111 protein-coding genes, 1 other RNA gene and 1 pseudogene (1 of these 113 cut by a window edge) are annotated in these 111269 nt (G+C 60.5%); 66 read left to right on the top strand and 47 right to left on the bottom strand.

Annotated features, from left to right (window positions below):
* The first annotated feature begins 63 nt into the window (after positions 1 to 63).
* Entirely contained in the window at positions 64 to 489 is a 426-nt protein-coding gene (locus ABX75_RS08690; RefSeq protein WP_034101451.1) for a secondary thiamine-phosphate synthase enzyme YjbQ, read from the top strand.
* 102 nt (positions 490 to 591) lie between these two features.
* On the top strand, positions 592 to 930 hold the full coding sequence (gene sutA, locus ABX75_RS08685) for a transcriptional regulator SutA (protein WP_034101450.1): 339 nt from the start codon (positions 592 to 594) through the stop codon (positions 928 to 930).
* Between the two features lie 188 nt (positions 931 to 1118).
* Here sutA and ABX75_RS08680 read toward each other — a convergent pair whose 3' ends face one another.
* Genes ABX75_RS08680 through ABX75_RS28350 form a run of 6 tightly spaced genes read right to left on the bottom strand, consistent with a single transcriptional unit; the run spans position 1119 to position 5704 of the window.
* Positions 1119 to 1814 (bottom strand): HAD family hydrolase, encoded by a 696-nt coding sequence (locus ABX75_RS08680; RefSeq protein ID WP_034115442.1) that lies wholly within the window; start codon positions 1812 to 1814, stop codon positions 1119 to 1121.
* Complete coding sequence (xerC, locus tag ABX75_RS08675; protein ID WP_034139782.1) at positions 1811 to 2710, bottom strand: tyrosine recombinase XerC; 900 nt, start codon at positions 2708 to 2710, stop codon at positions 1811 to 1813. Before xerC ends, ABX75_RS08680 begins: the two co-directional genes overlap by 4 nt.
* Before the next feature lie 2 nt (positions 2711 to 2712).
* Positions 2713 to 3429, bottom strand: a complete 717-nt coding sequence (locus ABX75_RS08670; RefSeq protein ID WP_047881764.1) for a DUF484 family protein — start codon at positions 3427 to 3429, stop codon at positions 2713 to 2715.
* A gap of 13 nt (positions 3430 to 3442) precedes the next feature.
* Positions 3443 to 4273: a diaminopimelate epimerase gene (dapF, locus tag ABX75_RS08665; protein WP_034101446.1), complete on the bottom strand. Its 831-nt coding sequence runs from the start codon at positions 4271 to 4273 to the stop codon at positions 3443 to 3445.
* A gap of 3 nt (positions 4274 to 4276) precedes the next feature.
* Positions 4277 to 5524, bottom strand: a complete 1248-nt coding sequence (lysA, locus tag ABX75_RS08660) for a diaminopimelate decarboxylase (RefSeq protein ID WP_034101445.1) — start codon at positions 5522 to 5524, stop codon at positions 4277 to 4279.
* A gap of 9 nt (positions 5525 to 5533) precedes the next feature.
* Positions 5534 to 5704 (bottom strand): lipoprotein, encoded by a 171-nt coding sequence (locus tag ABX75_RS28350; protein ID WP_034101444.1) that lies wholly within the window; start codon positions 5702 to 5704, stop codon positions 5534 to 5536.
* A 238-nt stretch (positions 5705 to 5942) separates the two neighbouring features.
* On the opposite strand from ABX75_RS28350, the gene cyaY reads away from it, so the two are divergent.
* The 3 genes from cyaY to rnk all read left to right on the top strand — a co-directional run bounded on the left by cyaY (position 5943) and on the right by rnk (position 7041).
* Positions 5943 to 6275: an iron donor protein CyaY gene (cyaY, locus tag ABX75_RS08650; RefSeq protein ID WP_034101443.1), complete on the top strand. Its 333-nt coding sequence runs from the start codon at positions 5943 to 5945 to the stop codon at positions 6273 to 6275.
* A gap of 2 nt (positions 6276 to 6277) precedes the next feature.
* Positions 6278 to 6496 carry a DUF1289 domain-containing protein gene (locus tag ABX75_RS08645; protein ID WP_034101442.1) on the top strand — a complete coding sequence of 73 codons (219 nt, stop codon included), beginning with the start codon at positions 6278 to 6280 and terminating at the stop codon, positions 6494 to 6496.
* 131 nt (positions 6497 to 6627) lie between these two features.
* Complete coding sequence (gene rnk, locus ABX75_RS08640; RefSeq protein ID WP_034101441.1) at positions 6628 to 7041, top strand: nucleoside diphosphate kinase regulator; 414 nt, start codon at positions 6628 to 6630, stop codon at positions 7039 to 7041.
* Here rnk and ABX75_RS08635 read toward each other — a convergent pair.
* From ABX75_RS08635 to ABX75_RS08625, 3 genes are all read right to left on the bottom strand, one after another.
* The gene (locus ABX75_RS08635) at positions 7038 to 9878 is read right to left on the bottom strand and encodes a class I adenylate cyclase (protein WP_047881763.1); all 2841 of its coding nucleotides are present in this window, start codon (positions 9876 to 9878) and stop codon (positions 7038 to 7040) included. The genes rnk and ABX75_RS08635 overlap by 4 nt on opposite strands.
* A gap of 168 nt (positions 9879 to 10046) precedes the next feature.
* Positions 10047 to 10301, bottom strand: coding sequence for a TIGR02647 family protein (locus ABX75_RS08630; protein ID WP_034101439.1), 255 nt, complete (start codon positions 10299 to 10301; stop codon positions 10047 to 10049).
* 94 nt (positions 10302 to 10395) lie between these two features.
* A complete protein-coding gene (locus ABX75_RS08625) occupies positions 10396 to 10680 on the bottom strand; it encodes a hypothetical protein (RefSeq protein WP_047881762.1) in 285 nt (94 codons plus the stop codon).
* Positions 10681 to 10806: 126 nt separating this feature from the next.
* Here ABX75_RS08625 and ABX75_RS08620 point away from each other — a divergent pair, with 126 nt between their 5' ends.
* Complete coding sequence (locus ABX75_RS08620; RefSeq protein WP_040266843.1) at positions 10807 to 11466, top strand: glutathione S-transferase family protein; 660 nt, start codon at positions 10807 to 10809, stop codon at positions 11464 to 11466.
* A 39-nt stretch (positions 11467 to 11505) separates the two neighbouring features.
* Here ABX75_RS08620 and argH read toward each other — a convergent pair whose 3' ends face one another.
* On the bottom strand, positions 11506 to 12900 hold the full coding sequence (gene argH, locus ABX75_RS08615; protein WP_047881761.1) for an argininosuccinate lyase: 1395 nt from the start codon (positions 12898 to 12900) through the stop codon (positions 11506 to 11508).
* Positions 12901 to 13293: 393 nt separating this feature from the next.
* Here argH and ABX75_RS29940 point away from each other — a divergent pair.
* From ABX75_RS29940 to ABX75_RS08580, 8 genes and pseudogenes are all read left to right on the top strand, one after another.
* Positions 13294 to 13410, top strand: a pseudogene (locus ABX75_RS29940) (sensor histidine kinase); the annotation flags it as partial.
* Positions 13407 to 14153 carry a LytTR family DNA-binding domain-containing protein gene (locus ABX75_RS08610; protein ID WP_034101435.1) on the top strand — a complete coding sequence of 249 codons (747 nt, stop codon included), beginning with the start codon at positions 13407 to 13409 and terminating at the stop codon, positions 14151 to 14153. The pseudogene ABX75_RS29940 and the gene ABX75_RS08610, both read left to right, overlap by 4 nt.
* 137 nt (positions 14154 to 14290) lie before the next feature.
* Complete coding sequence (gene hemC, locus ABX75_RS08605) at positions 14291 to 15232, top strand: hydroxymethylbilane synthase (RefSeq protein ID WP_034101434.1); 942 nt, start codon at positions 14291 to 14293, stop codon at positions 15230 to 15232.
* Complete coding sequence (locus tag ABX75_RS29640) at positions 15229 to 15978, top strand: uroporphyrinogen-III synthase (protein ID WP_034115439.1); 750 nt, start codon at positions 15229 to 15231, stop codon at positions 15976 to 15978. The genes hemC and ABX75_RS29640 overlap by 4 nt, the downstream gene beginning before the upstream one ends.
* A 42-nt stretch (positions 15979 to 16020) precedes the next feature.
* Positions 16021 to 17133: a uroporphyrinogen-III C-methyltransferase gene (locus ABX75_RS29635; RefSeq protein ID WP_034101432.1), complete on the top strand. Its 1113-nt coding sequence runs from the start codon at positions 16021 to 16023 to the stop codon at positions 17131 to 17133.
* Between the two features lie 5 nt (positions 17134 to 17138).
* Complete coding sequence (locus ABX75_RS08590; protein WP_034101431.1) at positions 17139 to 18380, top strand: heme biosynthesis protein HemY; 1242 nt, start codon at positions 17139 to 17141, stop codon at positions 18378 to 18380.
* Positions 18381 to 18615: 235 nt separating this feature from the next.
* Positions 18616 to 19137 (top strand): disulfide bond formation protein B, encoded by a 522-nt coding sequence (locus ABX75_RS08585; protein WP_047881760.1) that lies wholly within the window; start codon positions 18616 to 18618, stop codon positions 19135 to 19137.
* 210 nt (positions 19138 to 19347) lie between these two features.
* Positions 19348 to 19806 carry an Rsd/AlgQ family anti-sigma factor gene (locus ABX75_RS08580; protein ID WP_034115436.1) on the top strand — a complete coding sequence of 153 codons (459 nt, stop codon included), beginning with the start codon at positions 19348 to 19350 and terminating at the stop codon, positions 19804 to 19806.
* A 55-nt stretch (positions 19807 to 19861) separates the two neighbouring features.
* Here the strand turns inward: ABX75_RS08580 and ABX75_RS08575 are convergent, their stop codons facing one another.
* Complete coding sequence (locus ABX75_RS08575; protein ID WP_034101428.1) at positions 19862 to 20539, bottom strand: FKBP-type peptidyl-prolyl cis-trans isomerase; 678 nt, start codon at positions 20537 to 20539, stop codon at positions 19862 to 19864.
* Between the two features lie 192 nt (positions 20540 to 20731).
* On the opposite strand from ABX75_RS08575, the gene ABX75_RS28335 reads away from it, so the two are divergent.
* The gene (locus ABX75_RS28335; protein ID WP_082136137.1) at positions 20732 to 21793 is read left to right on the top strand and encodes an AlgP family protein; all 1062 of its coding nucleotides are present in this window, start codon (positions 20732 to 20734) and stop codon (positions 21791 to 21793) included.
* Here the strand turns inward: ABX75_RS28335 and ABX75_RS08560 are convergent.
* Complete coding sequence (locus ABX75_RS08560) at positions 21790 to 22257, bottom strand: TIGR02444 family protein (protein WP_034101424.1); 468 nt, start codon at positions 22255 to 22257, stop codon at positions 21790 to 21792. The two genes, ABX75_RS28335 and ABX75_RS08560, sit on opposite strands and share 4 nt — an antisense overlap.
* Before the next feature lie 50 nt (positions 22258 to 22307).
* Here ABX75_RS08560 and ABX75_RS08555 point away from each other — a divergent pair, with 50 nt between their 5' ends.
* The 3 genes from ABX75_RS08555 (at position 22308) to ABX75_RS08545 (ending at position 25504) form a co-directional block, all read left to right on the top strand.
* Positions 22308 to 24218, top strand: a complete 1911-nt coding sequence (locus ABX75_RS08555; protein WP_034101423.1) for an ATP-binding cassette domain-containing protein — start codon at positions 22308 to 22310, stop codon at positions 24216 to 24218.
* Complete coding sequence (locus ABX75_RS08550; protein ID WP_034101422.1) at positions 24218 to 24784, top strand: mechanosensitive ion channel family protein; 567 nt, start codon at positions 24218 to 24220, stop codon at positions 24782 to 24784. Before ABX75_RS08555 ends, ABX75_RS08550 begins: the two co-directional genes overlap by 1 nt.
* Positions 24785 to 24871: 87 nt before the next feature.
* On the top strand, positions 24872 to 25504 hold the full coding sequence (locus ABX75_RS08545) for a LysE family transporter (RefSeq protein WP_034101421.1): 633 nt from the start codon (positions 24872 to 24874) through the stop codon (positions 25502 to 25504).
* Positions 25505 to 25639: 135 nt separating this feature from the next.
* Here the strand turns inward: ABX75_RS08545 and ABX75_RS08540 are convergent, their stop codons facing one another.
* From ABX75_RS08540 to ABX75_RS08525, 4 genes are read right to left on the bottom strand one after another with little or no spacing between them, the layout of a single operon-like run.
* On the bottom strand, positions 25640 to 26380 hold the full coding sequence (locus ABX75_RS08540; protein ID WP_047881759.1) for a hypothetical protein: 741 nt from the start codon (positions 26378 to 26380) through the stop codon (positions 25640 to 25642).
* 3 nt (positions 26381 to 26383) lie between these two features.
* On the bottom strand, positions 26384 to 26971 hold the full coding sequence (gene lpoB / locus ABX75_RS08535; protein ID WP_034101419.1) for a penicillin-binding protein activator LpoB: 588 nt from the start codon (positions 26969 to 26971) through the stop codon (positions 26384 to 26386).
* A 29-nt stretch (positions 26972 to 27000) separates the two neighbouring features.
* Entirely contained in the window at positions 27001 to 27372 is a 372-nt protein-coding gene (locus ABX75_RS08530; protein ID WP_034101418.1) for a YcfL family protein, read from the bottom strand.
* A gap of 10 nt (positions 27373 to 27382) precedes the next feature.
* The gene (locus tag ABX75_RS08525) at positions 27383 to 28780 is read right to left on the bottom strand and encodes a COG3014 family protein (protein WP_047881758.1); all 1398 of its coding nucleotides are present in this window, start codon (positions 28778 to 28780) and stop codon (positions 27383 to 27385) included.
* 267 nt (positions 28781 to 29047) lie between these two features.
* Between ABX75_RS08525 and ABX75_RS08520 the strand changes: the two genes are divergently transcribed.
* Positions 29048 to 30943 carry an FTR1 family protein gene (locus tag ABX75_RS08520; protein WP_047881757.1) on the top strand — a complete coding sequence of 632 codons (1896 nt, stop codon included), beginning with the start codon at positions 29048 to 29050 and terminating at the stop codon, positions 30941 to 30943.
* A 2-nt stretch (positions 30944 to 30945) separates the two neighbouring features.
* Positions 30946 to 31401: a YaiI/YqxD family protein gene (locus ABX75_RS08515; RefSeq protein WP_034101415.1), complete on the top strand. Its 456-nt coding sequence runs from the start codon at positions 30946 to 30948 to the stop codon at positions 31399 to 31401.
* Positions 31402 to 31438: 37 nt separating this feature from the next.
* On the opposite strand, the gene elbB is transcribed toward ABX75_RS08515, so the two are convergent.
* A complete protein-coding gene (gene elbB / locus ABX75_RS08510; RefSeq protein WP_047881756.1) occupies positions 31439 to 32107 on the bottom strand; it encodes an isoprenoid biosynthesis glyoxalase ElbB in 669 nt (222 codons plus the stop codon).
* A gap of 116 nt (positions 32108 to 32223) precedes the next feature.
* On the opposite strand from elbB, the gene ABX75_RS08505 reads away from it, so the two are divergent.
* On the top strand, positions 32224 to 33459 hold the full coding sequence (locus tag ABX75_RS08505) for a sterol desaturase family protein (protein ID WP_047881755.1): 1236 nt from the start codon (positions 32224 to 32226) through the stop codon (positions 33457 to 33459).
* Here ABX75_RS08505 and ABX75_RS08500 read toward each other — a convergent pair.
* Positions 33440 to 34075, bottom strand: coding sequence for a DedA family protein (locus tag ABX75_RS08500; protein WP_034115429.1), 636 nt, complete (start codon positions 34073 to 34075; stop codon positions 33440 to 33442). The two genes, ABX75_RS08505 and ABX75_RS08500, sit on opposite strands and share 20 nt — an antisense overlap.
* 207 nt (positions 34076 to 34282) lie before the next feature.
* On the opposite strand from ABX75_RS08500, the gene hemB reads away from it, so the two are divergent.
* Positions 34283 to 35296, top strand: coding sequence for a porphobilinogen synthase (gene hemB, locus ABX75_RS08495; protein WP_034101411.1), 1014 nt, complete (start codon positions 34283 to 34285; stop codon positions 35294 to 35296).
* A gap of 17 nt (positions 35297 to 35313) precedes the next feature.
* Positions 35314 to 37533 (top strand): polyphosphate kinase 1, encoded by a 2220-nt coding sequence (gene ppk1 / locus ABX75_RS08490; protein WP_034101410.1) that lies wholly within the window; start codon positions 35314 to 35316, stop codon positions 37531 to 37533.
* Between the two features lie 126 nt (positions 37534 to 37659).
* Here ppk1 and ppx read toward each other — a convergent pair whose 3' ends face one another.
* The gene (gene ppx, locus ABX75_RS08485; RefSeq protein ID WP_034101409.1) at positions 37660 to 39162 is read right to left on the bottom strand and encodes an exopolyphosphatase; all 1503 of its coding nucleotides are present in this window, start codon (positions 39160 to 39162) and stop codon (positions 37660 to 37662) included.
* Positions 39163 to 39608: 446 nt separating this feature from the next.
* Between ppx and ABX75_RS08480 the strand changes: the two genes are divergently transcribed.
* From ABX75_RS08480 to ABX75_RS08465, 4 genes are all read left to right on the top strand, one after another.
* The gene (locus ABX75_RS08480; protein ID WP_034101408.1) at positions 39609 to 40265 is read left to right on the top strand and encodes a DUF1120 domain-containing protein; all 657 of its coding nucleotides are present in this window, start codon (positions 39609 to 39611) and stop codon (positions 40263 to 40265) included.
* Between the two features lie 103 nt (positions 40266 to 40368).
* A complete protein-coding gene (locus ABX75_RS08475; RefSeq protein ID WP_082136136.1) occupies positions 40369 to 41085 on the top strand; it encodes a fimbria/pilus chaperone family protein in 717 nt (238 codons plus the stop codon).
* A gap of 7 nt (positions 41086 to 41092) precedes the next feature.
* Positions 41093 to 43594 (top strand): fimbria/pilus outer membrane usher protein, encoded by a 2502-nt coding sequence (locus tag ABX75_RS08470; protein ID WP_082136135.1) that lies wholly within the window; start codon positions 41093 to 41095, stop codon positions 43592 to 43594.
* Entirely contained in the window at positions 43584 to 44117 is a 534-nt protein-coding gene (locus ABX75_RS08465) for a hypothetical protein (protein ID WP_034115426.1), read from the top strand. Before ABX75_RS08470 ends, ABX75_RS08465 begins: the two co-directional genes overlap by 11 nt.
* Here the strand turns inward: ABX75_RS08465 and ABX75_RS08460 are convergent.
* From ABX75_RS08460 to ABX75_RS08445, 4 genes are read right to left on the bottom strand one after another with little or no spacing between them, the layout of a single operon-like run.
* The gene (locus ABX75_RS08460) at positions 44089 to 44826 is read right to left on the bottom strand and encodes an amino acid ABC transporter ATP-binding protein (RefSeq protein WP_034101404.1); all 738 of its coding nucleotides are present in this window, start codon (positions 44824 to 44826) and stop codon (positions 44089 to 44091) included. The genes ABX75_RS08465 and ABX75_RS08460 overlap by 29 nt on opposite strands.
* Positions 44813 to 45463 carry an amino acid ABC transporter permease gene (locus ABX75_RS08455; protein ID WP_034115425.1) on the bottom strand — a complete coding sequence of 217 codons (651 nt, stop codon included), beginning with the start codon at positions 45461 to 45463 and terminating at the stop codon, positions 44813 to 44815. Before ABX75_RS08455 ends, ABX75_RS08460 begins: the two co-directional genes overlap by 14 nt.
* Positions 45460 to 46128: an amino acid ABC transporter permease gene (locus ABX75_RS08450; RefSeq protein ID WP_034101402.1), complete on the bottom strand. Its 669-nt coding sequence runs from the start codon at positions 46126 to 46128 to the stop codon at positions 45460 to 45462. Before ABX75_RS08450 ends, ABX75_RS08455 begins: the two co-directional genes overlap by 4 nt.
* Before the next feature lie 17 nt (positions 46129 to 46145).
* Positions 46146 to 46931, bottom strand: coding sequence for a transporter substrate-binding domain-containing protein (locus ABX75_RS08445; RefSeq protein ID WP_034101401.1), 786 nt, complete (start codon positions 46929 to 46931; stop codon positions 46146 to 46148).
* Between the two features lie 255 nt (positions 46932 to 47186).
* On the opposite strand from ABX75_RS08445, the gene ABX75_RS08440 reads away from it, so the two are divergent.
* The 6 genes from ABX75_RS08440 (at position 47187) to ABX75_RS08415 (ending at position 54462) form a co-directional block, all read left to right on the top strand.
* Positions 47187 to 47885 (top strand): FadR/GntR family transcriptional regulator, encoded by a 699-nt coding sequence (locus ABX75_RS08440; protein WP_034115424.1) that lies wholly within the window; start codon positions 47187 to 47189, stop codon positions 47883 to 47885.
* A gap of 121 nt (positions 47886 to 48006) precedes the next feature.
* Positions 48007 to 48336: a thioredoxin TrxA gene (trxA, locus tag ABX75_RS08435; RefSeq protein ID WP_034101399.1), complete on the top strand. Its 330-nt coding sequence runs from the start codon at positions 48007 to 48009 to the stop codon at positions 48334 to 48336.
* A gap of 233 nt (positions 48337 to 48569) precedes the next feature.
* Positions 48570 to 49829, top strand: a complete 1260-nt coding sequence (gene rho / locus ABX75_RS08430) for a transcription termination factor Rho (protein ID WP_016973082.1) — start codon at positions 48570 to 48572, stop codon at positions 49827 to 49829.
* Positions 49830 to 49985: 156 nt separating this feature from the next.
* The gene (locus ABX75_RS08425) at positions 49986 to 51968 is read left to right on the top strand and encodes an acyltransferase family protein (protein ID WP_047881753.1); all 1983 of its coding nucleotides are present in this window, start codon (positions 49986 to 49988) and stop codon (positions 51966 to 51968) included.
* 59 nt (positions 51969 to 52027) lie between these two features.
* Positions 52028 to 53494, top strand: coding sequence for a 4-hydroxy-3-polyprenylbenzoate decarboxylase (gene ubiD / locus ABX75_RS08420; RefSeq protein ID WP_047881752.1), 1467 nt, complete (start codon positions 52028 to 52030; stop codon positions 53492 to 53494).
* Complete coding sequence (locus ABX75_RS08415; protein ID WP_034101396.1) at positions 53494 to 54462, top strand: CDP-6-deoxy-delta-3,4-glucoseen reductase; 969 nt, start codon at positions 53494 to 53496, stop codon at positions 54460 to 54462. The genes ubiD and ABX75_RS08415 overlap by 1 nt, the downstream gene beginning before the upstream one ends.
* On the opposite strand, the gene ABX75_RS08410 is transcribed toward ABX75_RS08415, so the two are convergent.
* On the bottom strand, positions 54459 to 54941 hold the full coding sequence (locus ABX75_RS08410; protein ID WP_034101395.1) for a hypothetical protein: 483 nt from the start codon (positions 54939 to 54941) through the stop codon (positions 54459 to 54461). The genes ABX75_RS08415 and ABX75_RS08410 overlap by 4 nt on opposite strands.
* A gap of 324 nt (positions 54942 to 55265) precedes the next feature.
* Here ABX75_RS08410 and ABX75_RS08405 point away from each other — a divergent pair, with 324 nt between their 5' ends.
* Positions 55266 to 55919, top strand: coding sequence for a gamma-glutamylcyclotransferase (locus ABX75_RS08405; protein ID WP_034101394.1), 654 nt, complete (start codon positions 55266 to 55268; stop codon positions 55917 to 55919).
* On the opposite strand, the gene glpT is transcribed toward ABX75_RS08405, so the two are convergent.
* Both glpT and ABX75_RS08395 read right to left on the bottom strand, forming a co-directional pair.
* Positions 55916 to 57253, bottom strand: coding sequence for a glycerol-3-phosphate transporter (glpT, locus tag ABX75_RS08400; protein WP_034101393.1), 1338 nt, complete (start codon positions 57251 to 57253; stop codon positions 55916 to 55918). The two genes, ABX75_RS08405 and glpT, sit on opposite strands and share 4 nt — an antisense overlap.
* A gap of 216 nt (positions 57254 to 57469) precedes the next feature.
* Positions 57470 to 58447, bottom strand: coding sequence for an NADPH:quinone oxidoreductase family protein (locus ABX75_RS08395; protein ID WP_034101392.1), 978 nt, complete (start codon positions 58445 to 58447; stop codon positions 57470 to 57472).
* 149 nt (positions 58448 to 58596) lie between these two features.
* Here ABX75_RS08395 and ABX75_RS08390 point away from each other — a divergent pair, with 149 nt between their 5' ends.
* Entirely contained in the window at positions 58597 to 59013 is a 417-nt protein-coding gene (locus ABX75_RS08390) for a flagellar basal body-associated FliL family protein (protein ID WP_034101391.1), read from the top strand.
* A gap of 19 nt (positions 59014 to 59032) precedes the next feature.
* Here the strand turns inward: ABX75_RS08390 and ABX75_RS08385 are convergent, their stop codons facing one another.
* The 4 genes from ABX75_RS08385 to ABX75_RS08370 all read right to left on the bottom strand — a co-directional run bounded on the left by ABX75_RS08385 (position 59033) and on the right by ABX75_RS08370 (position 64419).
* Positions 59033 to 60151: an ABC transporter permease gene (locus tag ABX75_RS08385; RefSeq protein WP_040266889.1), complete on the bottom strand. Its 1119-nt coding sequence runs from the start codon at positions 60149 to 60151 to the stop codon at positions 59033 to 59035.
* Positions 60151 to 62868, bottom strand: coding sequence for a ribosome-associated ATPase/putative transporter RbbA (gene rbbA / locus ABX75_RS08380; protein WP_034115421.1), 2718 nt, complete (start codon positions 62866 to 62868; stop codon positions 60151 to 60153). Before rbbA ends, ABX75_RS08385 begins: the two co-directional genes overlap by 1 nt.
* A complete protein-coding gene (locus ABX75_RS08375) occupies positions 62865 to 63830 on the bottom strand; it encodes an HlyD family secretion protein (protein ID WP_034101388.1) in 966 nt (321 codons plus the stop codon). The genes rbbA and ABX75_RS08375 overlap by 4 nt, the downstream gene beginning before the upstream one ends.
* A gap of 139 nt (positions 63831 to 63969) precedes the next feature.
* Positions 63970 to 64419: an EVE domain-containing protein gene (locus ABX75_RS08370; RefSeq protein ID WP_034101387.1), complete on the bottom strand. Its 450-nt coding sequence runs from the start codon at positions 64417 to 64419 to the stop codon at positions 63970 to 63972.
* A gap of 195 nt (positions 64420 to 64614) precedes the next feature.
* Here ABX75_RS08370 and ABX75_RS29350 point away from each other — a divergent pair, with 195 nt between their 5' ends.
* Positions 64615 to 64761 carry a hypothetical protein gene (locus ABX75_RS29350; protein WP_099312898.1) on the top strand — a complete coding sequence of 49 codons (147 nt, stop codon included), beginning with the start codon at positions 64615 to 64617 and terminating at the stop codon, positions 64759 to 64761.
* 7 nt (positions 64762 to 64768) lie between these two features.
* Here the strand turns inward: ABX75_RS29350 and ABX75_RS08365 are convergent, their stop codons facing one another.
* The 4 genes from ABX75_RS08365 to ABX75_RS08355 all read right to left on the bottom strand — a co-directional run bounded on the left by ABX75_RS08365 (position 64769) and on the right by ABX75_RS08355 (position 66190).
* Positions 64769 to 65398, bottom strand: coding sequence for a 5-formyltetrahydrofolate cyclo-ligase (locus ABX75_RS08365; protein WP_034101386.1), 630 nt, complete (start codon positions 65396 to 65398; stop codon positions 64769 to 64771).
* A gap of 58 nt (positions 65399 to 65456) precedes the next feature.
* Positions 65457 to 65635: non-coding RNA, 6S RNA (gene ssrS, locus ABX75_RS28330), on the bottom strand.
* A gap of 31 nt (positions 65636 to 65666) precedes the next feature.
* Entirely contained in the window at positions 65667 to 65984 is a 318-nt protein-coding gene (locus ABX75_RS08360; protein WP_034101385.1) for a cell division protein ZapA, read from the bottom strand.
* Positions 65981 to 66190 (bottom strand): TIGR02449 family protein, encoded by a 210-nt coding sequence (locus tag ABX75_RS08355; protein ID WP_034101384.1) that lies wholly within the window; start codon positions 66188 to 66190, stop codon positions 65981 to 65983. Before ABX75_RS08355 ends, ABX75_RS08360 begins: the two co-directional genes overlap by 4 nt.
* Before the next feature lie 137 nt (positions 66191 to 66327).
* Between ABX75_RS08355 and ABX75_RS08350 the strand changes: the two genes are divergently transcribed.
* The 9 genes from ABX75_RS08350 (at position 66328) to gcvH (ending at position 75682) form a co-directional block, all read left to right on the top strand.
* Positions 66328 to 66885 (top strand): YecA family protein, encoded by a 558-nt coding sequence (locus ABX75_RS08350; RefSeq protein ID WP_034101383.1) that lies wholly within the window; start codon positions 66328 to 66330, stop codon positions 66883 to 66885.
* Between the two features lie 20 nt (positions 66886 to 66905).
* A complete protein-coding gene (pepP, locus tag ABX75_RS08345) occupies positions 66906 to 68228 on the top strand; it encodes a Xaa-Pro aminopeptidase (RefSeq protein ID WP_047881751.1) in 1323 nt (440 codons plus the stop codon).
* Positions 68225 to 69412 carry a 2-octaprenyl-6-methoxyphenyl hydroxylase gene (gene ubiH / locus ABX75_RS08340; RefSeq protein WP_047881750.1) on the top strand — a complete coding sequence of 396 codons (1188 nt, stop codon included), beginning with the start codon at positions 68225 to 68227 and terminating at the stop codon, positions 69410 to 69412. The genes pepP and ubiH overlap by 4 nt, the downstream gene beginning before the upstream one ends.
* On the top strand, positions 69405 to 69890 hold the full coding sequence (locus ABX75_RS08335) for a DUF4442 domain-containing protein (RefSeq protein ID WP_034101380.1): 486 nt from the start codon (positions 69405 to 69407) through the stop codon (positions 69888 to 69890). The genes ubiH and ABX75_RS08335 overlap by 8 nt, the downstream gene beginning before the upstream one ends.
* A gap of 9 nt (positions 69891 to 69899) precedes the next feature.
* Positions 69900 to 71117, top strand: coding sequence for a 2-octaprenyl-3-methyl-6-methoxy-1,4-benzoquinol hydroxylase (locus ABX75_RS08330; RefSeq protein WP_167389870.1), 1218 nt, complete (start codon positions 69900 to 69902; stop codon positions 71115 to 71117).
* Between the two features lie 105 nt (positions 71118 to 71222).
* The gene (locus ABX75_RS08325) at positions 71223 to 72227 is read left to right on the top strand and encodes an extracellular solute-binding protein (RefSeq protein WP_034115417.1); all 1005 of its coding nucleotides are present in this window, start codon (positions 71223 to 71225) and stop codon (positions 72225 to 72227) included.
* A 164-nt stretch (positions 72228 to 72391) separates the two neighbouring features.
* Positions 72392 to 74008 carry an iron ABC transporter permease gene (locus tag ABX75_RS08320; RefSeq protein WP_047881749.1) on the top strand — a complete coding sequence of 539 codons (1617 nt, stop codon included), beginning with the start codon at positions 72392 to 72394 and terminating at the stop codon, positions 74006 to 74008.
* A gap of 156 nt (positions 74009 to 74164) precedes the next feature.
* Entirely contained in the window at positions 74165 to 75247 is a 1083-nt protein-coding gene (gene gcvT, locus ABX75_RS08315; RefSeq protein ID WP_047881748.1) for a glycine cleavage system aminomethyltransferase GcvT, read from the top strand.
* Positions 75248 to 75298: 51 nt separating this feature from the next.
* Positions 75299 to 75682, top strand: coding sequence for a glycine cleavage system protein GcvH (gene gcvH, locus ABX75_RS08310; protein ID WP_034101375.1), 384 nt, complete (start codon positions 75299 to 75301; stop codon positions 75680 to 75682).
* A gap of 54 nt (positions 75683 to 75736) precedes the next feature.
* Here the strand turns inward: gcvH and ABX75_RS08305 are convergent, their stop codons facing one another.
* The 6 genes from ABX75_RS08305 to ABX75_RS08280 form a co-directional block, all read right to left on the bottom strand.
* Positions 75737 to 76879, bottom strand: coding sequence for a DegT/DnrJ/EryC1/StrS aminotransferase family protein (locus ABX75_RS08305; protein ID WP_034101374.1), 1143 nt, complete (start codon positions 76877 to 76879; stop codon positions 75737 to 75739).
* A gap of 162 nt (positions 76880 to 77041) precedes the next feature.
* Positions 77042 to 77356, bottom strand: a complete 315-nt coding sequence (locus ABX75_RS08300) for a DUF2388 domain-containing protein (protein ID WP_003176799.1) — start codon at positions 77354 to 77356, stop codon at positions 77042 to 77044.
* 69 nt (positions 77357 to 77425) lie between these two features.
* Positions 77426 to 77872, bottom strand: coding sequence for an NfeD family protein (locus tag ABX75_RS08295; protein ID WP_034101373.1), 447 nt, complete (start codon positions 77870 to 77872; stop codon positions 77426 to 77428).
* A gap of 10 nt (positions 77873 to 77882) precedes the next feature.
* A complete protein-coding gene (locus ABX75_RS08290) occupies positions 77883 to 78803 on the bottom strand; it encodes an SPFH domain-containing protein (protein ID WP_010207363.1) in 921 nt (306 codons plus the stop codon).
* Between the two features lie 91 nt (positions 78804 to 78894).
* Complete coding sequence (locus ABX75_RS08285; RefSeq protein WP_047881747.1) at positions 78895 to 80559, bottom strand: GspE/PulE family protein; 1665 nt, start codon at positions 80557 to 80559, stop codon at positions 78895 to 78897.
* An 83-nt stretch (positions 80560 to 80642) separates the two neighbouring features.
* Entirely contained in the window at positions 80643 to 80981 is a 339-nt protein-coding gene (locus tag ABX75_RS08280; RefSeq protein ID WP_047881746.1) for a hypothetical protein, read from the bottom strand.
* Between the two features lie 126 nt (positions 80982 to 81107).
* On the opposite strand from ABX75_RS08280, the gene ABX75_RS08275 reads away from it, so the two are divergent.
* A complete protein-coding gene (locus ABX75_RS08275) occupies positions 81108 to 81578 on the top strand; it encodes an Lrp/AsnC family transcriptional regulator (RefSeq protein WP_047881745.1) in 471 nt (156 codons plus the stop codon).
* Between the two features lie 84 nt (positions 81579 to 81662).
* Here ABX75_RS08275 and ABX75_RS08270 read toward each other — a convergent pair whose 3' ends face one another.
* On the bottom strand, positions 81663 to 83030 hold the full coding sequence (locus ABX75_RS08270; RefSeq protein WP_047881744.1) for an inorganic triphosphatase: 1368 nt from the start codon (positions 83028 to 83030) through the stop codon (positions 81663 to 81665).
* Positions 83031 to 83188: 158 nt separating this feature from the next.
* Between ABX75_RS08270 and argE the strand changes: the two genes are divergently transcribed.
* The 10 genes from argE to ABX75_RS08220 all read left to right on the top strand — a co-directional run bounded on the left by argE (position 83189) and on the right by ABX75_RS08220 (position 93594).
* Positions 83189 to 84337 (top strand): acetylornithine deacetylase, encoded by a 1149-nt coding sequence (argE, locus tag ABX75_RS08265; protein ID WP_047881743.1) that lies wholly within the window; start codon positions 83189 to 83191, stop codon positions 84335 to 84337.
* Between the two features lie 135 nt (positions 84338 to 84472).
* Positions 84473 to 85774, top strand: a complete 1302-nt coding sequence (gene argA, locus ABX75_RS08260) for an amino-acid N-acetyltransferase (RefSeq protein WP_034101368.1) — start codon at positions 84473 to 84475, stop codon at positions 85772 to 85774.
* A 652-nt stretch (positions 85775 to 86426) separates the two neighbouring features.
* Complete coding sequence (locus ABX75_RS08255; protein WP_034115411.1) at positions 86427 to 87752, top strand: OprD family outer membrane porin; 1326 nt, start codon at positions 86427 to 86429, stop codon at positions 87750 to 87752.
* Positions 87753 to 88021: 269 nt separating this feature from the next.
* Complete coding sequence (locus tag ABX75_RS08250) at positions 88022 to 88660, top strand: peroxiredoxin (RefSeq protein WP_034115410.1); 639 nt, start codon at positions 88022 to 88024, stop codon at positions 88658 to 88660.
* A gap of 255 nt (positions 88661 to 88915) precedes the next feature.
* Entirely contained in the window at positions 88916 to 89509 is a 594-nt protein-coding gene (gene ssuE / locus ABX75_RS08245; RefSeq protein WP_034101365.1) for an NADPH-dependent FMN reductase, read from the top strand.
* Between the two features lie 96 nt (positions 89510 to 89605).
* The gene (locus ABX75_RS08240; RefSeq protein ID WP_034101364.1) at positions 89606 to 90574 is read left to right on the top strand and encodes a sulfonate ABC transporter substrate-binding protein; all 969 of its coding nucleotides are present in this window, start codon (positions 89606 to 89608) and stop codon (positions 90572 to 90574) included.
* A gap of 25 nt (positions 90575 to 90599) precedes the next feature.
* The gene (gene ssuD, locus ABX75_RS08235; RefSeq protein ID WP_047881742.1) at positions 90600 to 91748 is read left to right on the top strand and encodes an FMNH2-dependent alkanesulfonate monooxygenase; all 1149 of its coding nucleotides are present in this window, start codon (positions 90600 to 90602) and stop codon (positions 91746 to 91748) included.
* A 9-nt stretch (positions 91749 to 91757) separates the two neighbouring features.
* Positions 91758 to 92546 (top strand): aliphatic sulfonate ABC transporter permease SsuC, encoded by a 789-nt coding sequence (ssuC, locus tag ABX75_RS08230; protein WP_047881741.1) that lies wholly within the window; start codon positions 91758 to 91760, stop codon positions 92544 to 92546.
* Entirely contained in the window at positions 92543 to 93349 is an 807-nt protein-coding gene (gene ssuB / locus ABX75_RS08225; RefSeq protein ID WP_034101361.1) for an aliphatic sulfonates ABC transporter ATP-binding protein, read from the top strand. The genes ssuC and ssuB overlap by 4 nt, the downstream gene beginning before the upstream one ends.
* A 29-nt stretch (positions 93350 to 93378) precedes the next feature.
* Positions 93379 to 93594, top strand: a complete 216-nt coding sequence (locus ABX75_RS08220) for a molybdopterin-binding protein (RefSeq protein ID WP_003176783.1) — start codon at positions 93379 to 93381, stop codon at positions 93592 to 93594.
* A 115-nt stretch (positions 93595 to 93709) separates the two neighbouring features.
* On the opposite strand, the gene ABX75_RS08215 is transcribed toward ABX75_RS08220, so the two are convergent.
* Together ABX75_RS08215 and ABX75_RS08210 are read right to left on the bottom strand one after the other, a co-directional pair.
* Positions 93710 to 94339, bottom strand: a complete 630-nt coding sequence (locus tag ABX75_RS08215) for a TetR/AcrR family transcriptional regulator (RefSeq protein ID WP_047881740.1) — start codon at positions 94337 to 94339, stop codon at positions 93710 to 93712.
* Between the two features lie 223 nt (positions 94340 to 94562).
* A complete protein-coding gene (locus ABX75_RS08210; protein WP_034101359.1) occupies positions 94563 to 95939 on the bottom strand; it encodes a glutamine synthetase family protein in 1377 nt (458 codons plus the stop codon).
* Positions 95940 to 96547: 608 nt separating this feature from the next.
* Between ABX75_RS08210 and ABX75_RS08205 the strand changes: the two genes are divergently transcribed.
* The 7 genes from ABX75_RS08205 (at position 96548) to ABX75_RS08175 (ending at position 104859) form a co-directional block, all read left to right on the top strand.
* Positions 96548 to 97906, top strand: a complete 1359-nt coding sequence (locus ABX75_RS08205; protein ID WP_034101358.1) for a glutamine synthetase family protein — start codon at positions 96548 to 96550, stop codon at positions 97904 to 97906.
* A gap of 58 nt (positions 97907 to 97964) precedes the next feature.
* Positions 97965 to 99329: an aspartate aminotransferase family protein gene (locus ABX75_RS08200; protein WP_034101357.1), complete on the top strand. Its 1365-nt coding sequence runs from the start codon at positions 97965 to 97967 to the stop codon at positions 99327 to 99329.
* 183 nt (positions 99330 to 99512) lie between these two features.
* Positions 99513 to 100607 (top strand): polyamine ABC transporter substrate-binding protein, encoded by a 1095-nt coding sequence (locus ABX75_RS08195; protein ID WP_047881789.1) that lies wholly within the window; start codon positions 99513 to 99515, stop codon positions 100605 to 100607.
* Positions 100608 to 100757: 150 nt separating this feature from the next.
* Positions 100758 to 101852, top strand: coding sequence for a polyamine ABC transporter substrate-binding protein (locus ABX75_RS08190; RefSeq protein WP_034101356.1), 1095 nt, complete (start codon positions 100758 to 100760; stop codon positions 101850 to 101852).
* Positions 101853 to 101918: 66 nt separating this feature from the next.
* Positions 101919 to 103061, top strand: a complete 1143-nt coding sequence (locus tag ABX75_RS08185; RefSeq protein ID WP_034101355.1) for an ABC transporter ATP-binding protein — start codon at positions 101919 to 101921, stop codon at positions 103059 to 103061.
* Entirely contained in the window at positions 103058 to 103978 is a 921-nt protein-coding gene (locus ABX75_RS08180) for an ABC transporter permease subunit (RefSeq protein WP_034101353.1), read from the top strand. The genes ABX75_RS08185 and ABX75_RS08180 overlap by 4 nt, the downstream gene beginning before the upstream one ends.
* The gene (locus ABX75_RS08175; RefSeq protein WP_034101352.1) at positions 103975 to 104859 is read left to right on the top strand and encodes an ABC transporter permease subunit; all 885 of its coding nucleotides are present in this window, start codon (positions 103975 to 103977) and stop codon (positions 104857 to 104859) included. Before ABX75_RS08180 ends, ABX75_RS08175 begins: the two co-directional genes overlap by 4 nt.
* Before the next feature lie 130 nt (positions 104860 to 104989).
* On the opposite strand, the gene ABX75_RS08170 is transcribed toward ABX75_RS08175, so the two are convergent.
* Positions 104990 to 107344 carry a penicillin acylase family protein gene (locus ABX75_RS08170; protein WP_047881739.1) on the bottom strand — a complete coding sequence of 785 codons (2355 nt, stop codon included), beginning with the start codon at positions 107342 to 107344 and terminating at the stop codon, positions 104990 to 104992.
* 31 nt (positions 107345 to 107375) lie between these two features.
* Positions 107376 to 107951: a DUF6436 domain-containing protein gene (locus ABX75_RS08165; protein WP_034101350.1), complete on the bottom strand. Its 576-nt coding sequence runs from the start codon at positions 107949 to 107951 to the stop codon at positions 107376 to 107378.
* A gap of 90 nt (positions 107952 to 108041) precedes the next feature.
* On the opposite strand from ABX75_RS08165, the gene ABX75_RS08160 reads away from it, so the two are divergent.
* On the top strand, positions 108042 to 108983 hold the full coding sequence (locus tag ABX75_RS08160; protein WP_047881738.1) for an alpha/beta hydrolase: 942 nt from the start codon (positions 108042 to 108044) through the stop codon (positions 108981 to 108983).
* A gap of 41 nt (positions 108984 to 109024) precedes the next feature.
* On the opposite strand, the gene ABX75_RS08155 is transcribed toward ABX75_RS08160, so the two are convergent.
* Positions 109025 to 109777, bottom strand: coding sequence for a DUF2059 domain-containing protein (locus ABX75_RS08155; RefSeq protein ID WP_034101347.1), 753 nt, complete (start codon positions 109775 to 109777; stop codon positions 109025 to 109027).
* A gap of 132 nt (positions 109778 to 109909) precedes the next feature.
* Between ABX75_RS08155 and ABX75_RS08150 the strand changes: the two genes are divergently transcribed.
* Together ABX75_RS08150 and ABX75_RS08145 are read left to right on the top strand one after the other, a co-directional pair.
* Positions 109910 to 110542 carry a 2OG-Fe(II) oxygenase gene (locus ABX75_RS08150; RefSeq protein WP_047881737.1) on the top strand — a complete coding sequence of 211 codons (633 nt, stop codon included), beginning with the start codon at positions 109910 to 109912 and terminating at the stop codon, positions 110540 to 110542.
* 2 nt (positions 110543 to 110544) lie between these two features.
* Complete coding sequence (locus ABX75_RS08145; protein WP_034115403.1) at positions 110545 to 111039, top strand: DUF523 domain-containing protein; 495 nt, start codon at positions 110545 to 110547, stop codon at positions 111037 to 111039.
* Between the two features lie 36 nt (positions 111040 to 111075).
* Here ABX75_RS08145 and ABX75_RS08140 read toward each other — a convergent pair whose 3' ends face one another.
* A protein-coding gene (locus ABX75_RS08140) for a transporter substrate-binding domain-containing protein (protein WP_034101343.1) crosses the window boundary here: on the bottom strand, positions 111076 to 111269 show its 3' portion. 286 nt of this gene lie beyond the right edge of the window; the window shows 194 of its 480 coding nt (coding positions 287–480); its start codon lies off the right edge, out of view; it ends in the stop codon at positions 111076 to 111078.

The following is a 111269-nucleotide window of genomic DNA, read 5'->3' as shown; positions in this document are numbered from 1 at the left end:
GTATTCGACACTTTGTTTTTTCCCAGAGCGCGCTAGAATGCGCGCCGATGGGCGGAGAACTGTATGTGGCAACAGACCCTGATTACCCTGCGGGCCAGGCCCCGGGGCTTTCACCTGGTGACCGACGAATTGCTTGCCGGCTTGCCTGAATTGAAGGCATGTCGTGTAGGACTGTTGCACCTGTGGCTGCAGCACACTTCGGCTTCGTTGACTATCAACGAGAACGCCGACCCGGCGGTTCGCCGTGACTTCGAACGTTTTTTCAACTCGCTGGTACCACAAGGCCGTGCAGGGTTCGAACACAACGACGAAGGTCCGGACGATCTGCCGGCGCACTTCAAGGCCAGTCTCCTGGGCTGCCAGCTGAGTTTGCCGGTGAAGGCCGGCCGCTTGGCGATGGGGACATGGCAAGGTGTTTATCTGGGCGAGCACCGTGATCATGGCGGTGCTCGTAAAGTCCTCGCCACTTTGCATGGTGATGGGGCATAGGCCACTGGTTAGCCGGTGGACGTTGATTTTTTTCCAGCCGCCTCGACAGAGGATCAAGCTGGGCTATAACTAATCTGCTTTTCGCAAGTCATGAGGTAGAACATGAGCGACGATGATCTGGAAAACGACGAACTTGAAGTAGGTGACGACGACGAGGCTGATGATAGTCTCGACGCGGCAGCTGTTGACGACGACGTTACTGGCGAGGCCGATGACAGTGTCGGCGATGACGCAGCTCCTAAAGCCAAAGGCAAAGCCAAGGCCGCGGTTTCGGTCGATGAGTTGCCGAGCGTTGAAGCCAAGAACAAAGAGCGTGATGCCCTGGCCCGCGCGATGGAAGAGTTCCTCGCTAAAGGCGGCAAAGTGGTCGAAGTCGAGCCCAACGTGGTAGCCGATCCGCCCAAGAAGCCGGATAACAAGTACGGCAGCCGACCTATCTGAGGTCAGTCACCCGCTTGTAAGAAAAAGCCCGCCGTCGCTGCGGGCTTTTTCATGCCTGATGTTTTTAGTCTTATGCGATTCAAATGTGGGAGGAGGTTTACCCCCGATAGCAGGGGATCAGTCCCTCAATTGCTGGCTGACCTATTGTAGTCGGAGGCAAGCCTTCTCCCACCGCTGGATTTCCAGGATTATTGCCAGCTGCGGAGCAGTTCCGGCAACTCCGTCAGGCTGCGAATCTCCGCATCCGGGCGCTTATCCGCCTCCCAAGCCTTGCCCGTCGGGTTGAACCACACCGCACGCAGCCCCGCCTGCTGTGCGCCGGCAATGTCGTCCCCTGGATGATCACCCACATGCACTGCCGCGTCCGCATTCACGCCGCCACGCTGCAAGGCTTCCTGAAACAACCGTGCATCCGGTTTGGCAATGCCGACATCCTCGGCCCGCAGGGCGAAGTGAAAGTAGTCCGCCAGGCCGACCCGCTGTACGTCAGCGTTACCGTTGGTGATGACCCCCAGCAGGTATTGGCGACGTAGCGCCTGCAGCATGGGTTCGGCTTCGGGGAAGACCGTCAGTTGATGACGTGCATGGATGAACGCTTCAAAGCACACATCCGCCATTTCGGTGGCCTCGGGCTGTGGATAACCAGCCTCTTCGAATGCGTGCGTCAGTACCCGATGGCGCAACAGGCTGATGCGGTGCTTGAGTTCCGGGTGACGTTCCAGCACCTGTTGGCGCAATCTGGCGAAATGCTCCAGAGGCAGATCGCCGACTTTGGACGCATGGGTCGCCAGCCATTCGCGCATCGACGCTTCGGCGCTGATGATGACCGGTACGTTGTCCCAGAGCGTGTCGTCCAGGTCGAAAGTGATCAGCTTGATAGTCATGAGTCGCCGCCCTTGATGCGTTTGGCCCTTGGATGGGCGCTGTCGTACACCGTTGCCAGGTGTTGAAAATCCAGGTGGGTGTAGATCTGTGTGGTCTTGATATCGGAGTGCCCGAGCAGTTCCTGTACGGCGCGCAGGTCTTGGGACGATTCCAGCAGATGACTGGCAAAGGAGTGCCGCAGCATATGCGGGTGCAGGTTTTGCCCCAATTCGCGCTCGCCCGCGGCCTTGACCCGGACCTGAATCGCCCGTGGCCCGAGGCGTCGGCCCTTCTGGCTGATGAAGACGGCGTCGTCCGCCGGGTTAGCCAGCGCCCGCAGCGCCAACCAATGCTGCAACGCTTCGCGGGCCTTGCTGCCCACGGGCAGTACGCGGGTCTTGCTGCCTTTACCGAGCACTTGCACTAAGCCGTCCGCCAGGTCCAGTTGGTCGAGATTCAAGCTGGTCAGCTCCGACAGGCGCAGGCCTGAGGAATAGAACAGCTCAAGGATTGCCTGGTCGCGGTGGGCGAGGAAATCATCTTCTACTGCGCCTTCAAGCAATTGCAGGGCGCGATCGGTATCCAAGGTCTTGGGCAGGCGCCGTTCGCCCTTGGGTGGTGACAGGCCATTGGCCGGGTCGTGGTCGCACAGGCCTTCGCGATTGAGGTAGTGATAAAGCCCGCGCACCGCCGACAGTAGACGAGACAGGCTGCGCGAGGATTGCCCCTGCTGATGCAGGCGCGCGATCAAACTGCGCAGGCTTTGGATATCCAGCGCTTTCCAACTGGCGATCTGCTGCTTTTCGCAGTAGGCCAGAACCTTGTTCAAGTCCCGCCGGTAGGCTTCCAGCGTGTGGGGCGACACCTGGCGCTCGTTGCGCAGGTGCGCGCAGTAAGCGTCCAGTTGCCGTTCCATAACTAGCGCACCGCGCGCAGGGAAGTGGTGAAGCGCGGCAGGACGCGGCCGAGCACTTCGGCGATATAGGTCAGGAACAGCGTGCCCACCGAGCTTTTGTAGTGCGCAGGGTCGCGGCTGCCAATAGCCAATACGCCGTGCAGGCCTTGATGGCTGAGGGCGACCACGGCGGTGGAGCCGATCTGTTTGCGCTGTTCGGCGCCGAACAGGAAGTCCAGTTCATGTTCGCGCAAGGTGCCGCTGACGGTCTTGCCTTCGCACAGCAGCCCGCCGATTGCGGTTTGAGCTTCGCTGCCACTGACCCATCGGCCCACCGGCATCGGGTTGTCGCTGAACAGAATGAGGCTGACAAAAGGCACCTGGAAGTCCTGGCGCAGGCTGTCTTCCACGGCCATCACCGTTTCTTCCAGGCTGGTGGCGTCCAGCAGGGTCAGTATCAGGCGGCGGGTTTTGTCGAACAGGCGATCGTTGTCGCGGGCCACGTCCATCAGGTGCGAGAGCCGATGGCGCATTTCGATATTGCGCTCGCGCAGGATCTTCATCTGACGTTCCACCAACGACACGGTATCGCCGCGCTGGTGGGGGATGCGCAAGGCCGGCAGCAGTTCGTCATGTTCGACGAAGAAATCCGGATGAGCCTCAAGGTACGCCGCGACGGCAGCGGCCTCCAGAGTTTCGCTCGAGGATGCTTGTGCGGGTACTTGAGGCTTATCGGTCATTGGATTGGCTCACTCATAGACGGACCTGTCCTTCGTATACGCGCGTGGCCGGCCCGGTCATCATCACCGGGTGGCCCGGGCCCGCCCATTCGATGGACAAGCGCCCACCGGGCAGGTCGATCAGCAGCGGCGAATCCATCCACCCCTGGGTGATCGCGGCGACGGCAGCGGCGCAGGCGCCGGTACCGCAGGCCTGGGTTTCGCCGGCGCCCCGTTCCCACACGCGCAATTGCGCGCGGTGACGGTCGATCACCTGCAAAAAGCCCACATTGACCCGCGCCGGAAAGCGCGGGTGGTTTTCGATTTTCGGCCCCAGTTCATGCACGGGGGCGTTATTGATATCGGTGACGCGCAGCACGGCGTGGGGGTTGCCCATGGACACGGCCGCCAGGTCGACCACTTTGCCGTCGACCTCTACGGCATAACTGGTCGCCTGCTCGCTGGCCTGGAACGGAATATCCGCCGGCACCAGACGTGGCGCGCCCATGTTGACGCTGATCTGGCCGTCGTTGCGGATATCCAGCTCGATCACGCCGCTCTTGGTCTCGACGCGAATCTGGCGCTTGGCGGTCAGGCGTTTGTCCAGCACGAAGCGCGCAAAGCAGCGCGCACCGTTGCCGCACTGTTCCACTTCGGAACCGTCGGAGTTGAAGATCCGGTAACGGAAATCCACCTCCGGGTTAGTGGGCGCTTCAACGATCAGTAACTGGTCGAAGCCGACGCCGGTATGCCGGTCGCCCCACTGTTTGGCGTGCTTGGGCAGGATATGCGCGTGCTGGCTGACCAGGTCGAGAACCATGAAATCATTGCCCAGCCCGTGCATCTTGGTAAAACGCAGCAGCATGGCTTACTCCGGCAGCAGGCTTTCGCCAGCATACAACTCGGCTACCGTCTCGCGGCGACGCACTTCAAACGCTTGATCACCGTCCACCAGCACCTCGGCGGTACGGCCGCGGGTGTTGTAGTTGGAACTCATGACAAACCCGTAGGCACCGGCCGAATGCACGGCCAGCAGATCGCCTTCTTCCAGGGCGAGCTGACGATCCTTGGCCAGGAAGTCACCGGTCTCGCAGATCGGGCCGACGATGTCATAGGCGCGCGCTTCACTGTTGCGCGGCGTTACGGCGGTGACATTCATCCAGGCCTGGTACAGCGCCGGGCGGATCAGATCGTTCATCGCCGCGTCGACGATGGCGAAATCCTTATGCTCGGTGTGCTTGAGGTACTCGACCTGGGTCAGCAGTACGCCCGCGTTAGCGACGATATAGCGGCCCGGTTCGAACATCAGCGCCAGATCGCGGCCCTCGATGCGCTCGCGCACGGCCTGGATGTAATCGGCAATCAGCGGCGGCTCTTCATCGCGATAACGCACGCCGACGCCACCGCCCAGATCGATGTGGCGCAGGTAAATGCCACAGTCGCCCAGGCGGTCGATCAGTGCCAGCAGGCGGTCGAGCGCATCCAGGAACGGTGGCAGCGTGGTCAATTGCGAGCCGATATGGCAGTCGACACCCAGCACTTCCAGGTTCGGCAGTTGGGCGGCGCGGATGTACACGTCCTCGGCGTCGGCAATTGCGATGCCGAACTTGTTCTCTTTGAGACCGGTGGAAATGTACGGGTGGGTGCCGGCATCGACATCCGGGTTGACGCGCAGGGAGATCGGCGCACGAACACCCATCTCGGCGGCCACCACCTGGAGGCGCTCCAGCTCTTCGCTGGACTCGACGTTAAAGCAATGCACGCCGACTTCCAGTGCGCGGCGCATATCTTCGCGGCTCTTGCCGACGCCGGAGAACACGATTTTGTCGGCCTGGCCGCCGGCGGCCAAAACACGTTCCAGCTCGCCACGGGACACAATGTCGAAACCGGCGCCCAGGCGCGCCAGGACATTGAGCACACCCAGGTTCGAGTTGGCCTTGACCGCGTAGCACACCAGGTGCGGCACGCCATTCAACGAATCGGTAAACGAGCGGTATTGCGCTTCGATGTGCGCACGGGAGTACACGTACGTCGGGGTGCCAAAGCGTTCGGCAATCGCGGACAGCGCCACGCCTTCCGCGAACAGCTCGCCGTCCCGGTAGTTAAAAGCGTCCATGGGGTTCCCTTATTCGAAGGTGTCGTGCTTATGCGCTTTTGCTGGCTTTTGCGACGATTGCGCCTGTTCGTTCGGGTCTTTGCTGTCATCGGGCAGGTACAGTGGGCCTTTTTGACCACAGGCACTAACGAGGCAAGCGACCGCGACGAGCGCAGCAAGGGAAGAGATCAGGCGCTTCATGGCGAAATCCTTGAATATGCATTAATTGCGCCCGAGTATACCCACCACCCGCCAGCTTGCCTATGCGCTGGAATACCCGTCCGGCGGGGGTTTGCCGTCTTAAGCGCGAAGCAGACTACGCTGGCTTGGGATATTTCATACCGAGATTGGTAATGAAATCGGTATCCTTTGCAATCGGCGAAGCTCGCCCGTATCGTGCGGCGCTTGAGCAGAACCAGACACTTTCGAGGTTGCCACAATGAGTTTGACCGAAGCCCGTTTTCACGACTTGGTGGATGCGACCCAGCAGGCGCTGGAGGATATTTTTGATGACAGCGGCCTGGACGTGGACCTGGAAAACTCGGCAGGCGTGCTGACCGTCAAATTCGAGAGTGGTCAGCAACTGATCTTCAGTCGCCAGGAACCGCTGCGTCAGTTGTGGCTGGCCGCTCGCTCTGGTGGCGTTCACTTCGATTACGACGAAGAAAGCGGCAAATGGCAGTGCGACAAGAGTGAAGAGTTGTTGGGCGAAATGCTCGCGCGCCTGGTCGAGGAATATACCGGCGCCGAGCTGGACTTCGACGAGATCTGACCGTGACCCAGCCTGCACCCGTACGCCCGCCCAAGCCGTTGTTCAGCAATGTCAGCCCGGCGGTGCCGTCACCTTGTATCAGTTTGTGTCGTCTGGATGAGCACAAAGTCTGCCTTGGCTGCTTCCGGCATGTCGAAGACATTCGCGAATGGCGCTCCGCCGACGATGATCGGCGTCGGGTGATCCGCGCCGAAGCCGAGCAGCGCAGGGCCCGCGCCTGAGGCCGTCTTGTTTATTTGTGACGCTGTGTTAGTGTCCGGCTACGCCTCAACTCATCGAGGCCCGTGAGAACCCCGCCTTTTTCTGGCGGGGTTTTGCTTTTTTGTGCAGAAAAAAGGAGTCTGCCTGAATCATGACCACCGCACCGTCCATCATCCTCACCCGCCTTGACGTGCAGCGTCTGGAGCAACTGATCGATCGCTTGGGCGACGAGTCTCCCGGCGTCGAAGCGTTGCAAGCCGAACTCGACCGCGCCGAAGATGTGGTCGGCCACGATGAAGTGCCTGCGGGTGTCGTGACCATGAATTCCAGCGTGCATTGCCGCGAGCAAGGCAGCGGTAAGGACTACCACCTGACTCTGGTCTACCCCAAAGACGCCAACGCCGACGCCGGCAAGATCTCGATCCTGGCGCCTGTCGGCAGCGCGCTGCTCGGCCTGCAGGTGGGCCAGCATATCGACTGGCCGGCTCCGGGTGGCAAGACCCTCAAACTGGAACTGCTCAGTGTCGAAGGCCAGCCAAAAGATGGTGGCGCCTTTCCTCTCTAAATCTGGCTCAGCGCTTCGTTGAGCGACCGTTCCAGTTCGGCCTTATAGCGCAGATACAGGTTGCTTGGGCTTTGCACATCACCGAGCAGGCCTGACAGGTCCAGGTCGGTGATGTAGCAGCGGTAGCGCTCGGGTTCCCGGCGCTGCCCGACAATTTCCTGGGCGACCACGGTGAAGAGTTGATCGCCGAATTCCAGCTCGGAAAACTCCCGCTGATTGCAGTACAGGGTGATGCTCACTTGGCCCGGTGCCGCCTTGCCGATAATCGCCTGCACGTCATAGAACGGTTTGTTCGCCGGGGTCAAAGGCGCTGGCCGAGGTTCGACGCCACGGGCGCGGCCGCTGCCTGATGGCAACAACTGGTAATACAGCGTTTGCACGGCACTCATGGGTTGCTGCGGGTCCAGCGGTGACAGCGCATCGCGGCGATAGATGATCGATTGCAAAAAGCGCTGCAACGGCACCAACAGGCTCTGTTCATCATGGAAGGGCAAGCGCTGTTGCCAGAGCGAGTTGAACTCATCCAGCACGTACAACTCGGCGTAATCTTCATTGACCCGGTAGAACACCTGCACGCAGGCCGCCATGCCCATGGGCAGCAAGAGCGCCAGGTCGTGATCTTCCAGGGCCATGGCGTCCAGGTGCAGGGGGCTATAGCTGGCCAATTCTTCGCTGAGGTAGGCGATCAGCGCGTCCTGGGTGGCCAACGAAACGTGGGTGGCCTGGCCGGGCATCAATTCCATCACATGGTAGTGCTGCTGCACTTGCAGCAGATAGCGATGGTTGGACTGACCCAGCAGCAGGTGTTGCGCGGTATCGAAGACTTCCTCAACACGCTGCGCGATAAATTGCGCACGGTTGTGACAGAAGCAGCGCACCCGCAGGCGCGGCAGATGGTCCGGTGGCAGTTGGTTGAGGTAATCCCGTAAGCAATCGAGCAACGCATGGGGGCCGTCGTAGCGGCTGACCATCACCTCGTTCCAGCTGTTGAGGGTCACTTGGTCGAGGGTCAGCACCAGGTTATCGCGCACCCCTGCGTAACTCAGGGAATCGGTGCGCTCGGTGGTCATCAGAATGTTCAGCTCGCGGTGATGCTTGAGCGGGTCGACGCCGACATTGATCAGCAACAGCACCTCCTCGGGCACCGCCGAACGCAGCAGGCGCTCCTCATCGACGCTGGCCAGGGGCAGAGCGATGGTCTGTTGCAGGCTGCCCAACAGATTGAACAGCTCGAATTCGGTCATGTCGCTGACACCGGGGTGCAGGGCCAGCCGTGTGCTGCTGTCGATGACGCCGTTGCGATGGCACCAGGTGAGCATTTCCAGCAGATCGCGGCTGCGCTTGATCGGCGCGAAGTGTTCGCACTCCAGAGCAGTGAGATTGCCGTTATATAAACTCCAGTGATGCTGGCCCGGCTCTTTGCGGTTAGGCGATTGAAGCAGGGTGAGGGTGTCTTCGGCCAAGTCCGGGGCGATACCCGGGTTGATGAATTCGACTTTGCCGGCTTTGCGCTCGAACGCGGCGTACAGGCGCCGGCCCAGCACATTGAGGTCGCGCTTGTTGATCAAACTGACGGTCTGTTCGGTGCGGGCGAATTGGGTCAGGAAGCGGTAGCTGTGGTTGAGCTCGTTGACCAGGGCGCGGCGTTCGGAAGCCACTTGGCGCACCTTCCACTGGCTTCGGCTATCCAGTAACGCCAGTTGACGCGGGTCCCAACCCCACTCCTGGGCCAGGCGTTCGAGCAACAGGTGTTGCCAACTGCTGGCGCGCTGCCCGGCGCTGAGCTTGCGGTTGACCTTCAGGTACAGACTGCGCCGCACCAGCTCCAGCCGTTCCGGCTCGTTACGCTGCTTGAGGTAGCCCTCGATATGGCGGTAGACCACAACGTAGGGGTCCAGCTCGTCCAAGTCCATTTGATTGGCGTACACGGCCTGTTTGAAGCGCAGGCTCAGGCATTGCACCTGCGGGTGTTCGCTGGCGTAGACCTCGGTCAGCAACAGCTTGAGTACCGATTTGTATGGCGACTCGATGCCTTTGAACAACTGCCACAGCCCGGCGCCCATGAATTCGCCCGGTGGGATGCGCGCCAGATGGCCAAGGTCCAGGGTTTCGTCGGCGCGAATAAAGCGCTTGGACAGCAGCGTATGGGTGAATTCGGCGTAGCGGGTTTCTTCATATACCGGCACCAGCCACCAGATCGGTGTACGCCCGGCCAGCCAGATGGCGGTGCGATAGAACTCATCGAGCAGCAAATAGTGCTGGGTCGTGCCGCAGTCGTCGGAGCTGAGTTGGGTGTCGCGCTCGCCGAGTACGAAGCGCGTCGGTTCGATCAGAAAAAAGTGCGCCTCGGCGCCCATGCTCTGGGCCCAGGCCTCCAGCAATTGGCACTTTTTGCGCAGTTCGGCCAGCTCGTTTTCGCCCAGATCCGCCGCGTGGCATACCCACACATCCATGTCGCTTTGGTCGGCCTGGGCCAACGTGCCAAGGCTGCCCATCAGGAACAGCCCATGGATCGGTCGGGGTGGGTTGCCATGGCGCGGTTTATAGGCGAACGAGCGCGTCAGGCGCTGGGCTTCGATCAGTGCTTGGGGGGTAGGCTCGAAATTCGACAGCCCCGCCGGCGTGCTGCCCGAGACATAACCGGGCAAGAGCGGGTGATTGACGTGAAAGAACAGCGGCAACAGGGTCAGTACGCTTTGCTGGCGAGGTGTCAGCCCCTCGACGGCGCGGGCCATGCGGCCTTCATTGAGCGCCATGAAACGCGCGCGCAACTGTGCCAGCACCTTGCGGTCGATGCCTTCGTCCAAGTCGGGGCGGATTTCATGGGTGCGGGTCATGTCGAACTCGTTGGCTCGCAGAGCCCGGCGTGGGCGGCCGTGTAGGAGTTTACAGTCAGAAACGTAGGAGGTTTAGAGGGAAATAGTTTTTTGGCGTCAGAATTTTGCAGTCGCTCAGGCGACGCCCTCGGAGTCCGCGGCGGCGGACTCCATGGGCGGCATCCGGAATCAGGCGGCTTCTTTGTTCGTGGCAGTGGTCAAGATGGTCAGCAGGGTTTGCGCTTGCTCGGCAGCATCGCGGCCAAGGCTGGTCAGATAGCCCCCATCCGGCTGGTCGATCAGTTTTTTATCGAAGAGACGTTTGACTGCGGCTATAGCGCTGGGCGCGGCGGTCTGATGGACTTTCAGGCCTTCCTGGGTGCTGTCCAAGGGGAAGAGTGCAAGGATTTCCAGTTCGGCAACCAACTCAGGGGTATACGACATAAGGACTCCAGACTTTCTAAATTTATTAGAGGCTAGCAGGCCATAAGGTGAACTCACTTTGCCGAACTGTCCAGCGTGTTGCTGCGTCTCGGAGCTATTCCTTTTCCGGCGGCAGCTCGGGCAGTGCGCGTAGCGCTGTTTCGTACCATTGGGTATCGAACGCGCGACCCTCGTACAGCATGGCGCCAATTTCGAAAGCCAGCACATGAGCCATCAGGTTTAGAATTTCTTCCCGCTCATAGCCCACCAACGTCAGCTTGTTGAATGTGGCCTTGGCGGCGGGTGGGTTGTCACTTTCGATCTGGTTTTCGATCGCTCCGATCAGCGTATGTTCGGCAAAAGCTTCTTCGTCATTGTCGATATCAGTGGGCTCGCTCATGGCGGTGCTCCTCAAGGAAAGGGCGCCAGTCTACCCCCATTCAAGCAGGTGATGCTGCTGGTCAAGCGGCCACCGGGCGTCTATAACGCTTGCAGCCAACCCCGCACACGGCCTGGAGGCTTTGCGATGCTCAAGCTTTACGGATTTTCGGTCAGCAACTACTACAACATGGTGAAACTGGCGCTGCTGGAGAAGGGCCTGCCCTTCGAAGAAGTACTGTTTTATGCCGGGCAGGCCCCTGACGTACTGGCGGTCAGCCCGCGCGGCAAGGTGCCGGTGCTGGAGGTGAAGCAGGGCTTTATCAATGAAACCAGCGTGATCTTGGAATATATCGAACAAACCCAGGAAGGGCCGTCACTGCTCCCGGCCGACCCGTTCGAGCGCGCCCAGGTGTTGGCCTTGTGCCGGGAAATCGAGCTCTATATCGAACTGCCCGCGCGCGCCTGCTTTGGCGAAGCATTTTTTGGCGTAGCTGTTGCGGATGCGATCAAGGAAAAATCCAAGGCGGAATTGCTCTTGGGCATCGCTTCGCTGGGGCGGCATGGCAAGTTTGCGCCGTTTGTAGCGGGGGAGAGCTTCACCATTGCGGATCTGTACTTCATGTACAGCTTGAACCTGGCCTGCGGGGTCGGCGAGAAGTTGTTCGGGCTGGACTTGCTGGCGCAGTTGCCGGCGGCCAAAGCGTTGCTGGATCGCCTTAACGCAATGCCCAACGCGCAAAAAGTGGAGGCGGACAGGCAAGCCGCGATGCCGGCGTTCCTGGCCATGGTGGCGGCGAAAAAGTGATCAAGTGTGGGAGGGGGCAAGCCCCTCCCACTACTGTACTCAGCGGTTGGCGAGCAGGGCCTGGCCGCGCGCGACCGCTGCCTTGACCTGCGCCGGCGCGGTGCCGCCCACATGGTTACGGGCGTTGACCGAACCTTCCAGGGTCAGCACGGCAAACACGTCTTGCTCGATCTGATCGCTGAACTGACGCAGTTCTTCCAGGCTCATTTCCGCCAGGTCCTTGCCGGTGTCCACGCCGTATTTCACGGCGTGGCCGACGATTTCGTGGCAGTCGCGGAACGGCAGGCCACGACGCACCAGGTAGTCCGCCAGGTCAGTCGCCGTGGAGAACCCGCGCAAAGCCGCTTCGCGCATGATGGCGTGCTTGGGCTTGATCGCTGGGATCATGTCGGCAAACGCGCGCAACGAATCGCGCAAGGTGTCGGCGGCGTCGAACAGCGGTTCCTTGTCTTCCTGATTGTCCTTGTTGTAGGCCAATGGCTGGCCCTTCATCAAGGTCAGCAGGCCCATCAGCGCGCCGAATACACGGCCGCTCTTGCCACGTACCAGCTCTGGCACGTCGGGGTTTTTCTTTTGCGGCATGATCGAGCTGCCGGTGCAGAAACGGTCCGGCAAATCGATGAACTGGAATTGTGCACTGGTCCACAGCACCAGCTCTTCGGAGAACCGCGACAAGTGCATCATCGCGATGCTGGCGGCGGCGCAGAATTCGATGGCGAAGTCACGGTCCGAAACGCCATCCAGAGAGTTGCCGCCCACGGCGTCGAAACCCAGCAGTTGCGCGGTGTATTCGCGGTCGATCGGGTAGGTCGTACCGGCCAGCGCGGCGCTGCCCAAAGGCATGCGATTGGCGCGCTTGCGGCAGTCCACCAGGCGCTCGTAGTCGCGGCTGAGCATTTCGAACCAGGCCAACAGGTGGTGGCCGAAGGTCACGGGCTGTGCGGTCTGCAGATGGGTGAAGCCGGGCATGATGGTGTCCGATTCACGCTCGGCTTGCTCAAGCAGGCCTTTTTGCAGGCGGGTGATTTCGGACAGGATCAGGTCGATTTCGTCACGCAGCCATAGGCGAATATCGGTAGCGACTTGGTCGTTACGGCTGCGTCCGGTGTGCAATTTCTTGCCAGTCACACCGATACGATCGGTGAGGCGGGCCTCGATATTCATGTGCACGTCTTCCAGGTCGACGCGCCAGTCGAACGTACCGGCTTCGATCTCACCGCGGATGGTGGTCAGGCCGTCGATGATGCTGTCGCGCTCGGCCTCGGTCAGCACGCCGACCTTGGCCAGCATGGTGGCGTGGGCGATGGAGCCCATGATGTCGTGGCGGTACAGGCGCTGGTCGAAGGTGACGGAGGCGGTGAAGCGCGCGACGAAGGCGTCGACGGGTTCACTGAAGCGGCCGCCCCAGGACTGGTTGGTCTTGTCGGTGCTCATGGATTCGCTCGTGAGTTGCTTTAATAAAAAGGCGTGGAAGTGTGGCGCCGATCATAACAGGGTTGCTCGCGGAGGCGGTGGCGCGGGTCGTCGGCATTTTTATTTGTGCAAAGGATGGCTAAGTGCCTTGCCGTCGATCGCGTCCGGGACGAGACTGGAAAAAGAGACTTATTGAAACGATATTTGACGATTGAGCAATGTCGTCTCGGCAAGCGTCTACAGTTGGACTGATAGTGTGTGAATGCACCAAAGTCGGGTAATGCGGTCAGAGCCCAGACTAACCATTAAACAAGGGGGGTATTCGGATTGTGTATCAGCAAACCCTACGACGATGCCCGAAGGCAGCGGGTCTTGGGCGCTAATGAACAGGTCCGGGTAAATATGGGTGCCACCTTCGGGGCACTTTTTGCCGCTCGCACGAGTCTTAGCGTGGATCGCTGTGACGCAAGTCACCGCACCTGTCTACGTTATCCTTGTGCGAGACTCACGCAGGAATCCAGCGCAATATGAATGTCCTGATCGTTGATGACGAACCCCAAGCCCGCGAGCGACTGAGTCGTTTAATCAGTGAACTCGAGGGTTATACCGTTCTTGAACCGAGCGCCACCACCGGTGAGGAGGCGTTGACGCTGATCGACAGCCTCAAGCCCGATGTGCTGTTGCTCGATATCCGTATGCCGGGCCTGGATGGTCTGCAGGTTGCTGCCCGCCTGAGTGAGCGCGAATCGCCACCGGCCTTGGTATTGTGTGCGGCTCAGGACGAGTTTCCCGCGCAGACGCTGGAAGACAGTGGCGTGAGCTTCGTGACCAAACCGGCGACGGCCGAAGCGTTGCTCAAAGCCCTGAAAAAGGCCGAGCGCCCCAGCCGCGCCCAGCTCGCCGCGTTGACCCAGCCCGCCGCCCAAAGTGGCAACGGCCCCCGCAGCCATATCAGTGCACGTACCCGCAAAGGCATCGAGTTGATCCCTCTGAATCAAGTGGTCTACTTCATCGCCGATCACAAGTACGTCACGCTGCGTCACGAAGCGGGTGAAGTCTTGTTGGATGAACCGCTCAAGGCCCTTGAAGATGAGTTCGGCGATCGCTTCGTGCGTATCCACCGCAATGCGTTGGTGGCCCGTGAGCGTATCGAGCGTCTGCAACGTACGCCGCTGGGGCACTTTCAGTTGTTCCTCAAAGGGCTTAACGGCGATGCCTTGATTGTCAGTCGTCGGCATGTCGCCGGCGTGCGCAAAATGATGCAGCAGCTTTAGCCCGAGGGCTGTAGCGGGACTGCATTCCTTATCCCGGTGCGACGAGGCCAGGGAGGCCCCGCACTTGCTGATTCAAATCAAGGCGTATTTGCCTGAGCTGTTATTATCTGCCGTATCTATTCAGTACGGATTGATCCATGTCCCCTCGCGAAATCCGCATCGCCACCCGAAAAAGCGCCTTGGCCCTATGGCAGGCCGAATACGTCAAAGCTCGCCTTGAGCTGGCCCACCCCGGCCTCAAGGTGTCCCTGGTGCCCATGGTCAGTCGCGGCGACAAGCTGCTCGACTCACCGTTGTCGAAGATCGGCGGCAAGGGCCTGTTCGTCAAAGAACTGGAAACCGCGCTGCTGGAGAACGAAGCCGACATCGCCGTGCACTCGATGAAAGACGTGCCCATGGACTTCCCTGAAGGTCTGGGCCTGTTTTGCATCTGCGAGCGCGAAGACCCCCGCGACGCTTTCGTTTCCAATACCTACGCTTCACTGGACGAGTTGCCCCTGGGCAGCATCGTCGGTACCTCCAGCCTGCGCCGTCAGGCCCAGCTGTTGACGCGCCGTCCGGATCTGCAGATTCGCTTTCTGCGCGGCAACGTCAATACGCGCTTGGCCAAGCTGGATGCCGGTGAGTATGACGCGATCATCCTCGCCGCCGCCGGTTTGATCCGCCTTGGCTTCGAAGACCGCATCACCTCGGCCATCAGTGTCGAAGACAGCCTGCCCGCCGGTGGGCAGGGCGCCGTGGGTATCGAATGTCGCAGCGCCGACAGTGAAATCCATACTCTGCTCAAGCCTCTCGACCATCGTGATACCGAAGTTCGCGTCACCGCCGAGCGTGCCTTGAACAAGCACCTCAATGGCGGCTGCCAAGTGCCGATTGCCTGCTACGCCGTACTTGAAGGCGATAACTTGTGGCTGCGCGGTCTGGTGGGCGATCCGGAAGGCGGCACCTTGCTGACCGCCGAGGTGCGTGGCCCGCAATGCGAAGCGACGGCTTTGGGCATCCAAGTGGCGCAAGAGCTGCTGGAGAAAGGCGCCGGCGCCATCCTGCAAAAAGTCTACGGCGAGGCCGGCCCGCAGTGACCGGCTGGCGTGTGCTGCTGACGCGGCCTGCCGAGGAATCGGCGGCGCTGGCGACGGTGTTGTCCGACGTAGGGATCTACAGCAGCAGCCTGCCCTTGCTGGATATCGAGCCCTTGTCGATCACCCCTGACCAGCAAGCGCTGTTGCGTGACCTCGGCCGCTACTGTGCCGTGATTGTCGTCAGCAAACCCGCCGCGCGCCTGGCCTTGCAACAGTTGGATCGCCACTGGTCCGAGGTGCCCTGGTTCAGTGTGGGGGCGGCTACTGCGCAGGTGCTGGCCGATCAAGGCTACACGGTTCACTATCCGCACACCGGCGATGACAGCGAGGCCTTGCTTGAACTGCCGGCATTACGCGAGGCTATTGCGCGCCCCGCTGCAAGGGTGCTGATCCTGCGGGGTGAGGGCGGCCGCGAATTGCTGGCAGAGCGTTTGCGCGAGAGAGGTGCTAGTGTCGACTATCTGGAGTTGTACCGGCGGTTCCTTCCGACCTACGACGCCGGTGAGTTGATGCAGCGCATCCAGTTGGAACGCTTGAACGGCGTGGTGGTCAGCAGTGGGCAGGGTTTCTTGCACCTGCAAGCCCTGGCCGGCGCCGATTGGCCGGAGGTGGCACAGCTGCCGTTGTTCGTGCCCAGCCCAAGAGTCCAGGAAATGGCGCGGGCTGCCGGTGCAGAAAAAGTGGTGGATTGTCGCGGCGCGAGTGCCGCGGCTTTGTTAGTGGCGTTAGGCGGCTATGTCTTATAAAAACATCCCGCCCCCACTCTCTGATACGCAAAGGACGGATACGTGAGCGAAACAGCCTTGCCTAAAGATGAAGCTCAACCCGCACTTGATGCGCCGGTCGAGACACCGGTCACCGCGCCGCGCCGTGGCAATGGCCTGGCGGTCGTCGCCTTGCTGCTCGGCGCTGCCGGAGTGGCCGCCGGCGGTTGGGGGATCTGGCAGGTCCGTGCCCTGCAAGCCAGTCACCAGCAGCAACTGGGCCAGGTGCAGACCCTGGATGAGCAATCCCAAACTCTCAAGCAAACCCAGCAACAACTGGCCGCGCGACTGGCTCAACTGCCGGGTGCGGATGAGCTGGAGGAGCGTCGCCGTCTGGTGGCCCAATTGCAGGGTGATCAGCAACACCTGAGCCAGCGCTTGGAAACCGTTCTGGGTGCCAGCCGTCAGGACTGGCGTCTGGCCGAGGCCGAGCATTTGATCCGCCTGGCGAGCCTGCGCCTGTCGGCCTTGCAGGACATCAATAGCGCCCAGGCGCTGGTGCAGGGCGCTGACGAGATTCTGCGCGAGCAAAGCGATCCGGGCGCCTATGCGGCCCGTGAGCAATTGGCCAAGAGCCTGGTCGCTCTGCGCAGTACCGAACAGCCGGACCGCACCGGGCTGTACCTGCAATTGGCCGCCCTGCGCGATCAAGTGGTGCAGCTGGCGGCGATTGCGCCGGAGTATCAACTGACTGAACCTGCCGCTGAAGGTCGTCCCACCACCGATACCGAGGGACGTTGGAGCCAGTGGTGGGAGCAGATTTCTCGCTACTTCCGCATTGATTTCAACCCAGACGACAACATCCGTCCGTTGCTTGCCGGTCAGGGGCTGAACCAAGTGCGTCTGGCCCTGAGCCTGGCGCTCGAACAGGCGCAATGGGCGGCGCTCAATGGTGAGTCGGCGGTGTATAGCCGCTCACTGGGTGAGGCGCGCAGCGTGCTGCAGGACAACTTCAATCAGGACAACCCGCAGAGCAAAGCGATGCTGGCGCGCATTGCCGAGCTTGAGCCCAAAGCCGTGTCGGTGGTGACACCGGACCTGGCCGCGAGCCTCGCCGCGGTGCAGGCGTATCTTGATCGTCGCCACCTGTCTGCCGATGAAGCCAAGGCGGCTGCCAAGCCGGCGTCCCAGGAGTAGAGCCGATGAAGCGTTTCTATGTGATCCTGGTGCTGGCGATCGCGATCGCCCTGGCACTGGCTGTGGGCATCTCGAAACACACCGGCTACGTGCTGATTACTTATCCACATGTGCTGCATTACGAGTCGAGCCTGTGGGCGACCCTGTTCGCCGTGTTTGCCATCATTCTGGCGATCTACCTGGTCCGCGTCTTGCTGAGCCTGGTTACCACGTCGGGCGGCGTGGTCAACCCTTGGTCGCGGCGTAATCGCAGCCGCCGTACACAGATCGCTATCGAACAGGGCCAGATGGACCTCGCCGAAGGGCGCTGGGCCAGTGCCGAACGCCATTTGCGGCGTGCCGCCGAAGCCGAACGCCAACCGTTGTTGTACTACCTGGGCGCGGCGCGAGCCGCCAATGAACAGGGGCGTTACGAAGAGTGCGATGCTTTGCTTGAGCGCGCTTTGGAGCGCCAGCCCCAGGCTGAGCTGGCGGTCGCCTTGAGTCATGCGCAACTGCAACTGGACCGTGGCGATACGGACGGTGCGCTGGTCACCCTACAGGCAATGCACGAGCGTCATCCGCATAACGCGCAGGTGCTACGTCAGTTGCAGCGTTTGCATCAACAGCGCGGTGACTGGTCGTCGGTGATTCACCTTTTGCCGCAGCTGCGTAAGGACAAGGTGCTGCCCGCCGGCGAACTGGCCGAGCTGGAACGTCGCGCATGGGGTGAAAACCTCAGCCTTGCGGCTCAGCGTGAGGAGCAGGACGAAGCTGGCCAGCAGTCCCTTGAGCGGGCTTGGCAGCAGCTTACCTCTGCCCAGCGTCAGGAGCCGCAGTTAGTGCTGGCTTACGCCGAGCAACTGCGCCAATTGGGTGCCGACGCCAAGGCCGAAGAGGTCCTGCGTGGTGCGATCAAGCGCGGTTACGACAGCCATCTCATTCGCCTCTACGGTCTTTTACGCGGCAGCGACTCGGCTCGGCAGTTGAAGTTCGCCGAAGGTTGGCTCAAGGATCATCCCGGTGATGCCAGCCTGTTACTGACCTTGGGACGCTTGTGCCTGCAAAACAGCTTGTGGGGAAAGGCGCGCGACTATCTGGAAAGTAGCCTGCAGGTGCAGCGCAACCCTGAGGCTTGCGCCGAGCTGGCGCGTCTGTTGGCGCAGTTGGGAGATACCGAACGCAGCAACCAGTTGTTCCAGGAAGGCCTGGGGTTGTTGGATCGCCGTTTATTGGCGTCACCTTTGCCAGTCCCTGCCCGGGTTTGATGTAGGAAGGAGCGGAGGGTTGACTCAGATATGTCAAACCCTCACCCCCTTTGATGCACGCGAACAGGGAGGGTCAGTGTCTGGCAGCAAACTCCTACGCGCCGTCGCCTGAAGTCTTCCATCCTCTGGTGGGATGTCTGCAGGCTCTCACGGAATCGTCTGGTCTAACGTATATTGAAAGCGTTCAGGCCTTTCCTCTACCGTAGCGATCTACTTTTCGCGATGCGGATAAAGCATGTCTTTGGCCCCTTCTCGCTCCTTGTTTTTTCTGGCGTTCCTGGCCGGTGCGCTGACGTTGGGCGCATCCTATTACCTTGAGTTCGGCGTCTCGTTACGCCCGTGTTTCTTATGCCAACTGCAGCGGGTTTTTCTGGCTGCTTTCACGCTGATCAATTTGATCGCTGCTCTCCATAACCCCAAACGTCCCGTCATCTCGCTATATGGGCTGGCCAGCGTGGCGTGCGCGACGCTGGGCGCTATCACGGCGGTACGCCAGATACTGCTGCAAAATGCCGCACCCGACCAAACCGCCGATTGCTGGCCCAGCCTCAACCATATGCTCGAAAATCTTTCGCTTTGGCAGGCGCTGCAACAGGCCGTCGAAGGCACTGTCGACTGCGTGGAAATCAACTGGACGTTGTTCGATTTAAGCCTGCCGGAGTGGAGTCTGCTGTTTTTCGTGGGGATGCTGATTCTGGGCATCACGCAGTTTTCACGACCGTTACTTCGCCGTCGCCTGTACCCGACGAGGCCATAAAAGCAGGCTGAGGTTTGTAGGACGGGATTAAACACTTGTATGAACTTTCTGTCCTGCGTACCTTGAAGCCATAGTCATGCGGGCATAATCTGGCCCGCACGCGTTATTCAAACCAGTTGTCTGATGCAGCCCTGTCCCGCTGCTGCTTTATCCTTGAAGTGTTGCGCGGGCATCAGGCGGCAGCGCCCCTAATAGGGAAGAGAGATCATCATGTTGGAACGTTGCAAGAATGCTCGCGAACGCTGGGGCGGGGTGCACAAGCTGATCGACAGCTGGTTGAAGGCACGTCACGAATTGATTCGGGCTTTTGATGCGCTCGGTGCCGAGCCCGAGGCGTTGGCCGAGAAGCGTGAACCGTTGCAGGATTTCTGCGTGGTGTTGGTGGATTACGTGTCCGCAGGGCATTTGAGCATCTACACCCAGCTCACCAAGGAGGCGGAAGCCTTCAAAGACCAGCGCGGTCTGGATTTTGCCAAGACCCTTTACCCACGCATCGATGTGATCACCGAGAAGCTGCTGGCATTCACCGATCTGTGCGATCAAGGCAAGTGTGTCGCCGAGAAATTCAAAGAATTGGGTGCGCTGCTCCACGAGCGTTTCGAGCTGGAAGACTGCCTGATTGAAGTGCTGCACAACGCTCACAAAGAAAACACTGTCGCTCAGGCCTGACTTCGGGATACGCGATAAAAAAAACGGTGCGCAGGTCGCACCGTTTTTTATTGGCTCAAGAACGGGTATCGAGCAATTCGATCTCGAAAACCAAGGGCGTGTACGGCGGGATCAATTCGCCGGCACCGTCGGCGCCATAAGCCTGCGCCGATGGAATCACCAGGCGCCACTTCGCACCCACGGGCATCTGTTGTAGAGCACTGCTCCAGCCGCTGATCACGCTGTCCAGGCGAAACCACTGAGGCTGTGTGCTCTTGTCGAAAACCGTTCCGTCGGGCAGCCGACCGACATATTTCACTTGAACCTGACCATTGGCTTTCGGCGTGGGGCCGGTACCTGGCGTGAGTTCCGTGAGCAGAATTCCATCCGCCAATTCACGAACGCCTTTCATGGTTTTTTCCTGGGTCAGGAATTGTTGTTCGGCTGCGAGTGCTTTTTCACTCAGGGGCGCTTGGGCGTCCGCTTCGCTCTGCGCTTCGTGCTGCGCGAGGATCTGCTCGATACGCGCGTTATCCAAGGCCAGTGGCTTGCCTTGATAGGCTTGTTTGAGGCCGTCGATCAGGGCCTGGATCTGCAGGTCTGGAACCTCCTGGCGCAGGCGCTCACCGAGGCTGGCGCCCAGGCTGTAGGCGAGGTCATGCCGATCCGGCTCGATGGTTTTAGACGGCGACGGCGCGCTCGCATTGGCTACCGAAATCGCCAGGCCAAGCACAAGAAAAAGGTAACGCGACATGGACATTCTCCGGCCGAAAGTGCGATGGATTATGCCAGTGTGGAAACGTAAAAAGTGCCGCCCATTTTCGTTCTCACGATAAGAATTTTCGTACGGTGCAACGCGAGGCAATCGATACTGTCAACATGCGCTAGCGGCGGTAAGAGCAGAGGGCTAGTATGAGCCGCACCCACGTCAGCCAGGAGGTAAACCATGTCGGCCAAACAGAAGCCTGTTAATACCCCGTTGCACTTACTCCAACAACTGTCGGGCAGCTTGCTCGAACATCTGGAAAGCGCCTGTTCCCAAGCGTTGGCCGATGCAGAAAAACTGCTCGCCAAGTTGGAAAAACAGCGCGGTAAGGCGCAAGAAAAGCTGCACAAATCCCGCACCAAATTGCAAGATGCCGCCACCGCCGGCAAGGCCAAGGCACAAGCCAGAGCCAAAGACGCTGTTAAAGAACTTGAGGACTTGCTGGACGCTCTCAAGGATCGCCAAGCTGAAACCCGCGCCTACATTTCTCAACTCAAAAAAGATGCTCAGGAAAGCCTGAAACTGGCCCAGGGCGTTGGGCGTGTAAAAGAAGCCGTGGCTAAAGTGCTGGGTGCTCGTACACCGGTAAAAGCTGTTGCAGCAAGCGCGGCGAAGAAGCCTTCGGCCAAACCAGCGGCTAAAACCGCTGCCGTTAAGCCAGCAGCCAAGTCAGCAGCTAAAACCGCTGCCGCTAAACCAGCAGCCAAACCAGCAGCTAAAACTGCTGCCGCTAAACCAGCAGCCAAACCAGCAGCTAAAACCGCTGCCGCTAAGCCAGCAGCCAAACCAGCAGCTAAAACCGCTGCCGCTAAGCCAGCCGCCAAACCAGCAGCTAAAACCGCTGCCGCTAAGCCAGCCGCCAAGCCAGCAGCTAAAACCGCTGCCGCTAAGCCAGCAGCCAAGCCAGCAGCTAAAACCGCCGCCGCTAAGCCAGCCGCCAAACCAGCAGCTAAAACCGCTGCCGCCAAGCCAGCAGCCAAACCAGCAGCTAAAACCGCCGCCGCTAAGCCAGCAGCCAAGCCAGTGGCTAAAACCGCTGCCGCTAAGCCAGCAGCCAAACCAGCAGCTAAGCCCGCCGCCGCTAAGCCAGTAGCCAAACCTGCTGCCGCCAAGCCGGCCGCTGCGAAGCCTACGCCGGCCACTCCGGCAGCGACCCCGGCAGCCGCCACCGCTCCAACCGCACCGGCAAGCAGCACCCCTGCACCGGCAGCGCCAAGCACTACCCCAACCAGCGCTTCCTAAGCGCCGGTGGCCGCGACGCGCAGCTGCTGCAGCGCGTCGTGGTCAAGGTTGGCGGCATCCTCGGCCGCCAGTCTTTCCAACCATCGTTGTTGATCTGCCCGCTTGCCCGATGGCCATGTCTCGGCCAGCCCTTCAAGACGCATCAACAAGTGCCGTTCGGCTTCCAGCTCCATCGACTTGATCCGTTCCCTTAAGGCCGCCAGCGGCTGGTCGTGCTGCGCGCTCGCTCGCCATTGCACGCGCAATTGGCGCAACGGCTCGATCACCTGCGTCTGCCAAGGCCCGGCGATGTGCTTGAGTGCCTGCACTCGCTCGTCGGTCAGAATAACGCCGCGCTGTTCCAGCCAGACGCCGCACAGCATCAGGCACACATCGGCCCCTTGCGCCTGCAACCGCAGGCAGGCGGCTTCCATACCCGGACGGGCGTAAATCGAGAGAGCAAAGCTCCACAGGTCAGCGCACATAGTCACACCCAAGCCAGCGGCCAACGAAGCTGGTAGACTCCGCCGCCATTATGATCCGACTTCAAAGCCTAACATTACAGCGTGGCCCGCAACGTCTTCTCGAAGACGCCGAGCTGACCCTGCACGCCGGTCACAAAGCCGGCCTGATCGGTGCCAACGGCGCCGGCAAATCCACGCTGTTCGCCCTGTTGCTGGGTGAACTGACCCCGGACTCCGGCGACTGCCTGCTGCCGGCCGACTGGCGCATCGCTCATATGCGCCAGGAGATCGACACCCTGGACCGCATCGCGATCGACTACGTGCTCGATGGCGACCTGCGCTTGCGCCAGGTGCAACACGACCTGGCCGAAGCCGAGAAGGCCCAGGATGGCGCAGCTCTGGCGCGCCTGCACTCGGAGCTCGACAGCGCCGACGGCTACACCGCCGACGCCCGCGCTCGCAAGATGCTCGCCGGCCTTGGGTTTACCAACGAACAGATGGATCGCCCGGTCGCCGACTTCTCCGGCGGCTGGCGGATGCGCCTGAACCTGGCCCAGGCGCTGATGTGCCCCTCGGACCTGTTGCTGCTCGACGAACCGACCAACCACTTGGACCTCGATGCGATCCTGTGGCTGGAAGACTTCCTCAAGAGCTATCAGGGCACTTTGCTGCTGATCTCTCACGACCGGGATTTCCTCGACGCCGTGGTCGATAACATCGCCCATGTCGAGCAGAAAAAAATCACCCTCTACCGCGGCGGCTACACCGCGTTCGAGCGTGCGCGTGCCGAACGCCTGGCCCAGCAACAACAGGCTTACGAGAAGCAGCAGGCGCAACGTGCGCATATGGAAAGTTACATTGCCCGGTTCAAGGCTCAGGCCACCAAGGCCCGCCAGGCCCAGAGCCGGATCAAGGCGCTGGAGCGCATGGAAGAATTGTCGGCAGCTCACGTCGATTCGCCGTTCGACTTCGTGTTCCGCGAGTCGGTGAAGATTTCGAGCCCACTGCTGGATCTTTCGGATGCGCGCCTGGGTTATGGCGACAAAACCATCCTGGAGAAGGTCAAGCTGCAACTCACGCCGGGGGCGCGTATCGGTTTGCTGGGGCCTAACGGCGCGGGTAAATCGACCCTGATCAAGAACCTCTCGGGTGAGCTGGAACCTCTGGCCGGTCGCTTGACCCGTGGCGAGAACACCGTGGTGGGTTACTTCGCCCAGCATCAGTTGGACTCCCTCGACGCCAAGGCCAGCCCGTTGCTGCACCTGCAACGCCTGGCGCCGACCGAGCGCGAGCAGACCCTGCGTGACTTCCTCGGTGGCTTCGACTTCCGTGGCGCGCGCATCGATGAGCCGGTGCTGAATTTTTCCGGCGGCGAGAAAGCCCGTCTGGCCTTGGCCCTGATCGCATGGGATCGTCCGAACCTGTTGCTGCTCGACGAACCGACCAACCACCTGGATCTGGAAATGCGCCTGGCGCTGACCATGGCGTTGCAAGAATTCAGTGGTGCGGTATTGGTGGTGTCCCACGATCGGCACTTGCTCAAGAGCACCACGGATAACTTCCTGCTGGTGGCCGATGGCAAAGTCGAAGAGTTCGACGGCGACCTCGACGACTACGCCCGTTGGCTGACCGATTACCGCCTGCGCAATGCGCCGGTGAGCAACACCCCGGTGAATCCGGACAAAACCGATAAGAAGGCCCAGCGCCAGGCCGCCGCTGCATTGCGTCAGCAGCTGGCGCCGCACAAGCGCGAAGCCGACAAGCTGGAAGCTGAGCTGGGCAAGGTGCATGAGCGCTTGGCCAAGATCGAAGCCAGCCTCGGCGACAGCGCCGTGTACGAAGCCGCGCGCAAGGACGAACTGCGTGACCTGCTCGCCGAACAGGCCAAGCTCAAGGTGCGCGAAGGGCAATTGGAGGAAGCCTGGATGGAAGCCCTCGAACTGCTCGAAACCCTGCAAGCGGAGCTGGAGGCGCTGTCCTGATGGAAGCGTTGCAGTTGCCGGCACAGTGGATCGAGCCCGTGTGGATTGGCGTGCAGATCCTGTTGATCCTGCTGGCCGGTTACCTGGCGCAGCGCTTTGTGAGCAAAGTCCTTACGCGCCTGGGCGAGCGCTACCCATTCCCACCGCAGCTGCTGATGCCACTACGCGGCGGCCTGCGCTGGCTGATCATGGGGAGTGCGCTGATTTTTGTTCTGGAGCGCCTGGGTGTGTCCGCCACCGTGTTATGGACGGCACTGTCGGGCTTCGTGGCGGTCGCCGCCGTGGCGTTCTTCGCCATGTGGTCGGTATTGTCCAACCTGCTTTGCGCGGTTCTGATCTTTACCGTCGGCCCATTTCGTCTCGGCGACATTGTCGAGTTGGTGGATACCGTCGACAAACCGGGCGTCAAGGGGCGGGTGGTGGCAATCAATTTGCTCTACACCACACTGGTTGAAGTGGAGGCCGCCGGTACCGACAGCGCGATCGTGCAGGTGCCTAACAGTCTGTTTTTCCAGCGTTCGGTACGGCGTTGGCCAGGTACCCACGTGTTTCCGGGCGATCGCTAGCCTGCACGGTGATAAAAACCGATAGCCAGCCTCTGGTCGGCGGAGTTAGCTTAAGGCTCCACCGCTTATTCTCACGCGAGGTATGTCATGGCTCTCGATACATGGCTGGCCTTTTTCCTGGCCAGTTGGATCATCTCCCTTTCCCCGGGCGCCGGCGCCATTGCGTCGATGTCTAGCGGCCTGCAATACGGTTTTTTACGCGGTTACTGGAACGCCATCGGCCTGCAACTGGGCCTGGCGATGCAGATTGCCGTGGTGGCGGGTGGCCTGGGTGCCATCCTGGCTGCGTCGTCCACCGCGTTCTATGCGATCAAATGGTTTGGTGTGGCGTACCTCGTGTACCTGGCCATCAAGCAATGGCGTGCCTTGCCGCTGGACATGACCGATGACGCGGCCGTACGCCCCATCGGCAAGCCGATGGCGATGATGTTCCGTGGCTTCCTGGTCAACGCCAGCAACCCCAAGGCCTTGGTGTTCATGCTCGCGGTGTTGCCGCAATTCGTGAACCCGCAGGCGCCGTTGCTGGCTCAGTATTTGATCATCGGCGCGACGATGATCAGCGTCGATATGATCGTGATGGCGGGCTATACGGGGTTGGCGTCCAAAGTCCTACGGCTGTTGCGCACGCCCACGCAGCAAAAGCGAGTAAACCGGACGTTTGCCGGATTGTTCGTGGGGGCAGCGGGTTTCCTGGCCAGCTTGCATCGCGCAACGGCGTAAAGCTCGGTCGCTAAACGTGTGAGAGGGGCTTGCCCCCGATAGCAGGGTGTCAGTCAGCTTAGCTGTAGCTGAGGCACCGCCATCGGGGGCATGCCCCCTCCCACATTGGTTTTGTGTTGCCTGGGGGATGACCGCTCAGCGCAGAATCTTCGGCGCTTCATCCCTTGGCAGGTTGTTACGCGGTGCCGGTTGGCCAGGTTCCTGATAGCCACCGCCCAACTGCTCTGCCAACTGCCTGGCCACATCCTCACCCAGCGCTTTCGACACTTCCTTCACCACCCGTGGCCGGTTCAAGCTCACGCGGATGTCACGGCTGTTGACCAGTTTGGTGTCCTGGCCTTCGCCCATGGCGGTAAACGCCGAGGTGATCTCGTAGGTACGGGTGTTGATCAGGCTGAAGTCCGCCACCAATGTCAGGCCCAGCACCGCGGAGTAACTGTTGGTGTTGTCCAGGGCGTTGATGTCCTGGGTGAAGTCGATGTCCGACAACGTGCCGAACAGCACATAATCGGCACCCTTGAAGTGGCCGGCCTTGATGCGTTTGATCACGTCGTAGACGTCACCCTTAGCATCGGCGGTGTAGGGCGTGCCCTGCACCAGCTGGAACTGCCGTGACTTGAGGATCTCGCCCTTGATATCACCGCTGAATTTACGCAGCTCGGTCTGCTCGATATAGCTGGTACGGCTTTCGTACTCGCTGTAATTGGAGGCGCCACTGGCGTGATAAGCGCTGGCCTGGAAGGTGTCGCTGGCCGAGACCTGGTGGATGTATTCCTCGACCCGTGCCTCGTAGGCCAGGTCGGTCACCGCGATCTTAGGCGCGGCCGAGGCGCCAAAGGCGCACAGCAGGCCGATCATGCCGGTCCATACACGCATTGCTTAGCGCTCCGTGGTTTTGCGGATTTCTTTTTCGTCCATCCATTCGGCCACGCCGCTTTCGACGTCGATCAGTTGCAGGCTGAACTTGTAAAACACGTCCTTGTAGTCCGCGCTGCGTTTGACAATGGAGCTGATGGAGCCTTCCAGACGGTACTGCGCGGCGATCATGTTGCCGGTCTTGCTGACCGTGGACTTCTTGTACAGGCCGCTCTGGTTTTGCAGCTTGAGCTGGTCGACCTGGCTCTGCATGTCGGTGTTGTCGCTGGCGAAGCGCGCGGTGCCAGTCTTCATCAACTGAGTCTTGATCGACGTGGTGATCTCGCGGGTATCGATGTACTCGCTGGTCTTGTTCTTCACGTCATACACCTGCACCACCGGGCGGCCTCGCAGCACGCCGGACTGGGCCAGGGAGCGGGTCATGCTTTCGGCGATCATCTGCAAGTCGGTGGAGCCGAACTCGTTGGTGACTGTTTCCACGGCCTTGGTATCGCCGTAGTTGATGTTCTTGCTGCCGAGTACTGGCGAGGTATTGGCGCAACCGCTGGCCAGAACGGCGACCACGGCGAGCATCGAGAAGCGTGCAAACATGGGGAAATCTCTCAGAAAGGATGAGCGGCTCAAGGGGTTTTCACTTCAAGACGGAAATCCGCCGCCTGGGGCAGGTTGGCGATGGCCGGCAGGAAAGTGGCCTGGTTGGCATACAGGTTGAGCACTTTCCAAGTCTCTTCGTCGCCTACCGGGAAGCCGTCGGCGCCCAGCCAGGCGAAGCGGTAATACATCGTCTGGTTGCTGCTGGTGATGTTGCTCAGTTGCACTTTGGCGGTCAGGAAGCCGTTCTCCCGCGCGACGCGGATAGCGCCGACGGCGATGCCCTTGAATTTGCCCATCACTACGATTTTGCTGGCGGCGCTGCCGGGTGCCGGTGGCGGCGGGGTGGCGCAGCCGGCGAGCAGGACCAGCGCCAAAGCGCCGAGGATGAAATGACGCATAGCGTGCTCCTTAAGGTTGTTTGAGGGTGGCGATCGCCTGGGGCGTGCTGCTCGGCACCACATGGGCCGCGAGGCCGCCGGCGAACACCTGATTGCCCACCACGCGCAGGGTGATCACCTGGTAGCGCTGATCGGCCTTGACCGTCACCAGCGTGCCGCCCAATGCGTTGGGCAGGCTGACCTGGTGCTCGCCGTGCTTGAGGCGCAGGCGCGTCACTTGGGTCATGTCCGGCAAGGTGCGCCAAGTGCGGGTGTCGGCGCCTTCGGTCACGGCCGAGGCGATGCCCAGCACCAGGCCGACCATGGGGTTGGTCTTGTTCAGGTTGTTCTGCGCCACACCACGGCTGACTGCGCGTACGGTAGTGCGCAGGATGATCCCCGGCATGTCGTCACGCAGGGCGCGGCGGGACATGGCAGTGGTGCTGTTGAGCGCGGTGAGGTTCTGTTGCTGGCCGTCCACCCCGATCTGGGCGAAGGTGGCGGTGGAGGTGTCGGCTTTGATTACCGGGAACGACAGCGGGGTAATCACCAGGTTGCCGTTGATGGGGATCGGCAACGGCAGGCGGATCGAGTCGCGGGCCGGCGCAAGGCCGCTCTGCACCACAATCAGCACGTCGGTTTCATTGGCGCCGACCTTGGACTTGTCCAGGTCCCGCAAGGCCTGTTCCAGCAGCGGAGTGTTAGGGCGCAATTCGGCTGCCTTGCGATAGCCAGGGGCGGCCAGGTCTTTTTCGCCCAGGGCTTCATAGACGAAGCCGGCAAGATAATGGCTGAACGCGCTCTGGTAACTGTTTTTCAGGCCGACCACCTCCGGGGCGTTCAGGGCTTCCACCGGGTAACCGTTGAGGTCTTTCAACTGGGTGGTCACGCCTTCTCGCTCGGCTTCGCCCTCGCGCTTGAGGTATTCCTTATCGCGCAGCTCGGCGATCACCGCTTCGCGTTCGTGGGTTTTCTTGATCTCGGTGCGGGCGCCGTCGAAGTCGTTCACGGCCAGCAGGTTCAGGGCCATCTGGGTGGTCAGCATGACTTTTTCGTAGTCGTAGCCTTCGTAGCGCCGAACCTTGTCGTTGGCCACGAAGCTGCCGAACTGGGCGAGGTACTTCGCGCTATCGAACTTGACCGATTCTTCCCACTTGAAGACTTGCAGGTCCGCGCTGCGCCAGGCGGTCTGGCTGCCGGTGAGGTCGCCTTTGGCGCGCAGCAATTCACCTTTTTCGAAGAAATAGAGCAGGTCTTTGTCTTCGCCGGTGTTGTTCTTTTCCAGCAGGGTCAGGGCGGCATCGACGTTGCCGGTGGCCAGTTGCTGGTTAGTGGCTTGCAGCTCGGTGTCGTAGCTGCGGAACATCGAACAACCGGACAGCAAGGTTACCGCCGCGAGCGTGAGCGGGGTTAAAGCGCGAAATGCCATGCAGATTTCTTCCCTGAAAGTTGTCAGCCAATGTGGTCATTTCGCATAAAAATCCGGAATGACATTCCCTTTCGCACTAACAGGGCGCGGCATTATAGGCGCCATAACTGGCAAAACAATGGCTTTTTGCTGTGATGCGATTAACAAAAATGCCACTACTGACGGATTAAACGGTTGCGCTCAGGTGTGCTAAATCACGAACGGCTTGAGTCAAAGCCTTTAACGTTAAACAATGTGTTACTTCGTATTTCCCTTTGAGATTCATTCATGACTGCCCCCCACCGTTTTCTCGCCTGGCTGGTGTTGCCGGCGTTGATGTCGTGCAGCTTCAACCTGTTGGCCGCGACGGCCGAGAGCGCGCCCCAAGCCCTGCATTTACTGGATTACATCGGTGCTGATTACCCGCCGACGGTAGACGCGGGCAAGGTGGTGGACCCTTCGGAATACCGTGAACAAGTTGAGTTCCTTGGGGTGTTGCAAGGTTTGGTAGCGGACTTGCCGGCCAAGCCGGAACGCGACGAACTGGTAACAGGCGTCGAAGAACTGCGCACAGCGGTGACCGCTCGTCAGGACGGTGCCACCGTTGCCCGCCAGGCTCGGCAGTTGGGCGCCAAGTTGGCGGTGGCTTATGAAGTGAGCCAGGCCCCGGCCATCACGCCCGACCCAACGCGCGGCGCACCCCTCTACGCCCAGCATTGCTCGGTATGTCACGGCACAGCCGGCGCTGGCGATGGCCCGGCGGGTGTGGGCCTTACGCCGCCGCCGGCGAATCTGCGGGACGCCGCGCGGCTGGATCGCCTGAGTCTCTACGCGATCTACAACACTTTGGGCCTGGGCGTCGAAGGCACCGACATGCCGGCGTTCGCCGATCAATTGGATGACCGCCAGCGTTGGGACCTGGCCACCTACATCGCCGAATTTACCGCCGACCCGGCGGCCGCCAAGAGCGAGCAGCCGTTCAACCTCGCCGACCTGGCCCGTCGTACCCCCAATGAAGTGCTGGCCGCTGACGGCGCCGCAGCTGCCGCGGCCTTCCGCGCCCAGCGTGCGCAGCCGCCGCAGGTCAAGCGCGGCCCGGCACAGTTGCTCGACTACACCGCGAGCACCTTGGACAAGAGCCTGGCTGCGTACCGCAATGGCGATCACGAACAAGCCTATGACCTGTCGGTAGCGGCGTACCTGGAAGGCTTCGAGCTGGTGGAAAGCTCCCTGGACAACGTCGACGCCAACGTGCGCAAAGACACCGAAAAGGCCCTGATGGCCTATCGGCAGTCGTTGCAGGACGGGTTGCCGATCGAGCAGGTGCAACAACGCCTGGACGTGGCCAAAGCCAAGCTCGCCGCATCGGCCGGTTTGCTCGGTGGCGATGGCCTGAGCTGGTCATTGAGTTACATCTCCGGTTTGCTGATCCTGCTGCGTGAGGGCCTGGAAGCGATCCTGGTGCTGGCGGCGATCCTGGCGTTCCTGCGTAATACCGGCCAGCAATCGGCGGTGCGTAGCGTCAACGCCGGCTGGGGTTTGGCGCTGTTGGCCGGCCTGGCTACCTGGGCGTTGGCGGCGTATGTGATTGATGTCAGCGGTGCCCAGCGTGAATTGCTGGAAGGGTGCACGGCGTTGTTCGCCAGCGTGATGGTGCTGTGGCTGGGAGTGTGGATGCACGACCGGCGCCACGCGGCGGCCTGGCAGGACTACATCAAGAGCAGCCTGGTGGGCGGCGGTGGACGCTTCGGTTTTGCGGTGCTGGCGTTTTTCTCGGTATACCGCGAGCTGTTCGAAGTGATCCTGTTCTACGAAACCTTGTGGCTGCAAGCCGGCCCGGCTGGGCATAACGCAGTGTTGGCGGGGGGCGCCACCGCGCTGGTGCTGCTGGTGGGGCTGGCCTGGGTGATCCTGCGCGGCTCGGCGAAGCTGCCGCTGGCGCTGTTCTTCGGTATTAACGCGGCGCTGCTGTGCGCGCTGTCGGTGGTGTTCGCTGGGCATGGTGTCAAGGCATTGCAGGAGGCGGGTGTATTCGGTACACGGCCGGTGGCGTTCTTTGACTTCGACTGGCTGGGCATCCACGCCGACGCTTACTCGCTGAGTGCGCAGGTGGTGGCGATCCTGGCGATTGTGGTGCTGTACGGCCGCAGTCGTTTGGCCGAGAAGCGCCGAGTGGCGGTATAACCGTGCGCGTCTGGATCGATGCCGACGCCTGCCCGCGCGCGGCCAAGGACCTGGTGGTGAAGTTCGCCCTCAAGCGCCAGTTCGAGGTGGTGCTGGTGGCCGGGCAGAGCCAGATCAAACCGGCTTTTGCCTGCGTGAAGCTGATCGTGGTACCCAGCGGCCCGGACGCCGCCGATGACTACCTGGTTGAGCACGCGGTGCCCGGCGAGTTGGTGATCTGCAGCGACGTGCCACTGGCCGATCGCTTGGTGAAAAAGGGTGTCACCGCGCTGGACCCGCGAGGCAAGGAGTTCAGCCCGGCGAACATGAGCGAGCGGTTGGCGGTGCGCAACCTGTTCACCGACTTGCGTGAACAGGGCCAGATGGGCGGCGGACCACCGCCCCATGGGGAGAAGGATAAGCAGGCGTTTGCCAATGCGCTGGACCGAATCCTTACGCAACTGATGCGCCAGGGTTGAGGGTGGAGCGGCTTACCGCATAGTGCCGGTCAGGCGATCACTCGTCGTTCTCGTGGGTCAGCTCCAGCACGCGATCCACCAACTTATTGATGCCTGACGCCACCTCGCTGATGTTCTTGCCCAGCATATAGGCCGGCGTGCTTACCAGTTTGCGCGCTTTGTCCTCGACGATGTCTTCAACCGTGCAATCCTGGTGAGTGGCGCCCATCTTGCCCAGGGCGGTTGCGGTGTCGGCGTCGTTGCCGATGGTGCAGGTTACGCCCGGGCCGTAGATCTTCGCGGCCAGGGCCGGCGAGATGCAGATCAGCCCTACGGGTTTGCTCGCCTCGGCGAAGGCCTCCGCAAACGCCAGCACCTGCGGGTTGACGCTGCATGCGGTGCCTTCGCTGGCAAAATTCGACAGGTTCTTCGCCGCGCCAAACCCGCCGGGTACGATCAGAGCATCGAAGTCGTCGACATTGGCCTGGCTGATGTCCTTCACCTCGCCACGGGCGATGCGCGCCGACTCCACCAGCACGTTGCGCGTTTCTGGCATTTCTTCGCCGGTCAGGTGATTGATGACGTGGTGTTGCTCGATATCGGGTGCGAAACATTGGACCTGAGCGCCGCGCTGATCCAGGCGCAGCAAAGTGATCACGCTTTCGTGGATCTCTGCGCCGTCATACACGCCGCAGCCGGAAAGGATCACTGCAATCTTTTTGCTCATGGGCATTTCTCCTGGGTTCTTGGCGTTAAATGTCTACTAATTTGTAACCTGTTGCCAATGGGATCTCACAGCGCTGCACCTAATCTTGATGTAACAAAAATAGACCGGACTTGCCCATGGACTTCGTGCCTTACGCGGTACCGTTTTTCATTGCCTTGATCGTGGTGGAGCTGCTTGCCGACCGTTGGCGCGGACAGCGCAATTACCGGGTGGCGGATGCCATCAACAGCCTGAGCACCGGTGTGCTGTCTACCACCACGGGGCTGTTGACCAAGGGCGTGGGCGTGTTGACCTACGCGTTCGCTCTCAAGCATCTGGCGCTGTTCGATTTGCCGGCGCAGAGCCCTTGGACGTGGCTGTTCGCCTTTGTGTTCTATGACTTCTGCTACTACTGGCTGCATCGCATGGGGCATGAGCGCAATATTCTGTGGGCCGCGCACTCGGTGCACCATCAGAGCGAGGACTACAACCTCACCACGGCCCTGCGCCAGACCAGCACGGGGTTTCTGCTGAGCTGGATTTTCTACCTGCCCCTGGCGGTGGTCGGCGTGCCATTGGTGGTGTTTATCAGCGTGGCGTCGCTCAATTTGCTGTATCAATTCTGGGTCCATACACGGCATGTGCCCAAGCTCGGCTGGTTCGAGTGGTTCTTCGTTACTCCGTCCAATCATCGGGCCCACCATGCACAGAACGCTCTCTACATGGATCGCAACTACGGTGGGGTGTTCATTATTTGGGACCGCCTGTTCGGCAGTTTCCAAGAAGAAGACGAAAACGAACCGGTGATTTTCGGCGTGACCACGCCTCTGGCCAGTTGGAACCCGTTGTGGGCCAATCTGCAGTTCTATGCGCAACTGTGTAGCGATGCGCGGCGAACGCAGAGCCTGTGGGACAAGCTGCGCATCTGGTTTATGCGCACCGGCTGGCGCCCGGCGGATGTGAAGGCCAAATACCCATTGGCCAAGCCCGACTTGAGCCAGTTCCGCAAATATGAAGTGCCGCTGGATGTGCGTCAGCAGGTGTACGTGGCCGTGCAATTTGCGGCGTATGTGGGGTTTGGCAGTTACTTGATGAACGTCGGCGAAGGTCTGCCCACGGCGGCGCTGGTCCTGGGTTGGGGGGCAATGGCGTTGGGGCTGTTTACCTTAGGCGTGGCCCTGGAGAATCGCCCGTGGGCGTTGAAGGCTGAGCTGCTGCGCCTGGCGCTGAATGCGCCGCTGGTATGGCTGGCGCCGTTGGTCGGGCTATGGCCGGCAAGCAGCCTGGGCTGGCTGGGCCTGGCCAGTTACAGCTTGCTCAGCGTGATCGCCCTCTACTGCTGCAGAAGCCGGCTTACTCGACTGGCGTCTTAGGTTTCTCCACCGGCACCGGCTCGGCAGCGCTCTGGGCTTGTGCGTCGGCGCATGCCTGCCGGGCGATACGCGCGTTTTTGAAGCGGCGGCGCACCCACAGGCCAAAACCCAGTACCAGCAATGCGCCCAACACCCACAGCTCGTACTTCTTGACGCTGCCGAGCATGCCTTCGAGCACGGCGCCAAAGTGGTAAGCCGCTGCGCCCAGCGCGGCGGCCCAGATCGCGGCACCGATGCCATTAAGGATCAAGTAGCGTAACGGCGGGTAGCCGGACAGCCCGATTGCCACCGGCATCACGGTGCGCAAGCCGTAGACGAAGCGAAAGCTCAGCACCCAGATGTCCGGATGCTTGCGGATATGCTCCAGGGCCTTGTCACCCATCAGTTGCCAGCGCGGCTTGCGCGCCAGCAGCTTGCGGCCATGCTTGCGTCCCATGTAGTACCAGAGCTGGTCGCCGGCGTAGCTGCCGAAGAAGGCAACGACCACCACCAGGTTGATATCCATGTAACCACGGAACGCCAGAAAGCCTGCGAGCACCAGGATGGTTTCGCCTTCGAAGAAGGTGCCGAGGAAGAGGGCAAAGTAGCCGAAGTCATGCAGAAATTGTTGAAGCATGGTCTGGGTGCTGGCGAAATGAACGCGCAGCCTACGCCTTCGCGAACATTCATGAAAGTATCGAGATGTGTCACGAAGTGAACAATTCCTACATAAACGACGAATGCGACGACAGGTCGCATCGATAAGCACAACTGTCATTCCTTCGTCATAATGGCCGCTTATAACTGCAACGCTCGCCCGTGAACCCGGGCTCAGGAGTCTGTCGTGAGCTTTACCCCTGCCAATCGCTTGTTCCCCGCTACCCGCCTGCGTCGCAATCGCCGTGATGATTTTTCTCGCCGCCTGGTGCGTGAAAACGTGCTGACGACCGATGATCTGATCCTGCCGGTGTTTGTGCTGGACGGTGAGAACCGCCGCGAAGCCGTGGCGTCGATGCCTGGGGTGGAGCGTTTGACCATCGACCTGCTGCTTGAGGAGGCGGCTGGCTGGGTTGAACTGGGTATTCCGGCGCTGGCGTTGTTTCCCGTTACGCCCACTGAACTCAAGTCCCTGGATGCTGCCGAAGCCTGGAACCCGCAAGGTATTGCTCAGCGCGCCACCCGCGCATTGCGCGAACGCTTCCCGGAGCTGGGGGTGATCACCGACGTGGCGCTGGACCCGTTCACCACCCATGGTCAGGATGGCATTCTGGACGCCGACGGCTATGTTGAGAACGACATCACCGTCGATGCGCTGGTCAAGCAGGCGTTGTCCCACGCCGCGGCCGGGGCGCAGGTGGTGGCGCCGTCGGACATGATGGACGGACGCATCCAGGCGATTCGCGAAGCCCTGGAGCTGGCCGGTCACGTCAATGTGCGGATCATGGCCTACTCGGCCAAGTACGCCAGCGCCTACTACGGCCCGTTCCGCGACGCGGTGGGCTCGGCGCTGAACCTGGGCAAAGCCAATAAGGCTTCGTACCAGATGGACCCGGCCAACAGCCATGAGGCCTTGCACGAAGTGGCCGCGGATCTGGCCGAAGGGGCTGACATGGTGATGGTCAAGCCCGGAATGCCGTACCTGGACATCCTTTATCGGGTCAAAGAGGAGTTCAAGGTGCCGACCTTCGTTTATCAGGTCAGCGGCGAATACGCGATGCACATGGCCGCAATACAGAATGGATGGTTGAGTGAGGGAGTGATCCTTGAATCCCTGACTGCCTTTAAACGTGCCGGAGCTGATGGCATTCTGACCTACTTTGCCGCCCGCGCCGCCCAATTGCTTAGAGCGCAACCGTAGCTCTCACAGGACACTCGATGAATACCGAAGGACTCTCCGAAGTTGCCGTAAAAGACGCCCACCCGGTGGTGGAGCAAGTCTCCGAGACACCCCCGGAACATGAGCCGCTCGCGCCCGTCGTCGCTGAAGTGCCGGTGCCAGCCCCGGCGCCGCCGGTGGTCAATCTGGATGACAGCAGCCTGTACATTCATCGCGAGCTGTCGCAACTGCAATTCAACATTCGCGTGTTGGAGCAGGCGCTGGATGAGTCTTATCCCTTGCTGGAGCGGCTGAAGTTCCTGCTGATCTTCTCCAGCAACCTGGATGAGTTCTTCGAAATCCGCGTGGCGGGCCTTAAAAAGCAAATCACTTTTGCCCGCGAACAGGCCGGCGCCGACGGCCTGCAGCCGCACCAGGCGCTGGCGCGCATCAGCGAGCTGGTCCACGGCCATGTGGATCGCCAATACGCGATCCTCAACGACATTCTTCTGCCGGAACTGGAAAAGCATCAGGTCCGCTTTATCCGTCGCCGTCACTGGACCACCAAGATCAAGACCTGGGTGCGTCGCTACTTTCGCGACGAGATCGCGCCGATCATCACCCCCATCGGCCTTGACCCGACTCACCCGTTCCCGCTGCTGGTGAACAAGAGCTTGAACTTCATCGTCGAACTGGAAGGCATCGACGCCTTCGGGCGCGACTCCGGCCTGGCGATTATCCCGGCGCCGCGCTTGTTGCCACGGATCATCAAGGTACCGGAAGAGGTGGGGGGCGCTGGCGACAACTATGTATTCCTGTCGTCGATGATCCACGCCCACGCCGACGACCTGTTCCAAGGCATGAAGGTCAAGGGCTGCTACCAGTTCCGCCTGACCCGTAACGCCGACCTGGCGCTGGACTCCGAAGACGTCGAAGACTTGGCCCGTGCCCTGCGCGGCGAGCTGTTCTCGCGGCGCTACGGCGATGCGGTGCGTCTAGAGGTGGCCGATACCTGCCCCAAACACCTGTCGGACTACCTGCTCAAGCAGTTCAACCTGGGCGAGAGCGAGCTGTATCAGGTCAATGGCCCGGTCAACCTCACGCGTCTGTTCAGCATCACCGGTCTGGACAGCCACCCGGAGCTGCAATACACGCCGTTCACCCCGCAGATCCCCAAGCTGCTGCAAAACAGCGAGAACATCTTCAGCGTCGTGAGCAAGCAGGACATTCTGCTACTGCACCCCTTCGAGTCGTTCACGCCTGTGGTGGACCTGCTGCGTCAGGCCGCCAAGGACCCCCATGTATTGGCGGTGCGCCAGACCCTGTACCGCTCCGGCGCCAACTCGGAAATCGTCGATGCGCTGGTGGACGCCGCGCGTAACGGTAAGGAAGTCACCGCGGTTATCGAACTGCGCGCGCGGTTCGACGAAGAATCCAACCTGCAACTGGCTAGCCGCCTGCAAGCGGCCGGTGCGGTGGTGATCTACGGCGTGGTGGGCTTCAAGACCCACGCCAAGATGATGCTGATCCTACGCCGCGAGGCCGGCGAGATCGTGCGTTATGCCCACCTGGGCACCGGCAACTACCACGCCGGTAACGCCAAGCTTTACACCGACTACAGCCTGCTGACCTCCGACGACGCCTTGTGCGAGGACGTCGGCAAGTTGTTCAGCCAGTTGATCGGCATGGGCAAGACCCTGCGCATGAAGAAGCTGTTGCACGCGCCGTTCACCCTGAAGAAGGGCATGCTCGACATGATTGCCCGCGAAACCCAGTTCGCCCTCGACGGCAAGCCGGCGCACATCATTGCCAAGTTCAACTCGTTGACCGACCCGAAAATCATCCGTGCGCTCTACAAGGCCAGCCAGTCCGGTGTGCGCATCGACCTGGTGGTGCGTGGCATGTGCTGCCTGCGTCCGGGAATCGTCGGGGTTTCGCACAACATCCATGTGCGTTCGATCATTGGTCGCTTCCTGGAGCACACCCGCGTGTTCTACTTCCTCAACGGCGGCGAAGAGCAGATGTTCCTCTCCAGCGCCGACTGGATGGAACGTAACCTCGATAAGCGCGTCGAGACCTGTTTCCCGGTGGAAGGCAAGAAGCTGATCATGCGGGTCAAGAAAGAGCTGGAGAGTTATCTGACCGATAACACCCACAGCTGGAGCCTGCAGTCCGACGGGCGCTACGTGCGCAACACCCCGACCGGCAACCAGAACCCGCGCAGCGCGCAGGCAACGTTGTTGGAAAAGTTGGGTAGCCCGATCCTGGCGGTGAACTAAAAACCGACGATGTCTGAAAGGTGGGAGGGGGCTTGCCCCCGATGACGGTGGAGCAGTCACTGAATCTGTTGACTGCCACTCCCTCATCGGGGGCAAGCCCCCTCCCATATTTGTTTTCGGTGTTCTCTAGCGCAGGTTCAGACTGATCCCCACCCGCGTCAACCATTCCGCTTCCTGGGCAAAATCCGCCTGGGTCAGCTGGTTTTCTTCCAGCCAGCCTTTGGGGAACATCACTTCCAGGCTGTCGCCATCGGCCCGCAGTTTGACCTGGGGCATCTCCTGCGTGCCACGGATGTGGTGGAACAGGATCGCAAAACGCAGCAGCACACACAGGCGAATCAGTTTGATGCCGTCGTCACCAAATTCCGCGAATTTGTCCTTGGGGATATTACGGCGATGGCCGCGCACCAGCAGCGCGAGCATCTGTTGGTCTTCCCGGGAGAAACCGGCCAGGTCCGAATGCTCGATCAGGTAAGCGCCATGCTTGTGGTAGTGGTAGTGAGCGATGTCCAGGCCCACTTCATGCACCTTGGCCGCCCAGCCCAGCAGTTCGCGCCAGACGCCGTCTTCCAGGCCCCAGTCCTCGGCCACTTGGTCGAAGGCATGCAGCGCCTTGCGTTCAACGCGGGCCGCTTGCTCCAGGTCGACGTGATAACGCTCCATCAATGAGCTGAGCGTGCGCTCACGCACGTCTTCATGGTGGTGACGGCCCAGCAGGTCATACAGCACGCCTTCACGCAGGGCGCCATCGCAGTGGTCCATGCGTTGCAGTTCGAGGGCGTCAAAAATCGCTTCGAGAATCGCCAGGCCGGCGGGGAAGATCGTGCGTCGATCAGGTTTGATGCCGTCGAAGTCGATTTTTTCGGCATCCCCCAGCTTGAACAGTTTGCGCTTGAGCCACGCCAGACCTTCGGCGTTGACCTCACCGGTGCCGTGCCCGCCCGCTTTGAGGGCCAGGCCGATGGCGCGGATGGTGCCGGACGAACCGATGGCTTCATCCCAAGTCAAGCGGTGCAGGGCGTGTTCGATGCTCATGATCTCCAGCCGCGCGGCCGTATAGGCCTGGGCGTAGCGCGCCGGGGTGATCTTGCCGTCCTTGAAATAACGCTGGGTGTAGCTGACGCAGCCCATCTGCAGGCTTTCGCGCAGCAGCGGCTCGAAACGCTGGCCAATGATGAACTCGGTACTGCCGCCACCGATGTCCGCCACCAGGCGTTTGCCGGGGGTATCGGCCAGCGTATGTGACACGCCGAGGTAGATCAGGCGTGCTTCCTCACGGCCTGAGATGACTTCCACGGGGTGGCCGAGGATTTCTTCGGCGCGGCGGATGAATTCGCCACGGTTGCGCGCTTCGCGCAGGGCGTTGGTACCGACGATTCGAACGGCGCCCAGGGGCATACCGTTGATCAATTGAGCGAAACGCTTGAGGCAATCGAGCCCGCGCTGCATGGATTCTTCATTGAGCTGACGCTCGTCGTCGATTCCGGCGGCCAGTTGCACCTTTTCGCCGAGCCGCTCAAGGATGCGGATCTCACCGTTCTGGGCCTTGGCCACGACCATGTGAAAGCTGTTGGAGCCCAGGTCGATGGCGGCGATCAGGGACAGATTCTTGGCTTGGGATTGCGGCATGGTTTGGGGGTCTCGGTCGATAACCTCGCCATCGTGCCACGATCGACCGCTGACGCCAACGCGTAGTGCTTCGGGAATTGCGCCGAGGTTGCCCATAAGAATTGGCTGTAGGAAAGGTAGGTTGTCGTTCTCGACCTCTGTAGCGCCCTCGTGTGTTCTTGTAGGAAGTTATAACTTTTATCTGTGGTAGTGCGAATTATGATTCTGCCTACACCTTTCATGTCGATATTTCATTCCTTTTTTTGTTGAGGCCTACTCTAGGTTCACGCTTGGCTGACAATATATTTTTATCGCTCCCACACTAACTGATGTGTTGTCTCATTTTTTAGTTAGGTACTAAGGAGACAGACTGTCACTCGGCAATAGTGCCGTGGTGTTATTTATTTATGGTTGCCGTAAGGAACAATAAATAAATGCGCCTGATAACTTTCAGTGACAGGACCCTTATGAAAAAGATTGTTGGATTGACTTTCGGTATCGCTTGCCTGGCTGCGGCCATCAACGCCCACGCTTCCAGCAGCGCCGAGCTGATCGTCAGGGGCACGATCAAACCTGCCGCCTGCAACCTCAGCATGACCGGTGGTGGCATCGTCGACTACGGCACAATCCCTTCCGGCCAATTGCTGCCAACGGCGTTCAACCCATTGCTGCCCAAGACCGCTCCTCTGAGCATCAACTGCGGCACTACCCCAGCCAAGTTCGGATTGAAGTTCGTCGACCTGCAGGGCGCCAGCAAGGTGCCTGGCATCCTCAATGCGTTGGGGGCCGGCTATACCGAAGCCCATAACTATGGCCTGGGTGCCGTTGGCGGCCGCAGGACCGGTGGTTTCGCCATCACCCTCAAAGACCTGCGTTCGTCCACCACCACGCTGTTTCCTATCGTGCGTGTCGGCACCGGCGCCTGGCAAAACTCGGATGGCAAAGTGGCCCAGGCGCCTAGTCAGTATTCCTGGCGCAACACCACGGCTGTCACCCCAGCCGCGATCAGTCAACTGACCGGCACCCTCGAAGTGCGCGCCGTTATTAATCGGGGCCAGGACCTGGACCTGTCGCGCGATACGGTTCTGGATGGGCGTGCGACGCTTGAGTTGAGCTACATCTAAGCGACTTATTTACGGCCGATCAGAACTCCCTTGTTTCCGATCGGCTGTTTTAATAGGAGCGCTTAGCTATCAAGGGTCAACTTAAAGGCGTGGGGAACACTGAATGCTTAGTCTTTCAGTAATAAATAGTGCACGTGTGTTATGTGCCAGTTTTTGTGTGTGGTTTGCCGGTGCTGTAATGGCGGATGGAATGTTGCCGGAAACAACCGTGGTTGTGTTTTATGAAGACCAGGGCGAAGCGACGATATCTATCAAAAATACTGACGCGACGCCGGCGTTGCTTCACTCGGTTATCGAAAACGTACCGGAAGATGTGGAGCCGCTTTTAATCGTGACGCCGCCCATTACGCGAGTGGAGGCGGGCGAAACCCAGTTGGTGCGCTTCATCGGCACCTTGAAGGAGCCGCTGAAAACCCAGCGATTGAAACGCGTGTCCTTCGAGGGCATCCCCCAGGCCCGTGCGCCAGGCCGTGCGACCATCGGTATCACCTTGCGGCAGAACTTGCCGCTGATCCTGCATCCGCGGGGCCTTCCTCTGCATCACAGCCCCTGGGAGCTGTTGAAGTGGAAGCACGTGGGCGAGGGCCTCAGCGTTCATAACGACAGCGCCTATGTCGTGCGTCTGGCGCCGGAGGTACTGCTGCTACCACAGAAGGCCCTGGCAACATTGCCCCGAACCTACATTTTGCCGGGGGAGGCGCTGACATTGAGCGTCGAAGGCGCTCTGGAGGGGGTGGCTGCTGTAGAGATTCAGCCCGCCACTGTCTACGGTTTCTCCGCAGACAACTACCGAGCTTCAATCAATGCCGGCGAGGGTTGATCGACTCATGATAAATCTGTCGAGTAACCGAGTTCTGGCGTCGCTCTGGCCCTGTCGGCCCACGCTGCTCATGGGGGTTGCAACGTTGTGGAGCTTGCCTGGTGTGCTGCCCGCCCTGGAGTTGGGAGAGGGGTTTGACCTGGCGGCGCTGACCACCCACGGCATTGATCCCAAAGTCTCCGACTATTTCCGCACGGCCCCGCGTTTTCGTGAGGGTGTGCATGTGGTCGGGTTGCGGCTCAATGGCAACCCGCTCGGGTTGGTGGAGGCGCGGTTCGATGCGCATGGGCAACTGTGTTTTACCGCCGGGCTGCTCGATAAGGCCGGGTTGGTCAAACCGAGTGGCATTATCCAAGAGACGGCTGATGCGACTCAGGCCTGTCATGACTTCCTGGGGGCTTTCCCTAATACGATGGTGCGGCTGCGGCCCGGTAACGATGAGGTCGCGCTGGTGGTGCCGACGCAGGCACTGCGCGAGCCGCAATGGGAGGCTGGGCACTTTGCCCGGGGCGGGGCGGCGGCGTTGTTCAACTATGACGTGCAGGGGTTCGATAGCCATTCGCGCAGCGGTGCGAGCCGGTTCGTATCGGCTTATACCGAGGCGGGGTTCAATCTCGGAGATTGGATCGTTCGCAGCCGCCAATATTATGTGTCCGACAATGGCGAGGCCCACACCGAACATTTGAATGCCTATGCCCAGCGGGATATCGGCGCGTTGCAATCGACCTTTCAGGTCGGCCAGTTGTCCAGCAATAACCCGCATTTCGGTGGCCTCCAGCTGTCCGGTGTGCAGTTCTTTCCCGACGGCCAATCCCGTGTGCCGGCGGGCAGCAACAATGCCGTGGTTGAGGGGCTGGCCCAGAACCAGTCGAGGATCGAAGTGCGTCAGTCGGGTGCCTTGATCCATAGCACGCTGGTGCCCGAAGGGCCTTTTCGGTTGACCGGGTTGCCGCTTCTCAATGGCACCAGCGACCTGGAAGTCAGCGTGATCGATGTGCGAGGAGGCACGCGCAGTTTTGTGGTGCCGGCGGCTTCGTTTGCCGGTGCTGCTCCCGCGTCACCCGGCTATTACTTCGCTTTGGGCAAGGTGCGTGAGAACACCTATGAAGATGCGCCGTCACCCATCGTCGCCATGGGCAGTGGCACCTGGGGCCTGGGGCGCGACTCATCCGCCGGCTTTGGCCTGTTGAGTACCGATGACTACTGGGCGGCCGGAGGCACGCTGAGCAGCGTGTTTTTCCAACGCGTGAACGTGGGTGCTCGCCATAACCTTTCCCGAGACAGTCTTAATGCGGTGTCCGGTTCACGCAGCAGCCTAAGCGTGAGCAGCCCGGTGTCCGCCAATATGGACCTGAGCCTCAGCGCTACCACCCAGACGCGCGGTTATCGCGAAGTGCTTGAGGCGGGTCGCTCGTCCAAGACCGATGAACTGGACTCTCGTTTCAAGCATCAATACACCGCCGGAGTGAGCTGGATCGACCCCGCGCTGGGGGCATTCTCTTTGGGCTATACGCGCAGCAACTCATTCGACGGGCACACCACCGAGCATCTGTTCGCCTCATGGAACCGCTCATTCAGCCATGCCGACGTCACCTTGATCGCCGATTCGCAGGTGGGTGGCACCCGCAAACGGCATGACGTTACCCAGGGCGGTAGCCGGCGTGATTCGGCGTTCGACGATGATCTGTCGGTGCGCTTGCAGGTGACCGTGCCCCTGGGCGGTGATCGTCGAGTCAACAGCTATATCAGTCGGCGTGGGGACCGCGCGCGGGCTGGCGCCGCCCTTACGGAGCGGGTCAATGACTACGTGAACTACGAAGTGGGCGTCGAGCGTGACCTCAGTGCGCGGGAGCAAACGTTGCGCGGTCAGTTGGACCTGATGCCACGCTACACCCGAGTGGGCATGGGGGTCAGTCGCAACCCCCAGGGCACCGATTATTCCGGGCAGTTGCGCGGCGGCGTCGTGGCCCACGGAGGCGGTTTGACGTTCTCGCCGTATGCCGTGCAGGACACCTTTGGCATTGTCTCGGTGGGTGATATCGGCGCCGCCAAAATCAGTACCCCGCACGGCCCGGTATGGACCGATTTCAGCGGGCAGGCAGTGATCCCCGGTTTGCCGGCCTATACCGACAGTCGTATCGAAGTACAGACCCAGTCCTTGCCCAAACGCGTGGACCTGAAGAACGGCACGCACACCCTCGCTGCCGCTCGCGGGTCGGTGAACAACGTGACGTTCGATGTGGTGAAAGTGCGCCGAGTGCTGGTCACCGGCACCGATGAACAGGGCCGACCATTGCCTCAGGGTGCTTCGGTGTTCGATAAGAACAACCGTTTCCTGACCAGCGTGGTGGGTGACGGCATGATTTTCCTGAACGACATGAACGACTCCCAGGCGTTGCGGGTTTCTTTGTCGGATTCTTCTACTTGCCAGCTCAGGCTTACTCCCGAGACCCAGCCCGACAATGACACGTTCTACGAGACAACATCGGCGGTGTGCCATGGCCGTTAAGCTGAAGAAACTGGGCCTCGTACTGTTGTGCACGGTGATGATGAGCGAGGCTGTACAGGCGCAGAACTGCCGGTTGTCCGTGAGCCAGCCGACGGTCGACTATGGGGTCATTCGCAGTGCGCCGCTGGTACACAGCCCCACCCTCGCACTGGGGACGCGCATGCTGCACTTGAGCGTGCTGTGTATGGAGCCTGCGACCATCGCGCTGCGATTTGCCGGAGCTGCCGATGGGCAAAGTTTCCGGTTTGGCCGTCAGGGGCACTTCCGTCTGACACTCAAGCAGGCCCAGATGGATGGGCATGCTGTCGAGTGGGCGCCGGTACAGCTTGCCGGTGAACCCGTTGGCGGGCAGCTATTGCCAGGGCAGGTACTGTTCACCAGGGCGGCTGGCAAGCGCTTGACCGCCCAGGTGCAAATCGACACCGAACTGCCCTCCGACGCCTTGCAGGTGCGCGATCACGCGGTGCTGGAGGGGAGGGGCCGTTTCGAGCTGGTCAGCCCGACTGCTCCACTGAGCCGATAAAGTTCGCGAACTCGGGGGTACGTGGGTTGGCGAATAACACCTTGGGATCGCCCACTTCATGCACCTTTCCCTGGTGCATGAAGACCAATTTATCACCGACCTCCCGGGCGAAGCGCATTTCGTGGGTCACCATGATCAGCGTCATTCCGTCCTTGGCCAACTGGCGCACCACGCTGAGTACCTCGTTGACCAGTTCCGGATCCAGGGCCGAGGTGATTTCGTCACACAACAGCACCTTGGGCGACATGGCCAGGGCGCGAGCAATGGCGACCCGTTGTTGCTGGCCGCCGGACAGACGATCGGGGAAGGCGTCGAATTTTTCACCCAGCCCAACGCGCTCCAACATTTGCCGAGCCAGTTGGGCGGCCTTGGCCTTGGGCACTTTCTGCACCACTTGGGGCGCGAGCATGACGTTTTCGCCCACGGTCAGGTGCGGGAACAGGTTGAACTGTTGGAACACCATCCCGACTTTCTGCCGCAGGCTGCGCAGGTCGGCGCGTGCGGCGTCGAGGTACTCTCCGTCGACCTCGATCACCCCATCGTTGATCGACTCCAGGCCATTGAGGGTGCGCAGCAAGGTGGATTTGCCCGAGCCGCTGCGACCGATGATCGCCACCACCTGGCCTTCTTCAACCGTGAGGTCGATGCCTTTGAGGACATGATGGTCGCCGTAATACTTATGCAGGGCCGAAATTCTAAGCAGAGGCATGCAGTCTCCTTTCCAGGTAGCGCGCACTGAGGGACAAGGGGTAGCAGAGCAAAAAGTAACCAAGGGCCACCAGGCCGTAGACCATAAAGGGCTCGAACGTGGCATTGGCGAGCATGCCGCCGGTCTTGGTCAGTTCGGTGAAGCCGATAATCGAGGTGACGGCGGTGCCTTTTACGACCTGTACCGAGAACCCCACGGTCGGCGCCACGGCAATGCGCAGGGCCTGAGGCAGGATCACATAACGCAGTTGCTCAAGCGGGTTGAGTGCCAGGCTGGCGGAGGCTTCCCACTGCCCATGAGCGATTGACTCGACGCAGCCGCGCCAGATCTCGGCGAGGTAGGCACTGGTAAACAAAGTCAGGGCGATCGCCGCCGCCAGCCAGGGCGAAATATCCACGCCGAGCAGCGCGATGCCGAAAAACACCAGGAACAACTGCATCAACAGCGGTGTGCCCTGGAACAGCTCTATATAGGTGCGCGCAACATTGCGTGGAAATGCCTTACTGCTGATGCGCAGAGTCATCACCAACAAACCGATCAGGCCTCCGCCGATAAATGCCACCAGCGACAGCAGCAACGTCCACTGCAGGCCCGTAAGCAGGTTGCGCACAATGTCCCAGAATGAAAAATCACTCATTGGCTATTCCTCATCACAAAGCGACGGCCGATCCAATTGAGCAACTGGCGAATCATCAGCGCCATGCACAAGTACACCAGCGTGGTGAGGGCATACGTTTCAAAGGCGCGGAAATTGCGGGATTGGATGAAGTTGGCGGCGAAACTCAATTCTTCGGTGGCGATCTGCGAACACACCGCCGACCCCAGCATCACGATGATGATCTGGCTGCTCAGGGCTGGCCACACCTTGCCCAGCGCTGGCAGCAGCACCACATGACGGAAGGCTTCGAAGCGGGTCATCGCCAGTGCGGCGGCGGCTTCCAGTTGCCCGCGAGGAACGGCCTGGATGCCCGCGCGGATGATCTCCGTGGAATAAGCCCCCAGGTTGATCACCATCGCCAGTACGGCGGCTTGCCATTCGGTGATTTTCAGCCCCAACGACGGCAGGCCGAAGAAGATGAAGAACAGCTGCACCAGGAATGGCGTATTGCGGATCAACTCGACATAGACCCCAAAGCACCAGGCCAAAGGCTGGATTTTCCAGGCACGCACTACTGCACCGACGGTGCCCAGGGCGACGCCGAGGATCGCGCCGATAGCCGTCAATTCCAGGGTAAATAGCGCGCCCCGCAACAACAGGTCGGTGTTGGCCAGCACCGGAACAAAGTCAAATTGATACGCCATCAGTCAGCTCCGTGGCTTCACAGATCGGCGGGCAGCGGCTCTTTCAGCCATTGCATCGCGTTCTTCTCCAGGCTGCCGTCAGCCTTGGCCGCGACCAGGATCTGATTGACCTTCTCCAGCAGCGCCGGCTCGTTTTTATTCACGCCCACGTACACCGGCGAGTCCTTGAGTTTCACTTTCAGCGCCGGTACGCGTTTGGGGTTGCGCTCGCTGATCGCCACCATCACCACGTTGCCGCTGGCGATCAGGTCGACTTGGCCGGCCAGGTAGGCGGCGATCGTCGAGTTGTTGTCTTCGAAGCGCTTGATCGTGGCTTCTTTGGGCGCCACGGCGGTCAGCTCGATGTCTTCGATGGCGCCACGGGTCACGCTGATGGTTTTGCCCTTGAGGTCGTCGGTGCTGGCGATGGCGGCCTCGGGCGGGCCGAACACGGCGAGGTAAAAGGGCGCGTAGGCCTTGGAAAAGTCGATGACCTTCTCGCGCTCGGGATTTTTACCCAGGCTAGAGATCACCAGATCGACTTTGCCGGTGGTGAGGAAGGGGATACGGTTGGTGCTGTTGACGGGGGTCAGCTCCAGCTTGACCTTGAGCTGGTCGGCCAGCAGCTTGGCGGTGTCGATGTCCAGGCCACGGGGCTTCATGTCCGGGCCGACCGAGCCGAACGGCGGGAAATCCTGCGGCACGGCAACCTTTAAAGTGCCACGGGCCACGATATCGTCCAGCCCGTTGGCCTGTGCGGGTGTGTGACTCAGCATCAGACTGGCAAACAGGGCAGTCAGCAGGGCGCTGTAGCGCTTGGTCATGGCAACTCTCCGAGAAAGGCGAAGGAATGTTCTGTCAGTGGTCAGTGCACAGCCCATGCCAGTCGTGGCCGATTGCGCTGCAAGGCTGGGTTTTACTGGCGTGTATTGGTCTTACTGGTCTGAACAGTAAGTAAGTTTTTTGCACCCTTTTCGAGCGCCGCTAAAACCTCGCGAGCGCCTTTAGGGCGTGACTTGCCGCCGACTGCGAATAGCTTTACAACTAGCCGCTCAGTTGACTGAAACCTTGAGTTTTTTATGAATTCCATCGCCCAAGCGGTACCGGAGGCGGCGTTGCAGGCCATCCGCAAACTGATCAAGGAGCAGGGCTTCGGCCCAGGCGATGCCCTGCCGTCTCAGCGTGAGTTGGCCGTGCAACTGGGCGTGAGTCGGGCGTCATTGCGCGAAGCGTTGTCGTCCCTGAGCGCTCTGGGTGTGGTCAGTGTGCAACCGGGTAAAGGTGTGTTCGTGCAAACCGCGCAGGAGCCGCCGGCGGGTTTTGCCTGGCCTTTCGCGGCGCAGGCCACGCCGTTGGAGATTTTTCAGTTGCGCTATGCCTTGGAGGGCTTTGCCGCGGGGTTGGCGGCGGTCACGCTGACCATCGAGGCGTTAGACAGCCTGGAAGACAACGTCGAGGCAATGCGTCACGTGCTCAAGGCCGGTGATTTCGAAGCGGCTGCGCGGCTGGACTTTGAATTTCACCAGCGCATTCTCCTCGCCAGCGGTAACCGAGCGATGGTCAGCATCCTCAGTGCCAGCGCCGAGGTGTTTCTGGAGAGTCAGAAACTACCGTTCATCCGGCCGGAGCGGGCCATGGAAACCTGGCAAGAGCATCGCAAGATCCTCCGCGCCCTGGCTCAACGCAACAGTGCAGCGGCGCAGAAAACCATGCAGCAGCACGTACGCAACGCGGCGTTACGTACCGGCATCGCGTTCCTGACCCCTGCCACCCCCTGAATAAGGCAATATCCAAACTCATTGATCGCCATAGCGAGACTCAATCAGAGGCGGCTTCCTGAACGGGGGAAGGGCGGCTATGATGGGCAACGTTTTTTTTGCTTACAATCCGGAGACATCCATGAGCAACGATCTTATCAAGCACGTCACGGACGCGACCTTTGAGGCCGAAGTACTCAAGGCTCAAGGCCCGGTGCTGGTTGACTACTGGGCTGAGTGGTGCGGCCCTTGCAAAATGATCGCTCCGGTTCTGGACGACATTGCAACCACCTACGAAGGCAAACTGACCGTTGCCAAGCTCAATATCGACGACAACCAGGAAACGCCTGCCAAACACGGCGTACGTGGTATTCCTACGCTGATGCTGTTCAAGAACGGCAACGTTGAAGCGACCAAAGTGGGCGCATTGTCGAAGTCGCAGTTGGCTGCATTCATCGACGCGAACATCTAAGCGTCGTCAAAAAAGCCCCGCAAATCGCGGGGCTTTTTCGTAAAACAGGGCTAGACGCTCCGAAATTCAGGTGTTACATTCGGCCCCGCACTGGTTTCTCCACTGCCCCCTGCAAGCCGTCGCCGACGCACTCCTTTTCGATTAGTACGCGATCCTGTCGCCTTCTCCGCGGCGCGGCCTCATTAAGCCAAAAGCTTAATTTCCCCCTCCATAAATGATTACGTCATTCCTATATGAATCTGACTGAACTCAAGCAAAAGCCGATTACCGACCTGCTCCAATTGGCCGAAGAAATGGGCATAGAAAATATGGCCCGTTCGCGCAAGCAGGACGTGATTTTCTCCCTGCTGAAAAAGCACGCGAAAAGCGGCGAGGAAATCTCCGGTGATGGCGTGCTGGAGATTCTCCAGGACGGCTTCGGCTTCCTCCGCTCTGCAGACGCTTCCTACCTCGCCGGCCCAGACGATATTTATGTCTCGCCGAGCCAGATCCGCCGCTTCAACTTGCGCACCGGTGACACCATCGTGGGCAAGATCCGTCCTCCGAAGGAAGGCGAGCGATATTTCGCCCTGCTCAAGGTCGATACGATCAACTTCGATCGTCCTGAGAACGCGAAAAACAAGATTCTCTTCGAGAACCTGACGCCGCTGTTCCCGACCGTGCGCATGAAGATGGAGGCCGGTAACGGTTCCACCGAAGACTTGACCGGCCGCGTGATCGACCTGTGCGCGCCGATCGGTAAGGGCCAGCGTGGCTTGATCGTTGCGCCGCCGAAAGCCGGTAAAACCATCATGCTGCAGAACATTGCAGCGAACATCGCACGTAACAATCCTGAAGTTCATCTGATCGTATTGCTGATCGATGAGCGTCCGGAAGAAGTGACCGAGATGCAGCGCACCGTGCGCGGTGAAGTGGTTGCCTCCACGTTCGATGAGCCGCCAACCCGCCACGTGCAGGTTGCCGAGATGGTGATCGAGAAGGCCAAGCGCCTGGTCGAACACAAGAAAGACGTTGTGATCCTGCTCGACTCCATCACTCGTCTGGCCCGTGCCTACAACACCGTCATCCCTAGCTCCGGCAAGGTATTGACCGGTGGTGTCGATGCCCACGCCCTGGAGAAACCCAAGCGTTTCTTCGGCGCCGCGCGGAACATCGAAGAAGGCGGCTCGCTGACCATTATCGCCACCGCGCTGGTTGAGACCGGCTCGAAGATGGACGAAGTGATCTACGAAGAGTTCAAGGGTACCGGCAATATGGAACTGCCTCTGGACCGTCGTATCGCGGAAAAACGCGTCTTCCCGGCCATCAACATCAACCGTTCCGGCACCCGCCGCGAAGAGTTGCTGACCGCCGACGACGAGCTGCAGCGTATGTGGATCCTGCGCAAGCTGCTGCACCCGATGGACGAAGTTGCGGCCATCGAGTTTCTGGTGGATAAACTGAAAACCACCAAGACCAACGATGAGTTCTTCTTGTCGATGAAGCGCAAGTAATACGACGCTTCCGCTTCGAAAAAATGGCGCCCGACTAGGGCGCCATTTTTTTGCGTCGTGATGCAGCAATTTTTATGGCATAAGTGTCCGTTAAGTAACAAAAATTGTACGCGCGACTACGCTTACCCCTTTCGTCACAGACTGACCAGATTTCTTATGACCATTCTTGCTTACCGCAGAGACATCGATGGCCTGCGTGCTATCGCTGTCCTTGCTGTTGTGTTGTTTCACTTCGGAGTTCCTGGCATTACCGGCGGTTTTGTTGGCGTTGATGTGTTTTTCGTCATCTCCGGCTTCCTGATCACTTCGATTATCTGGCGTGAACGCCAGGCCGGCCGCTTCAGTTTTATCGATTTCTGGGCTCGGCGCGCGCGGCGCATCCTGCCGGCGTTGTTTGTGATGATTGCGGTCACACTGGTAGTGGGATGGTTTCTGTTGGCGCCCAAGGATTACAAGGATCTTGGGCGGTCGGCGCATTATCAAGTGACGTTTACGTCCAACCTGTTGTTTTCGCGTCAGCATGGTTATTTCGACTCCGCCTCTGACATCAAGCCCTTGCTGCACACCTGGTCGTTGGCGGTAGAAGAACAGTTTTACATTGTCTTCCCGCTGCTGCTGATATTGCTCTCCAGCCGTTTGAAGCACTGGCGCCTGGCGTTGTTTGCGGTGTTGTTGGCATCGTTTGGCATGAGTGTCTGGGCGGTCGAACATCAACCACAAAAGGCATTCTTCCTGTTGCACCTGCGCGCCTGGGAGTTGCTGGCCGGCGCCATGTTGGCCGTGATGCCCAAGCGTGACTGGCGTGCGCCTGCTGCCCTGGCGCAGGGCGTCAGTCTGGGGTCTATGGCGCTGATACTGATCGCGGTGCTGGGGTACGACGCGACCACTCCATTCCCTGGACCCACGGCATTGCTGCCGGTGTTGGGGGTTGTCGGTTTGATCTGGGCCAATGGGCAGCAACGCACCTGGGTTTCCCGTCTGTTGAGTTCTCGGGTGATGGTGGGCATCGGGCTGATCTCCTATTCCTGGTACCTGTGGCATTGGCCGGTGTTCGTGTATGCCAATTACGCAGCGGTAGATGGTTTGAGTGCGCTGGAATTGGCCGGGTTGATGCTGCTCTCGCTGATCCTGGGCTACCTTTCCTGGCGCTTCATTGAAACGCCATTCCGTGAGAAGCGCTTGCTGGCCGGACGCCAGGCGATTCTGGCGAGTGCGCTGATCGGCATCTTATGTCTCGGTTTTACCGGCCTGGCCATCCGCAAAGCCGACGGCGTGCCCTCGCGGTTATCCGAACAGGCGCTGCGTTACGCCCAGGCCAAGAAGTGGAGCCCGGATTTATTGGCGTGCATGGCCGATAAAGACACGCCCGATGAGCGGCTGTTCTGCCATTTCGGTCCGACTGGTCGCTCCATGTCAGCGCTGGTGTGGGGCGACAGCCATGCGACTGCATTGATTCCTGCACTCAAGGACGGTGCTGATCGGCACGACATCAGCCTGGTAGGGGCCAGTTTTGCTGGCTGCATACCGTTGGATGGTCTGGAGAATATTGCCCGTTGTGCGCATTTCAACCACCGGGTCGAGAAGGCCATGGCTGAGCAGACCTTCAGCGATGTGGTGCTGGCGGCTCGCTGGAGTCTATATGTCTACGGACAAATGTCCGGTGACAAAGAGCATGCGCTCAAGGACCCAAGCACAGGCAAGTATGTGCGTGCCGTGGCCGAACAACGGTTCGCTGAGGGCCTGCGCCAGCGTGTAAAGCAATTGCGCGCTGCCGGACATCGCGTGTGGCTGGTCAAGGAGGTTCCTTTGCAGGAAATCATCGTGCCTTATCGCCTCAGTCGACTGGCGATGATGAACCGGCCGGTGGACGGCGAGGGGCTTCCCGTAGCCGAGCATGTGAAGCGCCAGGCCTTCATTACCCAGGTGTTCGACGAATTGGCGGCGGCCGATAGCGGCGTAACGGTCTTGGATCCGGCGCCTTTGCTATGCGGTGCCGACGGTTTGTGCCGGGTCGAACTCAATGGGCAAGCGCTGTATACCGACGATAACCATCTTTCTGAGGTTGGGGCGCGGCACATCGAAGCCTTTCTGGAGCCGCTGTTCCGTTCACTCAAGTCACGGGGGCTGACGGCCAATTAAGCTGCCAGCCGCCTTCAGAGCAGGTAGGATGTACGCCTATTTTACGGGTGGCATGGTTAATGAAATTCAAGGATCTTCGGGATTTCGTGCAGCAACTTGAGCAGCGCGGAGAGTTGAGACGTATCCAGATGCCGATTTCACCGGTGCTGGAAATGACTGAGATTTGCGACCGCACCCTGCGTAACAAGGGCCCGGCGCTGCTGTTCGAAAAGCCGACCGGCTTCGATATCCCGGTGCTTGGCAACCTGTTCGGCACGCCCGAGCGCGTCGCGTTTGGCATGGGTGCCGAGTCGGTCAGCGAGTTGCGTGAAATCGGCAAGCTGCTGGCATTCCTCAAGGAGCCCGAGCCGCCCAAGGGCTTGAAGGATGCCTGGTCCAAGCTGCCGATTTTCCGCAAGATCATTGCGATGGCGCCCAAAGTGGTCAAAGACGCTGTGTGCCAGGAAGTGGTCATCGAAGGCGATGATGTCGACCTGGGCATGCTCCCGGTGCAGACCTGCTGGCCAGGCGACGTCGGCCCGTTGATCACCTGGGGCCTGACCGTCACCAAAGGCCCGAACAAGGATCGCCAGAACCTGGGCATCTATCGCCAGCAAGTGATCGGCCGCAACAAAGTGATCATGCGTTGGCTGAGCCATCGTGGTGGCGCTCTGGACTTCCGTGAGTGGTGTGAAAAACACCCCGGCCAGCCGTTCCCGGTCTCCGTGGCCTTGGGCGCCGACCCGGCCACCATCCTCGGTGCCGTAACGCCGGTGCCGGATAGCCTTTCCGAATACGCCTTCGCCGGCCTGTTGCGTGGCAACCGCACCGAACTGGTCAAGTGCCGCGGCAACGACCTGCAAGTGCCGGCCACCGCGGAAATCATCCTGGAAGGTGTGATTCATCCCGGCGAGATGGCCGATGAAGGCCCCTATGGCGACCACACCGGTTATTACAACGAAGTCGACAGCTTCCCGGTGTTCACGGTCGAACGCATCACTCATCGGATCAAGCCGATCTACCACAGCACCTACACCGGCCGGCCGCCGGATGAGCCGGCCATCCTCGGCGTGGCGCTCAACGAAGTGTTCGTGCCGATCCTGCAGAAGCAATTTCCTGAAATCACCGATTTCTACCTGCCGCCGGAAGGCTGCTCGTACCGCATGGCCGTGGTCACTATGAAGAAGTCGTACCCAGGCCATGCCAAGCGGGTCATGCTGGGTGTGTGGTCGTTTTTGCGACAGTTCATGTACACCAAGTTCGTTATTGTCACCGACGACGACATCAACGCTCGGGACTGGAACGACGTGATCTGGGCCATCACCACGCGCATGGACCCCAAGCGCGATACGGTGATGATCGATAACACGCCAATCGACTACCTCGACTTTGCGTCGCCGGTGTCGGGCCTGGGCTCGAAGATGGGCCTGGATGCCACCCATAAGTGGCCGGGTGAAACCACCCGCGAATGGGGCCGGGTGATCGTCAAGGATGCAGCCGTGACCGCGCGTGTCGATGCGATCTGGAAAGAATTGGGAATAGATTGATGCGTGTAACCCTGCAACCTTCCGGTGCTGTACTGGAGCTGGTCCCTGGCGAGCGGATTCTCGAAGGCGCCCGTCGCCTGGGTTATGAATGCCCCCAGGCCTGCCGCAACGGTGTATGCCATGTGTGCGCCGCCTTGCTGGTGGAAGGCCGCGTGCAGCAAGCCGGTGAAGTGCGTGACCACGGTGAATTCTTCACCTGCATCGCCGAGCCGCTGGAAGACTGCGTTGTGTTGTGGGATGGCGTGCTGGCCCCCGGCGAGCTGCCGCTGCGCAAGTTGGCGTGCCAATTGAGCGAGTGCGTCGACGTGGGTGGCGATGTGTGGCGTGTGCGCCTGCGCGCGCCCGCCGGCAAGGCGGTGCGTTACCACGCCGGGCAATACCTGATGATCGAACGGGATAACGGCGAAAAGTCGGCGTTTTCCCTGGCCTCGGCACCCCATTCTGGGCGTGAGCTGGAACTGCATGTACTGGCCCGTGAAGACAGCGCACGCAACCTGCTGGCCCAACTGCAGCGTGATCAGATAGCGCGTGTGGAACTGCCGTTTGGCGACACTCACCTGGCCGAGCTGCCCGACGGCCCGCTGGTGCTGATCGCCGCAGGCACCGGTATGGCGCAAATGCACAGCCTGATCGAGCATTGCCGCGCTTCCGGTTTCAAGCACCCGGTGCATCTGTACTGGGGCGTGCGCCGTCCGGAGGACTTCTACGAAATCGAGCATTGGACGCAATGGCAGCAACTGCCCAACCTGTTTCTGCACAAGGTCGTCAGCGACCTGTGCGGTTGGGAAGGGCGCTGTGGGCTATTGCATGAAGCGGTGTGCGAAGACATCCGCGACCTGAAGGCCGTGCACGTCTATGCCAGCGGTTCACCGGCGATGATCTATGGCACGTTGGATGCGCTGGTCGAAGCCGGCATGGACGCGCATCAGATGCGCGCTGACGTATTTGCCTACGCCCCCCGACCCTAGAAGCGCACGCCCGCGGTGAGCATTGCCGCGTTGAAGCCCAACAGCACCAGCTCCGCCGCCATCGGCCCGTGATGGGTGCCCACCGACGGAATGATCACCGGCGCCACGCCGAGTCCGTTCAATGGGATCTTGTCGCGGTACTTGCCGCGATAGCCCTGAAGCGCGCCCCCGGTCAGTTTTACGTACACCGGGTAATCCGCCATGTCATAGCGTTTGCCCCCATAGACGTAGTACGAACGCTGGCTGAACGAGTTGCGGAAGGTCGCCCCGCCATACAACCATCCTGAGGCTTCATTGCGTTCCAGGCCGATCAGGTCCTGATGGTTATTGTGGTCTGGGTCGGGGGAGAAATGCCGGGTGTAGACGCTGGTCTGCGCATACCAGAAACCTTTGTCGTCTTCGCCAGGCGGCGCTTCGGCGGCCAGTGCGGTAGTGGCCTGGGCCAGAAACAACAGTCCTGGCAGTCGAAATTTTTTCATGGGGCGACCTCGGTAGTCGGTGGGGGCGGCGGCTAGTGGGTCGTGATCGGCACATCATTTTGACGGCAGGAACGTGCCCCAGGCTGAACCGGGGCTGAAAGTAGCGGGATTATGGGTTTCAATCCTGACGAATGGCCGTTGGCCTTATATCTCTGCTTATTCACTTCCGGTATTTATTGTCCCCGGTGGATATCCCTAAGCTATATCCCCAAGGTCGCAGGTTCAGCACACCCCATACTTTTGGCCTAAACGGTTCCTGCGGCGCGTTTTATTGCGCTAAAGTCGCTTACAGCTGGTTACACAGGAGGCGCACCGCTTTTCGCCATGACCGCCATTGAAACCGATCTTCTGCAGTTGGCTTACCCTCCGCGGCTCGATCTGGGACCGCAACTTACCCACGAACAGTTAATGAGCTCCATGCAGGCCACCATGGCCCGGCATAAGGGTGGGCCGGTCTGGCTATTTGCTTATGGTTCATTGATTTGGCGGCCGGAATGCTCGTCGACCGAGCGGGTGCGGGCCCGGGTCCACGGATATCACCGTGGCCTGTATTTGTGGTCTCACGAGCACCGTGGTACGCCGGAATTGCCGGGGTTGGTATTCGGTTTGGATCGCGGCGGATCATGCAGCGGGTTTGCTTATCGCTTGCCGGAAGATCAGCTGGAAGCCTCGCTGTATGCCTTGTGGCAGCGGGAGATGCCTTATCCCTCGTACCGGCCGCACTGGCTCAGTTGTCGGTTGGAGGATGGCACGCAGGTGCAAGCGCTGGGGTTTGTGTTGGAGCGGCATTTGCCCAGCTACGCCGGCAACTTGCCTGATATCGTGCTTAACCATGTGCTGCAAAGCGCGAGTGGGCGTTACGGTACGACCCGCGATTATGTCGAGCAGACCGTCAACGCCCTGCGCAGCCACGCCATGCCAGATAAAAACCTGGAGGCGCGGCTCAAGCGGTGTGCAAAAGGATGCTCAGGCGCTTAACGGGCCGAGCTGACACTGTTGGTGTGCCACAGGGTCGGGATCAGGAATGCGATGGCCAGCAGGCACGCGCCGATCAGCAGCACAAAGCCACCGTCCCAGCCGAAATGGTCAACGGTGTAGCCCATCGCCGCACTTGCCGCCACCGAGCCGCCCAGGTAACCGAACAGACCCGTGAAACCCGCAGCGGTGCCGGCGGCTTTCTTCGGTGCCAGCTCCAGCGCCTGCAGGCCGATCAGCATTACCGGGCCATAGATCAGGAAGCCGATCGAGACCAGCGCAATCATGTCCACCGTCGGATTGCCCGGCGGGTTGAGCCAGTACACCAGCGTCGCCACGGTCACCAGGCCCATGAACACAATGCCGGTCAGGCCACGGTTGCCACGGAAGATTTTGTCCGACATCCAGCCGCACAGCAGCGTGCCCGGAATACCCGCCCACTCATAGAAGAAGTACGCCCACGAGGATTTATCTACCGTGAAGTGTTTGGCTTCCTTGAGGTAAGTCGGTGCCCAGTCCAGTACGCCATAGCGCAGCAGGTAGACGAATACGTTGGCGAAGGCGATGTACCAGAGCATTTTGTTGCGCAGCACATATTTGACGAAGATTTCCTTGGCGCTGAATTCGTCTTCGTGGCTGGCGTTGTAGCCTTCGGGATAGTCGTTCTTGTATTGCTCGATAGGCGGCAGGCCAACCGATTGTGGGGTGTCACGCATCGTGATGAACGCAAACGCCGCCACTGCCAAGGCCACCGTGGCAGGCACGTAGAATGCCGCGTGCCAATCGTTGAACCAGGCCATGCCCAGCAAGAACAGCGGGCCGATCAGGCCGCCGCCGACGTTGTGCGCCACGTTCCACACCGACACCACGCCGCCGCGTTCTTTCTGCGACCACCAATGCACCATGGTGCGCCCGCTCGGCGGCCAACCCATGCCCTGGGCCCAGCCATTGATGAACAGCAATATGAACATCATGGTCACGCTGGACGTCGCCCAAGGCGCGAAACCGAAGATGAACATCACGCCCGCCGAGACCAACAGGCCAAAGGGCAGAAAGTAGCGCGGGTTGGAACGGTCGGACACCAGGCCCATCAGGAACTTGGACAGGCCGTAGGCAATCGCGATAGCCGACATCGCCAGGCCCAGTTCGCCGCGGCTGTAACCGTCTTCGATCAGGTAGGGCATGGCCAGGGAGAAGTTTTTGCGCAGCAGGTAGTACCCGGCATAACCGAAGAAAATGCCGGCGAAGATCTGCCAGCGTAGACGTCGGTAGGTACTGTCGATTTTTTCTTCAGGCAGGGGCGCCTGGTGCACGGCAGGGCGAAAGAAAGCAAACATTCAAGAGCTCCAGATTTCTTGTTTTGACTGCGGATGCGAATGTTACAGTTTCGTTACCGAAAATAGCATCGCCTCTTGAGGTCAAACACAGGAAAACGGCGTAACTGCATGTTCTTTTATGAACATGCCGCAAATAGGCAGGTTTATGTCGTTTTAGGCTTTTCTAGGAAATGTGGGGGGATTGCCCCTCCCACATTACTCACATTCAGACGGCGATCAGCGGGTCTGGACGACGACCTTCCCGACAGCCTTGCGCTGCCCAAGATCATTGATAGCCTGGGCCGCCTGTTCCAGCGGGTACACCTGCGACACCAGCGGCTTGAGCTTGCCCTCGGCATACCAGCCAAACAATTGCTGGAAATTCGCCGCGTTATCCTGCGGCTGGCGCTGGGCGAAGGAGCCCCAGAACACGCCGACCACCGCCGCGCCCTTGAGCAGCGCCAGGTTCACCGGCAACTCGGGAATGCGTCCGCTGGCAAACCCCACCACCAGCAGGCGGCCGTTCCAGGCAATCGCGCGAATAGCCTGGTCAAACAGGTCGCCGCCCACTGGGTCGTAGATCACATCCGCGCCATTGCCGTCGGTGAGGCGCTTGATCTCATCCTTCAGGCTGGCTTCGCTGTAATTGATCAATTCGTCGGCGCCCGCAGCCTTGGCGATTGCGAGCTTGTCGGCGCTGCTGGCGGCAGCAATCACCCGGGCGCCCATGGCTTTGCCGATTTCCACCGCGGCCAGGCCCACGCCACCGGAGGCGCCGAGCACCAGCAGGGTTTCGCCGGGTTGCAGGTGGGCCCGTTGTTTGAGCGCGTGCATTGAGGTGCCGTAGGTCATGCTGAACGCGGCGGCGGTGTTGAAATCCATGCTGGGTGGGATCGGCAGCACGTTATAGCCCGGCACTGCGACCTGTTCGGCAAAGCTGCCCCAGCCGGTCAAGGCCATGACCCGATCGCCGACCTTCAGGTGGCTGACTTTCTCCCCGACTTCGCTGACCACCCCCGCGGCTTCACCCCCCGGCGAGAACGGAAAGGGCGGTTTGAACTGATATTTGCCCTCGATAATCAGCGTGTCCGGGAAGTTGACCCCGGCAGCATGCACGTCCAGCAGGATTTCGTTTTTCTTGATCGCCGGGCTGGCGACATCTTCCAGCACCAGGGTTTCGGCGGGGCCGAAGGCTTTGCACAGCACAGCTTTCATCGGACTATTCCTTTTGGCGTCGTGGCCGATAAGTGTAGGAGGGCAGGCCCCAGGGTCAACAAGCATGCCCCGGCCTGATAAGTCGCCATAAGCTTGTGCTCAGCCTTGCTAGCGTTATGCTACCGGGCACCTAATGTGAGGAATGAATTGTGAAAGCGCGGATTCTGTTGATGCTGGCCCTGATCCTGCCGATGGCAGTACAGGCCGAAGAAGCCAAGGAAGGCAAAGAGGGCGAGGCGCCGAAAGTCAGCTATATCAGCTTGAGCCCGCCGTTCGTGGGTAATTACGGCCTGGATGGCACGGCGAAACTCAAGGTGTTCAAGGCCGACATCGCCCTGCGCGTGACCGGCACCGAAGCCGCCGCCGCCGTTAAAGCCAACGACGCGTTGATCCGCAATCAACTGGTGGCGTTGTTCACCCAGCAGACCAACGAGGCGATGAGCACCGTGGAGGGCAAGGAAAAACTGCGCCAGGAAGCCCTGAAGCAAACCCAGCAAGTGATGAACGACGAGACCGGCAAGCCCATGGTCGAAGACCTGTTGTTCAACAACTTGATCATCCAGTAAGCGCGTCAGGTGTGCGGTTTCAGGACGCCAGGCTCTTCCTGAACCGCGCCAGCGCCACGGCGAAAAACAGCAGGCCGATCCCTGCCAGCGCCAGCAAATCCGGCCATACCACGCTTACCCCCGCATCGCGGAATAGAATCGCCGCGCTCAAACTCACAAAATGCGTCGACGGCGAGCCCTGCATCACCCATTGCAGCCACTCCGGCATGCTGTCCAGAGGCGTGCTGCCGCCGGATAGCAACAGCATTGGGATGATCACCGGAATCGCCAGCAGCCCGAATTGCGGGGTCGAGCGGGCGAGGGTGGCGAGGAAAATCCCCAGCGCCGTACTGGCGAACAAGTACAACGCCGTCACAAACAGAAACAACCCCAATGAGCCTGCCAGCGGCACACCCAGCAAGCCTTTGACCACCACTTCCAACGACACCCACGTGCACAGCACCACTACCAGCATGTTGCTCCAGATTTTTGCCAGCATGATTTCCAGCGCCGTCAGGGGCAGCACCAGCAAATGGTCGAGCGTGCCGTGTTCGCGTTCGCGCAGCAGGGCGGTGCCGGTCAGCACGATGGCCAGGATGGTGATGTTGTTGACGATCTGGATCACCGCCAAAAACCAGCCGCCTTCCAGGTTGGTGTTGAACAGCGAGCGGGTGGTCAGCAGCGCCGGTGTCTGTGCGGCGGCCTCGGCCTGGCCGCTGTAGCTCAACAATTCGCGCTGGAAAATCCTGCCAATGTAACCGGCACCCATGAATGCCTGGCTCATGGCCGTTGCATCCACGTTGACCTGCACGCTGGGTTGGCGCCCGGCCAGCAAGTCGGCCTGGAAATTGGCCGGCACATTGATCACGAACGTGTACTCGCCGCTGTCCATGGCCTTGTCCAACAGGTTGTAAGGCAACGGCGCTGGCGTCTGGAACTCCGGCGGTTGCAGCGCTTCGCCCAGTTGTCGGGACAGGGCGCTGTGGTCCTCATCCACCAGCGCCACGCTGGCGTTGTGCACACCGATCACGGAGCCGGCAGCGGGCATATAGATGGCCACGGTGAACGCGTAGAACAGAAACAGCAGCAATACGCTGTCGTGGCGCAGGCTGGTGAGTTCTTTCAGGCCCAAGCGCAGGATGTGCGCGAACTTATGCATCAGACCTCCTGCTTCTTGAGCATGACCAAGCTCAACCCGGTGAACCCGACAAAGAACCCGAACAGCGCCAGGCATTGCGGCCACAGCTGGCGCAGATCCAGAGCCTTGGTAAAGGTGCCCACCGCGATATCCAAAAAGTGCCCGGCCGGAAACAGCATGCCCATCAGCGCTGCGGCGCCTTCCAGGGATGAGCGCGGCACGATCAGCCCGGAGAACTGGATGGTCGGCAGGCTAGTGATGATCATCGTGCCGAGGATCGCCGCGATCTGGGTGCGCGTGAATGCAGAAATCAGCAGGCCCATGCTGGTGGTGGCCAGCACATACAGCAGCCCACCGAACGCCAGCGTCAGGCCGCTGCCCTTGAACGGCACGCCAAACAGCCAGCGGTTCATGGCCACCAGCACGGCCAGGTTGACCAGACTCACCACCAGGTATGGCGCCTGCTTGCCCAGCAGAAACTCTAGGCGCGTCAGGGGTGTTGCGTAAAAATTGGTGATCGAGCCCAGCTCTTTTTCCCGCACGATGCCCAACGCGGTAAGCATGGCCGGGATAAACGCCAGGATCAGTGCCATCACCCCAGGGCCGATGGCGTTCACGCTGACGACGTCCTGGTTGTAGCGAAAGCGGGTTTCGAGTTTGGCGGCGCCCTGGCTGCCGCGCGGCAGGCTGCTCAGCTCGGCCAATTGCTGGAGGTTGCCCAAGTGTACGGCTTCGACATAGTTACGGCTGGTTTCCGCGCGGAACGGCATGCCGCCGTCGAGCCATGCGGCCACCGTGGGTTGGCGCCCGGCGTACAGGTCGCGGCCGAAGCCCGGCGGGATTTCCAATGCCAGTTTGATTTCCGAGCGTTGCAGGCGCCGGTGCAGTTCGTTCGCATCTTGAATGGGCGGTCGTTCGGCGAAATAGCGCGAGCTGCGAAACGCTTCCAAGTAGGCGCGACTTTGCGGGGTCTGGTCCTGGTCATAAACGGCGAACGCCAGGTTTTCCACATCCAGGGAAATGCCGTAGCCAAAGATCACCATCATGAACATCGCCCCGAGCAGCGCGAAGGCCATGCGCACTTTGTCGCGCAACAGCTCTTTGCCTTCACGGCTGGCCACCGCCAACAGGCGCGCCAGGCTGAAGCCGCGCTTGCTCTGCGGCGGTGCGCTGGCTTCGCTGACGGTTTGGCTCGGCGCGGCGGGTTCGGCTTCGCCTTGAGCCTGCTCCAAGCAGGTGACGAACGCGGCTTCCAGGGTCTCGCCCTTGAATTGTTGTTGCAGCGCGTGCGGCGTGTCGCAGGCCAGCACTTTACCTGCGTGCATCAGTGAGATGCGGTCGCAGCGCTGGGCCTCGTTCATGAAGTGGGTGGACAGAAATATCGTCACCCCTTGCTCGCGGGACAGCTCGATCAGCAACCGCCAGAAATCATCCCGGGCGGCCGGGTCGACGCCGGAGGTCGGCTCATCGAGGATCAGCACTTCCGGGCGATGCAGCACCGCGACCGCCAGGGACAGGCGCTGACGCAGGCCCAGGGGTAACTCCCCCGACGGTTGCCCGGCCACGTCGCCCAACTCGAAGCGTTGGATCAGTTCGTCGATGCGCGGGCCGCTGTCGGCCTTGGGCAAGTCGAACAGTTGGGCGTGCAGCGCCAGGTTCTGGCGCACGCTGAGCTCGCCATACAGGGAAAAACTCTGGGACATGAACCCCACGCGCTTGCGGGTGGCCAGGTCTTTGGCGTCCACCGTCTTGCCCAACAGTTTCGCGCTGCCTTCAGTGGCGGGCATCAGCCCGGTGAGGACCTTCATGGTGGTGGTCTTGCCGCAGCCGTTGGAACCGAGGAAACCGAAGATTTCCCCTCGGCCAATCGCGAAACTGACCTTGTTGACCGCAGTGAAGTCGCCAAAGCGCAGGGTCAAGTCGTGGGCCTCGATGGCGATGTCGGCGCTGGTGCTTTCCCTCGGTGGAATCACCAGCGGCGGTTTGTCGTGAGCGCCGTCGCCTTGAAAGTGGGTGAACGCTTCATCCAATTTTCCGCTGGGAGTGGCGGCGGCCAGTTCACGGCTCAAGCCATTGGCGATCAGCGTGCCGCGATCAAGCATCAGGCAGTGTTCGAACTGCTCGGCTTCCTCCATGTAGGCGGTGGCGACCAGTAGCGTCAGTTGCGGGCGTTCGCCGCGCACCGTTTCGACCAGTTCCCAGAAACGTCGGCGCGACAGCGGGTCGACACCGGTGGTGGGCTCGTCGAGGATCAGCAGGTCAGGTTCATGGATCAACGCGCAGCACAGGCCGAGCTTTTGTTTCATCCCGCCGGACAGCTTGCCGGCAGGGCGCTCGGCGAAGCGTTCAAGGTCGGTGGCCAGCAGCAGGCTGTGCATGCGCTGGTCACACTCGGCCTTCGACAACCCGAACAGAGTGGCGAAGAAGCGAATGTTTTCGCGGATGGACAGCTCGGGGTACAGGTTGCCGCCCAGTCCCTGGGGCATGAAGGCGATGCGCGGGTACAAGCTGTTGCGGTGGCGGCGGTCGGTGATGGCGCCGCCGAGTACGTCGAGCTGGCCGTCCTGCAGCTTTTTAACCCCGGCGATCAAGCCCAGCAGGCTGGATTTGCCCGCGCCGTCCGGGCCAATCAGCCCGCAACGCGTGCCGGCGGGCAGGCTGAAGGCTATATCGACCAGCGCCTGTTGCTGGCCATAGCGGTGGTTGATCCCCGTGGCGTGCAGCGCCAGGCCGGTCATTGCAGGTTGGCCGGCCAGTCTATGTCGGCCGTGCGCACGTAACCTGCGCCCGGCATGCCGGGTTTGGCTTGAGGCACGGCGCTGGGTTGGGTCAGGCGCAGCTTGACGCGGAACACCAGTTTTTGCCGCTCATCGCGGGTTTCCACTTCTTTGGGGGTGAACTGGGACTTGGCCGCGACAAAGGTGATTTTCGCCGGCAGCGCTTGCTGGGGCAGGGCATCGAGCAGGATGCGGGCGTCGCTGCCCACCGTCAGGCGACCGGTCACCGACGCGGGCAAATACAGGTTCATGTATTGATCTTCGGGATCGATCAGCAGCAACACGCGGCCACCGGCACCCAGCACTTCACCGGGCTCGGCCAGGCGCAGTTGAATGATGCCGTCGATGGGGGCGCGCAGGCTGCTGTCATCGATTTCGCTGCTGAGTTGGGCCACCTGCGCCTGGGCGGCGCCGATGGCGGCCTTGGCCGAATTGACCTGGGCCTGTGCGGCGACTACGGCCGCATTGCCGGTGTTGTGCCGCGCCTGTTGCTGATCGATCAGTTGGCTGCTGGCGAAGCCGCGCTTGTACAGCTCTTGGGTGCGCTTGAGTTCCTGGTTGGCCAGCAACTGTTCGCTCTGGCGCAATTGCACATTGGCTTCGGCGGCGGCGAGATTTTCCTTGGCGCGCAACACTTCGGCTTCGGCCTGGGCGCGCTGGGCCTCTAGCGTGCGGGTGTCCATGCGCGCCAGCAATTGGCCCTTGAGCACCTTGTCGCCTTCGTCCACCCGCACTTCGGCCAGGCGACCGGGAATTTTGGCGGCGATCTGCACTTCGGTGGATTCCAGGCGACCATTGCCCATGCTCAGGCCTTCGGGCAGGCGGTCTTGAGTGGATTTCCAGTAACCGAACCCGCCGGCGGCGAGCAACAATGCGATCAGGAGCGTGGCAAACAGCTGAGAGGTGCGATGGTTCGTCGACATGGAAGCATCCTGCGGCGTTAGCGTCCTAGTTTGACGGTATTGCCGCTGTGGGCGTTGATACCGGTCAAATGAAGCGCAAGCCTAGCGCGATTGCGGCCCAAGCGCATGCGTCGCGAGCGTGACTGTAGGGTTCTGCCGCCTAGCGCAGTGCCAGTACGGCGGCCCATTGCTCGGCGGTCACCGGCATGACCGAGAGGCGGCTGCCTTTTTGCACCAGGGGCAGTTCGGCGAGTGCCGCCTGCTGTTTCAGGTAACCCAGGCCCAGCACCTTGGGGAAGGTCTGGACATGGGCGACCGTGATCGCGCTCCACGGGTTTTTCTCCGGGCTGGCCTTGGCGTCGAAGTAATGGCTGTCGGGCTCCAGTGCGGTTGGGTCCGGGTAGGCCGCCTCAATGATTTTGCCGATGCCGGCGATGCCCGGTTCGGGGCAGCTGGAATGGTAAAAGAAGAATTCGTCACCCACCGCCATGGCGCGCAGAAAGTTACGTGCCTGGTAGTTACGCACGCCATCCCAGCGGGCTTTTCCGAGTTTTTCCAGGCCCTTGATGGACAGTTCGTCGGGCTCGGATTTCATCAGCCAATAGGCCATTTTTAGGCTCCTCAAACAGGCATTGGGCAAGTTGTCGGGCAATTGCCGCACAAACCGACAGTCGGTTGGCGTCAAGGTTTGCGTGTTGGTTCACGTTAACGCAAAATGCCGGGATTTTAAGCTTGACTCAGCTGCAACGGGCTACTTTGGAACGTTGTTGTCATCGTGTACGAGGTGCCTGAAGGGGGGCAATCGATGCAACGTAAACCGGATTTACTATGGATATTGGTTATTTTGTTTGGTCTGGGCGTCGTGACCACCGGGTATGCGCAAAGTCTTTGGTCGAACAAGGCCGATGCCCCAGTTGAATTGTCACCAGTGCAGCAACAGTACAAGCGTTAATACGGCTTCAAGGCGTCGCTGATTCCAGCGACGCTTCTGCGATATACCATTGCTTATTCGTCACCGTGCCAGCCATCGGCACATCCCAACTTGCCTGTGCCAATCGATCGACTTTCTGACATTCATGGGCCAGGCCCAGCAACGTCGGCTTGCGCCAGCGCTGGCGGCGTGCGAGGTACGCCAGGCTGCGGTCATAGAAGCCCCCGCCCATGCCCAGGCGGCCACCTTCATCGTCGAATCCCACCAGCGGCATCAGCACCAGGTCCAGCGCCCACACCTTGCGTTGCCGGCGGATATTCACCCGTGGCTCCAGGATGCGAAAGCGATTGGGCAGCAGCTTTTCCCCGGGGCGCACACGCTGGAATACCATCTTCGTGCGTGGCCAAGCGCTAAGCACCGGCAGATACGTGGCTTTGCCCCGGCGCTGGGCAGCGCGCAGCAGCAGGCTCGGATCGATTTCACCGTCGGTGGGCAGGTAAAGGGAGATATGTTTGGCTCGGCGAAACAGCGGGTGCTGTGCCAGCTGCCGGTACAGGCCCTGAGCGGCCTGGCGTTGCTCGCTCGGCGTGAGGGCGCGGCGGGCCTTGCGCAACAGGCGTCGAAGTTGCGGACGGGAAAGCGGCGCAGTTTCGGTCATGGCTTTTCGGCTCATAAAACAATGCCAGTCCTGGGACTGGCATTGAGTTTGGGAATTCAGGCTCCCCGACAGAGCCGCTGTCGACTTAGCCCTTGAACCCGAAAGTTCAAGGTGGAAGAAGCAGTAGGCTTTAAGGCTTTCCGTCTAGCGGACATGCACACCAGCCCAACGTGCAACTTCCAGGGTAGTGCGAATCGGCTCAGGGACATCGCCGACTGGCAAACACGCCAGGGAGTGAGGGCGAGTATACCTTAAACAGACGCGGCAATCAGCCCTTGGGTGCATCCGAGTCGCTGGCAAGCGCCAGATCCACGCGTTCCAGCAGGTCACGCACTTGCTCGCGCGTCGAGCCGCTGGCCTGTACGTCCGGGCGTTCCTGCTTGTGCAACAAGTCATGGGTAATGTTCAGCGCAGCCATCACAGCGATGCGGTCGGCGCCGATGACTTTGCCGCTGCTGCGGATTTCACGCATCTTGCCATCCAGGTAGCGGGCGGCGCTCACCAGGTTGTTGCGCTCTTCCTGGGGGCAGATGATCGAATACTCTTTATCCAGGATCTGCACGGTGACGCTATTGCTTGAACTCATGAGTCTTGCTCCAGGGCCTTCAGGCGCGAAATCATCGATTCGACCTTACGCCGGGCGATTTCGTTTTTTTCAATGAGGTGAGCGCGTTCCTCGCGCCAGGTCTTTTCCTGAGCTAATAGGAGTCTGTTTTGACTCTTAAGTTGCTCGACCCGAGTAATTAGCAGCTCGAGTCTGGCCATCAGCGCTTGCAGGTCGGTGTCTTCCATTGGGTTCCACTGGATTTGTCTGATGAATGGCAACTGCAGGATAAACGATCTGACGCCCTTGATAGTCGGGTGCGTCTGCCGGTGCTAGGATACAGCGCTTCATTCTAGACATCGCGCCGCCTGGCGCCTAGCTCATCATGCCCATTAAGAATTCCCCATACGACGCTTTCTCCGCTCTGCTGAACGCCAGCGGCCACCCTTGCTCCCCGGCCGAACTGCACGGCGTGCTGTTGGGCCGCAGCTGCACCGGTGTCGGCTTCGACCCCGACAACTGGTTGGCCGATGTGGCCGAACTGTTGGAAAAGGAGCCCGAAGATAACGTGCGCAATGCGCTGGTCGGCCTGCAGGAAATGGTCAAGGGCGAACTGACCGGTGATGACATCACCGTGGTCCTGCTGCTGCCGACTGACGACGCACCGCTGGCCGACCGCGCCGCAGCGCTGGGCCAATGGTGCCAGGGCTTCCTCCACGGTTTCGGCGTGAACGCCGGCGGCCTGGAGCTGAGTACCGATGCCAAGGAAGTGTTGCAGGACCTGGCCGCCATCTCTCAGGTGCAAGACGCCCTGGAAGAGTCCGAGGACGGCGAAAGCGATTACATGGAAGTCATGGAATACTTGCGCGTCGCGCCGCTGCTGCTGTTCACCGAGACCAAGAAATCCGCTGAACCTGCCGCGCCCAAGCCGTCGCTGCACTGAGAAAGGAAGCCCATCTGCCCATGATCCATATCCCCAAAGCGGAATACACCCGACGCCGCAAGGCGCTCATGGCGCAGATGGAACCCAACAGCATCGCGATCCTGCCAGCCGCCGCTGTAGCTATCCGCAATCGCGATGTGGAGCATGTTTACCGCCAGGACAGCGACTTCCAATACCTGAGCGGTTTCCCCGAACCTGAAGCAGTCATTGTGCTGATGCCCGGTCGTCAACATGGCGAGTACGTGCTGTTCTGCCGCGAGCGCAATGCCGAACGCGAACTGTGGGACGGCCTGCGCGCCGGTACTGAAGGCGCGGTCCGTGACTTTGGCGCCGACGACGCCTTCCCCATCACCGATATCGACGACATCCTGCCGGGCCTCATTGAGGGCCGCGACCGCGTGTACTCGGCCATGGGCAGCAATGCCGAATTCGACCGGCATTTGATGGAGTGGATCAACGTGATCCGCTCCAAGGCCCACCTGGGTGCCCAGCCCCCGAACGAATTCGTTGCCCTGGATCATTTGCTCCACGACATGCGCCTGTATAAATCGGCGGCGGAACTGAAGGTGATGCGCGAAGCTGCACGGATTTCCTGCGCCGCCCATGTGCGAGCGATGCAGGCCAGCCGCGCCGGTTTGTACGAGTTCAGCCTGGAAGCCGAGCTGGACTACGAGTTCCGCAAGGGCGGTGCAAAGATGCCGGCCTATGGGTCTATCGTCGCCGCTGGTCGCAACAGCTGCATCCTGCACTACCAGCAGAATGACGCACTGCTCAAGGACGGCGATCTGGTGTTGATCGACGCCGGTTGTGAAATCGACTGCTACGCCAGCGATATCACCCGCACCTGGCCGGTCAATGGCCGGTTTTCGCCGGAGCAGAAGGCGATCTATGAAATCGTGCTGGCCTCCCAGGAGGCCGCGTTTGCGCAGATCGCCCCCAACAAGCATTGGAACCAGGCCCATGAGGCCACCGTGCAGGTGATCACCGCCGGGCTGGTGAAACTGGGGTTGTTGCAAGGCGATGTCGACGAATTGATCGCCAGCGAAGCGTACAAAGCTTTCTATATGCACCGCGCCGGCCATTGGCTGGGCATGGATGTGCACGATGTGGGCGAGTACAAAGTGGGCGGTGAGTGGCGCGTGCTGGAAGTCGGCATGGCGCTGACGGTGGAACCGGGGATTTATATTTCGCCGGACAACCAGAACGTGGCAAAGAAATGGCGTGGCATTGGCGTGCGCATTGAGGACGACGTGGTGGTGACCAAGCAAGGCTGTGAAATCCTGACCGGCGGCGTGCCCAAGACCGTCGACGATATCGAAGCATTGATGGCGGCCGCCCGATGAGCCGGGTCAACCTGGCGATTATCGGCGGCGGCCTGGTGGGCGCCAGCCTGGCGCTGGCGTTGCAGGCCGGGGCCAAGGCGCGCGGTTGGAAGATCGTGCTGATCGAACCGTTCGCCCCCGGCGACAGTTACCAGCCCAGCTACGACGCGCGCTCCTCGGCGCTGTCGTTTGGCGCTCGGCAGATCTACCAGCGCCTGGGCCTGTGGCAGGCCATCGCCCGCCGCGCCGAGCCGATCAAGCAGATTCATGTGTCGGACCGTGGGCGTTTTTCCACCGCGCGCCTGTCCGCCATGGAAGAGGGCGTGCCGGCCTTGGGCTATGTGGTGGAAAACGCCTGGCTGGGCCAGTGCCTGTGGCAAGGCCTGTACAGCGACGTGGTGAGCTGGCGCTGCCCCGCGCAAGTCACCCGCATGGTGCCGCTGCCCGATGGCTATCGCCTGACCCTCGACGATGAAACCGAGCTGGAGTGCGACTTGGCCGTGTTGGCCGATGGCGGCCGTTCCGGTTTGCGCGAGCAACTGGGCGTCGGCGTGAAAACCCGGCCCTACAACCAAAGTGCGCTGATCGCCAATATCACCCCTAGCGAAGCCCATAACGGCGAAGCCTTCGAGCGCTTCACCGATGATGGTCCGATGGCTTTGCTGCCGTTGCCCGACAACCGCTGCGCGCTGGTGTGGACGCGTGTCGGCATGGACGCCCAGCGCCTGGCCGACCTTGACGAGCGCAGTTTCCTCAGCGAGTTGCAGGGCGTGTTCGGTTATCGCCTGGGCACGCTCAAGCAGGTTGGCGCGCGTCATCTGTATCCGCTGACGTTGGTGGAAGCCGAAGAGCAAGTGCGCTCGCACCTGGCCATCATCGGCAACGCCGCCCACAGCCTGCACCCGATTGCCGGGCAGGGTTTCAACCTGTCCCTGCGTGACGCCCATGCTTTAGCCGAAGCGCTGCTGGCTGGGCCGGCCGTGCCAGGCGATCTGGCGACCCTGCAAGCCTATCGTGACCGCCAACGTATGGATCAGAAGCTTACCGTGGGCTTCTCCGACCAGGTCACGCGCTTGTTCGGCAGCGCGCAACCCTTGGTGGCGCTGGGTCGCAATGTGGGCCTGCTGGGCCTGGATCTTCTACCGCCGGCCAAGCGCTGGTTCGCCCGTCAGGCCATGGGCCTGGGTACGCGCCCCGATGCGTAAATGGCTGATCGAGCGCCTGGGCAAGGCGCGCCTGTTGCGCTGGGTCATGACCCTTTACCCGCCGTACCTGGGCGCGGGCATTAGCGTGCAGCACATGAGCGCCGATTTTCGGCATGTCAAAGTGCGCATGGGCCTGGGGTGGTACAACCGCAATTATGTGGGAACGCAATTCGGCGGCAGCCTGTATTCGATGGTCGACCCGTTCTACATGCTGATGCTCATGGAGAACCTGGGGCGCGATTACATCGTCTGGGACAAAGCGGCCAGCATCGATTTCATCTCGCCGGGTAAAGGCCCGGTGTATGCCGAGTTTTTTATCGACGACACCTTGCTCGACGAGGTGCGTCGCCAGACCGAAGGGGGCGAGAAATACTTGCCCCACCTCAAGGTCCAGATTCATGACGGCTCCGGCACCCTGGTGGCGCGAGTCGACAAAACCCTTTACGTGCGGCGCAAGCCGCCAGCGAGACAGGCTTAAAGCATGGACATGCGCGCAGATGTGCTGATTGTCGGGGCCGGAATGGTCGGAAGCGCCCTGGCGCTGGCGTTGCAAGGCAGCGGGCTACAGGTGCTGCTGCTTGATGGCAGCCCGCTGAGTGTCAAGCCATTCGACCGCGACGCGGCCTTCGAACCCCGTGTGAGCGCGTTGTCGGCCGCCAGCCAGCGCATCCTCGAACGCCTGGGCGCGTGGGACGGCATCGCCTCGCGCCGCGCCAGCCCCTATGGCCAGATGCAGGTGTGGGACGGCAGCGGCACGGGGCAGATCCACTTTTCGGCGGCCAGCGTGCACGCCGAGGTGCTCGGGCATATCGTCGAGAACCGCGTGGTTCAGGACGCCTTGCTCGACCGCCTGCACGACTGCGACCTCGGGCTTTTGGCCAATGCACGACTTGAGCAGATGCGGCGTTCCGGCGATGAATGGCTGCTGACCCTGGCCGATGGCCGCACGCTGCGGGCGCCGCTGGTGGTGGCTGCCGACGGAGCAAACTCCGCCGTGCGCCGCCTCACCGGCACCGCGACCCGTGAGTGGGATTACCTGCATCACGCCATCGTCACCAGCGTGCGCAGCAGTCAGCCGCACCAGCGCACGGCCTGGCAGCGCTTTACCGATACCGGCCCCCTGGCGTTTTTGCCGCTGGAGCGTGACGGCCAGCAGGATTGGTGCTCGATTGTCTGGTCGACCACGCCGACTGAGGCCGAGCGCTTGATGGCATTGGATGAAGACAGCTTCTGCCGTGAACTGGAGCGCGCCTTCGAAGGCCGCCTGGGCAGCGTGGTGAGCGCCGACCCGCGGGTGTGCGTGCCATTGCGCCAGCGCCATGCCAAACGCTACGTGGCTGAAGGCCTGGCGCTGATCGGCGATGCCGCCCACGTCATCCATCCGCTGGCAGGGCAGGGCGTGAACCTGGGGTTTCTCGACGCGGCGGTGCTGGCCGAAGTGCTGCTGGCGGCCACTGAGCGCGGTGAGCGCCTGGCGGATGTGAAAGTGCTGAGCCGCTACGAGCGGCGCCGCATGCCGCATAACCTGGCGCTGATGGCCTCGATGGAGGGGTTCGAGCGGTTGTTCCAGGCCGACCAACTGCCGCTGCGCTGGTTGCGCAATGCGGGCTTGAAAATGGTCGACCAGATGCCGGAAGCCAAAGCGCTGTTCGTGCGTCAGGCCCTGGGCTTGAGCGGGGACTTGCCGGAGTTGGCCAGGCCCTGAACGGGTCGTGCAACATCTGGTAACGCCTCCACCGAGCGATTGATTGAGGTACCAAATGTGAGTCCTTATCATTTGCCCTCTATTTGCAAATGAGAGACCGCCCCTATGCTGGTACCCAAGCGCCTCCTGACTGCCCTGGCACTTACGCTCGTCGGCACCTGCGCCGCGCAGGCCGCTGATGAGGTGGTGGTCTACTCCTCGCGCATCGACGAACTGATCAAGCCGGTGTTCGACGCCTATACCCAAAAGACCGGCGTGAAGGTGAAGTTCATCACCGACAAGGAAGCCCCGCTGATGCAGCGCATCAAGGCCGAGGGTGAAAACGCCACCGCTGACCTGTTGCTCACCGTCGACGCCGGCAACCTCTGGCAAGCCGAGCAAATGGGCATCCTGCAACCGTTCACCTCCCCGGTGATCGACAAGAACATTCCCCTTCAATACCGCTCATCGGCCCATTCCTGGACCGGCTTGAGCCTGCGCGCGCGGACCATCGCGTACTCCACCGACCGGGTTAAACCCAGTGATCTGACCACGTACGAAGCCCTGGCAGACAAGCAGTGGGAAGGCCGCCTGTGCCTGCGCACGGCGAAAAAGGTCTACAACCAGTCCCTGACCGCGACCCTGATCGAAACCCATGGCGCGGCCAAGACCGAAGAAATCATCAAGGGCTGGGTCAATAACCTGTCTACCGACGTGTTCTCCGATGACATCGCCGTGTTGGAGGCCATCAATGCGGGCCAGTGCGATGTAGGCATCGTCAACACCTACTACTACGGCCGTCTGCACAAACAGAAGCCTGACCTGCCGGTAAAACTGTTCTGGCCCAACCAGGGCGACCGAGGCGTGCATGTGAACCTGTCTGGCATCGGCCTGACCAAGTACGCGCCACATCCGGACGCCGCCAAGGCCCTGGTGGAGTGGATGACCACCCCTGAAGCACAGAAGATCTTCGCCGACGTGAACCAGGAGTTCCCGGCCAACCCGGCAGTGCCGCCGTCGGCCGAAGTGGCGACCTGGGGTAAGTTCGTTGCGGATACCCTGCCGGTGGAAGTCGCCGGTAAACGTCAGGCAGAAGCCATTCGGTTGATGGATCGCGCCGGCTGGAACTAAGTACAATTTGTAGGACGCCGCAGATCTAACTGTGGGAGGGGGCTTGCCCCCGATGTCAGAGTGTCAGTCTACTGATCAGTGACTGATCCGCTGCCATCGGGGGCAAGCCCCCTCCCACATTGGGTTGCGGTGATTTCAAGATATTCATTACCGAGAGCCCCCCTTTGGCCCACCCCGCCCAACGCCGCTGGTACCTGCCGGTCTTCACCGTCGCCGCCCTGGTGCTGCTGCCGCTGAGCGTGCTGGTGTTGTCCTGGCAAAGCATCGATGCGCAAATCTGGTCTCACCTCTGGGATACCCAGATGCCACGCCTGCTGGGCAATACCCTCACGCTGGTGCTGGGTGTGGGCGTGGGCGTGACGCTGCTGGGGGTCAGCCTGGCCTGGCTGACCAGTCTCTGCGAATTTCCCGGACGGCGCTGGCTCGACTGGGCATTGATGTTGCCTTTCGCCATTCCGGCTTATGTGCTGGCTTTTGTCTTTGTCGGCTTGCTGGACTTTTCGGGTCCGGTGCAGACGCTGCTGCGTGAGTGGTTCGGTACGGGCCTGCGCCTGCCCCGGGTGCGTTCCACCAGTGGCGTAATCATCGTGTTGGTGCTGGTGTTCTATCCCTATGTCTACCTATTGGCACGCACCGCGTTCCTGGCCCAGGGCAAGGGCTTGATGGAAGCCGCGCGGGTGCTGAGGCAATCGCCCTGGCAGGCGTTCTGGCGTGTGGCGCTGCCCATGGCGCGACCGGCCATCGGGGCGGGTGTGGCCCTGGCGCTGATGGAGACCCTGGCGGATTTTGGCGCCGTCTCGGTGTTCAACTTCGATACGTTCACCACCGCCATCTACAAGACGTGGTACGGATTTTTCAGCCTGTCCAGCGCAGCCCAGCTGGCTAGCTTGTTGCTGCTGGTGGTTATGCTGGTGCTCTACGGCGAGCGCCGCGCGCGAGGCGCCAGCCGCCCCAGCAATGAACGGCCGCGGAGCAAGGCGCTGTATCACCTGCGAGGGTTCAAAGCGGCGGCGGCGAGTACCTGGTGCGGGCTGGTCTTTGCGTGCGCCTTCGTGATTCCGTTGCTGCAGCTTGTGGCTTGGTTCTGGCAACGCGGCCGATTCGACCTGGATGAGCGCTACGCCGGCTTGATCGTCCACACCCTGTATCTCGGCGGTATCGCGGCGCTGATTACTGTGAGCGTGGCCTTGGTGCTGGCCTTCGCCAATCGTCTGTCGCCGACTCGGGCGATTCGTTCCGGGATCAGCCTGGCCAATGTGGGCTATGCCTTGCCGGGGTCGGTGCTGGCGGTGTCGATCATGTTGGCCTTCAGCTATCTGGACCGCGAACTGGTGGTGCCGCTGTCTGGCTGGCTGGGCGGTGCGGGCAGACCGTTGCTGCTCGGTAGCCTCGCTGCGTTGGTGCTGGCGTATCTGGTGCGCTTCCTGGCGGTTGCGTTCGGGCCACTGGAAAACAGCCTGGCGCGAATCCGTCCGTCATTGCCGGAGGCTGCGCGCAGCCTGGGTGTGAGTGGTCCGCGACTGTTTTGCAAAGTGTATCTGCCGCTGTTGCTTCCCGGCGCCTTGAGCGCGGCGTTGTTGGTGTTTGTCGATGTGCTCAAGGAAATGCCCGCCACCCTGCTGATGCGCCCGTTCGGCTGGGACACGCTGGCGGTACGCGTGTTTGAAATGACCAGCGAGGGCGAGTGGGCGCGGGCCTCTCTGCCGGCATTGACGCTGGTGTTAGTGGGGTTGCTGCCGGTCATCGGGCTGATCCGTCGTTCAGCTCGGCAAATCGGTTAGGTGCCAGTCCTACGGCTTGCGGCTACAATGCGCGGCATTCGGTGCGGTCCATCCTTCGGATCGGCGCGCTTAGCGTGACTGCAGACCTTGTCGTTCAAGGCTTCCAGCGCGTTTGGCAACGCTGCGCACCTTCGCCAAGCCCGGAAGGAGAAACCCATGGGACAGCGTACGCCTCTGTATGACCTGCATCTCGCCCTCGGCGCGAAAATGGTCGATTTTGGCGGTTGGGATATGCCTTTGCACTACGGCTCGCAAGTTGAAGAGCACCATCAGGTGCGACGCGACTGCGGGGTGTTCGATGTATCTCATATGACCGTGATCGATGTCACAGGCCCCCAGGCCAAGGAATGGCTCCAGCACCTGCTGGCCAATGATGTCGGTCGTTTGCATGGCTGCGGCCATGCGTTGTACAGCGCCATGCTCAACGAGCGGGGCGGTGTGGTGGACGATATGATCGTGTACCGCACCGAAACCGGTTACCGGCTGGTGGTCAACGCCGCCACCCGTGACCAGGACATGGCCTGGATGCAGGTGCAACTGGGCGAGTACCAAGCGCAACTGCGTGAACGGCCGGAACTGGCGATGCTCGCAATCCAAGGCCCCCAAGCCCGGCATAAAATTGCCGAGCTGGTCACTCAGTCGCGTGGCGCCTTGATTCATCAACTCAAGCCTTTCGAAGGCCAGGCCGATGGCGATTGGTTTATCGCCCGCACGGGTTACACCGGCGAAGACGGCCTGGAAATTGTGCTGCCTGCCGATCAGGCACCGGGTTTTTTCAACGATCTGGTTGGGGCCGGCATCTCGCCCATCGGCCTGGGCGCTCGTGACACGTTGCGCCTTGAGGCCGGTATGAACCTCTATGGCCAGGACATCCACCAAGACGTTTCGCCGCTGGCAGCCAATATGGCTTGGAGCATCGCCTGGGAGCCGGCCGAGCGCAATTTCATCGGTCGCGCCGCGCTGGAAGCAGAGCAGGCGGCGGGTGTGCAGTTCAAATTGGTGGGGTTGGTGCTGGAAGAACGTGGGGTTTTACGCGCTCATCAGGTGGTTCGTATCGCCAATGTTGGCGAAGGGGAGATCACCAGTGGTAGTTTCTCTCCTACGCTGAGCAAATCCATTGCCCTGGCGCGTGTACCGAAGGCAACCGCCGACCGGGCCGAAGTGGAAATCCGCGGCAAGTGGTACCCGGTTCGAGTGGTCAAACCGACCTTTGTACGTCATGGCAAAACCTTGATCTAACTATTCCGGCGGGCCAATGGCCGCTGACATTTCTTCTTGAGGACACAGACAATGAGCAATATCCCAGCCGACCTGCGTTTTGCCGAGAGTCATGAATGGGCCCGTTTGGAAGCTGACGGCACGGTGACCGTCGGTATTTCCGATCACGCCCAGGAAGCGTTGGGGGATGTGGTGTTTGTTGAGTTGGCTGAGGTGGGCGCCACGTTCGCGGCCGGTGGCCAGGCTGGGGTGGTTGAGTCGGTGAAAGCGGCTTCGGATATCTACGCCCCGATCGCAGGTGAAGTGACTGCCGTCAATGAGGAATTGAGCGGTAGCCCTGAACTGCTGAACTCCGACCCGTACGCGGCATGGATCTTCAAGCTCAAGCCAAGCAATCCGGCTGAGTTGGACAAGCTGCTGGATGCCGCCGGCTACAAAGCTTCCATCGGCGAATAACGCACGTCTCATGTGGGAGGGCGCCAGTTCCTTCCCACATTGAGCCGTGAGTGTTCAGCTCGCCGTCAAGACGGCCTTTACCGCCGCCACCGAGCGCTCCACATCCGCCTCCGTCATCGCCGTGAACATCGGCAACGACACGATCAAACGCCCGACCTTTTCCGCCACCGGGAACATGCCTTCCTTGAAACCCTGCGCCCGATACAGGCTCAGCAGGTGGATCGGCGGGTAGTGATAGCCAATGCCAACACCGTGGGCCTGCATCCGCTCCATAAATGTAGCGCGGGCGGGCAAACCGTCCTGGCGTTCCGGCAGCACGAGTTGGAACAGGTGCCAGTTGCTGTTTTCGAAGTCGGCCGGCGGCAGTTGCGCCCCGTACTTTTCTTCGAAGTCACTGCCAAAACAGTTGAAGTAGTGACGCGCAAGATTCTGGCGATGGGCAGTGATCTGCTCGATATGAGCGAATTGTCCCTGCCCAATGGCGGCGGCAATGTCAGTCATATTGAACTTGCCGCCCAGCACATCCACATCCAGACCGTCGAAGCCGGTACGGGTCACGCCCTGCAGGCGGTACTTTTCGGCCAGCCGCGCCTCATCGGCATTGTTCAGCACCAGGCAGCCGCCCTCGGAGCAGGTGATGTTCTTGTTTGCCTGGAAACTGAACGACACGAAATCCCCAGTGGCGCCGATGCGCTCGCCGTCCCAGGTGGAGCCCAGCGCCTGGGCGGCATCTTCGACGATACGCAGGTTGTACTTATTGGCCAGTGCATAGAGCATCGGCATGTCCAGCGGCAAGCCGGCCAGATAGACAGGAATGATTGCCTTGGTGCGTGGCGTGATCGCGGCTTCCACTTGGGCCAGGTCGATATTACGGGTAACAGGGTCGATATCGGCGAATACCGGTGTGGCGCCAACTTCCAGAATGACGTTGGCGGTGGCTACCCAGGAGATCGGTGTGGTGATGACTTCATCGCCCGGCCCGATGCCCGCGATGCGCAAGGCAATCTCCATGGTGCAGGTGCCTGAGTTAAACGTGCGCACCGGACGGCCGCCAAAATATTCCGAAAGTTGCGCCTCGAACGCCTGCACCTTCGGCCCGCTGGTGATCCAGCTCGAGCGCAATACGTCGCCTACTGCCGAAATGGTGGCTTCATCGATGGTGGGTTTGGAAAACGGCAGGAAAGGCTGTTGGCTCATGACGATGACGGCATCCGTTCTGATTGGCGATGGTGGTGAGGCGTGTGCGCACCGGCATGGTTGCACGGTTCGACTGAATATAGCCTGTCGCCTGTGAATGAATCGTCGCCTTCCGGGCAAAAAAATGCCGCTTCAAAAGCGGCATTTTTCAGCGAGAAGCTATCACTCAGTGACAGCGTTTTTCGCGAGGATGGCGTTGGCCAACTCCATGTCCGTGGCTTGCAAGCCTGGGTTGTCGGCGCGGACTTTCTGCATTGCGGCCTCCAGGTACGGGCCACGGATACCACCGTCGCTGGCTACGAAGCTGCCGGCGTCGTCTTGAGCGGCGACCACCAGTTTGTGGTCTTTGAATGTCAGGTAGGTCGAGCCGGTGGTGGCACCGGAGGAGATGACATTGCGCCAGAAACTGTCGGCCATGGCTGAACCGACAGGAAGGGAAAGCACAGCGAGGGTTGCGACAGCATATTTGAGACGCATGATGGGTGACTCCGGGTGGGTGATCTGTACGTTTGGATCGTGGTTAGCCCAATCGAGTTCCGTCATTGACTAAACAGTTTCAACCTTCAACACCACGCCTTCCTGGGCAATCACGCGTACTTGAGCGCCTACCGGGCAGTCGGGGCCGCTGACCATCCACACACCGTCGCCGACCTTCACCTTACCTCTTCCATCCACAATCGCCTGGTGCACCACGAATGTGCGGCCGATCAACTCTGAGCCGCGTTCATTCAGCCCCGGTTGGTCACTGACCTTGGCGCTGCTGCGCTGACGTTTCCACCAGTACACCGCCGTCAATATCGACAGCACGGCAAACAACAGCAGTTGCCATTCCAGCGCGAGGGGCGGAACCAGAAACTTGATCACGCCCACGGCTGCCGCTGCGATACCCATCCATAGCAGGTAACCACCGGCGCCGAAGACCTCAAGAATCAACAGCACTGTGCCCAAGGCCAGCCAATCCCAAAACGACAGGTGCAGCAGGAAATCCCACATGGCGATGGCCTCAGCCCTTCTTGTTATCGAACGTTGCCTTGACGATCTCGCCGATGCCACCGACCGCACCGATCACCTGGCTGGCTTCAAGCGGCATCAGGATGACCTTGCTGTTGTTGGCCGAGGCCAGCTTGCCCAGGGCGTCGATATACTTTTGCGCGACGAAGTAGTTGACCGCCTGCACGTTGCCCGAGGCGATGGCTTCCGACACCACTTGGGTCGCCCGTGCTTCAGCCTCGGCCTGGCGTTCGCGGGCTTCGGATTCGAGGAACGCCGCTTGCCGGCTACCTTCGGCCTCCAGAATCTGGGCCTGCTTTTTGCCCTCTGCGGTGAGGATCGCCGAGGCCCGCAGCCCTTCAGCTTCAAGGATTTGCGCACGCTTGATCCGCTCGGCTTTCATCTGGCCGGACATGGCTGCCATCAGGTCGGCCGGGGGGCTGATGTCTTTGATTTCGATACGTGTGATCTTGATGCCCCAGGGCGCGGTGGCTTCGTCCACGGTTTTCAGCAGTTTTTCATTGATGCCATCGCGCTGGCTCAGCATGGCATCCAGTTCCATCGAGCCGAGTACGGTTCGGATATTGGTTTGCAGCAGATTCCGAATGGCGTGTTCGAGGTTGTTGACCTCGTAGGCAGCCTGAGCGGTATTGACCACCTGGAAGAAACACACGGCATCGATCTGCACGGTGGCGTTATCGGCAGTGATGACTTCTTGCGGCGGGATATCCAGCACGCTTTCCATTACGTTGATCTTGCGACCGATACGGTCCATGACCGGGATGATGATATTCAGGCCTGGCTTGAGCGTGTTCGTATAGCGGCCAAAGCGCTCGACCGTCCATTGGTAACCCTGGGGCACGACTTTGAAGCCCATGAACAGAATGGCGATGGCCAATCCTACAAAGAGCAGCAGTACGGTTCCGATTTGCATGACGATTCCCTATCTGATGATGTCAGTGACGCAACGTTTGCTGATTGTAATGGTGTTGTCTGCGATAAGAACGATCTGCCCGCGCCGTAATCTAGGGATTTGTTACTGAATCTGAGGGGGTGACCCGCAGCACTTCAGCCAAGGTGGTCTGCCCCGTCCTGACCTTCTGCATGCCCGCCATGCGCAAGCTGCACATCCCGTGCGCCATCGCCGCCTGACGCAGGGCTTGAACATCGGCGCCCGGGGTAATCAGCGCTTTGAGCGACTCGTCCAATATCATGATTTCGTAAACACCGGCTCTTCCCCGGTAACCGCTGTGACGGCACTCCGCACATCCCACCGCTTCATGGCCGTCATCTCCCATACGCTTGCAATAAGGACATAGCACCCGTACCAAGCGCTGCGCCATCACCCCCAACAAGGTAGCCTTGATCAAATAATGAGCAATACCCAGTTCCTGAAGCCGACTGATGGCGCTGGGCGCGTCGTTGGTGTGCAGGGTGGACAGCACGAGATGCCCGGTCAGCGCGGCCTGGATAGCCATTTCTGCGGTTTCCTGGTCGCGAATCTCGCCGATCATGATGATGTCCGGGTCCTGGCGCAGTAGAGCGCGGATGCCGCTGGCAAAGGTCAGGTCGATATTGTGTTGCACCTGCATCTGATTGAACGCCGGCTCGACCATCTCGATCGGGTCTTCCACGGTGCACAGATTGACCTCACGGGTCGCGAGCTGTTTGAGCGTGGTGTAGAGCGTGCTGGTTTTGCCTGAGCCGGTAGGCCCGGTGACCAGGATGATGCCGTTGGTCTGGCGCGTCATGGCATTCCAGCGGTGCCGGTCGTCATCCGACAAACCCAACTGGTCAAAACTCTTGAGCAGGACCTGAGGGTCGAAAATCCGCATCACCAGTTTTTCGCCGAAGGCCGTGGGTAGGGTCGACAGGCGCAACTCGATTTCAGTACCCGCCGGGCTTTTGGTCTTCACCCGACCGTCCTGGGGTTTACGTTTCTCCGCCACGTTCATGCGGCCCAGGCTCTTGAGGCGGCTGACCACAGCCACCGTAACCTGGGATGGGAATTGATAGACATCGTGCAGCAGTCCGTCAATGCGAAAGCGCACGCGACCCTGATCCCGGCAGGGTTCGATATGGATATCACTGGCCCGCTGGGCAAAGGCGTACTGCAGCAGCCAATCGACGATATGGACAATGTGTGCATCGTTAGCGTCCGGCTCCTGATCGCTGCCCCCAAGGTTGAGCAGGTCCGGATGGCCTGGCGCGGTGACCTTCTGCTCAGCACCGTTGACCGATTGTGCCAGTCGATAGAATTCGCCGATGCAGCGTTGAATATCCTGCGGGTTGGCCACCACGCGCGTGATCGAACGCTTGAGCACCTGCGCCAGGCCGGCCTCCCAGCAGGTCACATAGGGCTGCGCACTGGCAACGGTGACGGTTTGCGCGTCCACCGCCACCGCGAGGATGCCGTGGCGTTGGGCGAACGCATGGGACATCAGCGGCACCACCGTCGCGACGTCGATCTTCAGCGGGTCGATGCGTAGATAGACTTGCCCGGCCTGCTCGGCAAGCCACTGAGTGAGGCGTTCCAGGCATGGCCCCAGCTCCGCGATGCGCTCCAGTGGGTGGCGGGTCGTATCGGCTGGCAGCGCCGATAAGCGGTGCGCGATGTCGGGCGTAATCAGCCCATATTCCACCAAGGGTGGCAGCAACGGGTGCAGTTCCAAACGACGATCAGCAGGCATGAAGAGGTTTCCGGATGGCCTTGGATGTTTCCCCAGGCTAGTCAGCCTCCGACGTTCTCCACGTCAACCTGTGTTGCAGGTTTTTACCTGGCGACCGCCATCTGGACGCCGGCCCCCAGTGCATCGGGCGTCCACACGTCCAGAGAACATACGCTGATCAGGTTTCGAATCTTTTCGCCGATCACCTGGGCCCGATGCCAGCTCAGACCATCGAGCACAATTTGGATATTCAGTACGTCTACGTCTCGATTCACCGAGACCTGCCGAGGCGTAAGAAATTGCAGGGCGAAATAGTTGAGCACGCGGCACAGCACATCGGGCTCGGCTTCGGCGACGATTTGGTAATGGGCCTGACAGTGTGCGGTGTTGACGGCCCAGGCATCGACGCGGGTGACAGGCGGAGTGGTTTCGACGGCGTGCATGCTGACTCTCCAGATTAAGTGGAGGAATTTTTACATCCATCCCCGGAGATTTCTTATCTAATATTGGCGTAAGTACGGACATATAAACGTGTTCAATCCAATATACGGTCCAAAGAAGGTATTTTTATGCACAGTGAGTTGGACGCCTACGATCGCCGCATCCTGGCCTTGCTTCAAGAAGATGCGTCGCTGTCCAGCGCGCAGATCGCTGAGCAGGTCGGCCTGTCCCAGTCGCCCTGTTGGCGCAGGATTCAACGGCTCAAGGAGGAAGGGGTGATACGCGGCCAGGTGACATTGCTGGATCGCAGGAAAATCGGCCTTAACACGCAGATATTCGCCGAGGTCAAACTCAACGCCCACGGCCGTTCCAACTTCACCGAGTTCACCGAGGCGATTCGCGGGTTTCCGGAAGTGCTGGAGTGTTACGTGCTGATGGGGGCAGTGGATTTCCTGCTGCGCATCGTGACGTCGGACATCGAGGCGTACGAACGGTTTTTCTTCGAGAAGCTGTCGATGGTGCCGGGGATTCAGGAGGTCAATTCGATTGTGGCGCTGTCTGAAATCAAGTCGACCACCAGCCTGCCAGTATTGCGCTGACCGGGTGGACCTTATCGGGGGCGAGCCCCCTCCCACACTTGGAATGCATTTCAAATGTGGGAGGGCTGGCGGCCGATTGCAATGTTACAGACGCAGCAGGGTCTTCCACGCACGGTTCTGATACACCGCAATCGCCTGGTGCATCCGCGCATCCAGCGACTCATCGGTGATCGGCTGGTTGGCCAGTAGCGCCAACTTGTTCAGCTCGCCGTAGAGACGATCCAGTTCCGGAATGTCCAGCACATGGCGGGCGTGGTGTAGCCAGGCCTGAATGCGTTCGATACGTGGCAGTTGCTCGGCCAAGTCTTCCGGCTGCTGCTGGTAGCGTGGCAGTTGCAAGGCGACGGCGTCGTCGGCCAGCAGGCGCGGCAACCAGTTGGCGATTTGCGCGGCGCCCTGGCGGTTGCCACGCACGTTGCGGTCGGCGGTCCAAGTGCGGGCCATCAACCAGCGCGACGTGTTGAGTGAGAACAGGCCCCAGCGCACGTCTTCCAATTCTTCGGCGAATTGTTCCGGTGCGGCTTTACGGATGTCTTCATCATCGTCACCGGCCTGCACCAGTGGGCGCCAGTCTTCCAGCAGCGCGTCCAGCGCAGTGCGCAGTTCGCTGGTGGACTGGCGGGGCGCGGCCTGGCCGAGGCTGCCGACCAGAGCGCGCAGTTCGCCGAGGTTATCGACCCAGTCCTGCAGCAGGCGCCAGTGGCCGTTGAAACGGTATTGTTCAGCCAGGCGCTGGCTGCTGCCGAGCAGGTGCCACATCAGGGCGGCGAAAGCATCGTCCAGCGGCATTTCGGCGTGTAGCTGTGGCGCCGGCAGGCTCAGGGAGTAACTGCTGGCGTCATACAGGCGGTAGCCGCGCTCGGCCTTGCTGATATCGCATGGCATCAGCGCCAGGGTGGCGGCCAGTTCGGCGGCCAGTTCCAGCAGGGCGGCCGGCTCGCCTTCGCGCAGTTCCAGTTCCAGCTCGCAGATTTCTTCTTTCTGTTTGCCGGCCACTACATGGCCCAGGTCCAGAGCGGCTTCGATCACTACCTTGGCCTTGCCGCGGCCCCAGGCGATTTCGGCGCGTTCACGCACGAAGTCGGTGGTAAAAATCGGCTTGAGGTTTTTTTTGTCCAGCTCGGCCAGTTGCTCGGGCCAGCACTCGCCGTCGAGTTTCTTCACGTCGAGCTTGGCTTTGGGCAAGTCCCAGTTGTACTCGTTGCGTTCCGACAAGCCGGCGACGCTCTGGCCACGGGTCTTGAGGGTTTGAATGATGTCGTCACCGTCCTTGCGCAGGCGCAGGGCAACCTTGGCCTGGGCCAGGTCGCGCTCGGGGGTGTCGAAATACTGGTTCATCAACTCACGGCGTTCCCAGCCACTTTTGTTGCGTTTTTTCAGTAACGGGTGCTCACGCAGCGCGGCGAGTGTTTCGCGGCTGACGCGGAGCTTGATTTCGGTTTCTTTCTGCATGGCCGGAAAATCCAGGATCGGGAGCGCAGCCGGGGAAAAGAGTGGCTGCCAAGGTCGTGCAGTGTACAGGACTGAGCCCGGCAACGCGCCGCAACGGTTTATTGTGTCGTGCAGATGCCTCTATAGTGAGGTTCATCCGGGAAGTGGGGAGACTGTATATGCCGTTGCCGTCCATGAAAGAGCAGTTCGCCGCGTTGATTGCCGCGCCGTCGGTCAGTTGCACCCAGGCGTCCCTGGACCAGACCAACCGCCCGGTGATCGACCTGCTTGCCGGCTGGCTGGGTGACCTGGGGTTCAGCATCGACATCCAGACCGTCAGCCCAGGCAAATTCAATCTGCTCGCCAGTTTCGGCAGCGGCCCTGGCGGCCTGGTGCTGGCCGGGCATAGCGACACCGTGCCCTATGACCCCGCGTTGTGGAAAACCGACCCGCTGAAACTGACGGAAATCGACGGTCGCTGGGTAGGATTGGGCAGTTGCGACATGAAAGGCTTTTTCGCCTTGATAATCGAGGCAGTGTTGCCGCTGCTGGATCAACCGTTCAAGCAGCCCTTGCTGATCCTCGCTACCTGCGATGAAGAAAGCTCCATGTCCGGCGCCCGTGCGCTGGCCGAGGCCGGTCGCCCACTGGGCCGCGCGGCGGTGATTGGCGAGCCGACGGGCCTCAAACCGATCCGCCTGCATAAAGGCGTGATGATGGAGCGCATCGACATTCTCGGTCGCAGCGGCCATTCGTCGGACCCCAGCCTCGGCCATAGCGCCCTTGAAGCCATGCACGATGCCATCGGTGAACTGCGCGGCCTGCGCCTGGCCTGGCAGCGCGAGTACCGCAATCCGCAATTCAGCGTGCCGCAACCGACCCTGAACTTCGGCTGCATCCACGGCGGCGACAACCCCAACCGCATCTGTGGCCAATGCTCCCTGGAGTTCGATTTGCGCCCCCTGCCCGGTATGGATCCTCAAGTGTTGCGCGATGCCATTCGGCAGAAGCTCCAATCGTTGGCCGAGCGCCATCAAGTCAAGATCGACTACGCGCCGCTGTTCCCGGCGGTGCCGCCATTCGAGCAGCCGGAAGACGCCGAGCTGGTGCGGGTTGCGGAACGTTTGACCGGTCATCGTGCCGAAGCAGTAGCGTTCGGCACCGAAGCGCCTTATCTTCAGCGCCTTGGTTGTGAAACCCTGGTGCTCGGCCCTGGCGATATCGCCTGTGCGCACCAGCCGGGCGAATACCTCGAAATGTCACGCCTGACGCCTACAGTGCGTCTATTGCGGGATTTGATCGAACATTACTGCCTGAAACCCGCATAAATTAACCCCTGCCTGTTCGTACATAGAAGGAGAGTGAGCGTGTCGCCAAGCCTGTTCCGACGATAACCATCAGCCCGCCGTGCGCTTTCACGATTCATCCTTTTTTGGCTGCTTTTTATTACAGGCCCAGGTGTTATGCCCGAATACGTCAATTGGCTTCGTCATGCTTCCCCTTACATCAATGCCCACCGCGACTGCACCTTTGTGGTCATGTTGCCGGGCGATGGTGTGGACCATCCCAACTTCGGCAATATCGTCCACGACCTGGTGCTGCTCCACAGTCTGGGCGTGCGCCTGGTGCTGGTGCACGGTTCGCGTCCACAGATCGAAGCGCGCCTTGAAGCGCGCGGCCTCACCCCGGCTTACCACGAAGGCATGCGCATCACCGATGCCGCTACCCTGGAGTGCGTGATCGATGCGGTCGGCCATCTGCGTATCGCCATCGAAGCGCGCCTGTCGATGGACATGGCCTCATCGCCCATGCAGGGCTCGCGCCTGCGGGTGGCCAGCGGCAATCTGGTAACTGCACGCCCCATCGGCGTACTCGAAGGCGTGGACTACCACCACACCGGCGAAGTGCGCCGGGTCGACCGCAAGGGCATCAATCGCCTGTTGGACGAGCGCTCTATCGTCTTGCTGTCGCCCCTGGGTTACTCGCCCACCGGAGAGATTTTCAACCTGGCCTGCGAAGATGTCGCTACTCGCGCCGCGATCGACTTGGGGGCCGATAAATTGCTGCTGTTCGGTGCCGATCTCGGCCTGATCGATGAACATGGGCGTTTGGTGCGCGAGTTGCGTCCGCAGCAAGTGCCGGCGCATTTGCAGCGCCTGGGCAGCAGCAACTACCAAGCCGAATTGCTCGACGCAGCGGCCCAGGCTTGCCGGGGCGGGGTAGGGCGCAGCCATATCGTCAGCTACGCCGAAGACGGCGCGCTGCTCACCGAACTGTTCACCCGCGACGGTGGCGGTACGTTGGTGGCTCAGGAGCAATTCGAGTTGGTGCGCGAGGCGGCGATTGAGGACGTCGGTGGCCTGCTCGACCTGATCAGCCCGTTGGAAGAGCAGGGCATTTTGGTGCGCCGCTCGCGGGAAGTGCTGGAGCGCGAAATCGAGCAGTTCAGCGTGGTCGAACGCGAAGGCATGATCATCGCCTGCGCGGCGCTGTACCAGATCGCCGATTCGGATGCCGGTGAACTCGCGTGCCTGGCGGTGAACCCCGAATACCGCCACGGCGGGCGCGGCGATGAGCTGCTTGAGCGCATCGAAACCCGCGCCAGGGCTCAGGGCTTGAAAACGTTGTTCGTCCTCACCACCCGCACTGCCCATTGGTTCCGGGAGCGTGGGTTTGTGCCAAGCAGCGTGGACCGTCTGCCGTCCGCGCGCGCCTCGCTGTACAACTACCAGCGCAATTCGAAGATTTTCGAAAAAGCCCTCTAAGCGCCGCGTAAGACTGTAGGTGCGAGTCAGCTCGCGCCTACTTTTTTGTGGGCTTTTTCAGAACTTGCCGAGCGCTTGGGGTGCGACAACGTGACAGTCGTAAAGCGCCACAAACCCTTCAGAAAGCTTGATTTTGACCGATACCGTAAGCGCTGTACGGCGTAGATTGCGTGGCGAAGACGCTGCCCTGGCCCTTCGGTTGCTACGACACTGTAATCAAAAGAAGCTGTTGCGATACAAAAACTGTAACAAATTGACGGGAGGATATGCGTTTAGCCATCATGGCGTCGCCTTTTTGATCGTGAGTGACGTATGCAGCATTACGTCTACTCTTTACTGATCTAAATAGCGCCAAAAAAAATACTTTTTAGGAATTACCATCCAGATAGGTTCGTCTACTCTGACCTACCCGATCTACGCAATGGCTTATTCCAAAACAGTATGAAAAAGAATGAAACAATTCTTTTTGGGTGTATGTAAAACTCATTACCCTGCAGGGACCAAATCAACAGCGGTTAGACGAAAGTAGTAGACACACTAGGTTACGATTGACTTGGTAGTCACTATCTGGCGCTAATCGCGCATCTGTGGATCGAGGGCGTCAGACCCGAGACCAAAGAACTACAAAAATTAGAAACGAGAGGAGCGGTACATGAAGAAGTCCACCTTGGCATTGGCTGTAGCCCTGGGCGCAATCGCTCAGCAAGCAGGCGCTGCTGGTTTCATTGAAGATAGCAAGGCAAGTGTCAGCTCGCGCACTCTGTATTTCGATAACGATCAACGTGACGGCGGCAGTGATCAGCGCGAAACAGCCACCGGCTTGAAGTTCAACTACCTGTCTGGCTTCACTCAAGGCGTGGTTGGTTTTGGTATTGATGCTCAGGCATTGGTCGGTTTCCACTTAGATGGCGGCAAAGGCCATCACCCGAACAGCAACACCTTCGTGCCAAGTGACACCGACGGTTCTGCGGTGAGCAGCTGGAGCAGCGCAAGTGCCAACGTCAAGGCCCGCTTCTCCAAGACCGAAGCGCATCTGGGTGGGGCTTTGGCACCGAACCTGCCGATCCTGATTGCGAGCGACGGTCGTCTGCTGCCGCAAACCTTTGAAGGCGGCACTGTTACCTCCAAAGAAATCGACAATGTGACCTTTAACGCCGGTCAACTTGAGCACGCTACTGGCCGTGCGTCGAGCAACAGCACCGGGCTGGCCGTTAACGGCGGCACCCAGGAAAGCAACAAGTTCATGTTTGGCGGTGCCGACTGGAAGGTCACCAAAGACCTGACGCTGCAGTACTACTACGCCAACCTGGAAGACTACTACAAGCAGCACTTCCTGGGCCTGGTCCACGTATACCCGATCAGTGAAGGTCAATCGTTCAAGACCGATCTGCGTTACTTCGACAGCAGCTCCGACGGCAAGAACGGCGACGTTGGCTACCGTTTCAACAACAACGGCGGCTACGCGAAGAACACTGGCGAGGTTGATAACAAAACCTGGAGCGCCATGTTCACCTACTCCCTGGGTGGCAACGCCTTCATGGTCGGCCACCAGCGCGTCAGCGATGACGGCGGTTTCGTCTGGCTGAACCAGGGCAGTGTCGTGGATGGTCGCGGTCGTAACGAAGGTGCTGGCGGTTCGAGCTTCTACCTGTTCACCGACAGCATGATCAACTCGTTCGTCCGTGCGGGTGAAAACACGACCTTCGGTCAATACTCGTATGACTTCGCCGCATTGGGTGTTCCAGGCCTGAAAACCTCGATTGCCTACCTGCATGGCGACAACATCAAAGCCGTGGGCGGTGGTGGTGATCAGTCCGAGTGGGAACGCGATATGCGTATCGACTACACCATCCAACAAGGTGTGCTCAAAGGCTTTGGTACCACTCTGCGTCACGGTGCTTACCGTGGTAGCGGCACCGGCATCCAAGACCAGGATCAGACTCGCCTGATCTTCAACTACACCTACAGCTTCTTGTAAGGTTGTATGGAAGAAACCTCGCATATTGCGAGGTTTCTTCGTTTACTCAAGTCGGGCTCACCCCCGTAAGCCCTTCCTGAACCCCTCTTTGTGCAGCGTCTCAAGGCCTTCTCGAACCTTGAAATTGATGATGCACCGCCTCCGTTTCGCCGTCCAATGAACGATTTTTAATATTCTTTTATCGTCTAGATAAATCGATATTTATTCTTTTTAAAATAGCCACAACCCATGCACAGTGGGCTCCATAAGCACTCATCAGGAGCCACACCATGAGCCTCAGACTGGGCGATATCGCCCCCGACTTCGAACAGGATTCCAGCGCCGGCAAAATTCGTTTCCACGAGTGGTTGGGCGATAGCTGGGGAGTGTTGTTTTCCCACCCGGCCGACTTCACGCCGGTATGCACCACCGAGCTGGGCTTCACCGCCAAGCTCAAAGACGAATTCGCCCAGCGCGGCGTCAAAGCCATCGCGCTGTCGGTTGACCCAGTGGACTCGCACCACAAGTGGATCGAAGACATCAACGAAACCCAGAACACCACCGTCAACTTCCCAATCCTGGCCGATGCCGATCGCAAGGTCTCTGATCTCTACGACCTGATCCACCCCAATGCCAGCGACACCCTCACCGTGCGATCGTTGTTCGTAATTGACCCAAACAAAAAGATTCGCCTGACCATCACCTACCCGGCCAGCACCGGGCGCAACTTCCATGAAATCCTGCGGGTGATCGACTCGCTGCAATTGACCGATAACCACAAGGTCGCCACGCCCGCCAACTGGCAAGACGGGGATGAAGTGGTGATCGTGCCGTCGCTCAAGGACGAGGACGAGATCAAGAAACGCTTTCCAAAGGGCTATCGCGCAGTGAAGCCGTACCTGCGGCTGACCCCGCAGCCCAATCGTTGACGCTATCGCCTCGGGGGCAAGCCCTCCTCTCGCAGACGATGTACCGCATCTGTAACTGAATCAAAGCAGGGGTTTTCAGGCCGTTTCCACGGCCTTTTTTTTCGCCTGACGATTGATAAAGTGCATATGTTTTTAAGGAATAAACAAATGAAAAAATAAGATTTATAGATATATGAATCAGCTGATAAGGTCTGTTCCATCTTGGCGCCATCGCCACTTCAGCGAACCGCCGGCACTTGCTCAAGGAATTCCTGCATGTTGGTCGTAACACTCGGAGGCAGTCCCAGCCAGCGTTCCCGCTCCGGGGTCTTGCTGGAAAAAACCCGTCAGTGGTTGCAACACAAAGGCGTGGAAGTAGTGAGTTACCAGGTACGGGACTTCCCGGCCGAAGACTTGCTGCACGCTCGGTTCGACAGCCCAAAGGTCATCGACCTGCTGGAGCAGGTCGCCAACGCCGACGGCCTGGTGATCGCCACGCCGGTTTACAAGGCTTCGTTCTCCGGCGCGTTGAAAACCGTGCTCGATCTGCTGCCTGAGCGGGCCTTGGCCCATAAGGTGGTGCTGCCAATGGCTACCGGCGGCAGCATCGCGCACATGCTGGCAGTGGATTACGCGTTGAAGCCAGTGTTGTCGGCGCTCAAGGCGCAGGAGTTGCTCCACGGCATTTTTGCCGAAGACAGCCAGATCGCCTATGGCGAAGGCAGTGCCCAGGCGCAGTTGGTGCCGGTGCTGGAGCAGCGATTGTACGAGGCGCTAGAGACGCTCTACGGCGCCATGGCCCGTCGCCCGAAACCCCTTGATCCGCATGTATTGAATGAACGTTTGTTGAGTGCTCGCTGGAGCATTTAAGCCGTACCTGAAACCTGGAAACACTCACCTTACTCAGCCGCCAACGGCCAAGCAGGTGCAGCCAAAACCCCTCATCGCATTTTTGGAGAGAGCGCCATGCGCACTGTCATCTTGCGTCGTGGTCTGGTCGCACTGTTTGCTGCGGCTGTGTCCTTCGGCGCCATTGTTCAAGCTCACGCCGCCGAGACCCTGCGGATCGGTTATCAGAAATACGGCACCTTGGTCCTGCTCAAGGCCAAGGGCACCCTGGAAAAACGTCTGGCCGCCCAAGGCGTGCAGGTGCAGTGGACCGAGTTTCCTGGCGGCCCGCAGTTGCTTGAAGGTCTGAACGTCGGCTCCATCGACTTCGGCGTGACCGGCGAAACCCCGCCGGTCTTCGCCCAGGCGGCCGGTGCCGATCTGCTCTACGTGGCCTACGAGCCACCGGCACCGACCAGCGAAGCGATCCTGGTGCCCAAAGACTCACCGATCAAATCGGTGGCCGAGCTCAAGGGCAAGAAAATCGTGCTCAACAAAGGCTCCAACGTGCATTACCTGCTGGTGCGCGCCTTGGAGGACGCCGGCCTGAAATACAGCGATGTGCAGACCGTATTCCTGCCGCCTGCCGATGCCCGTGCGGCGTTCGAGCGGGGCAGTGTGGATGCGTGGGTGATCTGGGACCCCTACCAGGCCGCCGCCGAGCAACAACTGCAAGCACGTACCCTGCGTGACGGTACTGGCATCGCCGACAACCATCAGTTCTACCTGGCAACCAAACCCTACGCCGAACAGCACCCCGACGTGATCACCGCGTTGGTGGAAGAGGTGCGTGCCGTGGGCGAGTGGTCCAAAGCCAACCCGCAGGAAGTCACCGACCAAGTCGCGCCGCTGCTCGGCCTGCCGGCTGACATCACCCTCACCTCGGTAAAACGCCAGGGCTACGGCGCGCTGTTCCTGACCCCGCAAGTGGTGGCCGCTCAACAGAAAATCGCCGACAGCTTTTACCAACTCAAATTGATCCCCAAGCCCTTGAGCATCAAGGACGTGATCTGGACGCCTCCGGCCGCTGTTGCTAAAGCGCCGTAATCCGACTTCTTCAGGAGACAACTCCATGAGCCTCAATATTTTCTGGTTCCTGCCTACCCACGGCGACGGTCATTACCTTGGCACTGCCGAAGGCGCTCGCGCCGTGGACCACGGTTACCTGCAACAAGTCGCCCAGGCTGCCGATCGCCTGGGCTTCGGCGGGGTGCTGATCCCCACCGGGCGTTCCTGCGAAGACTCGTGGCTGGTGGCCGCTTCTCTGATCCCGGTGACCCAACGTCTCAAGTTCCTGGTCGCACTGCGCCCGGGGATCATTTCCCCGACGGTGGCCGCGCGCCAGGCCGCGACCCTGGATCGTTTGTCCGGCGGGCGGGCGTTGTTCAATCTGGTGACCCGTGGCGACCCCGAAGAACTGGCCGGTGATGGCCTGTTCCTAAGCCACGAAGAGCGCTACCAGGCCTCGGTGGAGTTCACCCGTATCTGGCGCCGCGTACTTGAAGGCGAAACCGTGGATTACGACGGCCAACACATCAGCGTCAAAGGCGCCAAATTGCTCTACCCGCCGATCCAGCAGCCACGGCCGCCGCTGTACTTCGGTGGCTCCTCCGAAGCGGCCCAGGACCTGGCGGCCGAACAGGTGGAAATGGTGCTGACCTGGGGCGAACCACCGGCCGCCGTGGCCGAGAAAATCGAACAAGTGCGGGCCAAGGCCGCCAAGCTCGGGCGCACTGTACGCTTCGGCATTCGTCTGCATGTGATCGTGCGCGAAACCAATGACGAAGCCTGGAAAGCCGCCGACAAACTGATCTCCCACTTGGACGACGACACCATCGCCCGCGCCCAAGCCTCACTGGCGCGCTTCGATTCGGTGGGCCAGCAACGCATGGCCGCCTTGCACGGCGGCAACCGCGACAACCTCGAAGTCAGCCCCAACCTGTGGGCTGGCGTCGGCCTGGTTCGCGGCGGGGCGGGTACAGCGTTGGTAGGCGACGGCGCAACCGTGGCCGAGCGCGTAAAAGAATACGCAGCGCTGGGCATCGACACCTTTATTTTCTCCGGTTATCCGCACCTGGAAGAGTCGTACCGCGTGGCCGAATTGCTGTTTCCGCACCTGGATGTCGAGCGTCCAGAACTGCCGAAAAGCGCCGGATACGTGAGCCCGTTCGGCGAAATGGTCGCCAACGATATCCTTCCCAAAGCGGCGTCACAGAGCTGAGGCGGCGCGATGAACCTTGAAAAAGTGAGCCATCGCGTGGCGCCTTGGGTGCTGCCGCTGCTGTTGCTGGCGGTGTGGCAGGTGTCGGTGTCGGCGGGGTGGTTGTCGACGCGCATCCTGCCGGCGCCGAGCGCGGTGATCGAGGCCGGGGTTAACCTGGTGCGCAGCGGTGAAATCTGGACGCACCTGGCCATCAGCGGCTGGCGCGCGGGCCTGGGTTTTGTGATCGGCGGCGTTATCGGCCTGGCTCTGGGCTTTATCACCGGGCTGTCGACATGGGGCGAGCGCCTGCTCGACAGCTCGGTGCAGATGATTCGCAACGTGCCGCACCTGGCGCTGATCCCGCTGGTAATCCTGTGGTTCGGCATTGACGAAACGGCGAAGATTTTCCTGGTGGCCCTCGGCACGCTGTTCCCGATCTACCTGAATACCTACCACGGCATTCGCAACGTCGACCCGGCGCTGGTGGAGATGTCGCGCAGTTACGGGTTGTCCGGGTTCAGCCTGTTCTGGCAGGTGATCCTGCCGGGCGCGTTGCCGTCGATCCTGGTGGGCGTGCGCTTTGCGCTGGGCTTTATGTGGTTGACGCTGATCGTGGCGGAAACTATTTCGGCCAGTTCCGGTATTGGTTACCTGGCGATGAATGCCCGCGAATTCCTGCAAACCGACGTGGTGGTGCTGGCGATCGTGATGTACGCGATCCTCGGCAAACTGGCGGACCTGGCCGCGCGCGGTCTGGAGCGGGTGTGGCTGCGTTGGCATCCGGCGTACCAAACGCATAAAGGAGGTGCGGCATGACCGCTCAACAACCTCCACGCCTGCTCAAGGGGATTCCCCTGGCGGTGCGTAAGTTGCGCAAAGCCTTCGGCACGCGGGAAGTGCTCAAGGGCATCGATCTGCACATTCCGGCGGGGCAATTCGTCGCCGTGGTGGGGCGCAGCGGTTGCGGCAAAAGTACCTTGCTGCGCCTGCTGGCCGGGTTGGACGACGCCAGCGGCGGAGAGCTGCTAGCCGGTTCCGCACCCCTGAGCGCGGCCCGTGAAGACACGCGATTGATGTTCCAGGAAGCGCGTCTGCTGCCGTGGAAAAAGATCATCGACAACGTGGGCCTGGGCCTCAAAGGCGACTGGCGTGCCAAAGCACTGCAAGCCTTGGACGCGGTGGGGCTGGCCGAGCGCGCCAATGAATGGCCGGCGGCCTTGTCCGGTGGCCAGAAGCAACGCGTGGCGTTGGCTCGCGCGCTGATCCACCAACCGCGCCTACTGTTGCTCGATGAGCCGCTGGGCGCGCTGGATGCCCTGACCCGCATCGAGATGCAGCAACTGATCGAAAACCTTTGGCAGCAGCATGGCTTTACCGTGCTGCTGGTGACCCATGACGTCAACGAAGCCGTGGCGATTGCCGACCGGGTGATCCTGATCGAAGACGGTGAAATCGGTCTGGACCTGATCGTTGACCTGCCCCGCCCACGGGCCCGTGGCTCCCACCGCCTGGCCGCGCTGGAAGCCGAGGTACTCAACCGCGTGCTGTCACTGCCCGGTACACCGCCCGACCCCGAACCTGTTTCACCGCTGCCGACGCAATTGCGTTGGGCGCAATAACTCACCTATCCCCATGAAGAGAGAACGACATGACTATTAAAGCCATCAACGTGCGTAACCAGTTCAAAGGCACCATCAAGGAAATTGTGGTCGGTGACGTGTTGTCGGAAATCGACGTGCAGACCGCCTCCGGCATCGTCACCTCAGTGATCACCACTCGCTCGGTCAAAGAGCTGGAGCTGGTCATTGGCAGTGAAGTGATTGCCTTTGTGAAATCAACCGAGGTGTCGATCGCCAAGTTGTGAACTGGCTTGAGGTCGTCATCGGGGGCAAGCCCCCTCCCACCTTTTGAAAGTATTCACAAGTCAAAGTGTGGGAGGGGGCTTGCCCCCGATGGGATCGCCCCAGTCAACGCAAGGCTCAACGCTTGGGCAGGTAAGCCGGTAGATACAGCCCCACATACGCATCGAACACCCGCATGCCTTCCTCGGCCATGCGCGGCGTGATCAGCCCATGCTGATGCACCGAGCGCGCGTACACGCGGTCGCTCAGCTCCAGCGCCAGGGCGAACACATCCACATCGCTGGGCAGTGTCGGCACCTCGAAGTGGTGGTTGAAAACCTTGAACATCAGGTCGCCCAGTTCCAGATCATGTTGGCGGTCGGCCTGGGTTACTTCGGTGAGGCCATGCTGCGCCAGGATCAATTGGCGCGCGGCGGCATCCTGGTCGTAGATGGTGAGCATGCGTTGCTCGACGATGCAGGACAGATCGCGCCATTGCTTGAGGGGTTCATGATCGATGGGCGCCTGAATCGCCGCACGAAAGGCCCCATGCACATCGGCGGTCAACGCCTCCAGCAGCGCCGGCACGCTGGAGAAGAAGTGATAAACCGACGACGGTGGAATCTGCGCGCGTTCTGCCACGCTGTAGATCGACAGACTTGCCACGCCTTCGGCGGCCAGCAGGGTGCGGGCGGCATCGAGAATCGCATCGATCCGCGCCTGGCTGCGGGCGCGGGGTTTGCGAGGGGCGGCGGGGCGGGTGGTCATGGAAGTCTCCTACAAGGCAGCGGGCATTGTATGAGCAGGAATCTGTGTTGTCTGCCAGGCAGCTATCGGGGGCAACCCACTCCCACATTTTTGATCTGTGAATACATACCAAGTTTGGGAGGGGGCTTGCCCCCGATAAGACCGACCCGGTCTCTCAGAACAGCCCCATAAAAAAAACGCCACAGACCCAAAGCCTGTGGCGTTTTTTTATCGCGGCAACCGCTTACACGGTATGCAGGTACCAGTTGTATTCAAGGTCGGAGATGGAGTGTTCGAACTCTTCCAGCTCACTTTCCTTACAGGCGACGAAGATATCGATGTACTTAGGATCGATGTACTTGGCCATCACCTCGCTGTCGTCCAACTCGCGCAGGGCATCGCGCAGGTTGTTCGGCAGGCTCTGCTCGTTTTGCTCGTAGCTGTTGCCTTCCACCGGAGCGCCAGGCTCGATCTTGTTGGTCAGACCGTGGTGCACGCCTGCCAGGACCGAAGCCATCAGCAGGTAAGGGTTGGCGTCGGCGCCCGCCACGCGGTGTTCGATACGCACCGCATCGGCCGAGCCGGTTGGTACGCGAATCGCCACGGTGCGGTTGTCCAGGCCCCAGCACGGCGAGTTCGGCACGTAGAACTGTGCGCCGAAACGGCGGTAGGAGTTGACGTTAGGGCACAGGAACGCCATTTGGGCGGGTAGGGTCTCCAGCACACCGCCGATCGCGTGACGCAATGCGGCGTTCTGCTCGGGATCCTCGCTGGCAAAGATGTTCTTGCCGTCCTTGTCCAGGATCGAAATGTGTACATGCAAACCGTTGCCTGCCTGGCCTGGGTAAGGCTTGGCCATGAAGGTGGTGTCCATCTCATGGTCGTAGGCGATGTTCTTGATCAGGCGCTTGAGCAGTACGGCGTAGTCGCAGGCCTTGATTGGGTCGGCCACGTGGTGCAGGTTCACTTCGAACTGCGCCGGGGCACTTTCCTTGACGATGGCGTCGGCCGGGATGCCTTGCTCTTTGGCACCTTCCAGAATGTCCTGGAGGCAGTCGACGTATTCGTCGAGGTCGTCGATCAGGTAGACCTGTGTCGAGTGCGGGCGTTTGCCGGAGATCGGCGAGCGGGGCGGTTGTGGGCGGCCGTTCACGTTCTCCTGGTCGATCAGGTAGAACTCAAGCTCGAAGGCGGCGCAGATGGTCAAACCGAGGTCGTCGAATTTGCTTACAACCTGGCGCAGGACTTCGCGCGGATCGGCGAAGAAAGGTTCACCTTCCAGTTCGTGCATGGTCATTAGCAGCTGCGCGGTAGGGCGCTTTTGCCAAGGTTCATTGCACAGGGTGTCGGGGATTGGATAACAGATTCGGTCAGCATCGCCGATGTCCAGACCCAGGCCGGTGCTTTCCACCGTCGAGCCGTTGATATCCAGGGCAAATAAAGAGGCAGGCAGGTTAATGCCCTTCTCGTAAACCTTGTGGAGGCTGGTGCGTTCGATGCGCTTGCCGCGCACCACACCATTCATATCCGCAATTAGAAGGTCTACGTACAGAACCTCAGGATGATCCTTAAGGAACGCGTTCGCTTCGTTAAGCTGAACGGCACGCGGGGGTACCGACATGATGCAACACCTTTGTTGTTAAAAATATCAATCATTGATCTTTTCTGGTTTCAGTCAACCCGAACGGCATGCCGAAGTCAAGCGAGGCCTTTTTTGCCCTAAAAAAGCGCCGTGACGGCTTTTTTGGGGCTTTTCGGGGCGTTTTTTCCGCTTTGAACGGCTTGGGCACCGCAGGCTTGAGCGGGCCGTGTTGTATTTTTTACGGGGGTGTTGTGTAAAAAAATGAACAAGGCTAAGCTCGATTCAAACCCATAACAGCAATAATACCGGGGTGCTTCATGTCTCGCCTGCCGCTAATCGGCGTCTCGGCCTGCTTCACACGGGCTTTGTCATCCGTTCACCCATCCTGCGTGAATACCCATGCCCCGGCCAATATTCTTGACGCCTCGGGCGACCTTTTTCCTGCCCCTTCACTCACCGCGCCTTCGCCTCTGAAGGGCGCCGACCCCGGGTGCCGCTCATGATTCTGCACGACTTTGGCGTGAGGAATGCATTACCACCCCAAATGGCAGGTAAGCTCCTACCCTGAGTGAAGAAACGACGCGGATGCTGCGTCAACCAACGCCTGGCCTTTAATGGATGCCAGGAAACCCAGCCCAGAGGCATTTATGAGTAACAACCTCGACCAGCTCACCGATTGGTTGAAAGACCACAAGATCACAGAAGTCGAATGCATGATTGGCGACCTCACCGGTATCACCCGAGGCAAGATTTCGCCGACCAACAAGTTCATCGCCGAAAAAGGCATGCGCCTGCCCGAGAGCGTTCTGTTGCAGACCGTGACCGGCGACTATGTCGAAGACGACATTTATTACGAATTGCTCGACCCGGCCGACATCGACATGATCTGCCGCCCCGACCAGAACGCGGTGTTCCTGGTGCCCTGGGCCATCGAGCCCACCGCACAGGTGATCCACGACACCTACGACAAGCAAGGCAACCCCATCGAGCTGTCGCCGCGCAACGTGCTCAAGAAAGTCCTCAAGCTCTACGCCGATAAAGGCTGGCAGCCCATCGTGGCGCCGGAGATGGAGTTCTACCTGACCAAACGCTGCGAAGACCCGGACTTCCCACTGCAACCGCCGATTGGTCGTTCCGGTCGCCCGGAAACCGGTCGCCAGTCCTTCTCTATAGAAGCGGCCAACGAATTCGACCCACTGTTCGAAGACGTCTACGACTGGTGCGAGCTACAGGAACTGGACCTCGATACCCTGATCCACGAAGACGGCACTGCGCAGATGGAAATCAACTTCCGTCACGGCGATGCGCTATCCCTGGCCGACCAGATTCTGGTGTTCAAACGCACCATGCGTGAAGCCGCGCTCAAGCACGATGTGGCCGCCACTTTCATGGCCAAGCCCATGACCGGCGAGCCCGGCAGCGCTATGCACCTGCACCAGAGCATCATCGACATCGCCACCGGCAAGAACGTCTTCTCCAATGAGGACGGGACCATGAGTGAGCTGTTCCTCAACCACATCGGCGGCCTGCAGAAATTCATCCCTGAATTGCTGCCGTTGTTTGCGCCCAATGTGAACTCGTTCCGCCGCTTCCTGCCGGATACCTCGGCGCCGGTGAACGTGGAGTGGGGCGAAGAAAACCGCACCGTGGGCCTGCGCGTACCGGATGCCGGCCCGCAGAACCGCCGCGTGGAAAACCGCCTGCCGGGCGCCGATGCCAACCCGTATCTGGCGATTGCCGCCAGCCTGCTGTGCGGTTTTATCGGCATGGTCGAAGGCCATAACCCGAGCGCGCCGGTGGTGGGTCGTGGTTACGAGCGACGCAATCTGCGCTTGCCGCTGACCATTGAAGATGCCCTGGAGCGTATGGAAAACAGCAAGACCATCGAGAAATACCTGGGGCACAAATTCATCACAGGCTACGTCGCGGTCAAGCGGGCCGAGCATGAAAACTTCAAGCGCGTCATCAGTTCGTGGGAGCGGGAATTCCTGCTCTTTGCCGTCTGATGCGCCGGGCGCGCCCTTTGAACGGCGCGCCCTTCACTGAAAAGTCTAGGAGATCGGTATGTCCAGCAACAACCCGCAAACCCGTGAATGGCAAGCCTTGAGCAGTGATCACCACCTGGCGCCGTTCAGCGATTTCAAGCAATTGAAAGAGAAAGGCCCACGAATCATCACCAAAGCCCACGGCGTGTACCTGTGGGACAGCGAAGGCAACAAGATCCTCGACGGCATGGCCGGCCTGTGGTGCGTGGCGATCGGTTACGGTCGCGATGAACTGGCCGACGCCGCCGCCAAGCAAATGAAAGAACTGCCGTACTACAACCTGTTCTTCCAGACCGCTCACCCGCCGGTGCTGGAACTGGCCAAGGCCATTTCCGACATCGCCCCAGCCGGCATGAACCACGTGTTCTTCACTGGTTCCGGCTCCGAAGGCAACGACACCATGTTGCGCATGGTCCGCCACTACTGGGCGATCAAAGGCCAGCCGAACAAGAAAACCATCATCAGCCGCAAGAATGGCTACCACGGTTCCACCGTGGCCGGTGCCAGCCTGGGCGGCATGACTTATATGCACGAGCAGGGCGATTTGCCGATTCCGGGCATCGTCCATATCGCCCAGCCGTATTGGTTCGGTGAAGGCGGCGATATGAGCCCCGAAGAGTTCGGCGTGTGGGCTGCCAACCAGCTTGAAGAGAAGATCCTGGAACTGGGCGTGGACAATGTCGGTGCCTTTATTGCCGAGCCGATCCAGGGCGCCGGCGGCGTGATCGTACCGCCTGAGACTTACTGGCCGCGCATCAAGGAAATCCTCGCCAAGTACGACATTCTGTTTGTCGCCGACGAAGTGATCTGCGGTTTCGGCCGTACCGGTGAGTGGTTCGGTAGCGATTTCTATGGCCTCAAGCCGCACATGATGACCATCGCCAAGGGCCTGACCTCGGGTTACATCCCCATGGGCGGCCTGATCGTGCGCGATGACGTGGTGGCCGTGCTTAACGAAGGCGGCGATTTCAACCATGGCTTCACCTACTCCGGTCATCCGGTAGCGGCGGCAGTCGCACTGGAAAACATCCGCATCATGCGCGATGAACAGATTGTTAAGCGTGTACATGACGAAACGGCACCCTATTTGCAGAAACGTCTGAGGGAGCTGGCGGATCACCCTCTGGTGGGTGAAGTGCGTGGCGTCGGCATGCTCGGTGCGATTGAACTGGTGCAGGACAAGGCCACGCGCAAGCGTTACGAAGGCAAGGGCGTGGGCATGATTTGCCGCACGTTCTGCTTCGAGAATGGCCTGATCATGCGCGCCGTGGGCGACACCATGATCATTTCGCCGCCGCTGGTGATCAGCAAGACGGAAATCGACGAGCTGGTGACCAAGGCTCGCCAGTGCCTGGACCTGACTTTGGCGGCATTGCAAGGCTAAGTGCTAGGCTCAGTGCTCAGCGCACCGAGTGGTTATAAATGTGGGGGCTTTGGTTGAAAGCCGGCCCCTGAACTTGCCAGACTGTCGCCCTGTTTTGTTGCCCATTGGCTGGGCTGCGGAACATACATAGCTTGTGGCCCAAAAAAGAAAAAATTGGAGCATCACCAAATGAAGGCATTAGGTTTGAAGAACGCGGGCAAGACCCTCCTCGCCTTGTCCCTGATGGGCGCAATGGCAGGCGCGGCCCAGGCAGACGATAAAGTGCTGCACGTCTACAACTGGTCCGACTACATCGCACCGGACACCATCGCCAACTTTGAAAAAGAGTCGGGCATCAAAGTGGTGTACGACGTGTTCGACAGCAACGAGACCCTGGAGGCCAAATTGCTGGCCGGCAAGTCCGGGTATGACATCGTCGTACCGTCGAACAACTTTCTGGCCAAGCAGATCAAGGCCGGCGTTTATCAGGAGCTGGACAAGTCCAAGCTGTCCAACTACGACAACCTGAACAAATCCCTGCTCAAAGCCGTGTCGGTCAGCGACCCTGACAACAAGCACGCCTTCCCGTACATGTGGGGCTCGATCGGCATCGGCTACAACCCGGAGAAGGTCAAGGCTGCGCTGGGCGTGGACAAGATCGACTCGTGGGACACGCTGCTCAAGCCTGAAAACATCGCCAAGCTCAAAAGCTGCGGCGTGAGCTTCCTTGATTCGCCGACTGAAATGTTGCCGATTGCCCTGCATTACCTGGGCCTGCCGACCGACACCCAGAAGAAAGATGACCTGAAGAAAGCCGAAGAACTGTTCCTGAAGATCCGTCCTTCGATCGGTTACTTCCACTCCTCCAAGTACATCTCCGACCTGGCCAACGGCAACATCTGCGTAGCCGTGGGTTATTCGGGTGACATCCAGCAGGCCAAGTCCCGCGCGGCTGAAGCCGGTGGCAAGGTCAACGTGGCGTACGACATTCCGAAAGAAGGCGCCGGCAGTTTCTACGACATGGTCGCCATTCCTAAGGATGCCGAAAATGTCGACGCGGCCTACAAGTTCATGAACTACCTGCTCAAGCCAGAAGTCATGGCGTCGATCACCAACAGCGTGCGTTTCCCGAACGGTAACGAGAAGGCTACCGCCCTGGTCGACAAGGACATCACCAGCGACCCAGGCATCTACCCATCGGCGGATGTGCAAGCCAAGCTCTACGCCATTGCTGACCTGCCAGCCGCGACCCAGCGTGAAATGACACGCAGCTGGACCAAGATCAAATCAGGCAAGTAAGCCTTGAAACCTGTGGGAGGGGGAAACTCTCTCCCACACATTAATTAAATGACAGAAAGTTTTGCCGGATCGGTTTATCGAGGGTAAGTTGCGCGCCGGTTTTGTTGCCGGGCAACAACTTTGGGCCCAACTATTTAAGAGGACCTCCACTTGCCAATTTCTTTATTTCGCAAAGCCATGCTGCTGAGTGCAGGTATCACGCTGGCTATCAGCGTGCAGGCTGCACCGACCGTGCATATTTATAACTGGTCGGATTACATCGGCACCGACACCCTGGCCGACTTCGAGAAGGCGAGCGGCATCAAGCCTGTGTACGACGTGTTCGACTCCAATGAAACCCTGGAAGGCAAATTGCTGGCCGGGCACACCGGCTACGACGTGGTGGTGCCGTCCAATCACTTCCTCGGCAAGCAGATCAAGGCCGGGGCGTTCCAGAAGCTCGATAAATCGTTGCTGACCAATTACGCCAACCTCGACCCGGCACTGCTCAAGCGCCTGGAAAAGAACGACCCGGGCAACCAGTACGCCGTGCCGTACCTGTGGGGCACCAATGGCATCGGCTATAACGTCGACAAAGTCAAAGAAGTGCTGGGCGTCGACCATATCGACTCCTGGGCCGTACTGTTCGAACCGGAAAACATGAAAAAACTGGCCACCTGTGGTGTGTCGTTCATGGATTCGGCGGATGAAATGCTGCCCGCGGTGCTCAACTACATGGGCCTGAACCCCAACAGCACCAACCCGGAAGACTACAAAAAGGCCGAAGCAAAGCTGCTGAAAGTGCGGCCCTACGTGACCTACTTCCACTCATCCAAATACATCTCTGACCTGGCCAACGGCAATATCTGCGTGGCCGCCGGGTTCTCTGGCGATGTGTTCCAGGCCAAGGCTCGCGCAAGCGAGGCGGGCAAAGGCGTGAACATCGCCTACGTCATTCCGAAAGAAGGCGGCAACCTGTGGTTCGACGTGCTGGCCATCCCTAAGGACGCCACCAACGTCAAGGAGGCCCATGCCTTCATCAACTATTTGCTGCAACCTGAGGTCATCGCCCAGGTCAGCGACGTCGTCGGTTACGCCAACCCTAACCCAGGGGCGGACAAGCTGATGGAGCAATCGATACGCACCGACGAAGCGGTTTACCCACCGCAGGCGGTTCTCGACCGGACATTCGTCAACTTCGAGCTACCCCCGAAGGTGCAGCGTTTAATGACCCGTAGCTGGACCAAGGTCAAGACGGGCAAATAAGGCACAACTTTCCTGGGTTCGCCCGCCTCGGGTGAACCGCAGTCTATTTTTTTGGGAGTTTCGTAAATGGCAGTTGCCTCCGGCGCCTATAAGAAAGCCCTCGAGGGCGACCAGACACCGAAAAAGGTGCTGGTCAAAATCGACCGGGTCACGAAGAAGTTCGACGAGACGATTGCCGTGGACGATGTGTCCCTGGAAATCAAGAAAGGCGAGATCTTCGCCTTGCTCGGCGGTTCGGGTTCGGGCAAATCCACCTTGCTGCGCATGCTCGCGGGCTTCGAACGGCCAACGGAAGGCCGCATCTACCTCGACGGTGTGGACATCACCGATATGCCGCCCTATGAGCGGCCGATCAACATGATGTTCCAGTCCTATGCGCTGTTCCCGCACATGACCGTGGCGCAGAACATCGCCTTCGGTCTGCAACAGGACAAGATTCCCAAGGCCGAGATCGACGCCCGCGTGGCCGAGATGCTCAAGCTGGTGCAGATGAGCCAGTACGCCAAGCGCAAGCCGCATCAGTTGTCCGGCGGCCAACGCCAGCGCGTGGCCCTGGCCCGCTCCTTGGCCAAGCGCCCGAAGCTGTTGCTGCTCGATGAGCCTATGGGCGCCCTGGACAAAAAACTGCGTTCGCAGATGCAACTGGAGCTGGTGGAAATCATCGAACGCGTCGGCGTGACCTGCGTGATGGTGACCCACGACCAGGAAGAGGCCATGACCATGGCCGAGCGCATCGCAATCATGCACCTGGGCTGGATCGCCCAGATCGGCAGCCCGATCGATATCTATGAAACCCCCACCAGCCGCCTGGTGTGCGAGTTCATCGGCAACGTCAACATCTTCGACACCCAAGTGGTGGACGACGCCGAAGGCCACGCGGTGCTCAAGTGCGCTGATCTGGACCGCGACATTTACGTAGGCTACGGCATTGCCACCTCGGTGGAAGACAAGTCGGTGACCTACGCCATCCGCCCGGAAAAACTGCTGGTCACCACCGAAATGCCGACCTGCGAACACAACTGGTCCAGCGGCAAGGTCCACGACATCGCCTACCTGGGCGGCCACTCGGTGTTCTACGTGGAGCTGCCGAGCGGCAAGCTGGTGCAGTCCTTCGTGGCCAACGCCGAGCGCCGTGGCCAGCGCCCCACCTGGGGTGATCAGGTTTACGTCTGGTGGGAAGACGACAGCGGCGTGGTACTTCGCTCATGAACATGAAGAAGCTCAAGCGGCGCTTGCTCCGCATCGTCCCCAGCGGCAAGCAGGTGGTCATCGGGATTCCATTCCTGTGGCTGTTCCTGTTCTTCGCCCTGCCGTTTTTCATCGTGCTGAAAATCAGCTTTGCCGAAGCCGATGTAGCGATCCCTCCGTACACCGAGATCTACACCTTCGTTGAGCAGAAGCTGCAGTTGGTGCTCAACCTGGCCAACTACGCGATGCTTGGCGACGACGAGTTGTACATCGCCGCGTACCTGGGCTCGCTGAAAATGGCGTTCTTCAGCACGCTGCTGTGCCTGCTGATCGGTTACCCGATGGCCTACGCCATCGCCAGCGCGCGCAAAGAGATGCAGACCGTGCTGGTGCTGCTGATCATGATGCCGACCTGGACCGCGATCCTGATCCGCGTGTATGCGTGGATGGGCATCCTCAGCAACAACGGCTTGCTCAACGGATTCCTGATGTCCATCGGGCTGATCAGCGAACCGTTGCAGATCCTCAACACCAACATCGCGGTGTACATCGGCGTGGTCTATTCCTACCTGCCGTTCATGATCCTGCCGCTGTACGCCAACCTGGTGAAGCACGATCAGAGCCTGCTGGAAGCCGCGTCTGATCTGGGTTCGAGCACCTTCAACAGCTTCTGGAAGATCACCGTGCCGCTGTCCAAGAACGGCATCATCGCTGGCTGCATGCTGGTCTTCATTCCGGTGGTGGGCGAGTTCGTGATCCCTGAACTGCTGGGCGGCCCGGAAACCCTGATGATCGGTAAAGTGTTGTGGCAGGAATTCTTCAATAACCGTGACTGGCCGGTGGCCTCTGCACTGGCGGTGGTGATGCTGGCGATCCTGATCGTGCCGATCATCCTGTTCAACCGCAGCCAAGCCAAAGAGATGGAGGGCAAGATATGAAGCGCTTCAGTTTCTCAAGCTTCATGCTGGTGGCGGGGTTGCTGTTCATCTACCTGCCGATGCTGATTCTGGTGATCTACTCGTTCAACGAATCCAAACTCGTGACGGTGTGGGGCGGCTGGTCGATCAAGTGGTACGTGGGCCTGTTGGATAACACCCAATTGATGGGCTCGGTGGCCCGCTCCCTGGAAATCGCCTGCTACACCGCAATCGCTGCGGTGGCGCTGGGCACCCTGGCGGCCTTTGTGCTTACGCGCATCAGTCACTTCAAGGGCCGCACGCTGTTCGGCGGCCTCGTGACCGCGCCACTGGTGATGCCGGAAGTGATCACCGGTCTGTCGCTGTTGCTGCTGTTCGTGGCCATGGCGCAGATGATCGGCTGGCCCCAGGAGCGTGGCATCGTCACCATCTGGATCGCCCACACCACGTTCTGTGCCGCGTATGTGGCGGTGGTGGTGTCGGCGCGCTTGCGTGAGCTGGACCTGTCGATCGAAGAAGCGGCGATGGACCTGGGCGCGCGGCCGTGGAAGGTGTTCTTCCTGATCACCATCCCGATGATCGCGCCGTCATTGGCGGCGGGCGGCATGATGTCGTTCGCGTTGTCCCTGGATGACCTGGTACTCGCCAGCTTCGTGTCGGGCCCAGGCTCCACGACCCTGCCGATGGAAGTGTTCTCGGCCGTACGTCTGGGGGTTAAGCCCGAGATCAATGCCGTGGCCAGCCTGATTCTGCTGGCAGTGTCGCTGGTGACCTTCCTGGTGTGGTTCTTCAGCAGGCGTGCCGAAGAGATGCGCAAGAAGGCCATCCAACAAGCCATCGAAGAGGCCGCCGCCGACGGCTGGCAGCAACCGGACAAGCGCCGCGCGCCAGCACCGGTCTAAAGATCTACGCGATCCAAATGTGGGAGGGGGCTTGCCCCCGATAGCGGTGAATCAGTCAACAGATGCAGTGACTGACCCACTGCTATCGGGGGCAAGCACCCTCCCACTTTTTTGCCCGCGCTACAGGCCGTTATCGAGCGGGCAATAGCTTCAGCGTGCCGCGGGTATTGGCCGTGACTTCTTCATCGCTCAAATGCGCCTGCTCATAGCCCCCTTCGATATAGGTCTCGGCCTGGTCGCCGTAATGCTTGTCGAACGGCACGCCGCTTTGCCCCACGGGATTGATGGTCAGGGCGTGGGCTACATCGGCGAAGTCGATCAGGCGGCGGGTGGATGGGCCGTACGTCACTGGCCAGGGCGCCGGGCCGATGGCAGCGGATTGGTTATTCGGCACTTCATGGGTGCCCGGTGCGGGGAACGGGCCGACGTTGAATACCCTATCCAGTGGCTTCTGCATGCCCAGCGGATGACCGTGGGTCAACGTATGCGCCTTGCCCCATTGCCACTGGTTCGGGTCGTCGCCGAGGGTGGCCTTGAGGTGGGCGAGGCTGCTGTCCCAGGCGAGCTTGACGGTGTCGGTGCGTTTGCCGCCCCACCAGGGCGAGTCCGCAGCGGCTGCCAGGCGTGGCAAGGCAGCGTCGATCACGCGGGTGCTGATCAGGGTCTTGAACATCGCGTCGCCGAGTTTGGGGTGGAAGGCCGCATCGGCGAGGTTGAACAGGAACTGGTTGAACAGCGTGGCGCTGATGGAATCCAGCGGGTAGTCGCCTTTCCAGTTGGCCAGTTGATCCACCAGCTTAAGTTGCGCCGGGTCCTTGACCACCTCACGCAGCACTGGCAGCAGCGGTGCCAGCAGGCGTGGGCCGAACGCGGTGGTGGTGCCCAGTTGCAAGGCTTGGCTGTTGGTCACGTCCCACTTCACTCGGGCGTCGCTCAACTGGGCGTTCAACTGCTGGCCACGGTCGGCCAGGTTGTAATAACCGGGGATTTCCATGCCCGTAGGCGACGCTGGCTGGGCGTTGGCAGAGACCACATAGCCGCGCGCCGGGTTTTCTTCCTGAGGGTTGGCGCTGAAGGGGTAGAAGCCAAGTTTGTCGGCCTGGGTGGTACTGCCGTCGAGGATAAACCCTGGGTTCACGCCTGCCGCACGAATCGGTAACTGCGCCGCCGCCCACCAGCCGATATCGCCCTTGGCATTGGCCCACACGATATTCAAGCCGGGTGCCGAGACCTTGGCCGCAGCGGCGCGGGCTTTGGCCAGCGTATCGGCGCGGTTGAGCTGGTAAAAGCCTTCAAGGATCGGGTTCTGAGTGTCGAGAAAGGCCCACCACATCGCGATGGGGGTGTTGCCTGCCGTCTCGCCAAGCACGTCATTGATGATCGGCCCATGGGGCGACTGGCGCAGGGTGAGGGTGACCGGTGCCTGGCCCTTGACCGCGATCTGTTGTTCGCTGCGGGTCAGCTCGACCCACTGACCCTGATACCAGACCTGATTGGGATTGTCCGGGTTGACCTTCTCGGCGATCAGGTCGAGGTCGTCGTTCTGGAACATGGTCAGGCTCCACCCGAAATCCAGGTTATGCCCCAAGAATGCCATCGGCACCAATGCATTGTGATAGCCGTACAACTCAAAACCCGGCGCCGACAGTTGCGCCTCGTACCACACCGACGGCACGGAAAAACGGATATGCGGGTCGCCCGCCAGCAACGGTTTGCCGCTGCGGGTACGGCTGCCGCTGATGGCCCAGGCGTTGCTGCCCTCGAACTGCGGCAGGCCGTTGTCGGCCAGGGCTTGGTCGCTCAGAGCGGCGAGGGCGCCGAGGGATTGCCAGTCGCTGGCGGCCAGGTTAAGGGCGCCCTTGGGTTGCCAGTCGAGGTCGAAAACCTTCAGGTAGTCGCTGCCCAATTGATCGCGGATGTAAGTCAGCAATGGTTCGGTACGAAACGCGGCAGCAAAGCTGTAGGCCATATACCCGGCCACGCTGATGGTGTCTTCAGCCGTGAAGGGCCGCTTGGGGATGCCCAGCACGTCGAACTCCATCGGGCTGGCGTGGCTGTCCTGATACTGGTTGATTCCATCCAGATAGGCTTGCAGCGCCTTCCAGTGCGCCGATGCATGATCCAGCTGCGCCACATAGGTCGCGGCGCGGTCGCGGATGCGCAGGCTGCGGAACAGTTTGTCGGTGTCGACCACCTTGGGGCCCAGCACTTCGGCGAGTTCGCCACGGGCCAGGCGGCGCATGATCTCCATCTGAAACAGCCGGTCCTGGGCGTGCACATAGCCCAGGGCGCGATACAGATCGGTTTCGTTCTCGGCACGGATATGCGGCACGCCACGGTCGTCATAGCGCACGGTGACCGAGCCTTGCAGATGGGCCAGTGTCACCGTGCCCTGGCGCGTGGGTTGTTTGCTGTACACATACCAACCGGCGCCGAGAGCGAGCAGCACCACTACAGCCGCGAGAGCCTGCAAGACGCGCTTCATGAAGAGTCCTTACCAAGAATGGGGTGGCGGCCTACGGCCCGGTTGACCACGAACAATAGCAGCCCACCGCCAGGGTGTGCGTGGCATTCACCTCGCGCCCGGCGTCGAGCGCTTGCAGGATCGGCTCGATAAAACTGTTGTTGGCGTTGCACGTCAGGCCCTCGCTGTAGGGCCCGAAATACGCGAGCTTGCCGCTGCGGTCCCAGATGCCCACGGCGGGGCTGGCCGGCACCTGGTCGGCACCGGGCAGGGCAGTGAGGATTTTCATCTGGCGCAGGTTGTCCGGTAATTGGCCATGGCTGCCGGCTTTTTGCAGGGCGTAGAACTCAACGCCTTTGGACGCGTACTGCTCGATCAGCTCGCCCAGATGTTGCTGGTTGATCACATTGCACGGGCACGCCGGGTCCCAGAAATGCACCAGGCGGATCGGGCCTGGGCCGCTGAGTTCGGCGGGCAGTTGCAGCGCATCGCCGGAAAAAACCGCCGTGTGCTCGCTGAAAGCGCGCAGATAGCGGCCCTGAAACCAGTCATACGCCGTCCACAGCACGCCGGTGCAGATAATCAGGATCAGGCTGGCGAACAGGGCGGTACGGTGGGTCTGTCGCATTCGGATCTATCCTCGCAGGTCGCGTAGCTTGCCATGCCTGCCCTGACAGATGAATATCGCAGCTCGATATTGTGAGCCTGGAAACCCTTTATGCCCGTCACCTTTGACCCGGATCATCTGCGCGACAGCTTGCGCCCCTTGTCGGATGCGCAACCGCTCAGCGCCGAGGCGCGGGTCTACCAGCGTTTTTACGGGCTGGACCTGCCCGCGCGCAAAGTGCCGGCGGTGAGTCGCCTGGGGCGCTTTGAGGTGGACGGTTTCGACGTGGTGGCGCAGGTGTGGTGGCCGCCGGTGCCGGTGGCGACGATGTTTTTGTTTCACGGCTTCTACGACCACATGGGGCTGTACCGCAACGTAGTGGACTGGGCACTGGACCAGGGCTTCGTCGTGATCGCCTGCGATTTGCCGGGGCATGGCTTGTCCAGTGGCGCGCGCGCCAGCATCGATGATTTCGCGGTATACCAAGATGTGGTTCAAGCCCTGTTCGCCCAGGCCGAGACACTGCAGCTGCCCAAGCCTTGGCACCTGTTCGGGCAAAGCACCGGCGGCGCGATCGTGGTGGATCATCTGCTGCACCACGGCGCCGAGAGCCCGGCGCAAGGCAAAGTGCTGCTGCTGTCACCGCTGGTGCGTCCGCGCGCGTGGGGCTGGTCCCAGGTCAGCTATTACCTGCTGAGGCCATTCGTCAAAGGTATTGCGCGGCGGTTCAGCGACAACTCCAACGACCCGGCCTTTCGGCCGTTCCTGGAAGCCGATCCGCTGCAGCCGCGGCAACTACCCACCGCCTGGGTGGGCGCCCTGGCGCGCTGGATCAAACGCATCGAGGCCGCCCCGCGCAGCACGCGGCGGCCGGTGATCGTGCAGGGGGAGGAAGACATGACGGTGGACTGGCAGCACAACCTGCACGTGCTGCGCGGCAAGTTCGACCGGCCCGAGGTGCTGATGCTGCCCCGTGGACGGCATCACCTGGCCAATGAGATTCCAGAGATTCGCGAAGAGTACTTCCGGTATTTGACGGACCATCTGAAATAACGCGGTGCAAGTGGGGGAGGGGGCAAGCCCCTCCCACATTTCTACTGCGTCAGGCTTGAGGTGCTCTGGCCGACTGCCAGGCCTGCGCGAATCGCCGCCAGCGCCGCCTGGTAATACGCCTTACCCTCCGGCGACTCGGCGAACGTGGCGAATTCTTCCAGCTCCGGGTCGGACAAATCGCGATAGACGTACAGCAACGTGTTGTTCAGGTCATTACCGATCTGCTGCATCAAGCGCTCACGTTGGCCATTCAACATGCCCTGGGCCTGACCGCCGCCCAGCAGGCCAGGGATCATCTGGCTGAGGCTGTCGGCCGCCACGCCGGCAATCGCCAGGCTGACCTCTGCGCCGGCCTCACGGGCGGGCAGGGCTTGGGCCAGGTGGCCGATGATCAGGCTGCGGGTGGCGTCGGCCTGGATCTTCGGCAGGCCCTGGGCGTTTTTGGCCAATTGATCGCGGCGGGTAGCGAGTAATTCGGCGGCGACGATCTTGCGCCCCAAGGGTGACTGAAAGAACGCCAGCGCTGGTGCCGGGTCCGCCAAGTGCTTGCGCAACTGCGCTTCGGCGCGCTGATCCATGGCCTGGGCGGCGAAGCGTTGGTTGCTGTTGTCCACCAGTGCCTGATACACCGCCGGCGGCAGGCTATTGCGGTAGCGCTGTTGGGCCGCCGCGAGGGCATCGGTGAAATGCGCACGTTGTTCGGCCCAGCCGGCAACCTTGTACAACTGGTCATGGCCGTCTGCCCAGGCGGGCAAAACGCAGAACATCAGCAAGGAAAAAAACAAACGACGCATATGGACTCCTGTCAGTCGGCCACTATTGTCCGTGTGGGGCGTAGGATTTGTCGAGAAATCCTGTCAGTCACATGAACTAATCTGTGTTCAGACGCTCGGCGGCTCTGTCGGATTCACAGGCGTATGGATACTATGCGCGCCATGCAAATACCCTTCGATCATCCCCTGCTGCAACGTATTGTCGACGACCTGGCCGAGAAAGGTTGGTCGCAGCAGAACGGCTTCCTGCCCCAGGCTCTGACCCTGGAACTGGCGGCTGAGTGCCGTAAACGTGCCGCCGAGGGTGAATTGGCGCCCGCGGCGGTAGGGCGCGGCCCGGCCCAGGAGATCCGCGAGGGTATTCGCGGCGACCGTATCCAGTGGCTGGAGGAGGGTGACGCCGCCGTCTGCGACACCTACATGGCGGTGATGGATAGCCTGCGCCTGGCGATGAACCGGGGGCTGTTCCTCGGCCTGGAAGATTTCGAAAGCCATTTCGCCATGTACCCGCCAGGGGCGTTTTACCTCAAACATCTGGATCGCTTTCGCGATGATGACCGGCGCATGGTCTCGGCGGTGATCTACCTGAATGACGCCTGGCTGCCCGAACACGGCGGCCAGTTGCGCATGTACCTCAAGGACGACGTCGAATACGACGTGACCCCTGTCGGCGGTTGTCTGGTGGTGTTCCTGTCCGGCGTCATCCCCCACGAAGTCATGCCCGCCACGCGCGAACGGCTGTCCCTGACCGGCTGGTTCCGTCGGCGGGGCAACGAGCCGTTCTGAGCATGCACAAGATACTGATCAGCCGCTGCCTGCTCGGGCATAAGGTGCGCTACGACGGTGGGGCCAGTGGGCCGTTCGACCAATTGGCGGCTTGGCAGGCAGAAGGGCGGGTAGTGGCGGTTTGCCCGGAAGTCGCGGGCGGCTTGCCGACGCCGCGCCCGTCTGCGGAGATTCCGGGCGGGCAGGGCATCGATGTGTGGGAAGGCCGGGCCCAGGTGCTCACCGCCGCGGGCGAAGACTTCAGCGCCGCGTTCCTCGACGGCGCGCGCCAGGCGTTGGCGCTGGTGCAGCGCTACGGCATCCGTATCGCTGTGCTCAAGGCCAATAGCCCCTCCTGCGGCAATCTGCTCACCTATGACGGTACGTTCACAGGCGTCAAAGTCAGCGGCGAAGGGGTCACGGCGGCGCTACTCAAGCGCCATGGCGTGCAGGTGTTCAGCGAGCTGGAGTTGCCCGAGGCTGCCGCCGCGCTGGCTCAGCTTTCAATCCCGACCTAATCAAAAAGGCGGGAGAGGGCTGCCAGCGCGTTGGCGTTACTGGGCGTCGCTTTCAAGCCACTTGTGGGACAGCGCCTTCAACCGCCCATCCGCCTTCACCCGCTCCAAGGCTTTGTCCAGGCTGGCCTTGAACGCCGGATTGCCCTTCTGGAACGGGATCGCCAGGTCAGGCGCCTGGTTATAGCTCTCGCTGAAATCGAACCGATCACGCAGCTCGGCAGTCATAGCGA

Origin of the sequence: Pseudomonas sp. ARP3 (assembly GCF_001029595.1) — a bacterium.
Classification (GTDB): Bacteria; Pseudomonadota; Gammaproteobacteria; order Pseudomonadales; family Pseudomonadaceae; genus Aquipseudomonas; species Aquipseudomonas rhodesiae.
Note: the sequence above shows the minus strand (reverse complement) of the source record. Positions and strands in the feature narration are given on the sequence as shown.

What these genes read in the sequence shown, in the direction of transcription:
- ABX75_RS08690 (WP_034101451.1), top strand. Translation starts at nt 64, where the DNA reads ATGTGGCAACAGACCCTGATTACCCTGCGGGCCAGGCCCCGGGGCTTT.
- sutA (WP_034101450.1), top strand. Translation starts at nt 592, where the DNA reads ATGAGCGACGATGATCTGGAAAACGACGAACTTGAAGTAGGTGACGAC.
- ABX75_RS08680 (WP_034115442.1), bottom strand. Translation starts at nt 1,814, where the DNA reads ATGACTATCAAGCTGATCACTTTCGACCTGGACGACACGCTCTGGGAC.
- xerC (WP_034139782.1), bottom strand. Translation starts at nt 2,710, where the DNA reads ATGGAACGGCAACTGGACGCTTACTGCGCGCACCTGCGCAACGAGCGC.
- ABX75_RS08670 (WP_047881764.1), bottom strand. Translation starts at nt 3,429, where the DNA reads ATGACCGATAAGCCTCAAGTACCCGCACAAGCATCCTCGAGCGAAACT.
- dapF (WP_034101446.1), bottom strand. Translation starts at nt 4,273, where the DNA reads ATGCTGCTGCGTTTTACCAAGATGCACGGGCTGGGCAATGATTTCATG.
- lysA (WP_034101445.1), bottom strand. Translation starts at nt 5,524, where the DNA reads ATGGACGCTTTTAACTACCGGGACGGCGAGCTGTTCGCGGAAGGCGTG.
- ABX75_RS28350 (WP_034101444.1), bottom strand. Translation starts at nt 5,704, where the DNA reads ATGAAGCGCCTGATCTCTTCCCTTGCTGCGCTCGTCGCGGTCGCTTGC.
- cyaY (WP_034101443.1), top strand. Translation starts at nt 5,943, where the DNA reads ATGAGTTTGACCGAAGCCCGTTTTCACGACTTGGTGGATGCGACCCAG.
- rnk (WP_034101441.1), top strand. Translation starts at nt 6,628, where the DNA reads ATGACCACCGCACCGTCCATCATCCTCACCCGCCTTGACGTGCAGCGT.
- ABX75_RS08635 (WP_047881763.1), bottom strand. Translation starts at nt 9,878, where the DNA reads ATGACCCGCACCCATGAAATCCGCCCCGACTTGGACGAAGGCATCGAC.
- ABX75_RS08630 (WP_034101439.1), bottom strand. Translation starts at nt 10,301, where the DNA reads ATGTCGTATACCCCTGAGTTGGTTGCCGAACTGGAAATCCTTGCACTC.
- ABX75_RS08625 (WP_047881762.1), bottom strand. Translation starts at nt 10,680, where the DNA reads ATGAGCGAGCCCACTGATATCGACAATGACGAAGAAGCTTTTGCCGAA.
- ABX75_RS08620 (WP_040266843.1), top strand. Translation starts at nt 10,807, where the DNA reads ATGCTCAAGCTTTACGGATTTTCGGTCAGCAACTACTACAACATGGTG.
- argH (WP_047881761.1), bottom strand. Translation starts at nt 12,900, where the DNA reads ATGAGCACCGACAAGACCAACCAGTCCTGGGGCGGCCGCTTCAGTGAA.
- ABX75_RS08610 (WP_034101435.1), top strand. Translation starts at nt 13,407, where the DNA reads ATGAATGTCCTGATCGTTGATGACGAACCCCAAGCCCGCGAGCGACTG.
- hemC (WP_034101434.1), top strand. Translation starts at nt 14,291, where the DNA reads ATGTCCCCTCGCGAAATCCGCATCGCCACCCGAAAAAGCGCCTTGGCC.
- ABX75_RS08590 (WP_034101431.1), top strand. Translation starts at nt 17,139, where the DNA reads ATGAAGCGTTTCTATGTGATCCTGGTGCTGGCGATCGCGATCGCCCTG.
- ABX75_RS08585 (WP_047881760.1), top strand. Translation starts at nt 18,616, where the DNA reads ATGTCTTTGGCCCCTTCTCGCTCCTTGTTTTTTCTGGCGTTCCTGGCC.
- ABX75_RS08580 (WP_034115436.1), top strand. Translation starts at nt 19,348, where the DNA reads ATGTTGGAACGTTGCAAGAATGCTCGCGAACGCTGGGGCGGGGTGCAC.
- ABX75_RS08575 (WP_034101428.1), bottom strand. Translation starts at nt 20,539, where the DNA reads ATGTCGCGTTACCTTTTTCTTGTGCTTGGCCTGGCGATTTCGGTAGCC.
- ABX75_RS28335 (WP_082136137.1), top strand. Translation starts at nt 20,732, where the DNA reads ATGTCGGCCAAACAGAAGCCTGTTAATACCCCGTTGCACTTACTCCAA.
- ABX75_RS08560 (WP_034101424.1), bottom strand. Translation starts at nt 22,257, where the DNA reads ATGTGCGCTGACCTGTGGAGCTTTGCTCTCTCGATTTACGCCCGTCCG.
- ABX75_RS08555 (WP_034101423.1), top strand. Translation starts at nt 22,308, where the DNA reads ATGATCCGACTTCAAAGCCTAACATTACAGCGTGGCCCGCAACGTCTT.
- ABX75_RS08550 (WP_034101422.1), top strand. Translation starts at nt 24,218, where the DNA reads ATGGAAGCGTTGCAGTTGCCGGCACAGTGGATCGAGCCCGTGTGGATT.
- ABX75_RS08545 (WP_034101421.1), top strand. Translation starts at nt 24,872, where the DNA reads ATGGCTCTCGATACATGGCTGGCCTTTTTCCTGGCCAGTTGGATCATC.
- ABX75_RS08540 (WP_047881759.1), bottom strand. Translation starts at nt 26,380, where the DNA reads ATGCGTGTATGGACCGGCATGATCGGCCTGCTGTGCGCCTTTGGCGCC.
- lpoB (WP_034101419.1), bottom strand. Translation starts at nt 26,971, where the DNA reads ATGTTTGCACGCTTCTCGATGCTCGCCGTGGTCGCCGTTCTGGCCAGC.
- ABX75_RS08530 (WP_034101418.1), bottom strand. Translation starts at nt 27,372, where the DNA reads ATGCGTCATTTCATCCTCGGCGCTTTGGCGCTGGTCCTGCTCGCCGGC.
- ABX75_RS08525 (WP_047881758.1), bottom strand. Translation starts at nt 28,780, where the DNA reads ATGGCATTTCGCGCTTTAACCCCGCTCACGCTCGCGGCGGTAACCTTG.
- ABX75_RS08520 (WP_047881757.1), top strand. Translation starts at nt 29,048, where the DNA reads ATGACTGCCCCCCACCGTTTTCTCGCCTGGCTGGTGTTGCCGGCGTTG.
- elbB (WP_047881756.1), bottom strand. Translation starts at nt 32,107, where the DNA reads ATGAGCAAAAAGATTGCAGTGATCCTTTCCGGCTGCGGCGTGTATGAC.
- ABX75_RS08505 (WP_047881755.1), top strand. Translation starts at nt 32,224, where the DNA reads ATGGACTTCGTGCCTTACGCGGTACCGTTTTTCATTGCCTTGATCGTG.
- ABX75_RS08500 (WP_034115429.1), bottom strand. Translation starts at nt 34,075, where the DNA reads ATGCTTCAACAATTTCTGCATGACTTCGGCTACTTTGCCCTCTTCCTC.
- ppk1 (WP_034101410.1), top strand. Translation starts at nt 35,314, where the DNA reads ATGAATACCGAAGGACTCTCCGAAGTTGCCGTAAAAGACGCCCACCCG.
- ppx (WP_034101409.1), bottom strand. Translation starts at nt 39,162, where the DNA reads ATGCCGCAATCCCAAGCCAAGAATCTGTCCCTGATCGCCGCCATCGAC.
- ABX75_RS08480 (WP_034101408.1), top strand. Translation starts at nt 39,609, where the DNA reads ATGAAAAAGATTGTTGGATTGACTTTCGGTATCGCTTGCCTGGCTGCG.
- ABX75_RS08475 (WP_082136136.1), top strand. Translation starts at nt 40,369, where the DNA reads ATGCTTAGTCTTTCAGTAATAAATAGTGCACGTGTGTTATGTGCCAGT.
- ABX75_RS08470 (WP_082136135.1), top strand. Translation starts at nt 41,093, where the DNA reads ATGATAAATCTGTCGAGTAACCGAGTTCTGGCGTCGCTCTGGCCCTGT.
- ABX75_RS08465 (WP_034115426.1), top strand. Translation starts at nt 43,584, where the DNA reads ATGGCCGTTAAGCTGAAGAAACTGGGCCTCGTACTGTTGTGCACGGTG.
- ABX75_RS08460 (WP_034101404.1), bottom strand. Translation starts at nt 44,826, where the DNA reads ATGCCTCTGCTTAGAATTTCGGCCCTGCATAAGTATTACGGCGACCAT.
- ABX75_RS08455 (WP_034115425.1), bottom strand. Translation starts at nt 45,463, where the DNA reads ATGAGTGATTTTTCATTCTGGGACATTGTGCGCAACCTGCTTACGGGC.
- ABX75_RS08450 (WP_034101402.1), bottom strand. Translation starts at nt 46,128, where the DNA reads ATGGCGTATCAATTTGACTTTGTTCCGGTGCTGGCCAACACCGACCTG.
- ABX75_RS08445 (WP_034101401.1), bottom strand. Translation starts at nt 46,931, where the DNA reads ATGACCAAGCGCTACAGCGCCCTGCTGACTGCCCTGTTTGCCAGTCTG.
- ABX75_RS08440 (WP_034115424.1), top strand. Translation starts at nt 47,187, where the DNA reads ATGAATTCCATCGCCCAAGCGGTACCGGAGGCGGCGTTGCAGGCCATC.
- trxA (WP_034101399.1), top strand. Translation starts at nt 48,007, where the DNA reads ATGAGCAACGATCTTATCAAGCACGTCACGGACGCGACCTTTGAGGCC.
- rho (WP_016973082.1), top strand. Translation starts at nt 48,570, where the DNA reads ATGAATCTGACTGAACTCAAGCAAAAGCCGATTACCGACCTGCTCCAA.
- ABX75_RS08425 (WP_047881753.1), top strand. Translation starts at nt 49,986, where the DNA reads ATGACCATTCTTGCTTACCGCAGAGACATCGATGGCCTGCGTGCTATC.
- ubiD (WP_047881752.1), top strand. Translation starts at nt 52,028, where the DNA reads ATGAAATTCAAGGATCTTCGGGATTTCGTGCAGCAACTTGAGCAGCGC.
- ABX75_RS08415 (WP_034101396.1), top strand. Translation starts at nt 53,494, where the DNA reads ATGCGTGTAACCCTGCAACCTTCCGGTGCTGTACTGGAGCTGGTCCCT.
- ABX75_RS08410 (WP_034101395.1), bottom strand. Translation starts at nt 54,941, where the DNA reads ATGAAAAAATTTCGACTGCCAGGACTGTTGTTTCTGGCCCAGGCCACT.
- ABX75_RS08405 (WP_034101394.1), top strand. Translation starts at nt 55,266, where the DNA reads ATGACCGCCATTGAAACCGATCTTCTGCAGTTGGCTTACCCTCCGCGG.
- glpT (WP_034101393.1), bottom strand. Translation starts at nt 57,253, where the DNA reads ATGTTTGCTTTCTTTCGCCCTGCCGTGCACCAGGCGCCCCTGCCTGAA.
- ABX75_RS08395 (WP_034101392.1), bottom strand. Translation starts at nt 58,447, where the DNA reads ATGAAAGCTGTGCTGTGCAAAGCCTTCGGCCCCGCCGAAACCCTGGTG.
- ABX75_RS08385 (WP_040266889.1), bottom strand. Translation starts at nt 60,151, where the DNA reads ATGCATAAGTTCGCGCACATCCTGCGCTTGGGCCTGAAAGAACTCACC.
- rbbA (WP_034115421.1), bottom strand. Translation starts at nt 62,868, where the DNA reads ATGACCGGCCTGGCGCTGCACGCCACGGGGATCAACCACCGCTATGGC.
- ABX75_RS08375 (WP_034101388.1), bottom strand. Translation starts at nt 63,830, where the DNA reads ATGTCGACGAACCATCGCACCTCTCAGCTGTTTGCCACGCTCCTGATC.
- ABX75_RS08370 (WP_034101387.1), bottom strand. Translation starts at nt 64,419, where the DNA reads ATGGCCTATTGGCTGATGAAATCCGAGCCCGACGAACTGTCCATCAAG.
- ABX75_RS29350 (WP_099312898.1), top strand. Translation starts at nt 64,615, where the DNA reads ATGCAACGTAAACCGGATTTACTATGGATATTGGTTATTTTGTTTGGT.
- ABX75_RS08365 (WP_034101386.1), bottom strand. Translation starts at nt 65,398, where the DNA reads ATGACCGAAACTGCGCCGCTTTCCCGTCCGCAACTTCGACGCCTGTTG.
- ABX75_RS08360 (WP_034101385.1), bottom strand. Translation starts at nt 65,984, where the DNA reads ATGAGTTCAAGCAATAGCGTCACCGTGCAGATCCTGGATAAAGAGTAT.
- ABX75_RS08355 (WP_034101384.1), bottom strand. Translation starts at nt 66,190, where the DNA reads ATGGAAGACACCGACCTGCAAGCGCTGATGGCCAGACTCGAGCTGCTA.
- ABX75_RS08350 (WP_034101383.1), top strand. Translation starts at nt 66,328, where the DNA reads ATGCCCATTAAGAATTCCCCATACGACGCTTTCTCCGCTCTGCTGAAC.
- pepP (WP_047881751.1), top strand. Translation starts at nt 66,906, where the DNA reads ATGATCCATATCCCCAAAGCGGAATACACCCGACGCCGCAAGGCGCTC.
- ubiH (WP_047881750.1), top strand. Translation starts at nt 68,225, where the DNA reads ATGAGCCGGGTCAACCTGGCGATTATCGGCGGCGGCCTGGTGGGCGCC.
- ABX75_RS08335 (WP_034101380.1), top strand. Translation starts at nt 69,405, where the DNA reads ATGCGTAAATGGCTGATCGAGCGCCTGGGCAAGGCGCGCCTGTTGCGC.
- ABX75_RS08330 (WP_167389870.1), top strand. Translation starts at nt 69,900, where the DNA reads ATGCGCGCAGATGTGCTGATTGTCGGGGCCGGAATGGTCGGAAGCGCC.
- ABX75_RS08325 (WP_034115417.1), top strand. Translation starts at nt 71,223, where the DNA reads ATGCTGGTACCCAAGCGCCTCCTGACTGCCCTGGCACTTACGCTCGTC.
- gcvT (WP_047881748.1), top strand. Translation starts at nt 74,165, where the DNA reads ATGGGACAGCGTACGCCTCTGTATGACCTGCATCTCGCCCTCGGCGCG.
- gcvH (WP_034101375.1), top strand. Translation starts at nt 75,299, where the DNA reads ATGAGCAATATCCCAGCCGACCTGCGTTTTGCCGAGAGTCATGAATGG.
- ABX75_RS08305 (WP_034101374.1), bottom strand. Translation starts at nt 76,879, where the DNA reads ATGAGCCAACAGCCTTTCCTGCCGTTTTCCAAACCCACCATCGATGAA.
- ABX75_RS08300 (WP_003176799.1), bottom strand. Translation starts at nt 77,356, where the DNA reads ATGCGTCTCAAATATGCTGTCGCAACCCTCGCTGTGCTTTCCCTTCCT.
- ABX75_RS08295 (WP_034101373.1), bottom strand. Translation starts at nt 77,872, where the DNA reads ATGTGGGATTTCCTGCTGCACCTGTCGTTTTGGGATTGGCTGGCCTTG.
- ABX75_RS08290 (WP_010207363.1), bottom strand. Translation starts at nt 78,803, where the DNA reads ATGCAAATCGGAACCGTACTGCTGCTCTTTGTAGGATTGGCCATCGCC.
- ABX75_RS08285 (WP_047881747.1), bottom strand. Translation starts at nt 80,559, where the DNA reads ATGCCTGCTGATCGTCGTTTGGAACTGCACCCGTTGCTGCCACCCTTG.
- ABX75_RS08280 (WP_047881746.1), bottom strand. Translation starts at nt 80,981, where the DNA reads ATGCACGCCGTCGAAACCACTCCGCCTGTCACCCGCGTCGATGCCTGG.
- ABX75_RS08275 (WP_047881745.1), top strand. Translation starts at nt 81,108, where the DNA reads ATGCACAGTGAGTTGGACGCCTACGATCGCCGCATCCTGGCCTTGCTT.
- ABX75_RS08270 (WP_047881744.1), bottom strand. Translation starts at nt 83,030, where the DNA reads ATGCAGAAAGAAACCGAAATCAAGCTCCGCGTCAGCCGCGAAACACTC.
- argE (WP_047881743.1), top strand. Translation starts at nt 83,189, where the DNA reads ATGCCGTTGCCGTCCATGAAAGAGCAGTTCGCCGCGTTGATTGCCGCG.
- argA (WP_034101368.1), top strand. Translation starts at nt 84,473, where the DNA reads ATGCCCGAATACGTCAATTGGCTTCGTCATGCTTCCCCTTACATCAAT.
- ABX75_RS08255 (WP_034115411.1), top strand. Translation starts at nt 86,427, where the DNA reads ATGAAGAAGTCCACCTTGGCATTGGCTGTAGCCCTGGGCGCAATCGCT.
- ABX75_RS08250 (WP_034115410.1), top strand. Translation starts at nt 88,022, where the DNA reads ATGAGCCTCAGACTGGGCGATATCGCCCCCGACTTCGAACAGGATTCC.
- ssuE (WP_034101365.1), top strand. Translation starts at nt 88,916, where the DNA reads ATGTTGGTCGTAACACTCGGAGGCAGTCCCAGCCAGCGTTCCCGCTCC.
- ABX75_RS08240 (WP_034101364.1), top strand. Translation starts at nt 89,606, where the DNA reads ATGCGCACTGTCATCTTGCGTCGTGGTCTGGTCGCACTGTTTGCTGCG.
- ssuD (WP_047881742.1), top strand. Translation starts at nt 90,600, where the DNA reads ATGAGCCTCAATATTTTCTGGTTCCTGCCTACCCACGGCGACGGTCAT.
- ssuC (WP_047881741.1), top strand. Translation starts at nt 91,758, where the DNA reads ATGAACCTTGAAAAAGTGAGCCATCGCGTGGCGCCTTGGGTGCTGCCG.
- ssuB (WP_034101361.1), top strand. Translation starts at nt 92,543, where the DNA reads ATGACCGCTCAACAACCTCCACGCCTGCTCAAGGGGATTCCCCTGGCG.
- ABX75_RS08220 (WP_003176783.1), top strand. Translation starts at nt 93,379, where the DNA reads ATGACTATTAAAGCCATCAACGTGCGTAACCAGTTCAAAGGCACCATC.
- ABX75_RS08215 (WP_047881740.1), bottom strand. Translation starts at nt 94,339, where the DNA reads ATGACCACCCGCCCCGCCGCCCCTCGCAAACCCCGCGCCCGCAGCCAG.
- ABX75_RS08210 (WP_034101359.1), bottom strand. Translation starts at nt 95,939, where the DNA reads ATGTCGGTACCCCCGCGTGCCGTTCAGCTTAACGAAGCGAACGCGTTC.
- ABX75_RS08205 (WP_034101358.1), top strand. Translation starts at nt 96,548, where the DNA reads ATGAGTAACAACCTCGACCAGCTCACCGATTGGTTGAAAGACCACAAG.
- ABX75_RS08200 (WP_034101357.1), top strand. Translation starts at nt 97,965, where the DNA reads ATGTCCAGCAACAACCCGCAAACCCGTGAATGGCAAGCCTTGAGCAGT.
- ABX75_RS08185 (WP_034101355.1), top strand. Translation starts at nt 101,919, where the DNA reads ATGGCAGTTGCCTCCGGCGCCTATAAGAAAGCCCTCGAGGGCGACCAG.
- ABX75_RS08180 (WP_034101353.1), top strand. Translation starts at nt 103,058, where the DNA reads ATGAACATGAAGAAGCTCAAGCGGCGCTTGCTCCGCATCGTCCCCAGC.
- ABX75_RS08175 (WP_034101352.1), top strand. Translation starts at nt 103,975, where the DNA reads ATGAAGCGCTTCAGTTTCTCAAGCTTCATGCTGGTGGCGGGGTTGCTG.
- ABX75_RS08170 (WP_047881739.1), bottom strand. Translation starts at nt 107,344, where the DNA reads ATGAAGCGCGTCTTGCAGGCTCTCGCGGCTGTAGTGGTGCTGCTCGCT.
- ABX75_RS08165 (WP_034101350.1), bottom strand. Translation starts at nt 107,951, where the DNA reads ATGCGACAGACCCACCGTACCGCCCTGTTCGCCAGCCTGATCCTGATT.
- ABX75_RS08160 (WP_047881738.1), top strand. Translation starts at nt 108,042, where the DNA reads ATGCCCGTCACCTTTGACCCGGATCATCTGCGCGACAGCTTGCGCCCC.
- ABX75_RS08155 (WP_034101347.1), bottom strand. Translation starts at nt 109,777, where the DNA reads ATGCGTCGTTTGTTTTTTTCCTTGCTGATGTTCTGCGTTTTGCCCGCC.
- ABX75_RS08150 (WP_047881737.1), top strand. Translation starts at nt 109,910, where the DNA reads ATGCGCGCCATGCAAATACCCTTCGATCATCCCCTGCTGCAACGTATT.
- ABX75_RS08145 (WP_034115403.1), top strand. Translation starts at nt 110,545, where the DNA reads ATGCACAAGATACTGATCAGCCGCTGCCTGCTCGGGCATAAGGTGCGC.